This is a genomic window from Kitasatospora sp. NPDC001132, from assembly GCF_053598415.1.
The window spans coordinates 251913-365679 of the sequence record NZ_JBSFKF010000004.1 but is presented as its reverse complement, the minus strand read 5'-3'; the positions used below and the strand labels follow the sequence as shown (position 1 = coordinate 365679).

Below are 113767 nucleotides of genomic sequence, written 5' to 3'. Positions count from 1 at the left end.
GCTGCTCAATGCTGCTCTGCTCCGGGTTCGCGGGCGGGCCGTGCGGCGCGACCGCGGTCGTGGTCGCCGGGCCTTGACTGGGGCGGGCGGCGGTCGGGTACGGCGTTCTGCGGGACCACCATACTGGGAAGAACAGAGCGGCGAACGGCTTCGGACAGATCCTGATACGTCCGGTTCCTCCGGTATGAGAGTAAGGCCGTTCGCTCCTGACTGCGCGTCGTACGCGGTACGGTACGCCGTGCACGACCGGCGTCAGCGCGGGGGGCCGGGCACTCCGGGGAACCAGCTGGAGCGGGTGGGCAGGGTGGCGCAGATCACGCCCAGCACCGAGCCGGCGAACAGCCAGGCCAGCGAGGTGGCGTTGGACCACAGCACGTTGTCGCCCTCGGGCCGGGGCACGATCAGCAGCAGCATCGCCAGGAACCAGCCTGCCGCGGGCGCGCCCGCGCCGAGCCGGGTGCCGGTGACCCGCAGGCCGGCGTAGAAGGTCGCGGCGGTCGCGGCGAGCGCCAGCAGGACCCCCACCGGTGGCCACAGGGCCTGCACAAAGGATCCGCAGACCGACACCGCGACGCCCAGCAGGAAGAACAGGACATAGGCCGCGATCCGGGCGATGCGCGGGGGCTGGGGCTCGGCCAGCCGCTCCTCGCGGGTGCCGAGGACGACGGCGGCGAGCGGGCGGCGGGCCGGCCCGGCGGCGGGCTTGTTCATCGGGTGCCCTCCTCGGCGTGCGCGGCGTCGGGCCCGAGGCCGGCGAACAGGTCGTCCTCCGGCTCGCCCGGCCCTGCCTGGCCGTGCATCAACTGGTAGTACTCGGTGGCGAACAGCGGCTGGGCGAGGTCGTTGGAGAGCGCGAAGAACGCGCCGTCCACGGTGATCTGGGTGGCGTGGGCGGCCAGCGCGGCGGCCTTGTGCCGCGCGTACGCGGAACCGTCCAGCACGGTGGTGACCAACTCGTCGTCGACCACGCCGGGGATGTCGGCGGGCTGCGCGACGCCCGGGAAGGAGGCCTTGGCGGCGGCCTCGGCGAGCCCGGCCTCGATCACCGAGCGGGGCATCCGGTTCCAGTACACCTTGGCGATCCGCCAGGCCGGGCCCAGCTCCGGCCGGTGCGCCGGGTCGGCGGCCAGCTCGTACGCGCGCGTCGCGACCCGGTGCGCCTGGATGTGGTCCGGGTGCCCGTAGCCGCCGTCCGGGTCGTACGTGACCAGCACCTGCGGGCGCTCCTCGCGGATCACCGCGACCAGGTGGCCGGCCGCCTCCTCGACGTCCGCCCGCCAGAAGCAGCCGGGCGCGTCGTTCTCGGGCACGCCCATCATCCCGGAGTCGCGGTAGCGCCCCGGGCCGCCGAGGAAGCGGAAGTCGGTCACGCCGAGGGCGCGCATCGCCTCGGTCAGCTCGCCGATCCGGTAGGCGCCGAGGGTGTTCTCCCGATCGGCCGTCAGGTGGGCCAGCTCCGGGGGGATCACCTCGCCGCCCTCGCCGAGGGTGCAGGTCACCAGCGTGACCCGGGCGCCCTCGGCGGCGTACCGGGCCATGGTGGCGCCGTTGCCGATCGACTCGTCGTCGGGGTGCGCGTGCACCAGGAGGAGGCGGCGGCCGGTAGTCGCGGTCATGGGAGGAAGCCTACGACCGCCGCGACGGGGTCAGAGCTTCAGGCCATTGATCATCCCGGCGAGGTTGCTGGTGACCTGGCTGATCGACGGGGCGATCGAGCTGGAGGCAAGGTAGAAGCCGAGCAGCGCGCAGACGATCGCGTGCGCCAGCTTCAGGCCGGACCGGCGGATCAGGATCACCACGATGACCAGCATCAGCACGGCGGCGGAGATGTTCATGGCCATGTCGGCTCACACCCCTTCTCGGGCACGCCGCCCCCGGGGAGGGCGGCGAGGGACGGTGCGGGACTGGGGGCTGCGGGCGACCGCGGGCCGGGACGGGCCCGACGATCACTCGCCGGACAAGTCATACCCGATGAGTGAGGGGGACATTACCCTCGGTGAGTCCACGCGCGCCGGGGCATCGTGGCATCCGAGGGGCGCATAGGCCGGTCGGAGGCGGTTTGGACCCCTTTGGGGTGTACTTGGTGACGATGCTCCGAACGAGTGATCAGCACACGTCCGGACGCGGTGGCTCGGCGTCATAAGGTCTGGTGCCATGACCTCCCACACCTCTGCCGACACCTTCCCCCGGCAGTACGCGCGGACCCTGCGCTACACCGTCGGCGCGCCCCGCTCCTTCTCCGTCGCGCCGGACGGCTCGCGGGTCGTCTTCCTCCGTTCGCCCTCCGGCCGCGACCGGGCCAACCTGCTCTGGACCCTCGACACCGCCACCGGCGAGGAGCGGATCGCCGCCGACCCGGCCGCGCTGCTCGGCGGCGGCGAGGAGGACCTCTCGCCGGCCGAGAAGGCCCGCCGCGAGCGCAGCCGCGAGGGCTCGGCCGGCATCGTCGGCTACGCCCTGGACGCGGCCGGCACCCTGGCCGCCTTCGCCCTCTCCGGCCGCCTGTTCACCGCCGACCTGGCCACCGGCGCCACCACCGAACTGCCCGCGGAGGGGCCGCTGTTGGACCCGCGGCCGTCCCCGGACGGCACCCACGTCGCGTACGCCAACACCGCCGGCGAGCTGCGGCTGACCCGCGCCGACGGCAGCGGCGACCGGGTGCTCGCCGAACCGGACGGCCCGAACGTCACCTGGGGCCAGGCCGAGTTCATCGCGCAGGAGGAGATGGACCGCAACCGCGGCTTCTGGTGGTCTCCGGAGAGCGACCGGCTGCTCGTCGAGCGCGCCGACGAGAGCCCGGTGCGTCGCTGGTGGATCGCCGACCCGGCGAACCCGGACCGCGAGCCCGCCGAGGTCGCCTACCCGGCGGCCGGCAGCGCCAATGCCGAGGTCGGACTCTGGCTGCTCGACCTGCACGGCGGGCGCACCGAGGTGGTCTGGGACCGCGCCGCGTTCCCCTACCTGGGCCGGGTGCACTGGTCGAAGGGCGGCGTTCCGCTGCTCCAGGTCCAGTCCCGCGACCAGCGCCACCAGCGGATCCTCGGCCTGGACGTCGCCACCGGCACCACCGAGGTGCTGCACGAGGAGAAGGACGGCGCCTGGCTGGAGCTGTTCGCGGGCGCGCCGGCCTGGACCCCGGACGGCAAGCTGGTCCGGATCTCCGACGAGGGAGGAGTGCGGGCGCTGGTGATCGGCGACCGCACCGTGACCGGCGCCGACCTGCACGTCCGCTCGGTCGTCGCGGTCACCGAGGAGGAGGTGTTCTTCAGCGCCTCCGGCGGCGTCGGCGAGACCGACCCCGAGCCGGGCTGGATCGCCGTCGGCCGGATCAGCCACGACGGCAAGCGGCTGGGCTGGGAGTCCGCCAACGGGCGGCCGTTCACCTCCGTCACCAGCGCGGTGCACGGCGGCGGCATCACCGTCCGGGCCACCGCCGAGCCCGACCTGCCCGGCACGCTCGTCAAGGTCGCCCGGGACCTGCCCGAGGGCGTGGCGGTCGACGACGTCGCCACCATCGCCTCCCACGCCGAGACCCCGGTCATCACCGCCCGTCCGGTCTTCCGCTTCGCCGGCGAGCGCCGCATCCCCGCCGCCGTCTTCCTGCCCACCGGCTACGACCGCGAGCGGGACGGCCTGCTGCCCGTCCTGATGGACCCGTACGGCGGCCCCGGCGGCCAGCGCGTCTACCAGGCGCACAACCCGCACCTCCAATCGCAGTGGTTCGCCGACCAGGGGTTCGCGGTGGTCGTCGCCGACGGCCGCGGCACCCCCGGGCGCGGGCCGGCCTGGGAGAAGTCGATCGCCTTCGACTTCGCCGGGGCCACCCTGGACGACCAGGCGGACGCGCTGCGGGCGCTCGCCGGGGAGTTCCCGCTCGACCTCGACCGGGTCGCCATCCGCGGCTGGTCGTACGGCGGCTACCTCGCCGCGCTCGCCGTGCTGCGCCGCCCGGACGTCTTCCACGCGGCGGTGGCCGGGGCGCCGGTGACCGACTGGGAGCTGTACGACACCCACTACACCGAGCGCTACCTGGGCGACCCGGCCGAGCGGCCCGAGGTGTACGCCGCCAACTCGCTGAGCGGGTACGCGGCCGGCCTGGAGCGCCCGCTGATGATCATCCACGGGCTGGCGGACGACAACGTGGTGGCCGCGCACACCCTGCGGCTGTCCTCGGCGCTGCTCGCCGCCGGGCGCCCGCACACCGTGCTGCCGCTGTCCGGCGTCACCCACATGACCCCGCAGGAGGAGGTCGCGGAGAACCTGCTGCTGCTCCAGGTCGACTTCGTGAAGCGCTCGCTGGGCCTGTGACACCCCACTGACCAGCGCCTTCCGCGGCCGGTGCCCCTGACGGGGGTACCGGCCGCCGGCATGACATCCGTCATGCCGAAGGCACGACGGCGGACACTGCCGCCGCCACCCGCCCGCGCGGGACTCTGAGGTGGTGCGAACAGCACCGGACGCGAAAACCACCAGGGGAGAGGAGCGGGGCGATGGGTACCGAGGTGGCCGCCTTCCGCGGCGTCGGCAAGAGCTACGGGCGGGTGCGCGCCGTGGACGGACTGGACCTCGTGCTGAGGCCGGGCGAGACCGTCGCCCTGCTCGGGCCGAACGGCGCAGGGAAGTCCACCAGTCTGGACCTGCTGCTCGGCCTGCGCGAGCCCGACCGGGGCAGCGTGACCCTGTTCGGCGGCACCCCGAGAGCGGCGATCGAGGCCGGCCGGGTCGGCGCGATGCTGCAGAGCGGCGGGCTGATGTCCGACGTCAAGGTGCGTGAGCTGGTCCGGCTCGCCTGCGACGTGCACCCGCGCGGTCGGTCGGTCACGGGGGTGCTGACCGACGCCGGGATCACGGAGCTGGCGGAACGGCGGGTCGACAAGCTGTCCGGCGGCCAGGAGCAGCGGGTCCGCTTCGCCCTGGCCATCGCCGGCGACAGCGACCTGATCGTGCTGGACGAGCCCACCACCGGGATGGACGTCACCGTGCGGCAGTCGTTCTGGGCGAGCATGCGCGCCCAGGCCGACGCCGGGCGCACGGTGCTGTTCGCCACCCACTACCTGGAGGAGGCCGACTCGATCGCCGACCGCGTCCTGGTGCTCCACCGGGGCCGGCTGATCGCCGACGGCAGCTCGGCGGAGATCAAGGCCAGGGCCGGCGCCCGCCGGATCGCCTTCGAACTCCACGACACTGACGGCGGGTTCGAGGAGTCCGTGCTGCGCACCCTGCCGGGCGTGCAGTCGCTGGACGTCACCGCGAGGGTGCCCGGGGTGCGGACGGTGCGGATCCGCACCGCGGACGCCGACGCCACCATGGCCGGGGCCTACCGGGCGGGCCTGTACCCGCGCGGGCTGGAGGTCACCGGCGTGGGCCTGGAACAGGCCTTCCTGACCATCACCGGAGAACTGGACCGCGAGGACGGCGCCCTGGCCGCCGACACCGGGAGCACCGAGAAGGAGAGCGTGCGATGACCACCCTGATCAGGCTGGAGATCCTGCGGACCCTCCGCAACCGGCGCTACCTGCTCTTCACCATCGCCTACCCGGCGCTGATGTACTTCTTCTTCATCAACGCCTACGGCTCCACCCGGCTGGCCGGCGGCCTGCCGGTGAAGACGTACTTCATGGTCTCGATGGCCACCTTCGGCGCGGTCGGCGCGGTGCTGAGCGGCAACGCGCAGCGGATCTCGCTGGAGCGCAAGAGCGGCTGGGTGCGCCAGCTGCGGCTGACCGCGCTGCCCGGCCGGGCGTACACCGTCGGCAAGATCGCGGCGACCGCGGTCACCACACTGCCGGCGATCCTGGTGGTCTTCGCGGTCGGCGCGAGCCAGGGCGTCTCCCTGGGCGCGGCGCAGTGGATCGCGCTGGCGGCCGCGCTCTGGCTGGGCAGCTTCGTCTTCGCCGCGCTCGGGGTGGCACTCGGGTACGCGGCGGCGCCGGACGCGGTGCAGCCGATCGTGATGATCACCTACATGGCGATGGCGCTGCTCGGCGGCACCTGGTTCCCGGTGAGCGGCTCGCTGGAGAAGTTCGCCCGGTTCAACCCGGTGTTCCTGTACAACAAGCTGGCCGCCTTCATCCAGCCCGGGCACTCCCTGGACACCGTCGCCGTCGCGGGGCTGGCCGGCTTCCTCGTGGTGTTCACGGCCGCCGCCGCTGCGCTGTACCGCCGCGACACCCGCCAGGCATGATGATCGACATGAGTGACGCGCGCCAGGCCCACCGCACCGACGAACCGCCGGAGGTGGGCGTGGCGCGCGCGTCCTTCATGAACGTCCCCGGCTCCCCGGTGGAGACCAGGCGGCAGCTGCTGGTCAAGGTCGCCTGGATGATGCTGTGGATGCTCTACCTGGCCTACCCGGCCGGGGACCTGCTGAGCGGCGGCCACAGCACGATCGGGACGGTGCTCGGCTGGTGCTGCCTGGCCGTGTTCATGGTCGCGTACGTGCTGCTGGTGGTCTTCCGCTCGCAGGCCGGGATGCGGCCGCGGGCCTGCCTGGCGATCGTCACGACGATGGTCGGGCTCGCGGTCGCCGCCTCCGTCGTGCTCGGCGACGCGTTCCTGACGCTGTTCATCTACGCCTCGGTGTGCGTCGCGATCATCACCCCGGCCCGCTACGGGCTGCGCGCGCTGGTCGCCATGGCCGCGCTCACCGCCGTCGTCGGCGTGGGCATCGGCGCCGATGTCGACAACGTCTCCACCTTCGCGCTCAGCGCCTTCCTCTCCGGCGTCGCGATGACCGGCCTGCAGCGGCTGGTCGCCACCATGAAGGAGCTGCGCGAGGCCCGGGCCGCGGTCGCGCACCTGGCCGCCTCCGAGGAGCGGCTGCGGCTGGCCCGCGACCTGCACGACCTGCTCGGGCACTCGCTGTCGCTGATCACCCTGAAGAGCGAGCTGGCCGGACGGTTCATGGACGCCGGCAAGGACGAGGCCGCCCGGGCGCAGGTCGCCGACATCGAACAGGTCGCCCGGCAGTCACTGATCGACGTTCGGGAGGCGGTCACCGGCTTCCGGCGCCCGACCCTGCCGGTCGAACTGGCCGCCGCCCGGACCGCGCTGGCCGCCGCCCAGGTCCGGCTGGAGGCCGCGCCGGAGCTGGTGGACGCCTGGCCGGCGCTGCCCGACGAGGAGCGGGGCGCGCTGGCCTGGGCACTGCGCGAGGCCGTGACCAACGTCGTCCGGCACGGCGAGGACGCCACCGTCTGCACGGTCGCGGCGGACGAGAGCTGGGAGGCGGGCGGCGAGCACTACGCGGTCCTGGAGGTCACCGACAACGGGCGCGGGCCGGGCAAGTCCCAGCCGGGCAACGGCCTGTCCGGTCTGGAGGAGCGGCTGGCGCTGGTCGGCGGGCGGCTGGAGACCGGGCCGGGGGAGCGCGGGCGGGGCTTCCGGCTGCGCGCCTCGGTGCCGCTGCGCACGGTGTCGGCCCCGGCCTCCGGACCCGCGCCCGCGACGAAGCCGCGCTAGTCCCCGCGCGGGCCCGCGCGGGGAACCCGGACGGCCGGTGCGGACGTCGTACCGGACATGCCCACCGTTCTCGTCATCGGCTTCGACCCGCACGCCGTCCCCGGTATGGACGGCGACGCCGTGCAGGCCGTCCTGGACGCCGAACTCCTCCGCTTCGCCGAGCACGGCATCGACGCCGCGACCGCGCTGGTCGCCCCCGACGGCACCGCCGAGCCCGCCGTCGTGGCGGCCCTGGCCGCCCGGGCCTGGGACGTCGTCGTCATCGGCGGCGGCATCCGCAAGCCCGAGGCCGCGCTCCTGTTCTTCGAGCTCGTCGTCAATCTGGTGCGTCGTCACGCCCCCGGGGCCGCCCTCGCCTTCAACACCGGCATCGCCGACAGCCTCGAATCCGCCCGCCGCTGGCTTCCGGAGTAGGCCGTCGGCCGGCCTCAGCCGAGGTCGGCGAGGGAGCGGCGGTGGGCGAGGGCGGGGCGGCCGTCGAGGAGGAACTCGTACCGGGGCTCGAAGCCGTTGTGGGCGAGGACGGCCCGCGAGGCGAGGTTGTCGAGGGTGGTGACGGCGGTGAGGGAGCGCAGGCCGTAGGCGGTGGCGGCGAGGCGGCAGGCCTCGGCCACGGCGGCGGTGGCGATGCCTCGGCCGGCGGCGGATTCGGCGACGCGGTAGCCGAGTTCGGCGCTGCCGTCGACGAGGTCGAGGAGGTTGACGCGGCCGACCAGGCCGCCGGCCGCGTCGCGGACGACGTGGAACCTGCAGACGCCCTCGGCCTGTTCGGCGAGGAGGGCGGCGTGGCGGTCCGCGAACCGGGCGAAGTACGCGTCGCCGCGGTCCGGGACGGTGCGGGCGAAGTACGCGCGGTTGGCGCGCTCGAAGGCCAGTACGGCATCGGCGTGGTCGGGGCGCAGGAGTTCCAGGGTCAGCACCGGGACAGTCTCGTCCGCGGGGCCCCGGTGAACCACCGGAATACGTCGGCCGGGTCCTCGGAGGCAGGCCCTAAGGTCGTGGCCATGAACGACACTGACAACGGGGCCTCGATCCGCGTGCTGCTCGCCGAGGATCAGGGGATGGTCCGGGAGGCGCTGGCCGCGCTGCTCGGGCTGGAGGGGGACATCGACGTCGTCGCGCAGGTCGGCCGCGGGGACGAGGTGGTGGCGGCGGTGCTCGCGAACGACGTGCAGGTCGCGGTGCTGGACATCGAGATGCCGGGGATGACGGGCATCGAGGCGGCCGCCGAGCTGCACCGCCGGGCGCCGCGGACGAAGGTGGTCATCGCGACGACCTTCGGCCGGCCCGGCTACCTGCGCCGGGCGATGGAGTCGGGTGCGGACGCCTTCCTGGTGAAGGACGCGCCGGCCGCCGAGCTGGCGGAGGCGATCCGCCGGGTGCTGCGCGGCGAGCGGGTGATCGACCCGACGCTGGCCGCCGCCGCGCTGGCCGAGGGCGCCAACCCGTTGACCGCGCGCGAGCGGGACGTGCTGGACGCGGCGGCCGACGGCGCGGTGAACGCGGACATCGCCAGGCGGCTGCACCTGTCCGAGGGGACGGTGCGCAACTACCTGTCGATGGCGATCCAGAAGACCGAGTCCCGCAACCGCACCGAGGCGGTCCGGATCGCCCGTGAGAAGGGCTGGCTCTGACGGAGGTCAGTTGAGCCGGTGCCGGGCCGCCCTGGCCTCCTGCCGGACCTTGGCGGCGGTGTCCGGGTCGAAGGCGTCCAGGATCTGCGCGTAGGCGTCCATCTCCGCCGAGCCGCCGAGGAAGTCCCCGGTGCGGACGAGGAGTTCGGCCCGTTCCAGGCGCAGCTGGGCCGGGTGCCGGGGCAGCAGCAGGGCGAGTTCGGTGGCCCAGAGCTGGGTGCGGGCGTGCTCGGGGCGGTCGGCGGCCCAGAGCCGGATGTTGCCGAGCACCCGCAGCACGATCTCCAGCGGCTGGGCCGGGGTGAGCAGGGCGGGGGTGAACTCCTGCCCGGCGGCGGCGACCAACTGCTCGACGTCCTCCGGGTCGAGCAGCCGCCCGCCGTGGAACGGGTCGGCCAGGACGTAGTCCTCGCCGCCCGCCGGGCCGCCGACCGCGACGATGAAGTGGCCGGGCAGCGCGATGCCGTGGACGGTCAGCCCGGCCCGCCGTCCGACCGCCATCCACACCAGGGAGAGCATGATCGGCAGCCCGCGCCGCCGCCGCAGCACCTCGGGCAGCAGCGAGGACTCCAGCCGCCGGTAGTCCGACTGCCGCCCGTGGAAGCGCTCCCGCCCGCCGAGCACCGCGGCGAGCAGGGCGGCGGTCTCCTCCGGTCCGGTGGGCGCCCGCTCGGCGACCGCCGTCCGGACCTCCGCCGCGTGCCGCTCCAGCGCGGCCTCGCAGGCGGCGAGCAGCGCGTCCACGCCGGGCGGTTCGCCGGGGTCGCCGGGGTCGGGCACCATGCCGTGCTCGGCGGCGGCGAGCACGCACAGCAGCACCGGGTCGGGCTGCTCGGCGCGGGCGGCGGTCCGGAAGCGGTCTCTGCTCTGCTCGGTCACGGTGACGGCGACGGCTTTCGTACGGCGGACGGACAAGGCGACAGTCGGACAAGCGGGTGATCGGACGGACGGTACGGCCTGGCGGCTACCCCTGGGGGAGGAGCGCGTAGTGGTAAGTGTGACTGGTCGTGAAGCCGAGTCCGTCATAGAGCGCGATCGCCCCCGCGTTCTCCGCCTCGACCTGGAGGTAGGCGCCGCTCGCCCCCTCCTCGGCCGCGCGCGAGGCGAGCACCGCCATGACCGCCGTCGCCAGCCCGGCCCGCCGGGCGTACGGCTGGACCTCGATCGCGCCGAAGCAGGCCCAGGCCCCGTCGATGACGCAACGCCCGATCGCCAGCGGCGGCTGCCCGGGGGCGCCCGGCACGGTCGCGAACCAGACCGACGGCCCGCCGTTCAGCACCTTTCGGGCCGCCTCCTCCACCGCCGGGTCGTCGCCGACCCGCCGGTACACCGACAGCCACCCGTCGTCCGCCGTGCGGGCCAGCCGCACCCTCTCGTGCCCGGCGCCGCCCCGGGCCAGCCCGGCCAGCGGCGCGGTGCGGACCAGGGTGGGCGCGTACCCGGCCCCGAGCCGGTCGAGCTCGGCGACCAGCGTCGGAGGCGAGCCGGGGGAGAGCACCTCGACGTACGGGGGCAGCCCGCGCGCCGCGTACCAGTCGCGGACGGCAGCCAGCGCCTGAGGCAGCGGCAGACCCGGCTCCCCGAGGGCCTGGACGGAGTTGGCCCGCCGGGTGAACCCGGCCGAGGCGCGCAGCGTCCACTCCCCGAGCGACTCCTGTTCGACGGCCGGCCAGCCGCGCCCCGCGATCCGCTGCAGTTCGACCGGCCCGGTGACCGGCAAGGGGGCGCGCCGGGCCGGAAACGGCGGCACGACCTTGCCTGCGACCAGCAGCTTCTCCGGCAAGAACACCGGATCGCCGGTGCGCGGGACGACCGTCAGCCCATGATCGTCCCACGATGTGAGCACGCCGATCGAATCACGGAACACCGGACGGTCGTCCACGAACTCCGCAAGCCTGCGGACGGACACGCGTCGTCCCACGTCAGAGCGGTCTATCCGGACCTCCGGACGGTCGCCGACCGGGTTGACCGTCGCCATCTGGCCACCTCCTGTGCATTTGCGGTCTCCGACCCGCGATACTAGGGGCGGGCATCGACGACGCCGCGCTCACCGCGCACGGCAGCAGAACAGAACGGGCCACCAGGCCCTTCCGAGGAGGAACGACAGCGTGACCTACGTCATCGCGCAGCCTTGTGTCGACGTGAAGGACAAGGCGTGCATCGAAGAATGCCCGGTTGACTGCATCTACGAGGGCGAGCGATCGCTCTACATCCACCCGGATGAGTGTGTCGACTGTGGCGCTTGCGAGCCGGTCTGCCCGGTCGAGGCGATCTTCTACGAGGACGACACCCCGGAGGAGTGGAAGGACTACTACAAGGCGAACGTCGAGTTCTTCGACGACCTGGGCTCGCCCGGCGGCGCCTCCAAGCTCGGCCTGATCGAGCGTGACCACCCGTTCATCGCCGCTCTGCCGCCGCAGAACGCCGACCACTGACGATCGGTGGCACAACAGCTGTGAGCACCAACAGCACGCACGCGCCGTTCCCGGGCCACCCGGGGGCGGCGCGCCGCGTTTCGGACAAGCTGCCGGTCTTCCCCTGGGACAAGCTGGAGCCGTACAAGGCGACCGCGCTGGCCCACCCCGGCGGCCTCTGTGACTTCTCCGTCGGCACCCCGGTGGACCCGGTCCCCGAGGTGGTCCAGAAGGCGCTGGCCGCGCACACCGACACCCCCGGCTACCCGACCGTCTGGGGCCCGCTGGAGCTGCGCGAGGCGGTCGCCGGCTGGCTGCACCGCCGCGTGGGCGCGCGGATCGGCCCGCAGGCCGTGCTGCCGACCGTCGGCTCCAAGGAGCTGGTGGCCTGGCTGCCGACCCAGCTCGGCCTCGGCCCCGGCGACCAGGTCGCCTACCCGCGCCTGGCCTACCCGACCTACGAGGTGGGTGCCCGGCTGTGCGGCGCCGAGCCGGTCGAGTACGACTCGGTGGACGAGCTGGACGGTTCCCGGGTGCGCCTGCTCTGGGTGAACTCGCCGTCCAACCCGACCGGCCGGGTGCTGGGCGCGGACGAGCTGCGCCGCGCCGTCGAGTGGGCCCGGGAGCACCGGGCGCTGCTGGTCAGCGACGAGTGCTACCTGGAGCTGGGCTGGGAGGCCGACCCGGTGTCGGTCCTGCACCCGGACGTCTGCGGCGACGACCACGAGGGCCTGCTGGCCGTCCACTCGCTCTCCAAGCGCTCCAACCTGGCCGGCTACCGCGCCTCCTTCGTGGCGGGTGACCCGGTGGTGGTCGGGGAGCTGCTGGAGGTGCGCAAGCACGGCGGCATGATCGTGCCGGCGCCCGTCCAGGCGGCGACCGTCGCCGCGCTCGCGGACGACGCGCACGTGGCCGAGCAGCGCGAGCGGTACGCGGCCCGGCGCTCGGCGCTGCGGGCGGCGCTGGAGGCGTACGGCTTCCGGATCGAGCACTCCGAGGCCAGCCTCTACCTGTGGGCGACCCAGGACCGCCCGTGCTGGGAGACGGTGGCCGAACTGGCCGGGCTGGGCATCCTGGTGGCGCCCGGCGACTTCTACGGGCCGGCCGGCGACCGCTTCGTGCGGGTCGCGTTCACGGCGACCGACGAGCGGGTCGCGGCGGCCGTGGAGCGGCTGGGCGCGGCGCGCTGACCGCAGCCGGGGAGCGCACCCCGGGACCGTACGGCGAAGGGGGCCGGTGCCACGGACACCGGCCCCCTTCGGGGTCCTCCCCGGAGGAACGGGGTGCGGACCGGACTACAGCGGCAGGCTGCCGAGGCCGCCGCCGTTGAGGCTGCCCAGCAGGCCGCCGAGCGGGCCGAGCGCACCGGTCAGACCGGACAGCGGGCTGTTCTTGCCGAGGTCGGCACCGCCGAGGCGGTTGGCCGAGCCGTGCTCGGCCAGGCCCAGCACGTCGGTGGCGGGCAGCTCGGCCGGCAGGGCCCGCTCGACCGAACCGAGCGGCAGCGCGCGCTGCACCGCGCCCACCGGCAGCGCGTCGGCGACGGCGGTGCCGCCGGGGACGGCGCCGGTGAGCGTCTCGGCGCCGGGCACGGCCTGGGTGACCGAGCCGGCCTGGGGCAGGCCGCCGAGCGGGCCGGTGCCGGCGGTGGCGCCGCGGGTCTCCGCGCTCTTGCCGGTGACGGCCTCGCCGAGCTTGCCGGCCAGGGCCGAGGCGACCTTCGGGGTGACGGTGGAGAGCTGGCCGGCGGTCGCGGCGGTCTGGTCGACCGGCGCGGTCAGCGAGCCGGCCTTCTCGTTGGCCTCGGGCAGCTGCTGGGCGACGATGTTGCCGGCGGCGTCGGCGGAGGCCGGTACGCCCGCGGCGACGGTGGCCGCCCCGGTGGTGCCGGCGGCCTGGCCGAGCTGGTGGGTGGTGTGCTGGAGCGTCGAGCCGGCGTCGGAATTGGTCAGCTGGCCCAGCGGTGCCGCGAGGTCGCTCTTGGGCAGCAGGGCGTCCCCGCCCAGAGCGGACGCGGAGCCGGCCGCGAGCAGCGGGGTCGCTCCGGCGGCCACGACGAGCGCGGCCTGGGCGATCCGGCGCGTGAGGGGGTGAGACATGGGGCTCCTCGAAGGGGTCTGGGTCCGTCCCGTCCGCCCTGGGAGCCGGGCGTTGCCGACCGGGCGGACGACGTTGTTACCGCTTGAGAAGCCAGAAGGTTTCGGCCGGTGCAAGGAAGAGCCCTGGCCGACCATCGGATCGTACGACTGTGGCAGGGCCGCTTGCCGGGCCCGGTCGACGCCGCCGAACCGGCCCCGGACAAGGGGAGTGACGGTTCTTCACCCCGGTTCGCCGGAACGGGCGGTCGGTCCACCGGGGTTGACCGGAATCACTCGTCCGGCGGCAACCCGAACACCAGTGCGTCAGCTCTTCGTGGGCGGGGCCAGGGTGACCTGGACGAGCTTGGTCGAGGTGCCCGAGGTCTGGGTCTGCCAGCCGTCCTCGGACTTGGACTTGCGCCAGATCTTCCCGTCGTAGGCGACCGTCGCGATGCCCAGCTGCTGGGCCTGGGCGACCGCCCAGTGGGCGACCTCCCAGCCGCTCGCCCGCTCGGCGCTCACCCCGCCGTCCGCCCCCGCGTCCGGTCCCGAGGTCAGCGCGGTGGTGGCCGGGTCCGGGGTCAGCGCGAGGGCGTTCTCGGCGCCCTTGATGGTCGAGGTGTAGCCGGTCGCCGGGGTCACCGTGCGGCCGAACTCCCGGCGCACCCGGTCGGACAGCACCTGGGCCCGGTCCGGCGCCGTGGCCGGGGTCGCGGTGGCGCCCGGGGTGGTCCCCGCGGTGGGGGAGTCGGAGTCCGCCGGATCCGGCTTGGCGTAGTCGTGCACCACGCAGGAGAACGAGGCGGGCTCGCGGCCGGCCAGCGCCGAGGTGAGCAGGGTCGCCTTCGTCTCGTGCTTGGCGTAGGCCTGCGGGTAGCCGCTCTTCTGCACCGTCTGGGCGGCGTCGGTCAGCGGCATCCGGGTGTAGCCGGGGACCTTGACCAGCCCGTCCAGGAACTTGTTGGTCGCGTACACCGGGTCGCCGATCTGCGCCGGGGTGCCCCAGCCCATCGACGGCCGCTGCTGGAAGAGGCCGATCGAGTCCCGGTCGCCGCCCGCGAGGTTGCGCAGCTTGGACTCCTGCATCGCCGTCGCCAGCGAGATCGTGGTGGCCCGGTCCGGCAGCCCGCGCGAGCGCGCCACCGCGGCGATCGTCGCGGCGTTGGCGGCCTGCGGCAGCTCCAGCGTGCCGTTGCCGGCCGCGGTCTTCACCGTGCACTCCTCCGACACACCCGGCTTGAAGCCGAACCACCAGATCCCGACCACGGCCAGTCCGGCGACCAGGGCCAGGCCGAGCAGCCCGACGATCACCATCAGCAGGGCGCGCAGCGGCCCGCGGCGGCGAGTGGGCTCCTCTTCGTCGCCCAGCTGCTCGCTGCTCCTTCTCCTGGCCACCGTCGCCCCTCTCGCGCCTGCTCCTTGATCCGACACCGTACCCACTCGGACGGATGTACGGCGCCCCCCGGTTGCCGTCGCCCGCCCACTCGCCACCGAGTCCGAACCGCGTCACGCGGCGGCCGCACCGGGCGGACCGGGCCGGGCGGACCGGGCCGCGGACTAGGCTGACGCCCATGAGCAGCCCGAATCCGACGCCCCTGGACCTCACTCTCGACGGCGGGACGCTGACCGCCCGGCTCGTCGACTTCCCCTCGGTGAGCGGCGACGAGCAGGCGCTCGCCGACGCCGTGGAGGCCGCGCTGCGCGGCTACCCGCACCTCACCGTGGACCGCCACGGCAACAACGTGGTCGCCCGCACCGACCTGGGCCGCGCCGAGCGCGTCGTCCTGGCCGGCCACCTGGACACCGTGCCGATCGCCGACAACCTCCCCTCGTACGTCGAGGGCGACCTGCTCTACGGCTGCGGCACCTCGGACATGAAGTCCGGCGTGGCCGTCCAGCTGCGCCTCGCCGCCACGCTGCCCGAACCCAACCGGGACCTCACCTTCGTCTTCTACGACTGCGAGGAGGTGGAGGCCCACCGCAACGGCCTGGGCCACCTCGCCAAGGACCACCCGGAGTGGCTGGCGGGCGACTTCGCGGTGCTGATGGAGCCCAGCGGCGCCATGGTCGAGGGCGGCTGCCAGGGCACCCTGCGGGCGCAGGTGCGGCTCACCGGCGTGCGCGCCCACGCGGCCCGCAGCTGGCTCGGCGACAACGCCGTCCACCACGCCGCCGAGGTGCTCACCCGGCTCGAGCGGTACCAGCCGCGCCGGGTGGAGATCGACGGCCTGGAGTACCGCGAGGGCCTGAACGCGGTCCGGATCGACGGCGGCGTGGCTGGCAACGTGATCCCGGACGAGTGCGTCGTGACCGTCAACTTCCGCTACGCGCCGGACCGCAGCGAGGCCGACGCGGAGAAGCACGTGCGCGAGGTCTTCGACGGCTTCGAGCTGACCGTCACCGACTTCGCCCCGGGTGCCCTGCCCGGACTCTCCCAGCCGGCCGCCCAGGCCTTCCTGGCGGCCACCGGCGGCCAGGCCCGGGCCAAGTTCGGCTGGACCGACGTCGCCCGGTTCAGCGCGCTCGGCGTCCCCGCGGTCAACTACGGCCCCGGCGACCCGAACCTGGCGCACAAGCGCGAGGAGCACTGCTCGCTGAGCGCCATCGCCGAGGTCGAGGAGCGGCTGCGCGCCTGGCTGACCAGCTGAGCCGCGCGCCGCGCCGACCGTCGGGACGGCGGCCGAACGCCACCTTCCGGATGCCCAACCGACCTTCCCCCGTTGCCTGAAAACGGGGGAAGGCGGGCGTAGGGTTCCGTCATGACAGGCACAGGAGACGAGAAGCACTACGGTCACGGCCCCGAGCAGGTCGGGGTGCCGCGGAAGAAGAAGGCCTGGCCCGAGAAGCAGAAGGGCCCGGTGCTGGTGCGCCGGGACCAGGTCGGAACGAGCACCACGGACCAGCGCCTGCTGGACACCACCGGTCCCACCGACTGGCTGCACACCGACCCTTGGCGGGTGCTGCGGATCACCTCCGAGTTCGTCGAGGGCTTCGGCGCCCTCGCCGAACTCCCGCCCGCGATCAGCGTCTTCGGCTCCGCCCGGACCCCGGCCGACTCGCCCGAGTACCAGGCGGGCGTGGCCATCGGCCGGGCCCTCGCCGAGGCCGGCTACGCGGTGATCACCGGCGGCGGCCCGGGCGCGATGGAGGCCGCCAACCGCGGCGCCTCCGAGGCCGGCGGCCTCAGCGTCGGGCTCGGCATCGAGCTGCCCTTCGAGCAGGGCCTCAACGAGTTCGTCGACCTCGGACTGAACTTCCGCTACTTCTTCGTCCGCAAGACGATGTTCGTGAAGTACGCCCAGGGGTTCGTGGTCCTGCCCGGCGGCCTCGGCACGCTGGACGAGCTGTTCGAGGCGCTCACCCTGGTGCAGACGAAGAAGGTCACCCGCTTCCCGGTGATCCTCTACGGCAGCGCCTACTGGGGCGGCCTCTACGAGTGGCTGAAGAACACCCTGGTCGAGCAGGGCAAGGCGGCCCCGCACGACCTGGAGCTGTTCCACATCACCGACGAGATCGACGAGGTCATGAAGATCCTCGCGGACGCCCGCCGGCCCGCCGGCGAGATCTAGGAGCCCCGGACGGGTCCTCGGCGGGCCCGGGCCGAGGCGCTCACGCCAGCCCCCGGCGGGCGACCGCCGGGGGGCGGGTGCCCCGGATCGAGGCGACCATGTCCAGCACCTGGCGGGTCTCCGCGACCTGGTGCGCCCGGTAGACCCGCGCGCCCAGCCAGGCCGAGACCGCGGTGGTGGCCAGGGTGCCGAGCAGCCGCTCGTTCACCGGCCGATCCAGGGTCTCGCCGACGAAGTCCTTGTTGGAGAGCGAGACCAGCACCGGGAAGCCGGTCGCGGTCATCTCCGGCAGCCGCCGGGTGGCCTCCAGCGAGTGCCGGGTGTTCTTGCCGAAGTCGTGCCCCGGGTCGATGATCAGCGCGTCCCGCCGCACGCCCAGTTCCACCGCGCGTTCGGCCAGTCCCACCGTCACCCGCAGGATGTCCGCCATCACGTCCTCGTACCCGATCCGGTGCGGCCGGGTGCGGGGCTCGGCGCCGCCCGCGTGGGTGCAGACCAGCCCGACGTCGTACCGGGCGGCCACCTCGGCGAGCTCCGGATCCACCCCGCCCCAGGCGTCGTTCAGCAGGTCCGCGCCCACCTCGCAGACCGCCTCGCCGACCTCGTGCCGCCAGGTGTCCACGCTGATCACCGCCTCGGGGTGGCGCTTGCGCAGCTCGGCCACGAAGGGCACGGTGCGCCGCAGCTCCTCCTCGACCGTGACCTCGTCGCCCGGCCCGGCCTTCACCCCGCCGATGTCCAGGATCGCCGCGCCCTCGGCCATCGCCCGGTCCGCGGCGGCGAAGGCGGCCTCGTCGGCGAAGGTCGCACCCTTGTCGAAGAACGAGTCCGGCGTCCGGTTGACGATCGCCATGATCACCAGCTCGTCGTCACCGAATTCCCGCGGTCCCAGGCGCAGTGCCACCGATGTCTCCTCCACAGCTCCTGCGGGTGCGATGATGGCCCCCGGCCTCACTAAGGGACCATGCTGTCATGATCAGTGTGGTTACCTGCGCCACATAGCGGACCGGCCGGGAGTTCGGGAGGACAGCTCGTGTTCTGGGTGATCGTGGTCGCCATGGCCGTGGTGGTCGGCGGTGCCGCCCTGGTGGCGCTCGGCGGGGGAGGCTCGATGCCGGAGGCGGCACCGGACCGCATCTCCGCGCGGCTGCCGCAGGACCGCCCGCTGGGCAAGGCGGACGTGGACGAGCTGCGCCTGCCGATGGCCCTGCGCGGCTACCGGATGGACGAGGTGGACGACGTCCTGGACCGCCTCGGCGCCGAACTCGCCTACCGCGACGCGCGGATCGCCGAGCTGGAGGCCGCCGCCCACCTGCGCGGCGCGGTCGAGGCGGGCGGCGCCCCCGACCCGGCGGCCGAACCGCTGCCCGGCCTGGAGGAGTTCGCCAAGGTGGTCGAGCCGGCCGTGGCGCTCGCCAAGCGGCCGGCCGGGGAGCGGACCCCCGAGGACGCCGAGCCTGGGGCGGACAAGTGACGGACGACGGAGCGGTGCTCGGCGCGGACGGCCTGCGCCGCTGCGGCTGGGGCGACTCCACCGACGACTACCGGGTCTATCACGACACCGAGTGGGGCCGACCGGTGCACGGCGACGACGCGCTGTTCGAGCGGGTCTGCCTGGAGGCCTTCCAGTCCGGGCTGTCCTGGCTGACCATCCTGCGCCGCCGCGAGGGCTTCCGGGCCGCGTTCGCGGGTTTCGAGATCGCCAAGGTCGCCGAGTTCGGCGAGGCGGACAAGGAGCGCCTGCTCGCCGACACCGGCATCATCCGCAACCGGGCCAAGATCGAGGCGGCGGTCGCCAACGCGCGGGTCGCCCGCGACCTGGAGGGCGGACTGGACGCGCTGATCTGGCAGTTCGCCGGGGACCCGGACCGGCCGGCCCCCCGCACGACGGGCGAGGTGCCGGCCGTCACGCCGGAGTCGACGGCGCTGGCGAAGGCGCTGAAGAAGGCGGGCTTCCGCTTCGTCGGCCCGACCACCGCCTACGCCCTGATGCAGGCCTGTGGCCTGGTCGACGACCACCTGGCGGACTGCCACGTCCGCACCGCGGCCGTCCGCTGACGGGCCCGAGGGCCGGCCCCTCCGATCGGACGGGCCGGCCCGTGGCGGCCGATGTCCCTAGCGGCCCAGGTACTTCGGCTTCTCCTTGGCGATGAAGGCGCGCACCGCGATCCGGTGGTCCTCGCTCTCGCCCGCCATCGTCTGCAACTCGTCCTCCTTGTCGAGGAGTTCGTCCAGCGAGTGGGAGGCGCCGTACGCCAGCGACTCCTTGATGGCGCCGTAGGCGACGGTCGGCCCCTCGGCCAGCTCGTGGGCGAAGGCCCGTGCGGTGGCGGCGAGTTCGTCGGCCGGTACCACCCTGGTGGCCAGGCCCAGCTCCATCGCCTCGGCGGCCTTGACCGTCCGGGGGAGCATCAGCAGCTCGGTGGCCTTGGCGTGCCCGACCAGTCGCGGCAGCGTCCAGGAGGCGCCCGAGTCGGCGGTCAGCGCGATTCCGGCGAAGGCGGTGTTGAAGCCGGCCCGGTCGGACAGGACGCGGAAGTCGCAGGCGAAGGCGAGCGAGGCGCCGGCCCCCGCCGCCACCCCGCCGACCGCGGCGACGGTCGGCTTGCGCATCCCGGCCAGCGCCCGCACCAGCGGGTTGTAGTGCTCGGCGACGGTCCGCAGCGCGCCCTCGCCGGTCTCCTCGGCCCGCTTCAGCAGCGTCAGGTGCTCGTTGAGGTCCTGCCCGACGCAGAACGCCCGCTCGCCCGCCCCGGTCAGCAGCACGGCCCGCACCGCCGGGTCGGCGCCCGCGGCGGCCACGGCGTCGCGCAGCGCGATCTTGGTGGCGACGTCGAGCGCGTTCATCGCCTCCGGGCGGTTGATGGTGATGACGGCCAGGCCGCCGTCCAGCTCGTACAGCACGGAATCGGACATGGGTGAGGGCTCCCGGGGTCGTGGCGGTGTCAGTCGTGTGTGTCAGGATGCCGGAGCACGCGGGGGGCTGGGGAGTGTGAGGTATCGCACCTTCCCGCGGTGTCCGCACCGCCGCCACGCCGGGGCTTATGACGTGAATTGCGGTGGTTGGGGGCGGTCCGGCCGTGGTTGCACCGAGAGTGATGTTGGTCATCAGCCCGTGGCATGCGGGATAATGGCTTCCGATCAATGCGTTCGATACCGGCGGTGGACGGACTGCCGGTGCGTAGCTGAGCGGTTGCAGGAAGGGGAACGAGCATGGCGGCCATGAAGCCGCGGACGGGTGACGGCCCGCTCGAAGTCACCAAAGAGGGGCGGGGCATCATCATGCGCGTTCCGCTCGAAGGCGGCGGACGCCTTGTGGTGGAGCTCACGCCTGACGAGGCCGAGGCCCTCGGCGAGGCCCTGAAGAAGGCCTGCGGCTGACCGCAGCAGGTGCTCGCCATCTCCTGGAGATGTGCTGCCGGGCCCGGGTACGACGTCATGTCGGCCCGGGTCCGCGCGTTTTCCGGGCCCGGGCCGCGGGGCCTGCGGGCCCGCGGCGCCCCGAGGGGCGCCGGGCTCAGCGCTTGATCGCGCAGAGCAGCCCGTCCGACACCGGCAGCAGCGCCGGGAGCAGGTCCTCGCTCTCCCGCACGTCCCGGACCAGGTCCCGGACGGCGCCGGTCTGCGGGTCCTGGAGCTCCGGCTCGGCCAGCCGGCCCTCCTGGAAGACCCCCTCGAAGCAGACCATCCCGCCCGGCCGCAGCAGCCGCAGCGCCTCGCGCAGGTACTCGCAGGACTCCGCCGGGTCGCCGTCGCAGAACACCAGGTCGTACTGCCCGTCGGCGAGCCGGGGCAGCACCTCCAGCGCCCGGCCCGGTATGAACCGGGAGCGGTTGGCCGCGAACCCGGCCGCCTGGTACGCCTCACGGGCCAGCTGCTGGCGCACCGGCTCCGAGTCGACCGTGGTGAGCACGCCGTCCGGCCGCATCCCGCGCAGCAGGTAGACCCCGGACACCCCGGTGCCGGTGCCGATCTCGGCCACCGCCTTGGCGTCCAGCGCGGCCGCCAGCAGCCGCAGGCAGGCCCCGCCGCTCGGTCCGATCGCCCGTATCCCGGTCCGCGCGGACTGCGCCCGGGCGTAGGTCAGCACGGCGTCCTCGCCCACGTAGGTGTCGGCGAGGGCCGCGCGCGCGGGCCCGAACTCGCTGATGGCTGCCTCTTTCGGAGCCCCGGGCGGCGGCCCGGTGCCGAGGGATGTCGATATTTCCTGGCACAGATTACTGGCCGACCGGGAACCGCGTACGGCGGCGGGCCGTTGTCATGTCGGACCGGGTGCGCAAGACCTCCCGGGCACTTTTATCCGGGCTTGACGGGTGAGGTGGATATGGTGGTGGCCCTGCTGGGCAGAAGAGCCGACCGAGGAGGTGTGGCCGAGGGCGACGTCCCTGTGCGGCGGCACTTCCGCGGCACCGCGTCGGCCCGTACGCCGAAGCCCGTGATGAACCAGCCTGCGCACTCCGACCTGGACCAGCCCGTGGCCGCGACGCCGGCCGCCGGTGCCACCGAGGCCCCCGCTCTCGCGACCTTCTCCGAGGGTCCCGACGCGCAGACCTGGACTCCGCCCACGTGGGAGGAGATCGTCGAGGCGCACAGCGCCCGGGTCTACCGGCTGGCCTACCGTCTGACGGGCAACCAGCACGACGCCGAGGACCTCACCCAGGAGGTCTTCGTCCGGGTGTTCCGTTCGCTGTCCACCTACACCCCCGGCACGTTCGAGGGCTGGCTGCACCGGATCACCACCAACCTCTTCCTGGACATGGTCCGCCGCCGCCAGCGCATCCGCTTCGACGCGCTCGGCGAGGACGCGGCCGAGCGGCTCGCCTCCCGCGAGCCCAGCCCGGCCCAGCACTTCAGCGACACCCACTTCGACGCCGACGTGCAGCACGCCCTGGACACGCTCGCGCCGGAGTTCCGCGCCGCCGTGGTGCTCTGCGACATCGAGGGCCTGTCCTACGAGGAGATCGCCGCCACGCTGGGCGTCAAGCTCGGCACCGTCCGCAGCCGCATCCACCGCGGCCGCTCGCACCTGCGCGCCGCGCTCAAGCACCGCGCCCCCGGCTCGGCCCCCGGCCGTGAGCGCCGCGGCGGCTCGGAGGAGCCGGTGCCGGTGGCCGTCGGGGTGGGGGCGGTCGAGGCCGCGGTCGCGCCCGGTGGGCGCGGACGGAGGCGATCGTGAGCGGAACCAGCCGGTCCGGTTCGGACCGGTCGGACGCATCCGACCGGCCTCCGAACCGACGGGGCTGGGCGCTGCCGGGCCGTCGCGGAGGCGACGAACCCGGTGAGCCCGTGCTGCCCGGGGTGGCACTGCCCGCGGACACGGCGCTGCACGCGCTCCCCGTCCGTCCCGCCGCACCCGCCGCCGAGGAGCACCACCTCGGCGAGCGCCTCTCCGCCTTCCTGGACGGCGAACTCGGCCACGACTCGCGCGACCGCGTCCAGGCCCATCTGGCGACCTGCCCCCAGTGCCTCGCGGAGGCCGACGAGGGCCGCGCCGTCAAGCACATGCTGGCCCGCTCCGGCCCGCCCGGCCCGTCCTCCGCGCTGATGGCCCGCCTGATGGCCGTCGGCAACCTCCCCGAGGACGCCCCGGCGGACGGCGACTGGCGCTCCGGCCGGCGCGGGCGCCGCGAGGACGACGACGACCTGCCCGGTGGCGGGGTCGCGGCCACCGGCACGCTCGGCGGCAGCCGGCTCGACGGCGGCTCCTTCGGCCGCGGCGCCGGGGCCTCCTTCGGCGCGGGCGCGCTCGGCGCCGACTCCCCGCTGCCCGGGGTCGACCCGCGGGCCTTCGGCCGCGGCACGGTGCTGCGGCCGCTGATGGGCCGGCGCTCTGCCCGCCCCGAGGCCGCCGCCGCCCCGGCCCGTCCGCAGCCCGCCGCGCCCGCCGCCGTCCGGTCCCCCGCGCGGGGCCGACGGCTGGTGTTCGCCGCCGCGGGAGCCTTCTCCGTCGCCGCGGTGACGCTCGGCGGCGTCGGCGGGCTCAGCACGCAGGGCGAGGAGCGCCACGGAACCACCGTCAGCCCGCCCGGCAGCGGCCGCGGCGGCCTCGTCCCGACGACCGCGCAGGTCCCGGTGGACTTCGCCGGCCGCCCGGTCGCCGCGACCCGCGACGCGACCCCGCCGGGCTCCCCGGAGCGCTACCCCGGGGGCTTCGCCGCACTGCGCCAGCAGATCCGCTAGAACGGCCCCGAAGGACACCGGCGCTCCGGCCCGGACGCCTCGGCCACCGGCAGGTCTTTACCACGGCTTCATCACAGCGTGGGCCAAGGACTCGCCGGTGGCCATTACCCTGTAGGAACCGTCGTCCGACGAGTTAGGGAGCAAAGGTGTTCAGCGACGTCAGTGGGCTGGAGGTCCTGACCCTGGTCGTGATGGCGATCATCATCTTCGGCCCGGACAAGCTCCCCAAGCTGATCCAGGACACCATGGGCTTCATCCGGAAGATCCGGTCCTTCGCCGACAACGCGAAGGAGGACATCCGCAGTGAGCTGGGCCCCGAGTTCAAGGACTTCGAGTTCGAGGACCTGAACCCCAAGACCTTCGTGCGCAAGCAGCTCATGGGCGACCAGGACGATCCGCTGGGCCTGAAGGACATGAAGGACACCCTGGACATCCGGTCCGTCCTGGACGACAAGCCCGCGGCGCCGGTCAACGGCCGCAGCGGCAGCGTCAGCTTCGAGAAGTCCGCCTCGGCGCCCGCCTCCACCGGAGCCCCGCTGGCGCCCGGCGAGCGGCCCCCGTTCGACCCCGACGCCACCTGACCGGTACGCGTCCGGCGCCCCGGCGCCGCGCCACCGCCCCGCCCGGCCACCCGGCTGAGCGGGGCGGTGGCGTGTGCGCCGCTATTGTGCTGATTGTTCCGCTGAGCCGTCCGTCACACCGCGCCCCGTCGCGGTCCGGGAACGGCCCCGCGGAACGCCGCGGTACGCCACCATGGGAGCGCGCCACGGCAGGCAAACGTGTGTTTGAGGAGGCCCGGGGATGGACGCGACGAGTCAGGCGGGAGGGGCGACGGCCACGGCCGGCGGCCCGGTGGTCGGCGGACAGGCCGGCCCGGCGGACCCGCTGGTGCCCTACCTGTCCGCCGACTTCCCCTGGTACGGGCTGGACGAGGGCTGGACCGGCCGCCGTTTCCTGGTGCAGGCCGGCGCCGGCCCCCGCGCCGCGGGCAGCGTCGACTACGGCTCGCTCGGCCACGGCGAGGAGCCGGCCAGGCAGTACGAGCCGCGCGACGTACGGAAGTTCGCCGTCGTGGTCACGGTGGCCCGCCGGGACAGCCGCCGCAGCGCCGACAACACGGGCACCCTGGAAGCGACCTCCGCCGCCTCCGCCGCCTGGCTGGCCGGCTCCGGCCTGCTCGCCGCGACCTGGCCCGGGCAGCTGGACCGGGCGCTGCGCCAGGACTGGCTGGACCAGCAGAGCAGCCTCGCCTGGGACCTCGCCGACGACCTGGCCGGCCCCGGCTGGTCCACCCTCAGCCTGCCGGTCAACGGCCTGCCGCAGCCCTTCCGCTACCGCGAGTCCGAGTACGGCTGGGTGCTGGCCGGCGAGGCCCCCGGCGTCATGCTGGGCGCCTACGGCCGGGGCGTCAGCGCCTACGGCATCGGCTTCTCCACCGTCCCGGACCTGACGGCCTACACCCGCCCGTAGGGCCCTCGGCGGTACAACGGCCGTACGACGGAGGGCCGGGTGGTGCCGCCCACCCGGCCCTCCGTCAGTCACGGCCTCAGAACTTGTTCTTGGGCGTCAGGCCCAGCGACATCCCGGACAGTCCGCGCTGGCGGCCGCCGAGCTTGCCGGCCACCGCGCGCAGGGCGGCGCCGGCCGGGGAGTCGGGCGCGGCGAGCACGACCGGGCGGCCGTCGTCGCCGCCCTCGCGCAGCCGCACGTCGATCGGGATCGAGCCGAGCACCGGGACGGTCGCGCCGACGGTGCGGGTGAGCGCGTCCGCGACGGTCTGGCCGCCGCCGGTGCCGAAGACGTCGATCATCTCGTCGCAGTGCGGGCACGGCATGCCGGACATGTTCTCGATCACGCCGACGATCTTCTGGTGGGTCTGCACCGCGATGGTGCCGGCCCGCTCGGCCACCTCGGCGGCGGCCATCTGCGGGGTGGTGACGATCAGGATCTCCGCGTTGGGGACCAGCTGGGCCACCGAGATCGCGATGTCGCCGGTGCCGGGCGGCAGGTCCAGCAGCAGCACGTCCAGGTCGCCCCAGTACACGTCGGCGAGGAACTGCTGGAGTGCGCGGTGCAGCATCGGGCCGCGCCAGACCACCGGGGCGTTGCCCGGGGTGAACATGCCGATCGAGATGACCTTCACGCCGTTCGCCTGCGGCGGCATGATCATGTCCTGGACCTGGGTCGGCCGGCCGTCGACGCCCAGCATGCGCGGCACGCTGTGGCCGTAGATGTCGGCGTCCACCACGGCGACCTTCAGGCCGTCGGCGGCCATCGCGGCCGCCAGGTTGACGGTCACCGAGGACTTGCCGACGCCGCCCTTGCCGGAGGCGACGGCGTAGACCCGGGTCAGGGTGCCAGGCTTGGCGAACGGGATCTCCCGCTCGGGGGCGCCGCCGCGCAGCAGCTGGGACAGCTCCTTGCGCTGCTCGTCGCTCATCACGTCGAGCTCGACCTCGACGCCGGTCACGCCGGGCACCTTCCCGACCGCCTCGCGCACCCGGGTGACGATGGTGTCGCGCATCGGGCAGCCGGAGACCGTCAGGTAGACCGCGACGCGCACCGCGCCGTCCTCGGCGATCCCGACCGATTTCACCATGCCGATCTCGGTGATCGGGCGGTTGATCTCCGGGTCGTTGACGGTCGCCAGCGCCTGGCGTACGGACTCCTCCGTGACGCCGGCCGCGACCTCTGTCTCGTTGGCCATGCCTTGATGGTACGGCGCCCGGCGAAGTCGTTGACCCGTCGGTAGCGTGCCGAGGGTCACAGCGGTTCGGGGGCCTCCCGGCGCTCGTCGATCTCCTTGAGCAGGGACTGGAGTTCGGACCGGATGAAGTCCCGGGTGGCGACCTCGCCGAGCCCGTGCCGCAGGGCCGCGACCTCGCGGGTCAGGTACTCGGTGTCGGCGATGTTGCGGTCGCTGCGTGCCCGGTCCTGCTCCATGTTGACCCGGTCCCGGTTGTCCTGGCGGTTCTGCGCCAGCAGGATCAGCGGGGCCGCGTACGAAGCCTGCAGGGACAGCGCCAGGGTCAGGAAGATGAACGGGTACTCGTCGAAGCGCACGCTCGTCGGCAGGAGGGTGTTCCACGCTATCCAGACGACGACCACCACCGTCATCCAGACGATGAACCGCCCGGTGCCGAGGAAGCGGGCGATCCGCTCGGACAGGACGCCGAACGCCTCCGGATCGTAGGAGGGCAGCGTGATCAGGCCGGGGCGCGCGGTGCGCGGCTGGTCGAGCCGGGCGCGGCCGGTGCCGGTGATCGGCGCGGTGTCGGCGCGCCGGTCCCGGCCGCCCTCGCGGGTGCGCAGCTCGCGCAGCTGCCGCAGCCGGCGCAGTTCGCCCTGGAGGCGCCGGCGCGCGGAGTCGTCCGTCCGGCCGTTGCGGTCACCGTCCACCGGTCATCCCTTCCCTGTCGTCCTGGTGGGTGTCGTCGCCGGGGTGCGCCGCGGCGTCGCGCCAGTCCTCCGGCAGCAGGTGGTCGAGCACGTCGTCGACGGTCACCGCCCCGAGCAGGTGGTCGGCCTCGTCCACGACCGGCGCGGCGACCAGGTTGTAGGTCGCCAGGTAGCTGGTGATCAGCGACAGCGGGGTGTCCGGCGGCAGCGGGTCCAGGTCGTCGTCCAGCAGCGAGCCGACCAGGACGTACGGGGGCTCGCGCAGCAGCCGCTGGAAGTGCACGGTGCCCAGGTAGCGGCCGGTCGGGGTCTCGTTCGGCGGACGGCAGACGAAGACCTGCGCGGCCAGGGCGGGCTTGTGGTCGCTGACCCGGACCCTCGCCAGCGCCTCGGCGACCGTGTCGTCCGGCTCCAGCACGATCGGCTCGGTGGTCATCAGACCACCGGCGGTGTCCTCCTCGTACGTCAGCAGGCGGCGCACCGGCGCGGCCTCGTCCGGCTCCATCAGCTGGAGCAGCCGCTCGGCCTCCTCACCGGGCAGCTCGGAGAGCAGGTCGGCGGCGTCGTCCGGGTCCATCGCCTCCAGGACGTCGGCGGCGCGCTCCTCCTGGAGCTTGCCGATGATCTCGACCTGGTCGTCCTCGGGCAGCTCCTCCAGGACGTCGGCCAGCCGCTCGTCGTCGAGGGCGGCGGCCACCTCGGCGCGGCGCTTGGCGGACAGGTGGTGCAGCACGCTGGCGAGGTCGGCGGGGCGCAGCTGCTCGAAGGTGGCGAGCAGGTTGGCCGCGCCCTGGTCCTGCTCGGGCAGCGAGAAGCCGGTGACGTCCTGCCAGTCCAGGGTGAGCCGCTCGCCCTTGCCCTTGCGCAGCCGGCCGGCCCGGCCGACCTGCACGAAGACCTTGCTGATCTCCCACTCGCGCAGCCGGGTCTGCACCATGCCGACGTCCAGCACGGTGACGTCCTCGCCGGTCTTGGACCAGGTGACGGTGCGGTCCAGCAGCTCGGCGAGTACCAGGGTCTCGGACGGGCGCTGCTCGAAGCGGCGCAGGTTGATCACACCGGTGGTGAGCACCTGGCCGGACTCCAGGCTGGTCACCCGGGTCATCGGCAGGAAGATCCGGCGCCGGCCGACCACCTCGACCACCAGGCCGAGCACGCGCGGCGGGCGGCCGCCGAGCCGCAGCGACACGACCACGTCCCGGACCCGGCCGACCTGGTCGCCGTTCGGGTCGAAGACCGCGATGGCGGACAGATGGGAGATGAAGACCCGGGTGCCTGGCCCTGCCATGGACTCCCTCGACTCGCTCGACGCCGTACCGGGGGCGCCGGGGGCGCACCCGCGGCCAAGGCTACCCGCGTGTTCCGGGCCCGGCCGGGAGGCACGGTAGCCGTCGGACGAGTCCTGGGCGTGAAGCTTTAACGGCGCTTGAACAGCAGTTTGGGCAGGCCGGCCGGGATCGGGCGGCGGGTGGTGGCCGGAGTGGGCAGCGGCTGCGCGACGTGTGAGCCGTCCGGCATCGTCCCGGGACGCTCGGTGAGTGGGCCGACCGGCTCCAGCCGCAGCACCCGGCACTCGCGGGCCCAGCGGGCGGCGATGGCGTCGGTGTCGGGCGCGTTCAGCCGCTTGCCCTTGAGCTCCTCGACGGCGCCCAGCCAGGCCTCGCTGTCCGGGGCCGGCTCGACGACCCGGGCGCTCCAGCCGGTCAGCCGGCCGCCCTTGTCCTTGCTGCGGACGGTCACCACGGCACCGGCGCCGGGCTCCAGGCCGTGCAGCGGCTGCTCGCCGCCCCCGCCGACCACCACGACCGCGCCGTCGTGCCAGGCGTGCCACAGCGGCCGGGCGTGCTCCTGCCCCTCCGCGCGCACCCAGAGCAGGCCCGACTTCTTCGCGGCCTCCTCCAGCAGGGCCTGGTCGAGGAAGTCGTCGGCGGTCGCGGCGGCGGGCGTACGGTCCATGGCGGACAGCGTACGGCCAGTGAGCCCGTCCCGTGGCGCGGCCGGGAGGCCCCGGACGTCTCAGCCCCCGGGCGACAGTTCCATTGCGCCGCCACGGGCCTTACCGTATGACGGCCCCACCCCCGCGACCAGCAAGGAGCGCCGTGCCCGCCGCCCGGCCCGCGACCGCCGCCGCCACCACTCCGACCGCCGCCCCCGCGACCGCCGACCCGGGCCCGGCACACCCGCTCCCCACCCTCGACCTGCTGCTGCTCGCCGTCTCGATCGGCGGCATCTCGCTGTCCGGCCCGCTGATCAGCGCCACCGCCGCGCCCGCGCTGGCGATCGCCCTGTGGCGCAACGTCATGTCAGTCGGCGTCCTCGGCCCGTACGCGCTGCTGCGCCACCGCGCCGAGCTGCGCGGGATCGGCCGGCGGGCGCTGCTGCTCGCGGTGGCCGCCGGGGCGCTGCTCGCCGTGCACTTCGCGCTCTGGATGCCCAGCCTGCGGATGACCTCGGTGGCCTCGGCCACCGCCCTGGTCACCACCACCCCGCTGTGGACCATCCTGCTGATGCGGCTGATGGGCGTCCGGGCGCCGCGGCTGGTCTGGCTCGGCACCGTCGTCGCCTTCGCCGGGGTGCTGGTGCTGACCGGTGTGGACCTCTCGCTCTCCCCGCGCGCGCTGCTGGGCGACGCGCTCGCGCTCGCCGCCGGCCTGGCCTCGGCCGGGTACATGCTGCTGGGCGCCGAGGTCCGCAGGACCGTCAGCACCACCGCGTACACCCTGGTCTGCTACGCCACCACGGCGGCGGTGCTGCTGGGGATCTGCCTGGTCGCCGGGACGCCGCTGGCCGGGTGGCCGGCCGGGGCCTGGTGGCAGATCGTGCTGCTGATGGTCACCGCCCAGCTGCTCGGCCACTCGCTGAGCAACCGCGTGGTGCGCAACCTCGGACCGTCGATCACCTCCACCGCGATCCTGCTGGAGACCCCGGGCGCGGCGCTGATCGCCGCCCTCTGGCTGGGCCAGTGGCCCCCGGCGGCTGCCTACCCGGCGGTGGTGCTGATCCTGCTCGGCCTCGTCCTGGTCGCTCGCGGCGGGCGCAGGTAGCCGTCAGAGCCAGCCGTTGCGGCGGAAGCCCCGGTACATCCCGAAGCAGATCAGCACGATCGCGCCGAGCACCGTCGGATAGCCGTACTTGTGGTGCAGCTCGGGCATGTACTCGAAGTTCATGCCGTAGACGCCGGTGATCATGGTGGGCACCGCGAAGATCGCCGCCCAGGCGGTGATCTTGCGCATGTCCTCGTTCTGCGCCACCGAGACCTGCGCCAGGTTCGCCTGCAGCAGCGAGTTCAGCAGCTCGTCGAAGCCGTGCACCTGCTCGGCGACCCGCGCCAGGTGGTCGGCGACGTCCCGGAAGTACTTCTGGATGTCCGGGTCCACCAGCCGCTGGAGCGGCTCCGACAACTGCTGCATCGGGCGCAGCAGCGGCACCACCGCGCGCTTGAACTCCAGTACCTCGCGCTTGAGTTGGTAGACCCGGCCGACGTCGGCGCTGCGCCCGCCCTTGGCCGAGAAGACGCCGTACTCGATCTCGTCCACGTCGTTCTGGAGCCGCTCGGCGACCAGCAGGTAGTTGTCCACGACGTGGTCGGCGATCGCGTGCAGCACCGCCGACGGGCCCTTTGCGAGCAGCCCCGCCTCGTCCGCGTCCGCCTCCAGCCGGTGGCGCAGCTCCTGCAGCGAGCCGTGGCCGCCGTGCCGGACGGTGATCACGAAGTCCCGGCCGGCGAAGACCATCAGCTCGCCCGTCTCCACCACCTCGCTGGTGGGCGTGAGCTGGTCGTGCTCCACGTAGCGGATGGTCTTGAAGACGGCGAACAACACGTCGTCGTAGCGCTCGACCTTCGGCCGCTGGTGCGCGTGCACCGCGTCCTCGACCGCGAGCGGGTGCAGGCCGAAGCGCTGGGCGATCCCCGCGAACTCGGCCTCGGTCGGCTCGTGCAGGCCGATCCAGCTGAACGAGCCCTCGCCCTCGGGGAGCAGGTGGGCGGCCCTGACCCGGTGGGCGGCCTCGCGCGGGCTGCACGTCTCGCCCCTGCGCTTGCCGTGCTGGTAGACCGCGCAGTCCACGACCGCCGAGGCGGCGTCCTCGGGCAGGACGCCGTAGACGCCGGCCGCGCCGCGGCGGCGGTTGGTGCGGACGGCGGCGCGCAGGCTGTTGATCATCGACATGACAGGCTCCCAGAGGCAGGAACCGTCGCGCGGCGGCGCGGAAGGAGAAACGTTCGGCCGCGGTACGACGGCGGAGAACACCGGTGAAACGGGGGATGAGAGTGCTCTCCCGGCCGGTCCGTCCGTCGTGGGGCCCGAGCCCGGGGCTACCGCGGCTGATTCAGCCGATTGGGCCTGCGGGGCGAGGGGTACGGGGAAGTCGGGGCCGGGCAGAGCTGCCGGTACTGCATGGTCGGCCGGTATCCACCGCAACCACCTCCTTCGCGCCGCCGCCCCGAGACGAAACGATCCCGGTGGCCAGTCGCTCACCCTAACATCTGACCGGGCGTCGCAGCCGAGGGGTTCCCGGAGGTTTCCCAAGGCTTTACGGGACCCTGGCGCGGCCCCGACCGGGCGGGCCTCCATGCCGCCCACGGGCCCCTGCGGCCCGCCCCCGCGCGGTCCGTGAACCCCCGGGGGTTACGCTCACCGGCATGGCGCACGACTTCCCGCTCTTCGGCGACCCCCACGGCGGCAACTCCCCGGAGCTCTCCCGGGAGGCGGTGCTGGCCGCCGTCGAGGCCCGGCTGATCTCCACCTTCGGCGAGCCGGGCGGCCGCGCCGCCGTCACCTTCCTCGGCGCCGACCGGATCGAGGTGCTGCGCTTCGGGCCGGACGCCGCGGGCCTGGTGCGGTACGCGACGCTCGGCATGTCCGCCGCGCCGATGGCCGACCCGACCGCGCCGGTCGCCGACCAACTGCGCGGCCCGCGCGCCGAACTGGTGCTGACCGTCCGCGGCGGGCAGGACAGCGTGCTGCGCACCCTGGCCACCTTCGCCGCCACCCCGCAGGTCGAGGGCCTGGTGGTGGCCCCGGGCGGCTCGCTGGACCTCGGGTCCCCGCTCTGGGACGGCGCGCCCTTCACCTCGGTGCTCGCGGCCGAACCGGGCGGCCTGGTCGAGGACCTGGAACTCGCCGAGCCGGCCGACCCGGTGCGCTTCCTGCCGCTGCTGCCGATGACGCCCAACGAGGCGGGCTGGAAGCGGGTGCACGGCGCGGCCGCGCTCCAGGAGCGCTGGCTCGACCAGGGCACCGACCTGCGCGACCCGCAGCGGCGCGGCGTCCGGCTGGACTGACCGTCCGGCTGACGCCCGGTCAGACGGGGCGTGCGCGCCGGTCCGTGCGCCCGCTACGCGCTTCGAAACGCCGGAACGCGGGACCAGGGGACTCATGCTCCCCTGGTCCCGCGTTCGTCGCGCGAGGCCCGCGTCGGCTCAGCGTCCGATCGGCTCCGCGCCGGTGGCCTGCGCCAGCAGCGCCTCGTACACCTGCGGGTCGGTGGTGTGCTCGCCGAGCCGGACGGTCTTGCGGGAGCCGTGGTAGTCGCTGGAGCCGGTGACCAGCAGGCCCAGCTCGCCGGCCAGGCCGCGCAGCCTCACCCTGGTCTCCTCGTCGTGGTCGGTGTGGTCGACCTCCAGCCCGGCCAGCCCGGCCGCCGCGAGGTCGGCGATCACCTGGTCGGAGACCGTCCGGCCGCGCTTGACCGCGCCCGGGTGGGCGAACACCGGCACCCCGCCGGCGCCCCGGACCAGCCGGACCGCCGCGACCGGGTCGGTCTCGTGCTTGCGGACGTCCGCCCGCCCGCCGTTGGCCAGCCAGTCGGCGGTGAAGGCGTCCGAGACGGTTGCCACCACGCCCGCCTCGACCAGCGCGCTCGCGATGTGCGGCCGTCCGACCGAGCCGGACCCGGCGATCCGCTCCACCTGCTCCCAGCTGATGTCCGCGCCGAGTTCCCGGCAGCGCTCCACGATCGCCCGGCCGCGCCGGAACCGGTCGGTGCGCACCAGGTCCCGCTCGCGCGCGAACTCCGGCTCCGCGGGGTCGAACAGGTACGCCAGCAGGTGCATGCTGATGCCGTCCACGACGCAGGACAGCTCGGCGCCCGGGACGACGGTCAGCCGGGTGCCCTCGGGCAGCGCGCGCACCGCCCCGGCGGCCTCGGCGTGGCCGGCCACGGTGTCGTGGTCGGTCAGCGCCACCACGTCGAGGTCCGCGGCGACGGCCGCCGCGACCAGCTCGGCCGGGCTGTCGGTGCCGTCGGAGGCGTTGCTGTGGGCGTGCAGGTCGATGCGCACGGATCGGACTCCCGGGGGCTCGTGGGTGCCGCCCAGGATAGGCCAGCGGACGGTGCCGTCCCACGGGTCCGGACGGACCCGGCCCGCGGGACGGCCGTCAGCCGAGCAGTCGGGGCGTGAGCGCCCCGCAGGGCAGCAGGTCCAGTTCGGCGCCGGCCTCGCGCAGGTCGGTGAGCACCAGTTCGTCGTACATGACCAGCGCGGACTGCTCGGGCCAGGCGACCGCCCACAGCCAGAGCCCGCGGGCCTCGCCGACGAACACCGCGCGGTCGGCCGGGGCGTCCGGGACGTGGAACATCGGGGTGGGCCGCCCGGCGGCCATCAGTTTGGCGTCGGCGGGCTTGTAGAGGCCGACGGAGTCGCCCGGGTCCGGCCCCGGTAGGCCCGCGTAGCGGGCGCCGAGGCCGACCCCCAGCTCCTCGGCGACCAGGACCAGCTCGCCGAAGCCGCCGAGCGGGGCGGGCCCGGAGCAGGCGACGGCGGTGGCCCGGGCGCCCGAGACATCGTCGCCGACGTGGGCGATGCCGGTGTAGAGCCAGCCGACCGGGAGCGGCCAGGGCAGCCAGACCGGGACCTGGGAGCGGGCGACGGCGACGCCGAGGGCCTCCACACTCGGGGGCAGCACCGGCTGCATCGGGTGCACCGCTCCGTGCCGGTCGCACTGCCAGGTGTCTGAGAACAGACCGGGGGCGCGGACCCGACCGGCGCACCTCGGGCAGCTTGGCTCGCCCCTCATAGCCGTCAACGCTCCTCCCTCCGGACCGCCGCGTCAAGGACGATCACCCGTACGGAGGGCTCGGCGGCACCTGTCGGTGGCGGACGCCCGGACCGGCGCCGGGTGGGCGGTCGCGTGCGGTTCCCGTTGGGGGATGTCCCGTACCGGGCGGCGGCAAACGTCCGGGGCTCCGGCCCCGGACACACTGACGCCCCGTCATCGGCGAATGCGGTGACGGGGCGTCAGTCGGGTATCGGGACGTCCGGATCGGACGCTCCCGGCTCGTCGGCGGCTGCTGGGGGCTCCGCGGAGCGGGCGCCGCGCTCGGTCAGACGGTCGGGCACGGGCGGATGAGCAGGCGCTCGCCGGTGCGGGCGGCGGCGTCGACGACCTCGCGCACGGTGGCGGCGTCGGCGATCAGGCGGTCGGCGGCGGAGCCGTTGACGTCGTCGAGTCGGACGATCTCGAAGCGCATGGTCTTCGTCATGGGCGTCTCCATTCCTGGCCCCGCGGGGCGGGGCGGTCGCGGCTGAGTGGGTGTCAGCTCTTTCGGGGTCGTTCGGGTCCGGCGGTGCGGCCGGACCGGGCGGTTCGTCGCCGCGCGTGCGGCGGTCTGCTGCGGCAAGGGCCCCCCTTGCTTGCCTGGTGCGTCCAGTGCCTCGTGAACCACGGTGAGGTGGCGGTGCTACCGGGGCGTTGCCCGCCCGTGAAGTCCGGGTTTCGGGTGCTCCGCGCCGAAGTGGAGGCCGGCGATGATTCCCGGACAGAATCAAAGATTACCGTAACTAACGAATTTTGTCCTCTGTTGAAGCCGATCGAAGTTGCGGAAGTGGTACAGACCACTATTGGCGGGGTGGCGGAACCGGCCCCGGCCGGCACGCGTCCGCGCGGGCGGCGTCAGGCCCGGAACCGTCAGGCCCGGAACCGTCAGGCCCGGAACCGTCAGGCCCGGAAACGTCAGGCCCAGAACGCGGCCAGCGCCTCGGCGGTAGCGGCCGGCTGCTCGGCGTTGGGGGAGTGGCCGGCGTCCGCGACTACCACCCGGCGGGCGCCCAGGCGCTCGGCCATCGCGGTCTGCTCCGGCACCGGCCAGGCGTAGTCCCGCACCCCGGACAGCACCAGCACCGGCAGCCCGGCGGTGGCGGCGGCCAGCTCCGCCACCCGGTCCGGCGCGGACACCAGGTGGCCGCCGGTGACGGACAGCGCCCGCGGCACGTTGGCCAGCCAACGCCGGTGCAGGAACTCCGCGACGGCCGGCTCCAGGCTCGGCCGCGGCTGCCCGCTTCCCGCCTCCAGCTGCCGCATCATCTGCCAGATCTGCTCCAGGTCCATCACCCGCAGGGCGTCCAGCAGCAGCTCGGTGCGGGCCGCCTCGGCCGGGTCGATCGCGCCCGGGCCGGTGGACACCAGCGTCAGCGACCGCCAGGGCAGCGGGCCCTCGGCCGCCGCGGCGAGCACCGCCTCGCGCACCACCTGGCCGCCGAAGGAGTGCCCCAGCAGGTGCGGCGGGGTGCCGTCGGCCGCCAGCGCCTCGGTGAGCGCCCGCACGTCCGCCCCGAGCGCCCCGACGCCGTACGCCGCCGGGTCGTCCGGGCCGCCGGTCTGGTACTGCCCGCGCTGGTCCACGGCCGTCACCCGGTACCCGGCGGCCGCCAGCGGCGCCAGCAGCGCGATGAAGTCCTCCTTGCTGCCGGTGAACCCCGGCACCAGCAGCGCCGAGCCGCGCACCGGCCCGGCCGGCTCCGCCCGCAGCGCCGCGAACTCCCCGCGCCCGGTCGCCACCCGCTCGGCCCGCGCGCACCCGGGCAGCGTCAGAAACGGCGGCGTGCTCATGGGCTGTACTCCCTGCTGTCCTGCCGGTGACCTGCTGTCCTTCGGGCGACTCCCCGACGCCCCGAGCTTAGGGCGTGGAACGCCCGAGGGGGCGCGCCGGCCGGGTGGCCTGGCGCGCCCCCTCGGGGGAGGCGCGGAGGTGTCAGCTCTCCGGGGTGGCCTCCACGGGCGCGGCGGCCTTGCGGGTCCGGGTGCGCTTGCGCGGGGCCGGGGCCTCGGCGGCGGTCTCGGCGGCCGGGGCCTCCGGGGCGGTCTCGGCGACGGCCTTCGGCTTGCGGGCCCGGGTGGCCTTCTTGGCCGGGGCAGGAGCCTCGGCGGCCGGAGCCGCCTCGACGGCCTCCGCCGCGGCCTCGGCCTTCGGCTTGCGGGTGCGGGTGGCCTTCTTGGCCGGGGCCGGGGCCTCGGCGGCGGCCTCGACGACCGCCTCGGCCTCGGCCATGACGGCCTCCGCCTTGGGCTTGCGGGTCCGGGTGCGGGTCGCCTTCTTGGCGGGGGCCGGGGCCTCGGCGGCCTCGGCGGTGGCCTGGGTGGCCTCGACGACGGCGGCGGCCTCGACGACCGCCTCGGCCTCGGCCACGACGGCCTCCGCCTTCGGCTTGCGGGTCCGGGTGCGGGTCGCCTTCTTCGCCGGGGCCGGAGCCTCGGCGACCGCCTCGGCGGCGGCCTCGACGACCGCCACGGCCTCGGCCACGACGGCCTCGGCGACCGGAGTCGCCTCGACCGCCACCGCGGCCTCGACCGCGGCCGAGGAGGCACCACCGCGCGAGCGGCGGCGGCGACGGCGCGGCGCGGCCTCGCCCTCGGCGCCCTCGACGGCCGGAGCCGCCCCGGGGGTCTCGGTCACGGCCGCAGCTGCCTCGCCCTCGGCGCCGACCACCGAGCCCCGACGGGTGCGACGGCGCTCACGGGTGCGGCGCGGCTTCTGCTCCTCGGCCTCGGCCGGAGCGGCACCGGCGCCCGGACGGCCGGAGCCGCCCTGGCCGCCGCGCCCACCGCGACCGTTGCCGCGGCCCGAGCGGCCGCCGCGTCCACCGGTCTCCCCGAGGTCCTCGACCTCCTCCGCGCCCAGTCCGGCGCGGGTCCGCTCCGAGCGCGGCAGGATGCCCTTGGTGCCCGGCGCGATCTTCAGCAGCTCGTACAGGTGCGGCGAGGTGGAGTAGGTCTCCTCCGGGTCGTTGAACGACAGGTCCAGCGCCTTGTTGATCAGCTGCCAGCGCGGGATGTCGTCCCAGTCGACCAGGGTGACGGCGGTGCCGGAGGCGCCGGCCCGGCCGGTGCGGCCGATCCGGTGGAGGTAGGTCTTCTCGTCTTCGGGGCACTGGTAGTTGATGACGTGGGTGACGCCCTCGACGTCGATGCCGCGGGCCGCGACGTCGGTGCAGACCAGCACGTCGACCTTGCCGTTGCGGAAGGCCCGCAGGGCCTGCTCGCGGGCGCCCTGGCCGAGGTCGCCGTGGACCGCGCCGGCCGCGAAGCCGCGCTGGGTCAGCTGGTCGGAGACGTCGGCGGCGGTGCGCTTGGTGCGGCAGAAGATCATCGCCAGCCCGCGGCCCTCGGCCTGCAGGATGCGCGAGACCATCTCGACCTTGTCGAGCGAGTGCGCGCGGAAGATGTGCTGCTCGATGTTGGCGACGGTGGTGCCGGTGTCGTCCGGGGCGGTGGCCCGGATGTGGGTCGGCTGGCTCATGTACCGGCGGGCGAGGCTGATGACCTGGCCCGGCATGGTGGCCGAGAACAGCAGGGTCTGCCGCTTGGCCGGCAGCATGGTGATGATCTTCTCGACGTCGGGCAGGAAGCCCAGGTCGAGCATCTCGTCGGCCTCGTCCAGGACCAGCGCGCGGACCTTGGACAGGTTCAGCTTCTTCTGCCCGGCGAGGTCCAGCAGCCGGCCCGGGGTGCCGACCACGATGTCGACGCCCTTGGTGAGCGCCTCGACCTGCGGCTCGTACGCCCGGCCGCCGTAGACGGCCAGGACCCGCACGTTGCGGACCTTGCCGGCGGTCTGCAGGTCGTTGGTGACCTGGGTGCACAGCTCGCGGGTCGGGACGACGATCAGCGCCTGCGGGAAGTCGGTGAGCTGCTCCTCGGCGGCCCGGCCGGCGTCCACGTCGGCGCGCACGACGACCCGCTCGATCAGCGGGAGGCCGAAGCCGAGGGTCTTGCCGGTGCCGGTCTTGGCCTGGCCGATGACGTCGTGGCCGGTCAGCGCGACCGGGAGGGTCATCTCCTGGATGGGGAAGGGGTGGACGATGCCGACGGCCTCCAGGGCCTCGGCGGTCTCCGGGAGGATCCCCAGTTCCCGGAAGGTCGTCTTGATGGGTTCAGCGGTGGTGGACAGGGTGCTGCCTCTTCCGTGTGGAGGGGCCGAGAGCGAGCGGCGGGCGGGCAGCCGCGCGGCTGCCTACGGGCCTGGGCGGCCCTGGTACAGCTGCGCGGACGCACAACCGCGCCGGTCCCTGCGGCCGGCCGGTGCGCGCTGCCCTGGTGCGGGGCGCGTCGCCGGCGGCGTCGGGGAGGATTCCCGTGAGGGACCTGCGCGGGACCTCCGCCTCGGGGCGTGGTCTCGGCGGCCCTCGCTCGGCCACTGATGCGGTGCCAAGGCTTGAAGTCCAAGCCATGGTCGGAGCCGATCGGCTCTCCGACCGGGCATCCGCGTACGTGAGTACCCGTGCCACCGGTGCGGACACGTCCGGCTGGACGGTGCCGCTACGGAGGGTTCGCGCGGGGTACCGAGACGGCGGTGACACCATGCGAACACGACGGGCTCCGTACCACCATACAGTCAGGCGACGAGTCGAACACGTGACGCGTCTGACATTGCCCCCGGCAACTGCCACCGGAGCGGCCGGTACGGCCGGTCACCAGGCGTGCCCGGGCACGGGCGGCGGGGCGGGACTAAAGTTGCGGGTCATGGACACCAGTGGTGAGACGCAGGACGCGGCGGCCGGCTCGATCGGGGACTGGGCCGCGTGCTCGGCCGACCCCGGCTACCGGGCGGCCGTACTGGACCTGCTCGGCGCGCTCGCGTACGGCGAGCTGAGCGCCTTCGAGCGGCTCGCCGAGGACGCCAAGCTGGCGCCCGACCTCGCCGACAAGGCGGCGCTGGCCAGGATGGCCTCCGCCGAGTTCCAGCACTACCAGCGGCTGCACGACCGGCTCGCCGAGATCGGCGCCGACCCGCAGGAGGCGATGCGGCCCTTCGTCGAGCCGCTGGAGCTGTTCCACCGGATGACGGCGCCCTCGGACTGGCTTGAGGGCCTGGTCAAGGCCTACGTCGGCGACGCCATCGCCACCGACTTCTACCGCGAGGTGGCCGTCCGGCTGGACGACGACACCCGCGACCTGGTGCTGAGCGTCATGTCCGACACCGGCCACGCGCAGTTCGCGGTCGACAAGGTCCGCCAGGCGATCGAGGCCGACCCGCGGTCCGGCGGCCGGCTCGCCCTGTGGGGCCGGCGGCTGATGGGCGAGGCGCTCAGCCAGGCCCAGCGGGTGGTCGCCGAGCGCGACGCGCTGTCCAACCTGCTGGTCGGCGGCGTCCAGGTGCAGGGCTTCGACCTGGTCGAGGTCGGCAAGATGTTCAACCGGATCACCGAGGCGCACACCCGGCGGATGGCCGCCCTCGGCCTGGCGTCCTAGCCGCTACGGGCCCGCCCGCTCAGGCCGCCCGGTGCCGCCGCGACGTGCGGTGGGCGCCGGAGTGGTGCGGGTGGTGCCGGTGCGCCGGGGCGCGCCCGTCGGCGAGGTCCGGCCGGGCCAGCAGCGAGGTGAGCACGACCGCGGCCACCGCCGCGGCCACGACGGACACCGCGGGCTGGCGCCCGTCCACGCCGAAGTGCGCGACGACCCCGCCGACCAGCGCCGCCGCCAGCGCGGTGCCCAGCGTCAGGGCGCGGGAGGCCCGGAAGTACGCCGGCAGGGCCAGCAGGGCGACGCCGCCCGTGACCAGGCCGACGAGGGCGAAGGCGATCGACTCGACCAGCAAGGCTGCCTCCCGGGGGGAACGGGCGCGGTACGGCGAGGGTGCCGCTCCCTCCGCCGTACCCCGCCCGACCTGCCCGTACACGCGACGGTGCCCCGCTCCCTGGTGGGAACGGGGCACCGGACGATCCTGTGCGGCGGCGTCTCAGACGGTGCCGAAGCCGACCTTGCGGGCGGCCTGCTCGCCGATCTCCACGTACGCCAGGCGCTCGGCCGGAACGATGACGCGACGGCCGTGCTCGTCGGACAGCGCGAAGATCTTCTCCGAGCCCTCCAGCGCCTTCGCGACCGCGCTCTGGACCTCATCGGCAGTCTGCGAGCTCTCGATCACGATCTCGCGCGGCGCGTTCTGCACGCCGATCTTGACCTCCACGGCTTCCGTCCCTCCGGGGTTGCAGCCTCCACGCACGGGCACCGGACCGCCTGGGACAAGCGTTCGCGGCGACCGTGCCGTACGGCTTCACCATAGAGCACCGGATCCCCGGCCCGGCGAAGGTCGGCGGATCAGCCCTGGTGGGCGGTGCCCTCGCCGGGCTGCTCGCCCGCGTGCATCGGGAAGCCCTTCAGTCCGCGCCAGGACAGGCTGGCGACCAGCCGGACCGCCTCGTCGCGCGGGATCTCCAGGCCCTGCGAGAGCCAGTACCGGGCGGTGATCTGGGCCAGGCCGCAGACGCCGGCGGCGAGCAGCTTGGACTCCGCCTCGGGCAGGTCGGTGTCCTCCTGGATCACCTTGCTGACCAGCGTCGCGCTCGCCTCGGAGGCCCGCTCGACCCGCTCGCGCACGGCCGGCTCGTTGGTCAGGTCCGACTCGAAGACCAGCCGGAAGGCACCGGACTCGCTGGAGACGTAGTTGAAGTACGCCTCCATGGTGTTGGCCACCCGCTGCTTGTTGTCGCTGGTCGTCGACAGCGCCTCGCGGGTCGACTCGACCAGGGCGTCGCAGTGCTTGTCCAGCAGCGCCAGGTACAGCTCCAGCTTTCCGGGGAAGTGCTGGTAGAGCACCGGCTTGCTCACCCCGGCGCGGTCGGCGATGTCGTCCATGGCGGCCGCGTGGTAGCCCTGCGCGACGAACACCTCCTGGGCGGCACCGAGCAGTTGTTCACGGCGGGCGCTTCGCGGCAGGCGGGCACCGCGCGGGCGCTCCTGCGCCTCCTGGATGGCCGTCACGGCGCTCCTCACTTCGGGGTCTGTTCGCGGCTGGCAAGATGGCCGATTCTACTTTTCGGTAACCGCGCCCGCGTTCGGCGAGGGCGTGAAAAGACGGTCGGCCTTGTTGTCAGGAGCCCACAATACGGCGCTGACCTCGGCCTCGGCAGTGGTGGGACGCGGGCGTCCGGCGGCCGGACCGCCCCGGTGCCTGCGGGGGGAGGCTCACTACCATCGTCCACCATGAGCAGCGCTGAGCAGCAGGTACGTACGGTCGAGGTCCCCGGCGCGGTGCTCGCGGTGCACCGCCCCGCCGCCGACGGCGCCGCCGACGGGCGCGAGCCCGGGCTCTTCGTGCACGGCCTCGGTGGCTCGGCCGCCAACTGGGGGGCCCTGATGGACCGGCTCTCCGGGCACGTCGACGGCGAGGCCGTGGACCTGCCCGGCTTCGGCCGCTCCCACCCGCCCACCGACGGCAACCTCACCGTCTCCGGCCACGTCCGCGCGGTGATCGGCTACCTGGAGGCCTCCGGCCGCGGCCCGGTCCACCTGTTCGGCAACTCGCTGGGCGGGGCGGTCGCCGTCCGGCTCGCGGCCCTGCGACCGGACCTGGTGCGCAGCCTCACCCTGGTCTCCCCGGCGCTGCCCGAGCTGCCCCCGCAGCGCTCCGCCTGGCCGACCGGCCTGCTCGCGGTGCCCGGGGTGCCGGCTCTGCTGCGCCGGCTGTCCGCGGGCGGGCGCGACGCCGAGGCCGCCACCGAGGACCTGCTGCGGCTGGTCTACGGCGACCCGGACGGTCTGAGCCCGGCGACCCGCGCCGAGGCGGTGGCCGAGTACCGGCGCCGGCTGGAGGTGCCGCACGCGATGCAGGCGCTCGTCGGCTCGGCCCGCGGCATCGTCTCGGCGTACACCGAGCGCGGCGACCAGGCGCTGTGGCGGCAGGCCGAGCAGGTCGCGGCGCCGGTGCTGCTGGTGTACGGGCTGCGCGACAAGCTGGTCTCCTACCGCTCGGCCCGCCGCGCCTGCGCGGCGTTCGCGGACGCCCGGCTGCTGGTGCTGCCCGAGTCCGGGCACGTGGCGATGATGGAGCACCCCGAGGAGGTCGCCCGGGCCGTGCGGGAGCTGATCGCCCACGCCGAGGGCTGAGCCCGGGGCCCGCCCGCGGGGCCGGGAACCCGCCCGGGCCGGGAACCCGCCCGGGGTCGGGCGCGCGCCGCGGCGGTCCGACCGCGCGCCCGGGCGGGCGCCACGCGGGCGGCCGCGCATACCGCCCGGTAACGCCCCGGTTCCGGTCGAGGTCACGTCAGTTCACTCGATCAGGTGGCAGGCAGGCAGGTGACCGATGGATCGGCCTGGGCCGGTCCTACCTTTCTGCTGTCGGACCGAACAGGTGTGGGGGCCCGCGGCCGCCGGAGGAACCGGAGGGCGGCCGCGGCCGAGGGGTCCCGGCGGGTCGGGCCCGACCCGCCGGAGCGAGCGGGCACCCGGGGGAACGGAACGCGGCGCGTCCGCGACCGGACCGCCGGCGGGCCGCACGGAGGCACCGCGGCGCCGGCCGGGGCCGACCGGACTCCCCGGCCCGACCCGTCCCCGCCACCCTGCGGGGGCCCGGGCCACCGCCCGGGCCACCCGGAAATCCGTCGATCCGTCCGTGATCCCGCCCAGCGAATCCGCTCTGCCCCGGAGGTCTCCCGTGCGCGTTGCCCTGCTCACCGAGGGTGCCCGTCCGCATTCCCGGCGTGGTACCGGGGACTGGTGCGACCGGCTCGCCGAGGGCCTGCCGGAGCACGGGTTCGAGCGCTACCTGCTCGCCGGTCCGCAGGCCCAGGACGCCGCGGAGCGGCCGTCGCCCGTGTGGCGCGGCACGTACGAGCTGGCGCCGTGGGGGGGCCGGCCGGGCGGACGGGCGGCGGGGCGTCTGCGCCGCCCGCCCCCGGCGCGCCGACCCCCGGACGCCGGGGGGGGGGGCGGCGGGGGGCGGGGGGGGGGCGCGGCCGGGGGGGGGGGGGGGGGGGGGGGGGGGGGGGGGGGGGGGGGGGGCGGGGCCCCCCCCCCCCCCGCGCCGCGCAGACGCCGGTACGCCGGGGCGTACGAACAACTGTTGCGGGCCCTGGTGCTGCCCGCCGAGCGGGCCGGCTTCGGGCCCGGGCTGTACCGGCTGGCGGCACTCGCCCGGGAGGACGGCGCGCTGCCCGCCTTCCTGGCCTCCGCGCACGCCCGCCGGCTACTGGAACGGACCTGGCGGCTGCCCGGCGCGGACACCTCGGCCGGGCGGCCGCCGGTGTGCGACGTGCTGGTCGCCGCAGACCTGTTGGAGCAGTGCCTGCGCCCGCTGTCGGCGCCCTGGTACGGCACCGGCCCCGGCGGCCTCGGCGCGGCCGACCTGTGCCACGTGGTCGGCGGCGGTCCGGCCGCGCTGCCCGCCCTGGTGGCCCGGCACCTGCACGGGGTGCCGTTCGTGGTCACCGAGCACGGCCCGCACCTGCGCGAGCAGTACCTCCGCCACCGCGAGGCGCCGTACCGGTGGCCGGTGCGCGCGCTGCTGCTGTCCTTCTTCCAGGCGCTCACCGAGGAGACGTACCGGCAGGCCGCGATACTCACCCCCGGCAGTGCCCACGACCAGCAGTGGCAGCGCCGCTGCGGCGCCGACCCGGCCCGTACCCGGGTGGTGTACGAGGGCACGCCGGCGGTGGACCGCCCGGCCGCCGGGCCCGAGCCCGCGGCGCCGACCCTGGTGTGGGCCGGCGCGCTGGAGCCCGGCCGGGACCCGGAGCTCGCGCTGCACGCCTTCGCCCGGGTCCGCGCCGAGCTGCCCGGCGCCCGGCTGCTGGTGTACGGCGAGGAGACGGCGCCCGGCCACCGGGCGCACTGCGCGGCGCTGGCCGAGCGGCTGGGGGCGGCTCCGGCGGTGGACTTCGCCGGCCGGCCCGGCTCGGTCGCCGAAGTCTGGGAGTCGGGCACGGTGGCGGTCTTCTCGGGACGGTCCCAGCGCAGCCCCCGGCTGCTGGCGGACGCGATGCTCAGCGGCCGGGCGGTGGTCTCCACGGACGTCGGGGTGGCCCGTGAGGTGGTCGGGCCGACCGGGCTGCTGGTGCCCGCCCGCGATCCGCGCGCCCTGGCCGGCGCCTGCCTGGCGCTGCTGCGCGACGAGGAGCGGCGCGGCCGGCTCGGGCTGGCCGGGCGGCTGCGGGCGCAGGAACGCTTCGCCGTGGAGCCGGTGATCGGCGCCTTCCGGGAGATCTACCTGGAGCTGGTCTCGCAGTACCCGGCCTTCCCCGACGGCGGGGGCGGCGGCGAGGACGGGCCGGTGCCGCGCCCCTTCGCCCGCCCCGCCGAGTACTGGCTGGCCGACGGCCCGCGCGGCGCCGGGCAGGCCCCCGCGCCGGGCGGGAGCGCGGACCCCGGCGGCCCGGGGGAGCCGGCCGGGCGGCGGTCGGCCGAACTCGCCGAGGCCGTCTGATGTCCGGCGCCACCCTGCTCGGCTGCAGCGCGGACCCGGTGCGCGAGGTGATGGCGGAGCACCGCGAGCTGTGCGAGCGTGCCGTCGACCCGCTGGAGATCGCCGCCGGGCTGGAGGAGGCCGGGCTCGGCCGGGACGCCGCCGCCCGCTGCCGGCACGCCGACCTGTTCTCGCTGGCCGAGGAGCTGTACGCCCGGGTGCCCCGCCGCCCGCCGGTGCCCGGGCCGGTGGAGCCGCCGCGGACGGGCGGGGCCGCCGCCAGGGCCGCGCTGACCGCAGCCGCGCTGGCCGCGCCGCCCTGCGCGGGGGCGGCCGCGCTCGGCCCGCGCTGGCCGGTGCTGCTGTGCGTCGCCGTCCCTCTGGTGCTGCTGCCCGCGCTGACCGCGCCGCCCCCGGCCGAGCCGGCCCCGCCGGGCGCCGGGCCCGGTCGCCGCGGCACCCGGCTCCGTCCGGCGGCGCTGGGCCACGGGCTGGGCCTGGCCGCGCTGCTGCTGCTCCCGCCGGCCGCGCCGGGCGGGGACCGCCCGTCGGCCGTCGCGCTGGCGGTGGCGGCGGCGGTGTCGGTCGGGGCGGCCGAGCGGACGGCCCGCTGGTACCGGCAGGTCGGCCGCGGCCACCTGGGCGCGGCGGGCACCCTGGCCGGGTTCCGGGCCCGGATGCGGCCGGTGCTCCCGGTCGCGCTGGCCCTGCACCTGGCGGTGCTCGGGGTGCTGAGCTTCACCGCGCTGGCCGTGCTGGCCGTCGTCGCGCCGCGCCCCGGACCGGGCCACGGCGGCGGGCTGCTGCACCTGGCGGTCGAGCGGGCCGGCCCCGCCCAGTGGGCGGCGCAGGGAGTGCTGGGCCTGCTGCTGGTGCTGCCAGTGCTGCTGGCGCGGTGCGGCCGGGCGACGGCCGCCGCGGCGGGGGCGTCGGCCGGGGCCGCCGCGGTGCTCGGGCCGCTCGCCCTGGGGCGCCCGGCCCCGGAGGCGTGGCTGCTCGGCGGCGGCACCGTCGCGGTGGCGCTGCTGGCGTACGCCGGGGCGGTGCTCGGCCGGGCCGGCTCGCACCGCTGAGCGGCGTCCGCGAGCGCCTGCGCCGGGCACGGCCGCCGAGGGCCGTCCGCCCGTTCCTTCGATCCACTCCGGGATCCACCGCGTGATCCCCGGTTTCGTCCCGTTCGTTGAACTCAGTCCGCCAGGTCGTCCCGAGCTGGCTTCGTGGAAGGACACCCCCGATGAGGGTGCTGCTGCTGGGCGCCGACGGCTTCATCGGCCGCCGGGTCACCGATCGTCTGCTGATGGACCAGGAGTTGCAGGTGACGGTGCTCGGCCGGCGCGACTCGGCCGACATCCGCTTCGACCTGACCACCGGGAGCCCGGGCGCGCTGGCCCGGTTCCTGGACGCGGTCGCGCCGCAGGTGGTGATCAACTGTGCGGGCGCCACCTACGGCAGCTCGCGCACCCTGATCCGGTCGAACACGCTGGCCGTCGCGACCGTCTGCGAGGCCATCCGGCGCAGCCGGGAGCCGGCCCGGCTGGTGCACGTCGGCTCGGCCGCCGAGTACGGGCCGGTGCCCGGCGGGGTGCCGGTGTCCGAGCAGGCCGAGCCGCGGCCGGTCGGCCCGTACGGGGTGTCCAAGCTGGCCGGGACGGAGCTGGTGCTGGCGTCCGGGCTGGACGCGGCGGTGCTGCGGGTGTTCGACGTGGTGGGCCCGGGGGCGCCGACCGCCTCGCTGTTCGGGCGGCTGGCCGAGGGCCTGCGGCGGGCGCTGGAGCGGGACGAGCACCAGGTGCGGATGCCGGACCTGTCCGGATACCGGGATTTCGTGGACGTGCGGGACGTCGCGCGGGCCATCCAGGCGGCCGCGGTGTCGGCCGCCACGGGGGTGGTCAACATCGGCAGCGGGCACGCCGTCCGGGCCCGGGACGCGGCCCAGCTGCTGGTGCGGGCCTCGGGCTTCGAGGGGCAGATCGTCGAGGAGAACCGGCAGGTCCTGCTGCCGGCGCAGGCCGTCGGGGCGGGCGGCGACCACCCGCCGGGCCACCACCTGCCCGGGCACCGGCCGGAGGGGCACCGGCCGGAGGGGCGGCCGGTGCCGGGCGAGCCGGTGCCGTGGCGGCAGGCGGACGTGCGCACCGCCAGGGACCGTCTCGGATGGCGGACGCAGGTGCCGCTGGAGGAGTCGCTGGGCGACGTCTGGCTGGAGACGGCCTGTCGGGTGTGAGCGCGCCGGGCAGTGCCCCGAGCCCGTCAACCACGGGCCCGGGGCGCCTTCCGGGGCCCCGTCGCGGGTTCCACGATCCGACGTGGCCCGTCTCGCCCATCGGACGGGCTGTCTCGGAATAGTGTCGGGGCGTGACACTGTTGGCCTAGACAGCCACCCGCGTGGCGGAGCGACAACCCCGCACCGAGGTTGGCCCTGGCCACCCGAACACGACCCATCGGAGTCCCCGTGTCGTTGCCACCCCTGGTCGAGCCGGCCGACGAGCTCACCGTCGACGAGGTCCGCCGGTACTCCCGCCACCTGATCATCCCGGACGTGGGCATGGCGGGGCAGAAGCGGCTGAAGAACGCCAAGGTGCTGTGCGTCGGCGCCGGCGGTCTCGGCTCGCCGGCCCTGCTGTACCTGGCCGCCGCCGGTGTCGGCACGCTGGGCATCGTCGAGTTCGACGTGGTCGACGAGTCGAACCTGCAGCGCCAGGTGATCCACGGCCAGTCGGACGTCGGCCGTTCCAAGGCCGAGTCGGCCCGCGACTCGGTCAAGGAGATCAACCCGTACGTGAACGTGGTGCTCCACGAGGAGCGCCTCGACAACTCCAACGTCATGGAGATCTTCTCCGGCTACGACCTGATCGTGGACGGCACCGACAACTTCGCCACCCGCTACCTGGTGAACGACGCCGCGGTGCTGCTCGGCAAGCCGTACGTGTGGGGCTCGATCTACCGCTTCGACGGCCAGGCCAGCGTCTTCTGGGCCGAGCACGGCCCGTGCTACCGCTGCCTCTACCCGGAGGCCCCGCCGCCGGGCATGGTCCCCTCCTGCGCCGAGGGCGGCGTGCTGGGCGTGCTGTGCGCGTCCATCGGCTCGATCCAGGTCAACGAGGCGATCAAGCTGCTGGCCGGCATCGGTGAGCCGCTGGTCGGCCGGCTGATGATCTACGACGCCCTGGAGATGAACTACCGCCAGGTGAAGGTCCGCAAGGACCCGAACTGCGCCGTCTGCGGGGAGAACCCGACGGTCACCGAGCTGATCGACTACGAGGCCTTCTGCGGCGTCGTGTCGGAGGAGGCGCAGGCCGCCGCCGCCGGCTCGACCATCACCTCGCAGCAGCTCAAGCAGTGGCAGGACGACAAGGAGGACATCTTCCTCATCGACGTCCGCGAGCCCGGCGAGTACGAGATCGTCAACATCCCCGGCGCGGTGCTGATCCCGAAGAACGAGTTCCTGATGGGCGACGCGCTGGAGAAGCTGCCGCAGGACCGGAAGATCGTGCTGCACTGCAAGTCGGGCGTGCGCTCGGCCGAGGTGCTGGCCGTGGTGAAGGCCGCCGGCTTCGGCAACGCCGTGCACCTGGGCGGCGGCGTGCTCGGCTGGGTGAACCAGATCGAGCCGCACAAGCCGGTCTACTAGGAGCGGAACGGAGAAGGGCCCGCCGGACGGCGGGCCCTTTCCCGTGTTCCGGGGCGGCTCAGAGCGCGTTCTTGCGCTGGAGCACGTTGTAGGCGATCCAGCCGGGGATCACCGGCAGCCAGAAGGTGAGCGCCCGGTAGAGGAAGACCGCCGGGGTGGCGACCGCGGGGGAGACGTCGGCGACGGTCAGGGCGCCGATCAGGGCGACCTCGACCGGGCCGATGCCGCCGGGGGTGGGGATCGCCGAGCCGGCCGCGTTGGCGGTCAGGAAGACCACCGCGACGGCCGAGAAGCTGACGTCCCCGCCGAAGGCCTGCACCGAGAAGTCCAGGCAGGCGGTGAAGGAGAGGGTCAGCAGCAGGATGCCGCCGAAGCCGGTGACCAGCTTGCTGGGCGTCTGCATCAGGTCGAGCATCCGCGGCACCACGCCGAAGAACAGCGAGCGCAGCCGGCCCAGCACGAACCGGCGCAGCGGCGCGACGGCGGCCACCACCAGGGCGAGCACGGCGGCGGACAGCACGCCGATGATCACCGCGCGGGAGGCGGAGAGGTCCCCGTTGGTCTGGCTGCCGGTGATCAGGCCGAAGCTGAACAGCAGCAGCAGGTGCCCGGCCAGGCCCGCCAGCTGGGAGGCGCCGACCGAGGCGACCGCCTGGCCGGAGCGGATGCCGGCCTTCTGCAGGTAGCGGGTGTTGAGCGCGATGCCGCCGATCGCGGCGGGGGCGACCAGCTTGACGAAGGAGCCGGCCAGCTGGGCGGCGACGGTGCGCCGGAACGGCAGCCGCTCGGGGACGAAGCCGGTCAGGCTCATCGAGGCGGCCACGTAGCTGAAGGCGGCGGCGAGCAGCGCGGCCGCGGCCCAGGCCCAGTTCATCTGGGAGAGCTTCAGCTGGGCCGGCTTGATGGTGGTCAGCGCCAGGTAGGCGGCGAAGGTGAGCGCGATGACCATGATCAGGGTCTTCGGCTTCAGCCGTTCCAGCTTGGCCGGGGCCATCGGGGCCTCGGGGGCGATCTGGAGGATCTGGCCGCGGATGCGGCTCAGCAGGTCCTCGCCGGCCGCCGCGATGTCCTCCTCCGCCTGCTGCTGGGTGCGCTCGCCGGCCGCGACCTGCTCCAGCGCCCTGGCCCGGGCGGCGGTCTTGCGCTCCTTGGTGAGCTTGGCGAGGTCGACCCGGGTGGAGCGGCTCATCCCGACCGGCTGGAGCAGCGGCAGCGCCTGCGCCACCCGGTCGGCGCCGAGCACCGCGTTGGCGGTGGCGACGGCCCGCTCCGGGCCGATCCGCAGCGCGAAGGTGGTGAGCAGCTGGGCGACGTCGATCCGCAGCGTCAGGTCGGTGGCGGCGATGTCGCCGCCGGAGAGGTTGACCAGGCAGCCGGACCGCTCGTCCACCACCAGCAGCGACTCGCCGGTGAGCCGGCGGTGGGCGATCCGGCGCTCGTGCAGGGCGGCCACCGACTGCCAGATCGAGGCCATCACCCGGTCGGTGACCTCCTCGTCGGCCAGCTCGTCCAGGGTGCGGCCCTCGACGTTCTCGTACACCAGGATCGCGGCGTCCGGGCCGAGCTCGGAGGTGGCGACCAGCTGCGGCGCGCGGGCGCCCGAGGCGGCCGCGGCGTACGCGATCAGGGCCTCCTGCTCCAGCGCCTGGCGCAGCGACTGGGGGCTGCGGCGCACCGCGACCGAGCGCAGCCGCAGCCGCCGCCAGGCCCGGTAGAAGAAGCCGGAGGCCTGCTGCTCGCGGTCGATGATGTGGACGTCCAGCTGGGGCCCGGCCTGCTGGGTGACGTGGTAGCGGCGGGTGCCGCCGGGGGCGTCGGGGGCGCGCACGGCGCCGGCCGGGGTGAAGCCGACCTTGCGCAGGCCGATCATCAGGTGCTGGCCGGTGGGCCGGATGTTGGGGGAGCCGATCGCGTACAGCGTGCCGTAGGCGACGGACCAGCCGATCAGCACGGTGAGCAGCAGCGACATCGGGGTGGTGTAGCCGCCGAGCAGCTCGGTGACGCCGCTGAAGACGACCACCACCCACAGGGCGACCCGCCAGCGCGGTCTGCTCGACATGCCGACGGCGGTCATGTAGGCGATCACCGGGGCGAGGTAGCCGTGCACCGGGTCGGTGAGGGTGCCGTTGCTGTCCATCGGCAGCCGGGTCAGCGCGTCCCTGATGTGCTCGGAGGCGCCCTCGGCCACCCACCAGTCGACGCCGAGCGAGACGCCGTACGCCAGCACCGAGGCGAGCACGCCGTCGGCGACCCGCAGGCCGTCGCGTTTGATCAGCCGCTCGACGGCGAAGGCCAGCGGCACGGCGAGCACCGCGACGCTGGAGAGCAGGCCGGTGATGGTGGAGAACACCGCGGAGAAGTGCGGCGCGTTGGAGGCGATGTCCTGCTCGATGCCGGTGGTGGTCGAGGTGGCGATGCCGGCCAGCACGAAGACGGCGACGATCCCGAGGACGCCGGCCAGGAATCGGATCAGGTCGGACGGGCGGTGCGCGCGGGCGGCGAGCAGCGGCTCGTCGACGTCCAGGTGCGGGGCGTCGTCCAGGGCCTCGTGGTCCTCGGGCGGGGCGGCGGGGGCCTGCGGGCCCCGCGCGGCCGCCGGCTCCGGGGCCGCGGTGGTCTCGACCGGGGGCGGGCCGGGCTGTCCGGGGGCCTTCGCTGGTGCGGGGGTCTTGATCGTCCGGTCCTTGATCAGGGAGACTTCCGGCGTCGGCCCCGGTTCGGGCCGGCCCTCGTTCTCGTTCCCGGGCGGCGGCACGGCGGTGGTGGACTCGTCGGAGTCCTTGTCCACGCCCACGTCAGCCGTCCCGGTCATCTGGTCTTGTCCTCGTATCACCACTCACCGCCCCGGAAGATGGTGGCATGCCCCGGCGTCCCGTGCGGGACAGGGGGCGGATCGGGCGCGGCGCATCCTTCCTTGCGGGGCCGCGGATGCGCCCCCGTAAGGAAGGATGCCGCAGGTGACGGACGCAACACACGAAGGCCTTCCGGATGCCCTGCCACCCTTCGTCGAACTGGTGCTCGACCTGACCGAGCGGATTCCACCCGGCAGGGTGATGACCTACGGCGATGTCGCCGAATACCTCGGCCAGGGCGGCCCCCGACAGGTCGGCCGGGTGATGGCCCTGTACGGCGGCTCCGTGCCCTGGTGGCGGGTCATCCGCGCGGACGGCCGCCTGCTGCCCGGCCACGAGCAACGCGCCCTCGCCCACTACGGCGACGAGGGCACCCCACTGCGCGAACTCGCCGACCCGCCCCGGGTCGACCTCGAACGGGCCCGCTGGGACGGCCGGGAAAGTCGCTGAAACCGCCGCACGGATCGGATTGACGGGGCAGGATCGTAGGCTCGATGCGGGCGGACCCACCGCGGGCCCGCCCCCGCCGTGCCCCACCGCCCGACCCCAGGACCAAGTACGTGAGCTCCCCCTACCGGCTCGTGCGCAGCCCGCTCGTCCAGCCCGACCCACCCGTGCTGGACGCCTACCAGCGCGCCGTGGTCGAGCACGCCGGCGGGCCGCTGCTCGTCCTGGCCGGGCCGGGCACCGGCAAGACCACCACACTCGTCGAAGCCGTCGCGCGGCGGATCGAGAACGGCACCGACCCCGAGCGGATCCTCGTCCTCACCTTCAGCCGCAAGGCCGCCACGGAACTGCGCGACCGGATGTCCGGCCGCCTCGGCGGCTCGGCCGCCGCCCCGCAGGCCACCACCTTCCACTCCTTCTGCTACGCCCTGCTGCGCGCCCACCAGGACCCGCGGGACTACGCCGAGCCGCTGCGGCTGCTCTCCGGCCCCGAGCAGGACGTCATGGTCCGCGAACTGCTGGCCGGCGGCGCCGAGGACGCCAGGCTCGGCAACTCCCGCATCCGGTGGCCGCTGGACCTGCGGGCCTGCCTCACCACCCGCGGCTTCGCCGACGAGGTCCGCGCCGTCCTCGCCCGCAGCCGCGAACTCGGCCTCGGCGAAGCCGAACTGGAACGCTTCGCCCAGGGCGTCCAGCGCCCCGACTGGGCCGCCGCCGCGCACTTCCTGGCCGACTACCTCGACGTCCTCGACCTGCGCGGCGTCCTCGACTACGCCGAACTCGTCCACCGCGCCGTCCTCCTCGCCGAACGCCCCGACGTCGGCGAGGAACTGCGGCAGCGCTACGACGTCGTCTTCGTCGACGAGTACCAGGACACCGACCCCTCCCAGGTCCGGCTGCTGCGCAGGCTGGCCGGCGGCGGACGCGACCTCGTCGCCGTCGGCGACCCGGACCAGTCGATCTACGCCTTCCGCGGCGCCGACATCAACGGCATCCTCGACTTCCCGCAGACCTTCCGGCAGGCCGACGGCAGCCCCGCCGAGGTCAAGGTGCTCAGGGTCTCCCGCCGCTCCGGCGCCGTCCTGCTCGCCGCCTCCCGGGAAATCGCCCGCCGGATGCCGATGGGCCGGCTGCCCGCCGACAAGCTCGCCCAGCACCGCGCCCTGCTGCCCTCCCGCGAGGGCGGCCGGGTCGAGGTCTACACCTACCCGACCCCCGGCGCCGAACTCGACTCGATCGCCGACCTGCTGCGCCGCGCCCACCTGGAGGACGGCGTCCCCTGGGGCGAGATGGCCGTGCTCGTCCGGGCCGGCGCCCGCTCCATCCCCGGCGTACGGCGGGCACTCGGCGCGGCCGGCGTCCCGCTGGAGATCGACGGCGACGACCTGCCGCTGCGCGAGGAACCCGCCGTCGCCCAGCTGCTGCTCGCCCTGCGGGTCTGCGCCGAGCAGGCCGCCCGGGACAAGCAGGGCGACCCCGACGCCCCCGACCCGCTCACCACCGAACTGGCACACGCACTGCTCACCGGCCCGCTCGGCGGCCTCGACGGCTCCGACCTGCGCCGCCTCGGCCGCGCCCTGCGCGAGGAGGAACGCGCCGCGCTGCGCGCCGACGCCAAGGCCCGCCCCGGCCCCGCCGCCGCCCCGCGCCCGGCCGCCGAGCTGATCCGCGAGGCCCTCGCCGAACCCGAGCGCCTCGTCGCCCTCGACCCCGCGCACGCCCGCCGCGCCCGCGACCTCGGCACCCTGCTGCGCAAGGTCCGCGAACAGCTGGCCGGCGGCTGCACCGCCGAGGAGGCCCTGTGGGAACTGTGGGACGGCAGCCGCCGCTGGCGCGAGCGCCTGGAACGCGCCGCCCTGCGCGGCGGCGCGGCCGGCCGCAACGCCGACCGCGACCTGGACGCGCTGTGCGCCCTGTTCGAGACCGCCGCCCGCGCCGAGGAACAGGTCACTGGCCACCGCAGCGCCCTGGACCTGCTCGCCGAACTCGAAGCCCAGGACATCGCCGCCGACACCCTCACCGTCCGGGCCGTGCGCCCCGAGGCCGTACGGCTGATGACCGCCCACCGCTCCAAGGGCCTGGAGTGGCGCCTGGTCGTCGTCGCCGGCGTCCAGGACGGCCTCTGGCCCGACCTGCGCCGCCGCGGCTCCCTGCTGGAGGCCGACCGGATCGGCCGCGACGGCCTCGCCGAACCGCTCTCCCCCGGCGCCCTGCTCGGCGAGGAGCGCCGCCTCTTCTACGTCGCCGCGACCCGCGCCAGGGAACGGCTGATCGTCACCGCCGTCAAGGCCCCCGCCGACGACGGCGACGAGCCCTCCCGCTTCCTGCGCGAGCTCTACCGCGAGGACATCGACCCCAGGACCGGCAGGGTGGTGCGCCGCACCCCGCCGGTCACCGTCGAGGACGTCACCCACCGCCCCCGCCGCCCGCTGTCCGTCGCCGCCCTCGTCGCCGAACTGCGCGCCGTCACCGTCGACCCCGCCCGCTCGCCCGAACTGCGCCGCGCCGCCGCCGAACGGCTCGCCACCCTCGCCGCCGCCACCGACGAGGACGGGCTGCCGCTGGTGCCCGCCGCCCACCCCGAACGCTGGTGGGGCCTGGACGACCCGACCTCCGCGCCCGAACCGCTGCGCAGCGCCGACGCGCCCGTCCGGCTGTCCGGCAGCGGACTGGAACAGCTGGAGAGCTGCTCCCTGCAGTGGTTCCTGGACAAGGAGGTCAAGGCACGCGGCGCGGGCTCGGCCGCCCAGGGCTTCGGCAACGTGGTGCACGCCCTCGCCGACGAGGTCGGCTCCGGCCGCACCCCCGCCGACCTCGCCGTGCTCATGGAACGGCTGGACACCGTCTGGGACGCCCTGGCCTTCGACGCGCCCTGGAAGTCCCAACAGGAGAAGACCGAGGCCCGCGCCGCCCTGGAGCGCTTCCTCAACTGGCACGTCCTGGAACGCGGCCGCGACCTCGTCGCCACCGAGCACGGCTTCGACGTCACCCTCGACGTCGGCGGGGTCGCGGTGCGCATCCGCGGCTCGATGGACCGGGTCGAGAAGGACGCGGCCGGACGCGCCTACGTCGTCGACTTCAAGACCGGCAAGCAGATACCCGCCGACAAGTCGCTGCCCGAGCACAAGCAGCTCGCCGTCTACCAGCTCGCCGTCCGGGCCGGCGCCCTGAACGAGCTGCCCGGCTTCACCGCGCACCCGCCCGACACCGGCGGCGCCGAACTCGTCCACCTGCGCGAGCCCGCCGCCAAGGCCGCCCGGGACACCCCCAAGGTGCAGCGCCAGGAGCCGCCCCAGGGCGAGCCCTGGATCGAGAACCTGCTCGCCGAGGCCGCCGGGAAGGTCCTCGCCGAGCGCTTCGTCCCGCAGACCGGCGGCGGCTGCGACCGCTGCGCCTTCCGCCGCAGCTGCTCCGCCCAGCGCGACGGCACCCAGCTGGTCGAGTAGCCGGCCGGGCACCGTCGACACCGCCGGTCGGACAGCGCACCCGGGCACCGGCGAGGCGAAGCTTGTCCGTCGCTCCGGTTACGGTTGCGGGGTGACCGCCGTGCTCAGCCATCCCGACCAGCTCAAGGAGCTGCTGGGGATCCCGTTCAACCGGGAGCAGATGGCGGCCATCGCGGCCCCCCTCGAACCGGCCGTGATCGTGGCCGGCGCCGGCTCCGGCAAGACCACGGTGATGGCCGCCCGGGTGGTCTGGCTGGTCGGCTCCGGCGCCGTACGGCCCGAGGAGGTGCTCGGCCTCACCTTCACCAACAAGGCCGCCGCCGAACTCTCCGAACGGGTCCGCGCCTCGCTGCTGCGCGCCGGCGTCGCCGACCGGGACGCCGCCGAGCCGCTCGGAGACCCGGAGATCTCCACCTACCACGCCTTCGCCGGCCGCCTGCTCAAGGAGCACGGCCTGCGGATCGGCGTCGAACCGGACGTCCGGCTGCTCGCCGACGCCACCCGCTTCCAGCTCGCCGCCAAGGTGCTGCGCACCGCCCGCGGCCCCTTCCCCGCGCTCACCGGCACCTTCGCCAACCTGGTCGCCGACCTCACCGCACTGGACGGCGAACTCGCCGAGCACCTGGTCGAACCGCAGACCCTGCGCGAGTACGACGAGGGTCTGCTGGACACCCTCGCCACCGTCAAACTGACCAACGACGACCTGCGGGCCGTCCCGGCCACCGCCCGGGCCCGGCTGGAGCTGCTGAGCCTGGTCGAGGACTACCGGCGCCGCAAGCTCTCCGCCGGGCTGATGGACTTCGGCGACCAGATCGCCGCCGCCGCCCGCCTCGCCCAGCAGCGCCCCGAGGTCGGCGAGCTGCTGCGCGGCCAGTTCAAGGTGGTGCTGCTGGACGAGTACCAGGACACCTCCGTCGCCCAGCGGCTGATGCTCGCCGGCCTGTTCGGCGCCGGCCCCGCCACCTCCTCCACGGGCGGCGGCAGCGGCCACCCGGTGACCGCCGTCGGCGACCCCTGCCAGGCGATCTACGGCTGGCGCGGCGCCTCGGTGGCCAACCTCGACGAGTTCCCCCGGCACTTCCCGAAGGCCGACGGCCGCCCCGCCGACCGCTACGCGCTCAGCGAGAACCGCCGCAGCGGCGGCCGGCTGCTCGCCTTCGCCAACGAACTCGCCGCCCCGCTGCGGGAGATGCACGAGGGCGTCGAGGCGCTGCGCCCCGCCCCCGGCGCCGAGCAGGACGGCTTCGTGCGCGCGGCGCTGCTGCCCACCCACGCCGAGGAGATCGACTGGCTGGCCGACTCGGTCGCCCACCTGGTGCGCACCGGCACCGCGCCCGGCCGGATCGCCGTGCTGTGCCGCGGCGGCGCGGCCTTCCCCGACATCCACGCCGCGCTGGTCGCCCGGGAGGTGCCGGTCGAGGTGGTCGGCCTCGGCGGGCTGCTGCAGCTGCCCGAGGTGGCCGACCTGGTCGCGGTCTGCGAGGTGCTGCAGGACCCGACCGCCAATGCCGCGCTGGTGCGCCTGCTGATCGGCCCGCGCTGGCGGATCGGCCCGCGCGACCTCGCCCTGCTCGGCCGCCGGGCCGCCGACCTGGTGCGCACCGACCGGCCCGAGGGCGTCGAGGCGCTGGCCGCCGCCGTCGCCGAGGCCGACCCGACCGAGGTGGTCTCGCTGGCCGACGCGGTGGAGACCTTCCTCGAAGCCCCGTCCGGTGAGCAGGGGAAGACCGACGAGCTGCCGTTCTCCGCCGAGGCGCGGGTGCGCTTCGCCCGGCTCGCCGCCGAGCTGCGCGACCTGCGCCGCTCGCTCGCCGACCCGCTGATGGACGTGCTGCACCGGGTGCTGTCCGTCACCGGCCTGGAGGTCGAACTCGCCGCCTCCCCGCAGGCCCTGGCCGCCCGGCGGCGGGAGACCCTGCACGCCTTCCTGGACGTCGCCGCCTCCTTCGCCGACCTCGACGGCGACCCGGGCCTCGCCGCCTTCCTCGGCTTCCTGCGCGCCGCCCAGGAGTACGAGCGCGGCCTGGACAGCAGCCTGCCCGGCGGCGAGGACACCGTGAAGGTGCTCACCGCCCACAAGTCCAAGGGCCTGGAGTGGGACGTGGTCGCCGTCCCCGGCCTGGTACGGGGCGCATTCCCGTCATCGAGCCCGCGCGAACGCTGGACGAGCACCAAGCGGGTGCTTCCGCACGCCCTGCGCGGCGACGCCGAAACCCTGCCCGACGTGCGCGGCGGCTGGAACGGGAAGTCGATGACGGCGTTCCGCAAGGAGCTCGCCGAGCACTCCGCCGTCGAGGAACTGCGCCTGGGCTACGTGGCGTTCACCCGGCCCCGGTCGCTGCTGCTGGCCTCCGGGCACTGGTGGGGGCCGAGCCAGAAGACCGTCCGCGGCCCGTCCGCCTTCCTGGAGCAGCTGCGCGAGCACTGCGAGCGGCCCGGCGCCGGCGAGGTCGAGCACTGGGCCGAGCAGCCGGAGAAGGGCGCCGAGAACCCGGCACTCGCCGCCCCCGTCGAACACCCCTGGCCGCTGCCGCTGGACCCGGCCGCCCAGCACGCCCGCCGCCGCGTCGCCGAGGTGGTGCGCTCGCGCGTGGCCGGGGCGGTGACCCGCCCGTCCGCCTCCGGGCCCTCGGGCCAGGCGCAGGGCGGGCCGGAGGAGATGGCCCCCGAGGACCAGCGCCAGGTCGCCTCCTGGGACCGCGACCTGACCGCGCTGCTGGGCGAGTTGGAGCGCTCCCGGCGCACCGCCCGGGACGTGCCGCTGCCCGCCGCGCTGTCCGCCACCCAGCTGCTGCGCCTGGCCGCCGACCCGGACGGCTTCGCCCACGAGCTGGCCCGCCCGATGCCGCGCCCGCCGCAGCCGGCGGCCCGGCGCGGCACCCGCTTCCACGCCTGGGTGCAGTCCCGCATCGAGCCGCTGCTGCTGGTCGAGCCCGGCGCGCTGCCCGGCGCCGACGATGACGGCATCGAGGACGAGCAGGACCTGGAGCGGCTCAAGGAGGCGTTCCTGCGCACCCCGTACGCGCAGCGCAAGCCCCACCGGGTGGAGGCGCCGTTCCAGCTGGTGCTGGCGGGCCGGGTGGTGCGGGGCCGGATCGACGCCGTCTACCGGGAAGATGACGGGTTGTCGGAATCCGGTGGTGCGTCACGCTACGAAGTGGTGGACTGGAAGACCCACCGGGAGGAGACCGCCGACCCGTTGCAGCTCGCGGTCTACCGGCTGGCCTGGGCCGAGCACGCGGGCGTCGATCCCGAGCAGGTCACGGCTTCGTTCCTGTACGTCCGCAGCGGCCGGATCGTCCGTCCGACAGGACTTCCCGGCCGAAAAGAGTTGGAACGGCTCCTGATCGGGAACAGTGACTATTGAGTCACGCAGAGCATCCAAGTCATCACGCCAGTGCCCGAAACCTGTGCGTCGTGCACGTTTCGCGCCTATTGTGGGGTCGGTAACCGGTCAACCCCCGTGCTCCGGCCGCCAGCGAGGCCCGCATTCCCTGACCCTCAGTCATCACCGCAGGTGCCCCCGGGCATCGGCGTCTTCTGCTGGAGAGACCGAAGTTGAGCGCGACCGGATGGATCAGAGAGCGGTTCACCGGGCCGACACCGGGGCCCGCTCCGGGCGCGACCGGCACCTGGCCGAGGACGGCGCTGTCGCTGCCGTTCATCGGCATGGTGCTGATCGTCGCCCTCGACTACCTCAGCGGCACCGAGGTGACGGTCGAACCGGCCCTCACCGCCGTGCCCGCGCTGGCCGCCGTGGTCAGCCGCCGAACCTGGTACCCGCTCGCCATCGGTCTGGGCACCGAGGCGGCGGCCTTCCTGATGGCCTTCCGCAGCGACACGCTCGGCGAGTCCGTGCACGCCGCCAGCGTCTTCGCGATCCTGCTCGTCGCCGCGATCGGCTGGGTCAGCGCCACCCTGAGGCTGCGCCAGGAGCAGGCGCTCGCCGACGCCCAGCTGGTCGCCTCGATCGCCCGCAGGGTGCTGCTGCGGCCCGTCCCCGAGCGGGTCGGCACCGTCCGGGCCGCCGTCCACTACGAGGCCGCCGCCGCACACGCCCGGATCGGCGGCGACCTCTACGAGGTGGTCAACACCCGGCACGGGGTGCGGGCCGTGGTCGGTGACGTCCGCGGCAAGGGCCTCGGCGCGGTGGAGACGGCCGCCGCCGTTCTCGGCGCCTTCCGCGAGGCCGCCCACCAGGAGGCCGCCCTGGACCGGGTGGCCGGCTGGCTGGCCGTCAGCCTCGACCGCGCCCTTCACGAGAACGACCACCCGGGCGTGGAGGAGGAGTTCGTCACCCTGGTGCTGATCGGCGTCGGGCCCGACGGTGCCGCGGAGATCGTCAACTGCGGCCACCCCGCCCCGCTGCTGCTGCGCGGCGGCGAGGTCAGCGCGCTCGAACTCGCCGAGACCGTACCGCCCCTGGGCGTCCTCGACCCGGCCGACGTCCGCCCGCCGGTGCACCGGCTGCCGCTCCAGGGCGACGACCGGGTGCTGCTGTTCACCGACGGGGTGATCGAGGCCCGCGACCGCGCGGGCGTCTTCTACCCGCTCGCCGAACGCTTCCCGCGCTGCGCCGACGGCCGCCCGGCCGACGTCCTGCGGCGCCTGCACGAGGACGTGGTGCGCCACGTCGGGCGCCAGCTCGGCGACGACGCGGCCATGCTGCTGCTCCAGTTCGACCCCCCGCCCGCGTTCGGGCCGGAGGTGCCCAGGGCCGCCGCCACGGCCGTCCAACTCCCCCAGCAGGGCGGAATCCTGACGCCCCAGTAGGGCGCCGGTCCCGTCCTACAGCGACACCTCGACCAGCAGCGGGCGGTGGTCCGACACCGCCGCCCGCGGCGCCGCCACCGGGCCGACCGCCGCGCGCGGCACCCCGATCGCCAGCACGTGGTCGAACTGCACCGCCGGCCGGTGCGAGGGGTAGGTCGGCGTACGCGCCAGGTCGTACCAGCCCTGCAGGCGCGGCCGCGGCTCACGCACCCGGCGCCGGCGCGGCTCGGCCGGCGAGGGCCGGGCCCGCCGGGCCGCCCGCAGCTCCCGCACCCGGGCCCGCGGCGCGGTGCGCTCCAGCGCCGTCGCCCCGCCGAGCACCGTGCGCGGCACCGCGCCGACCAGGTTGAAGTCGCCCAGCACCAGGTACGGCTGGGGCAGGTCGGCGATCCAGCGCCGGATGCCGGCCAGTTGCGCCATGTTCCAGCCGGGGACGAACGACAGGTGCGCCGCCACCACGGTGAACGGCCCGCGCTCGCCCTCCAGGACGGCCGCCAGCGCCGCCCGGGGCTCGTCCGGCACCGGGGTCAGGCCGCGCCGCCCGGCCACCCGCAGCGGCAGCCCGAACGGCGCCGGGGCGAACCGTCGGGCCCGCCAGTGCCGCACCGGAAGCCTCGTCAGCAGCGCCGTCCCGTAGGAGGGCGGGGCGCCGTCGCCCGTCTCGTCCGGCCCGTACACCCGCAGGGCGCCCGGCTCGGACGGCTCCCTGACCCAGCCCGCCACCGGCGCCGGGCGGCCGTGCAGCGCGGCGGCGAAGCGCCAGTCCTTGGCGCCCATCGCCGCGGCCGCCACCGCCGCCTGGTCGGTGCCGCCGGAGCGCGCCTGGTGCCGGTCCACCTCCTGGAGGGCCAGCACGTCGGCGTCCAGCGCGGCCACCGCCTCGGCCAACGGCCCGCCGGCGTCGGACGGGTAGGGCCGCGGGCCGCCGTCCGGGGCGAGCGGCTGGCCGTGCAGGAGATTGAAGGTGGCGATGCGCAACTGGCTCACACCGCACGACGGTACCCGCTCCCCGGGGCGGGCGGGCCCGGCTTGAGGCGCCAGGGCATACCGGGTATACATACTCGGTATGTCCATTCGTCACGGTCTGCTCGCCCTGCTCGACCAGGGCCCGCGCTACGGCTACCAGCTGCGCACCGAGTTCGAGGCGCGCACCGGCGCCACCTGGCCGCTCAACGTCGGACAGGTCTACACCACGCTGTCGCGGCTGGAACGCGACGGACTGGTCGAGCCCGCGGGGGAGGACGACGAGGGCCACCAGTTCTACGCCGCCACCGACGCCGGCCGGGAGGAACTGCGCACCTGGTTCGACACCCCGGTGCCCAGGACCAACCCGCCGCGCGACGAACTGGCGATCAAGCTCGCCATGGCAGTGACCGTCCCCGGGGTGGACGTCTCCGCCGTCGTCCAGGGCCAGCGCCGGCACAGCATCAAGGCGCTCCAGGACTACACCCGGCTCAAGGGCCGCGCCCTCGCAGGCGAGACGCGCCCCGGCGCGGTGCCCTCCGCCAGCAACGACCTGGCCTGGCTGCTCGTCCTCGACCAGCTCATCTTCCAGACCGAAGCGGAGATCCGCTGGCTCGACCACTGCGAGACCCGGCTCGCCCAGCAGGCCGAACTCCTGCAGACCCGCACCGCCGAGGCGGCCGCCGACGGTGCCGCGCCCGCCAGGCGCGGCCGCCGCCTGCGCACCTGATCCCCGCGGTACCCGAACCACCAGGCTCGGACCCGACTCCGAGCGCACACCCAGCACAAGGGGGGAATTCGTGTCCCACACCCAAGAGGCCCGGCAGACGCCGGTGCTCCACCTGGAGAACGTCACCCGCGTCCACGGCCAGGGCGCCGCCGAGGTCCAGGCCCTGCGCGGCGTCGACCTCAAGGTCCACCCCGGCGAGTTCGTCGCCGTCATGGGCCCCTCCGGCTCCGGCAAGTCGACCCTGCTCACCCTGGCCGGCGGCCTGGACACCCCCAGCAACGGCCGGGTCCTCGTCGAGGGCGTCGTTCTGGGCGAACTGAACCGCAAGAAGCTCGCCCAGGTCCGCCGCCGCTCCGTCGGCTACGTCTTCCAGGACTACAACCTGATTCCGGCGCTCACCGCCGCCGAGAACATCTCGCTGCCGCGCGAACTCGACGGGCTGTCCGCCCGCGCCGCCCGCCGCGAGGCCCTCGCCGCCCTGGAGGAGCTCGGCATCCCCGAACTCGCCGACCGCTTCCCCGACGACATGTCCGGCGGCCAGCAGCAGCGCGTCGCCATCGCCCGCGCCCTGATCGGCGACCGCCGCCTCGTCCTCGCCGACGAACCCACCGGCGCCCTCGACTCCACCACCGGCGAAGCCGTCCTCGCCGTCCTGCGTGCCCGCTGCGACGCCGGCGCCGCCGCGATGATGGTCACCCACGAGGCCCGGCACGCCGCCTGGGCCGACCGCGTCGTCTTCCTGCGCGACGGCCGGATGGTCGACGAGTCCACCAGCCAGGACGCCGCCAGCCTGCTCGTCAGCGCCGCCGGCAACAGCCTGAAGGTGGACGAGTGAAGCTCAGCGCCTGGCGGGTGGCCCTGCGCATAGCCCGCCGCGACGCCCTGCGCGCCAAGGGCCGCAGCGCCCTCGTCATCGCCATGGTCGCCCTGCCCGTCCTCGGCGTCACCGGCGCCGACGTGGTCTTCCGCAGCGCCGAACCCACACCCGTCGAACACGCCGTGCGGGTCATGGGCCAGGCCGCCGCCGAAGTGCACATGGTCGAACGCGGCTCCTCCATCCAGCAGGCCCCCGACCCCGAAAAGGGCTCCACGATCAAGGACCCCAAAGACGACGCCAAGGGCGGCGCGGCCCCCACGTACACCCCCGCGCAGCAGCGCGCCCTCGACACCGAACCCGCCGAACTGGCCCGCCAGTTGATCCCGGGCGCCACCCTGGTGCCCGAGCTCAGCGGCCCGTTCACCGCGGCGAGCAGCACCGAGGGCCTGCTCAGCACCCGGGTCAGCGAGGCCGACCTGACCGACCCGGTCTGGGAGGGCCGCATCGACCTGCTCGGCGGCCGGGCCCCCACCGCCGACACCGAGGTCGCCGTCACCCAGGACTTCCTCAAGCGCTCCGGACTCAAGATCGGGGACAGGACCGCCGTCCGCGGCGTGGAGTCCAGCCCCTTCACCATCACCGGCGTCTACGAGTACCCCGGCGAACTGCGGGCCACCGAAGTCACCGCCCGCCCCGGCACCGTGCTCCACAAGCTCCCCGAGGACCCCGACAACCCCGGCAACGCAGACCCCACCCGCTGGCTGGTCAAACTCCCGGCCGGCGCCACCGTCGACTGGCAGAAGGTCAAGGAACTCAACGAGTACGGCTTCCAGGTCACCTCACGCGCCGTCCTGATCGACCCGCCGGCCCGCGACGATGTCCCGTACTACGTCCAGCAGAAGCAGTACGGCGGCACCAGCTACTTCAACCGGACCGACGTCGTCATCCTCGCCACCGTCGCCGGCATGGCCCTGCTGGAGATCGTCCTCCTCGCGGGCCCCGCCTTCGCCGTCGGCGCCCGGCGCTCCCGGCGCCAGCTCGGACTGCTCGCCGCCGCCGGCGGTGAACGCGCCAACGTCCGCGCGGTCGTGCTCGGCGGCGGCATCGTCCTCGGCATCACCGGCGCCGTGATCGGCCTCGGCCTCGGCATCGGCCTGGTCGCCCTGCTGCAGACCACCGCCGAGGAGCGCTCCGGCCGGCGCTTCGCCCACTTCGCCCTGCCGCCGCTCGACCTGCTCGGCATCCTCCTCGTCGGACTCGTCACCGGCCTGCTGGCCGCCGTCGTGCCCGCCGTCCAGGCCTCCCGGCAGGACGTCGTCGCCGCGCTCACCGGCCGCGACACCCTCAAGCCGCCGAGCCCCAAGCTCGCCGTCTTCGGCCTGCTGATGCTCGCCGGCGGCGCCGCCCTCGCCCTGTTCGGCGCCACCGGCGGCATCGGCAACCGCAGCTTCGCCGTCCTCGGCGGCTCGGCCATCGCCGAACTCGGCATGGTCGCCCTCGTGCCCTACCTCGTCGGCCTGTTCGGCCGGCTCGGCCGCTGGCTCACGCTCGGCCCCCGGCTCGCCCTGCGCGACTCCGTACGCCACCGCGGCCGCACTGCGCCCGCCGTCGCCGCCGTGATGGCCGCCGTCGCCGGCTCCGTCGCCGTCAGCGTCTACATGGCCAGCTTCGAGGAGCAGTACCGGCGCGAGTACGTCGCCTCCGGCCCGTCCGGAGCGGTCATCCTCGGCAGCGGCTGGCTGTCCGACGAAAAGCTGCTGCCGCAGATGCGCGAGGCCGTCGAACGCAGCATCCCCGACCTCGGCCCGCGCGCCGACGTCCAGCGCGTCGAACCCAAGGCCGACTGCGGCGCCGGCAGCTACTGCGGCTACGTCAGCGTCGAGTTGCCCAAGGAGGACCGCTGCCCGCTCATGGACTCGGAGGAGACCCTCGCCGACGCCGAGCGCGAGCGGATCCTCGGCAACGACAAGCGCTGCCGGTCCGACCAGCACTGGGGCAACCCGTACGGCCCGGTCACGGTCGGCGACGCCACCCTGTTGCGCAACCTCTACGGGATCACCGACCCGGCCGCCGGCCAGGCCCTCGCGGGCGGCAAGGCCGTCGTCTTCGACGCCCGCTTCGTCAAGGACGGCAAGACGATCGTCCGGATCACCGGTCCGAACCCCACCACGAACGACGGGAGCCGCGCGAGCAGGCCCACCCACACCGAGGTCGCCCTGGACGCCGTCCTCGCCCCCTCCTCCCCGGCCGCCCCGGCCCAGATCGTGGTCGGCCAGGACATCGTCACCCGACTCGGCCTCAGCACCCGGCCGGCCGGCTCGGTCTGGCTGCCCGCTGCCATGCCCACGGACGGCGCCCAGCAGAAGGCCGACGGCGCGCTGGCCAAGGTCAACGACCACAACGTGCTCAAGATCGAACGCGGCTACGAGTCCCCGGCCGGACTGATCCAGTTCGGGCTGAACATCTTCGCGGCCGTCGTCGCCCTCGGCGCGGCCGGCATCGCCACCGGACTGGCCGCCGCCGACTCCCAGCGCGACCTGACCACCCTCGCCGCCGTCGGCGCCGAGCCGCGCATCCGGCGCTCGCTCTCCGGCTTCCAGTGCGGGGTGATCGCCGCCATGGGCACCCTGCTCGGCGTGGTCTGCGGCGTGGTGCCCGGCGTGGCGCTGCGCAAGGTCGAGGCCGCGGCGAACAGCTACCCGGGGATGAGCCCCGAGGAGCTCGCCAACAAGGCGGCCCTGGTCTTCCCGTGGCCCACCATCGCCGCCACCGTGCTGCTGCTGCCGGTAATCGCCGCCGCGCTCGCGGCCCTGATGACCCGCTCGCGGATCACCCTGCTGCGCCGTTCCGGCTGAGCCCCCCCCGGGGCGCGAGCCCGCGCCCGCTCCCTGTCACCCCCGTCCACGGCACCGCCGCGGCGGGGGTGACGGCGGTTCGGGGGCGACGGAGGTTCGAGGGCGACGGAGGTCGGGGTCACGGAGGTCGGGGTGACGGAGGTTACAGCCCCGACGGCGCCCGGCAGCCGGACGGCCGGGGCGGGCACCCGCACGGGCGAACTACAGTCGTCGGTATGACGAGAACCCCGGACAGCGTCGTCCGCTCCTACATCGATCAGCACCAGGCCGCCTTCCTCGCTGACCTCGCCGAGTGGCTGGCCATCCCCTCGGTCTCCGCCGACCCGGAGCGGGCCGGCGACGTGCGGCGCTCGGCCGAGTGGCTGGCCGCCAAGCTGGGCGAGACCGGCTTCCCGGTGACCGAGGTGTGGGAGACCGACGGACTGCCGGCGGTGTTCGCCGAGTGGCCCTCCGGGGACCCGTCCGCGCCGACCGTCCTGGTCTACGGGCACCACGACGTCCAGCCCGCGGCCAAGGAGGACGGCTGGGAGACCGAGCCGTTCACCCCGACCGTGGTCGACGGCCGGCTGTACGCGCGCGGCGCCGCCGACGACAAGGGCCAGGTGTTCTTCCACACCCTGGGCGTGCGCGCCCACCTCGCCGCCACCGGCCGCACCGCGCCGGCCGTCAACCTCAAGCTGCTGATCGAGGGCGAGGAGGAGTCCGGCTCGCCGAACTTCGCCGACCTGGTCCGGCGCGAGGCCGCGCGGCTGGCCGCCGACGTGGTCGTCATCTCGGACACCGGCATGTGGTCCGCGACCACGCCGACCGTCTGCACCGGCATGCGCGGCCTGGCCGACGCCCAGATCGACCTGTACGGGCCGGACACCGACATCCACTCCGGCTCCTTCGGCGGCGCCGTCCCCAACCCGGCCCAGGTCGCCGCGGAGCTGGCCGCCGCCCTGCACGACACCGACCGCAAGGTCGCGATCCCGGGCTTCTACGACGACGTCGTCGAGCTGACCGAGACCGAGCGCGAGCTGTTCGCCGAGCTGCCCTTCGACGAGGAGCAGTGGCTGAAGGTCGCCAAGTCGTACGGCACCCGCGGCGAGGCCGGCTACTCCACCCTGGAGCGGATCTGGGCCCGCCCGACCGCCGAGGTCAACGGCATCTGGGGCGGCTACACCGGCCCCGGCGGCAAGACCATCGTCCCCGCCTCGGCGCACCTCAAGCTGTCCTTCCGGCTGGTCGCCGGTCAGGAGGTGGAGAAGGTCCGCGAGGCGGTGCGGGCCTGGGTGGCCGGGCAGGTGCCCGAGGGCATCCGCCACGAGCTGGTCTTCCCCGGCGCGACCCGGCCCTGCCTGACCCCGCTGGACCACCCGGCGCTGCAGTCCACCGTCCGCGCGATGGGACGGGCCTTCGAGCAGAAGATCCTCTTCACCCGTGAGGGCGGCTCCGGCCCCGCCGCCGACCTCCAGGACGTGCTGGGCGCGCCGGTGCTGTTCCTCGGCATCTCGGTGCCCTCGGACGGCTGGCACTCGGTCAACGAGAAGGTCGAGCTGGACCTGCTGGCCAAGGGCGTGGAGACCGCCGCGTACCTCTGGGGCGACCTGGCCGAGAACTTCCGGCCGGGGGCGTGACCCCCGCAGCGCGCGCCGAGGGCGTGAGCACCACCGCGCGCACCGGGGGGACGGCCCCTGGTGCGCGCACCGAGGCCGCCAGATCACTCATCCGGATGATTCACCACGTGGGGATGGAACAGACGTGAGCACCGTGCCTGAGACCGAGCGCCCGCTGCACCTGGCACTGGCCCGGTCCGGGGTGGACCGGGCGGCCGAGCACCGTTTCGACGAGCCCTGGCTGGCGGCCGCCTGGAGCCACCCGAGCACCCGGGTCCTGCCGATCGCCGGCGGCGAGGCGTTCGTGGTCGACACCGCGCAGGGCACCGAACTCGTGCTGCTGCCCTCCTTCGAGGCGCCGCAGACCGGCGACCGGTACTTCCTCGGCACCGACGAGGACGGCGTCTCGTACTTCGCGCTGGCCGGCGAGAGCCTGCCCGGGCGCCTGGACGGCGACGCCCGCCCGGCCGGGTTGCGCGAGGTCGGCGGGCTGCTGTCCGACCGGGACGCCGGGCTGCTCGTGCACGCCGTGGCGCTGGAGCACTGGCACCGGCTGCACAGCTTCTGCTCGCGCTGCGGGCACCCGACCGAGAAGGCCGGCGCCGGGCACGTGCGGCGCTGCACCTCCTGCGCGGCCGAGCACTACCCGCGCACCGACCCGGCGGTGATCATGGTGATCACCGACGAGCAGGACCGCTGCCTGCTCGGCCGCCAGGCGCTGTGGCCGGAGGGCCGCTGGTCGACGCTGGCCGGCTTCGTCGAGCCGGGGGAGTCGATCGAGCAGGCGGTGGCCCGCGAGGTGCGCGAGGAGGCGGGCGTACGGGTCGGCGAGGTGCGCTACGTCGCCAGCCAGCCCTGGCCGTTCCCGTCCAGTTTGATGCTCGGCTTCCAGGGCAAGGCGCTGCCCGGCGGCACCGAGATCACCGTGGACGGCGAGGAACTGGCCGAGGCGCGCTGGTTCTCCCGCGAGGAGCTGCGGGCCGGGATGGAGGCGGGGGAGATCCTGCCGCCGTCGGGCATCTCGATCGCCCGGCACCTGGTCGAGCTCTGGTACGGGGAGCCGCTGCCGTCGGCGGCGCGCTGGTAGCGCCGTGGGGTCCGTAGGACGCGTCGGCGGTCCCGCCGGTTCCACGGAAAGGGCGCCGGCGCGAAAGGGCCGCACGAAAGGGGGGCGCGTGGACAATTCCATGCGCCCCCGTTTTTCTCTCCAATCCCGCCCCGCATTCACCACGACCAGCTGTTCGTGTTCGGACGGGCCAGTTCTGCTACCGGGCGGGGGTCGCGCTGGCCCGTTGTCAACCCGCTCGGACGATATTGCCGGAAACCGCTGAAACCGGCTCGCCCCGCTCGCTACATTCACGAGGGTGACAATCCCCCGGGGCACCGCCCAATCCCCCAAATACCAGCGCCTCGCCGCCGACCTGCGCCGCCGGATCGCCGAAGGCGAGTTCACCGCCGACGCCGCCCTGCCGGTCGAGAGCGAACTGGAGCGCCAGTACGGCGTCGCCCGCAACACCGTCCGGCTCGCCGTCGACGTCCTGGTCAACGAGGGCCGCCTGGTCCGCCTCCAGGGCAAGGGCACCTACCTGCGCGAACACCCCGTCCTGGACCACCGCGCCTACGGGCCCAGCCCGACCTCCGCACCGCGCGACTGCCTCGCCGCGCCCTCCGCCGTCTACCTCGGCGAAGCCGCCGAAGCCGGACGGGAACTCGGCACCGACTTCGAGATGATGATCGTCCGGGCCCGGGTGGACATCGCCGAACGCCTCGGACTGCGCCCCGGCGAGGCCATCGTGGTCCGCCGCCAGCTGCGGCTGCTCGACCGCGAGCCGTACTCCATCGAGGAGAGCCACTACCGGGCCGGCCTCGCCGCCGGCACCCCGCTGATGGAACCCGACCCCGTCGAGGGCGGCGACGAAGCGGTGCTCGCCGTCCTCGGGCGCACCGAGATCGGCGCCGTGGACCACCTGGTCGCGCGGATGCCGGGCCCCGAGGAGGCCCAGTGGTTCCAGGGCGGCCCCGGCGTGCCGCTGCTGGTGCAGACCCGCGTCACCTATGACCGGCGCGGGCCCGTACGAGTCATCGAGACCCGCTACTCGGCCGACCGCAGCCGGCTCGTCTACGGCGTCGGCGACCTCGGCGCCCGCACCACCCTGCCCGCCCCCGCCACGCCCGTCGACCCGGCCAGGGCCGACGCGCAGTGACGCGCGCCGACCCCGCCGACCCCGTCCCCGGCACGGCGGGGTCGGGGGCCGGGGACGGCCGGGCCGACCGGTCCGGGGCCGCGGGGCTCAGGCCGCCAGGGCCTTCTTGACCTGCAGCAGGCTCGGGTTCGTCATCACGACCCGCTCGCCGCCGCCGGCCGGCGTCACCAGCACCGTCGGAACGGTCTGGTTGCCGTTGTTCACCGACTCGACGAAGGACGCCGACGCCGGGTCCTCCTCGATGTTGATCTCGGTGTAGCCGATGCCTTCACGGTCCAGCTGGCTCTTGAGTCGGTTGCAGTACCCACACCAGGTCGTGCTGTACATCGTCACGGTGCCGGACATCGAGGGGGCTCCTTCGAAAGAGAGGTGCGAACGGTCTCCGGAGGGAACGCCCACCGGACGGCGGGCATTCCGGCACGCCGTCGACCGCCGCGCGGAGCGATCATCCTGCGATCGCACCGGCCCTGTGGACAACTCCGTCCGCAATGTCCCCCCGGGCTGAGAGGATGGAACGCATGCAGGAAGACCTCTTGAGCGGCAGCCCCTACGACGGCCCCCACGGCTCCCCCTGGGCCGACCCCGGCGCCGCCACGGGCCCGGACGCCGTGCTCGCCGGGCTCGACCCCGAGCAGCGCGCCGTCGCCACCGCCCTGCACGGCCCCGTCTGCGTCCTGGCCGGCGCCGGCACCGGCAAGACCCGCGCCATCACCCACCGGATCGCCTACGGCGTGCGCAGCGGCGTCTACCACCCCCAGCAGGTCCTCGCCGTCACCTTCACCGCCCGCGCCGCCGGCGAGATGCGCGGCCGCCTGCGCCAGCTCGGCGCCGACGGCGTCCAGGCCCGCACCTTCCACGCCGCCGCCCTGCGCCAGCTCCAGTACTTCTGGCCGCGCGCCGTCGGCGGCCCCGTCCCCCAACTCCTGGAACGCAAGGTCCAACTCGTCGCCGAAGCCGCCGGCCGCTGCGGCCTACGCGTCCAGCGCACCGAACTGCGCGACCTCACCGCCGAGATCGAATGGGCCAAGGTCACCCAGATCGCCCCCGAGGACTACCCCTCCGCCGTCGCCAAGTCAGGCCGCGACGCCCCCCGCGACCCGGCCGAGACCGCCCAGGTCTACCGCGTCTACGAGGAGACCAAGAGCCGCCGCGGCAACATCGACTTCGAGGACGTCCTGCTGCTCACCGCCGCCATCCTGGAGGACCGCCCGGACATCGCCGACCAGGTCCGCTCCCAGTACCGGCACTTCACCGTCGACGAGTACCAGGACGTCTCCCCGCTCCAGCAGCGCCTGCTCGACCAGTGGACCGGCCCCGACGGCGGCGCCAGCCTCTGCGTCGTCGGCGACGCCAGCCAGACCATCTACTCCTTCACCGGCGCCACCCCCGACTACCTCCTCAACTTCCGCAGCCGCCACCCCGGGGCGACGGTGGTCAAGCTCGTCCGCGACTACCGCTCCACCCCCCAGGTCGTCCACCTCGCCAACGGACTGCTCGCCCAGGCCCGCGGCGAGGCCGCCCGGCACCGCCTGGAACTCGTCTCCCAGCGCGAGGCCGGCCCCGAACCCGTCTACACCGAGTACGAGGACGAACCCACCGAGGCCGAGACCACCGCCCGCCGGATCAAGGACCTGCTCGCCACCGGGGTGCGCGCCAGCGAGATCGCCGTGCTGTTCCGCACCAACGGCCAGTCCGAGGTCTACGAACAGGCCCTCGCCGACCTCGGCGTCCCCTACCAGCTCAAGGGCGCGGAACGCTTCTTCGAACGCCCCGAGGTCCGGGACGCCGGCGTCCTGCTGCGCGGCGCCGCCCGCGCCGCCTCCGACCCGCTCACCGACGGCGCCCCCGACCTGGCCGGCCAGGTCCGCGCGGTCCTCGCCACCCGGGGCTTCACCGCCGAGCCGCCGGCCGGCTCCGGTGCCGTCCGGGACCGCTGGGAGTCACTGGCCGCCCTCGTCCGACTGGCCGAGGAGTTCGAACGCACCCGCACCGCGGCCGGCCAGGACACCGACCTCGCCGCCTACGTCGCAGAACTGGACGCCCGCGCCGCGGCCCAGCACGCCCCCGCCGTCGAGGGCGTCACGCTCGCCTCGCTGCACGCCGCCAAGGGCCTCGAATGGGACGCCGTCTTCCTGGTCGGCCTCACCGAGGGCACCCTGCCGATCATCTACGCCAAGACCGACGAACAGGTCGAGGAGGAACGCCGCCTCCTCTACGTCGGCGTCACCCGCGCCCGCAAGCACCTCACCCTCTCCTGGGCGCTCTCCCGCTCCCCGGGCGGGCGGGCCGGCCGCAAGCCCAGCCGCTTCCTGGACGGGCTGCGCCCCGGCTCCGCCGCCCCCGGCGCGCGCACCAGCGCACGCGGCGGGCGAGGGGGCGTCGAGGCCGGCGAGCGCTCCGCCGCTCGGCGGGTCCGCGGACCGGTCAAGTGCCGGGTCTGCGACAAGGTGCTCACCGAGGCCGTCGAGCGCAAGCTGCGCCGCTGCGAGAGCTGCCCGTCCACGATGGACGAGGGGCTCTACGAACGGCTGCGCGAGTGGCGGGCCCGGCAGGCGAAGAAGCAGGGCGCGCCGGCCTACGTGGTGTTCACCGACGCCACGCTGATGGCGATCGCCGAGGACGTGCCCGCCGGCCGCGGGGAACTGGCCGCCATCTCCGGGGTCGGCGCCATGAAGCTGGACAAGTACGGGGCGGCCGTGCTCTCGTTGTGTGCGGGGGAGGAGCCCGAAGAGGATCCGGACGACGTCGAGGACGGCGGTCCGGCCGATCCGGCCTGAGCCGGTACGGGCGCGGTCCACGGGGCCGCTTCGAGGGCTTCGCAACCCGTCGTGTGTCGTGCCGAAGAACTCGCGTGAAAAATAGTTTGCGCCGCGTACCGGGAGCGCAATAGCCTGCCGGAGCGGTCAAGGGGACGCGGTCGCACGGGGTGAAACCTGTGCTGGTGCCCCTCGCCCGAGAGCTTCACAACGCTTTACCGAGCTTCACCGAGACAGACATCCGAACATTCGGAGCCAGGGAGACCAGGCTCCGCGAGACGCCGAGAGGAGGCGAAGACAGTGGGAAACATCATGATCACCAAAATGACTGGCCAGACCGTTGTCGCTGCCTCCCTGCGTGCCGCCCGCCTGCGGGCGTTCGCCGAGCTCGGTGGAACCGGTCTGGGTCTCGACACCACCGGTGTCCTCGCCGTCCCCGCTGTCAGTGGTCCCGGACACACTGATCTGTGCCTCACGGGCAGCAGGAGCGTCGACGGGACCTTTGTCGAGACCGGTCTGTCCCGTGACTGGGCGTCGTTCGGCACGTCGTGCTCCCTGCGCGACGAGCGACCGACCCAGGCACCGAAGGCGGCAGTAGCCGCCGCCATGCATGGCGGCTATGCGCAGGTCATCGGTGCCGGAAACACCCAGAAGCAGAACGAGCAGCAGATTAACCAGGCCGCGGTCGCCCCCATGGGCGCCAAGGCCGTCCGGATGTGGGCCTTCCGCGGCCCTGAACCCTGGAGAGAACGAACCTGAGCCAGCCTCAGGTCGGCACCTCCAGGGCCGCGGAACCCGTCACCACCGGGATCCGCGGCCCTTCTGTTTTGTCCGGTACGCAAGACCACCCAGGCCCTTCGGGGCCTCCGGCCCAGCACCACCAGTCCCCTGGGTCGGAACCACTGAGAAAAGACGAGGAAGACGCCCACAGTGTCCACGGTCATCACGCCGCCCACCCCGTCCGTACCGCAGACAAGCCAGATCACCAAGGCCGACCAGGCCGACCCCCCGGAGGTTCCTTCCATGCAGCTCAGCTCGATCGAGCAGGCCGAGTCCCTCGGTCTCCCCATCCCCTGCCGCGCCTTCGACCCCGAGGTCTTCTTCGCCGAGACGCCGGCCGACGTCGAGTACGCCAAGTCCCTCTGCGGCACCTGCCCGGTGAAGGACGCCTGCCTGGCCGGCGCCCTGGAGCGGCGTGAGCCGTGGGGCGTCTGGGGTGGCGAGCTGTTCGTCCAGGGCGTCGTGGTGGCGCGCAAGCGTCCCCGTGGCCGTCCGCGCAAGACCGAGGTCATGGCGTGAACCCCGCCCACGAGGCCAGGGTCGTCCGCCGGGGACAGCAGCTCCCGCTGGACAGCGCCCTCCGTCGATCCGTGCGGATCGCCGCCGCCAAGGCCGACGCCGCAGCCCGCATCCCGTTCCCGAGCAAGCACCACGAGCAGGACCACGACATGAACCCCGCCGCCGTCGACCCCACCGCCCGCGCCGAGCAGGCCACCGAACGCCAGACCCAGAACAGGATCCTCGAGATGCAACTCCTCCACGAATCCCTGGCCCGTGCCCATATGCAAGACAGGCGGCACGAGGCCGAGAACCAACGGCTCGTCAGCCGGGTCGTCCGGGCCCGCAGGCTCAAGCAGCGGGCCGAGCGCGCTTCGATGCGCGCCCGCAAGGCGCTCGCCGTCGCCCTGATGTAGGGCCTGGCCCGAGGGCCCGTCCGCCGCAGGCCCTCCCGGACTCTCCGGTCCACCCCCGTCGTGCCGCAGGCCGCTCCCCGTCGTAGGGGAGCGGCCTGCGGCCGTTGTCGCGGTGCCGGGTCAGTCCTTGCGGACCCGGCCCCGCTCGGCGTCCTCGTGGGCCGGACGGGCCTGCCGCGCGGGGCCGGTGAGCTTGCCGGGCTTGGTGTGGCTCCCGGGCTTTTCGCGGCTCCCGGGCGTCGCGGAGTTCCCGGGCCCCGCGGGGCCCGCCGACCGCTGGTGGGCGAACTCGGGCAGCCACTCCAGCATCTCCGCGCGGAACGGAGCCTTGGCGCCCAGCTGGCAGAGCACCCCGATGGTGCTCAGCGTCACCCGGTGGATCAGCAGGTACGCCGGGGGCAGGTTCAGCTGCTTGCCCAGGTTGTAGGCGGGCGAGCGCGGATCAGCGATCCGGGCCGCCTGGGCGCGCATCCAGGTCCGGGTGAAGTGGAAGTTCTCCACCGCGGCCGGCTCGATGATCGGCAGCAGGTAGTCGAGCACCGCGTCCGGGTCCAGCCGGATCGAGGGCTTCACGAAGCCCTCCTCGCGCAGCATCCGGAGCACGCCCGCCGCGTCCCCGGCCAGCGCCATCCGCAGCGAGGCCCCGATCGGCGCGGGCAGCCCGCCGGGCAGCCGGTCCACGGTGCCGAAGTCCAGCACGCCCAGCCGCCAGCCCGACGCCGGGCCGTCGTCCTTCAGCAGCCGGAAGTTGCCCGGGTGCGGGTCCGCGTGCAGCAGCCCGGTCCGGGACGGGCCCGCGAACAGGAACCGGGCCAGCAGCTGCCCGGCGCGGTCGCGCTCCTCCTGGGTGCCGCCCGCGATCACCTCGGCCAGTGGGGTGCCGCCCATCCACTCGGTGACCAGCACCTGGTCGGCCTGGGCCACCACGCCCGGCACCACGATGTCCGGGTCGTCCGCGAACTCCTCGGCGTGCCGGTGCTGGGCCTGCGCCTCCAGCTCGTAGTCCAGCTCCTCCGAGACGCGCTCGCGCAGCTCGGTGATCAGCGGCTTGACGTCCAGCCCGGGGATCAGCGGGCCCAGCAGCCAGGCCACCCGGCTCAGCTGCGAGAGGTCCGCGAGCAGCGCGTCGCCCGCGCCCGGGTACTGCACCTTGACGGCGACCGTACGGCCGTCGTGCCAGACCGCCTTGTGCACCTGGCCGATCGAGGCGGCTGCCGCGGGGCGGTCGTCGAACTCCCGGAACAGCTCGCGCCAGTCCTCGCCGAGCCGCTGGGCGAGCGCGGTGTGCACCTTGGCGGCGGGCATCGGGGGAGCGGCGTCTTGGAGCTTGGTGAGCGCCGCCCGGTACGGCCCGGCGACCTCCTCGGGCAGCGCGGCCTCGAAGACGGACAGCACCTGCCCGAACTTCATCGCCCCGCCCTTGAGTTCGCCGAGGACCTTGAACAGCTGGTCGGCGGTGGCCTGTTGGAGCTCGGCGGTGACCACCTCGGCGGAGCGGCCGCCGATCCGCTTGCCCAGGCCGAGCGTGGCGCGACCGGCTATCCCCAGCGGCAGGGCGGCGAGCCGTGCCGTGCGGGTCACTGCCTTGCGCGGAAGATCGCTCACCCCGGGCCTCCAATCCCTGGCCGCCCGGTTCCGGGCGGCCGACCATCTCTACGCCATTGTGCCCGCTCCCTGTCGCCCGCCCCGCGGAATTCCGCGGGGCGGGGCGGGGAGTGGCTTCCCTTTGTGGGGAGTTGGGCGGCTTGGGGTGGTGGGGCGGGGGAGGGGGTGGTAGTTCTGTGCAGGAAGTCGGCTCGGCCGACTTCCTGCACAGGGGTGTGATGTCGCCTTTCCCCGGGCCCCCTCCCCCCTCCCCCCTCCCACCCACCCTCGCCGCCCGCCCGCCAACCACCCACCGCCCATCACCCACCACCCACTGCCCTGCGCCCACCACCCGCCCGCCTTGTGTCACGTGCGGTGGCTCCCCGCCCGCGCCCTGCCCCGGGCAGGGCGCGGGCCGCGGAAGGCCTCGTGCCCGCCCCTGGGGGGCGTCGACCCCGGCGAGGGGGTTCGTCGGTACCGCGGGCTCACCTGGCCGTCGGCTCGTACGGCCGGTGGGTGCCCATGGTGCCGTGGGGAGGCCGGGGGCTGCCGAGCCGTGCAGCCGCCGGGCCTGCTCCCGTCAGACTCGATTTCCTCCTTCTGCTCCTCCTCCGTGCCTCACCCTCCTCCGTTCCTCACCCCGGCGGCAGCGGCTGCCACAGGCAACCGCAGTCCGGGTGTCCGCGAAGCCGCAGGCGCCGTGGCATGCCGTCCCGGGCCGACACCTCGCACCAGCCGTCCACGCTCGGCGGTCGGCCGCCGTCCAGGAACACCTGGATGTGCAGTGCAGCCAGTCCGGCGACCGCCGTCGCCAGTGCCGTGTCGCAGGCCGGTGTCCGGGCTCGGCCGGGGCCTTCGTCGGCCAGCTGGGCCAGCACCCGCGGCCAGGCCGCGTCCTCGTCCTCCCGCCGCAGCACCAGGCAGTGCCCGCAGGCCGACATCCCGGGGATCACCAGCGGCCCGATGACGCCGAACTCCTCGACCACGCCCACGTAGAGGTGCGGCACCCCGGCCCGCAGCAGCAGTCGGGCCTCGTACGTCCCGCCCGCGAAGGCGGCGCTGCCGTCCCGGGGCGCGAGGACCACGAAGTCCGGGGGCGGGTCCCCGGGCCGCCGCCGGGGCACCGGCACCGGGGCCCGGCCCGCGGCGCGCTGCACCGCCTCCCGGGCCGCCGTCGCGCGCAGCCGTCCGACGTCCCCGGGCGGCAGCCCGGCGGGGGAGCAGTCGCCGGGCTTGACCCGGCCGCCGTCCGCGACGGTGACCGTGCCCGTGCCGCCCGCGGCGAGCACCGCCGCCACAGCGGCGCCGACCCGGCCCGCGCCGCGCACCTCGATCCGTGCGTCGGCCCGGCGGCCCAGGACCGCCGGTGCGGCGCCCGGGCCGGAGTGGACCAGGGAGAGCGAGGCGAGGTCAGGCCCGAGCAGATCCCGCTGCTGCTGGGGGAAACGGGCCAGTGCGCGGTCGCCCGCCTCCGCGTCGTCGAGCAGACCGGTCTCCTCCAGGTCGACGAGCAGGGCGTCGGCCGGTTCGCGGCCGAGCCCGATGCGTTCGCCCTCGTTCAGGAGCTCCGGTCGGTCGCGCGTCCCGTCGAGCAGCGCGAGGAAGTCGCAGAGGGTCTTGTCGGCGTTGCCGAGCACCCCGGCGAACCGGGTGACGGTGCCGAACTGCAGGGTCTCCGAGTCCCGCCAGCTGCGGGACAGCGCGGGTTTGAGGGCGAGGCGCACGGCGGTCTCCCAATCGATCGTTTCCGGACGGCTGACCGCAGCTTGCCCCATCGCGTGGATGTCGTGCGGAAGGTTATCCACAGGTCCGCGCGTATGATCGGGCCATCCGTTCGCATGCCCTGTGGATAACGTGGCATCCGCCCCGGGGTCGGTTTCCGGACACCCGCCGTCGACTTTTCGTTCGCGATCGCTCCATGAAAGATTCCGGCCAGGGCAGCGGACTTCTGTCAGGGGTACCGGGTAACGTCGTGTGCCATGGCAGCCGAGCGGGACTCCCATCCACCGGCGTCGCGTCGGCGTGCCCGTGCAGCGTCCGGGTCGCAGGTCGCGGGGCCGAACACGCGCGGACGCCCGGACCAGCGGCAGCAGCCGAGGCCGGGCCCGTCGCAGCCGCCGCCCGCCGGCGCCGCGGCCCCCGAGGCGCAGGACCGCAGCCGGGTCGAGGTGCGCCGCAGCGCCCGCCGCAGCCGTACCGTCTCCGCCTACCGCGAGGGCGACCGCACCGTCGTGCTGATCCCGGCCCGGATGTCGCACGCCGAGGAGCAGCGCTGGGTCGCGCAGATGCTGGAGAAGCTCGCCGCCCAGGAGTCCCGGCGGATTCCCGGGGACGAGGGCCTGATGGCCAGGGCCCGTGAGCTGTCGGCCTCCTACCTGGGTGATCGGGCCCGCCCCAGCCAGGTCCGCTGGGTCACCAACCAGAATTCCCGCTGGGGTTCCTGCACCCCGAGTGAGGGGACGATCCGCCTTTCGCACCGTCTCCAGGGCATGCCGGAGTACGTGCTGGACTACGTGCTGCTGCACGAGCTGGCGCACCTGCTGGTGCCGGACCACGGCCCGGCGTTCTGGGCCCTGTTGGAGTCCTATCCGCGGACCGAGCGGGCCCGCGGCTATCTGGAGGGTGTGGTCTCCGCCGCCCGGCTGCCGCACATCCCGGGTGCTCGGCACGCGGCCCCGAACCCGACCGGGCCGGATCCGGCGGCGTCCTCCTGCGGCTGAGGGCGAGCGGGGGCGGGGCGGGCCAGGTCGGGACGGCGTGGGTCGGGCCGGGCCAGGCTGGGACGGGGCGGTGCGGCAGGAGCCGTGGGCCCCGTCGGGTCCGACCGGAGGAGCGATGGAAGGGGGCGCGGGCCAATAGGCTCCGCGCCCCCTTCGGGTGTCACGCCTCAGCCGGTCAGCTGCCGTGCCCGGGCGACCAGGTCGCGCACCGAGTGGTCGGTGAGCTCCGGCAGCCGGTCGTAGTCGAACCAGCGCAGGTCCAGCGATTCCTCGCTGATCAGCGCCTGAGCGCCGGCCGGGGCCAGCGCGATGTACTGGACGTCCAGGTGGGTGTTCTCCGGTCGGTCCTTGCCGGTGCAGCGCACCAGGTGCCGGTCCAGCTTCGCCGGCACCGGGGCGCCGTCGCTCTCCAGCAGCACCAGGTCGGGGATGCCGGACTCCTCGACGGCCTCGCGCAGCGCGGCCGAGGCGAGGTCGCGGTCGCCGGGCTCGCAGTGCCCGCCCATCTGGAGCCACATGCCGACCTTGGGGTGCAGCGTGAGCAGCACCCGCCCGGCGGCCGGGTCGACGACCGCCGCGCTCGCGGTGATGTGCGCGGGCAGGCAGGAGCGGTACAGGCCGTCGGGCCGCGCCGCGAGGTGCTCCAGGTAGTCGAGCCGCAGCCGCTCCTGGTCCTGGTCGGCGGGCCGCCACCCGGTCAGCGTGCGGACGGCGTCCGCGTGCAGGGTGGCGGCGGGCGTCTCGGTGTCCGTCATGCGGTGGGCTCGCCCTTTCCGTCGGTGCCGTCCTCGTCGGTCTTCGGCTGCTCGTCCTTCTTGGTGAGGTCGGGCTTGCCGGCCGCGGCCTCACCGAGCAGCCTGTGGAGCGCGTCGAAGTCGATGCCGCCCTCCAGGTCGTCGGCGGAGTCCCGGTGCACGAAGGCGTCCGGGTCGTCCAGGTCGGCGGCGGTGGGCAGCATGTCCGGGTGCTCCCAGAGCGCGTCGCGGCCCTCGACGCCGCGGGCGTCGGCGAGCAGCGCCCAGAGCCGGGAGGCGTCGCGCAGCCGGCGCGGGCGCAGCTCCAGGCCGACCAGGGTGGCGAAGGTCTGCTCGGCGGGCCCGCCGGCGGCGCGGCGGCGGCGGACGGTCTCGCGCAGCGCGCCGGACTGCGGCAGGTGCGGTTCGGCGGCGGCGTGCACGACGGCGTCGACCCAGCCCTCGACGAGCGCGAGCGCGGTCTCCAGGCGGGCGAGCGCGGCCTTCTGCTCGGGGGTGTCCTCGGGCTGGAGCAGGCCGCCGGCCAGGGCCTCCTGGAGCGCTTCCGGGTTGCTCGGGTCGAGCTGGCCGACCAGTTCCTCCATCCGGGAGGTGTCCACCTTGATGCCGCGGGCGTAGGCCTCGACGGCGCCCAGCAGGTGGGCGCGCAGCCACGGCACGTGGGCGAAGAGCCGCTGGTGGGCGGCCTCGCGCAGGGCGAGGTAGAGCCGGACCTCGTCGGCGGGCACGTTCAGGCCCTCGCCGAACTCGGCGACGTTCTGGGGCAGCAGCGCGGCCTTGCCGGCCGGGGCGAGCGGCAGGCCGACGTCGGCGGAGCCGACCACCTCGCCGGCGAGCGCGCCGAGCGCCTGGCCGATCTGGGTGCCGAACATGGCGCCGCCCATCGAGCGCATCACGCCCATCAGGGGGCCGGCCATGGCCTGCATCTCCTCGGGCAGGACGCCGCCCATGGCGTTGCCGACGCGCTCGGCGACCGGATCCACCAGGTCCTTCCAGACCGGGAGGGTGGCCTCGATCCACTCGGCGCGGCTCCAGGCGACGGCGGTGCCGGCGCCGGAGGGGAACTCGGTGGAGCCGTCGAGCCACAGGTCGGCCAGGCGGATGGCCTCGGCGACGGCGGAGCGTTCGGCGTCGCTGACCGAGCGGTCCTTGCTCTTGCCCTCGGCGGGCTCGGCGACCACGGTCTGGCGGGCGATGTTCTTGGCGAGGTCCCAGTTCACCGGGCCGCCCTCGAACGAGAGCATCTGGCCGAGCTGCTGGAAGGCGGCGCCGAGGTCGCCCGGGTTCATGCCGCCGAACATCGCGGCGAAGGGGTTGTCGGCTCCGGCGCCGCCGGGGCCGCCCGGGGTGCCGGGCAGGCCGAACATCGCGCCGAAGGGGTTGCCGCCACCGAAGCCGAACGGCTGCGGGCCGCTGCCGGACTGCTCCTGGTCCTTCTTCTTCTGCGCGTCGTCGGGCTTGGCCTTGCCGTCCTCGGGCTCCTCGGGCGGAACGCCGAATCCGAAGGGAAGGTCGCTCACGGGGTCCTCGATCCGGTCGGCCGTCATGCGGGTGTGGCGGAAAAGTCTGCGCCCGGGGCGGCGGCGGAGTGGGGGACTCGGGGGCGGCTCCCGCGCGGCAGGCCCGCGCCGGGTGCACCGCCGGGCCTTCGCCTCGGGCAGGATGGACGTACGTGACACACGTCCGTACGCACATAAAGCTAACCGTGGAGGATGGCCGGTGAGTTCCCCGCCCTCGGACGTTCGCTCTGGGCTGACCGGAGGAGAGGACGCGTCGGACACCACGGCGTCGCCGCCCCCAGCCTACGGCGGTCGGCTGTTGACCGTGGCGGTCACGGGTGCCGCGGGGGTGCTGGGCGAGCGGGTCGCCGCCCGGCTGGTGGCCTCTCCGCACGTGCGGAAGGTCCTCGCGGTGGACGACCGTCGGGGCGACGTGCCGGGCGTGCAGTGGCGGGTGCTCGACGTGCGGGACCCGGCGGTGGCCGAACGGCTGGCCGGGGTCGACGTGGTGGTGCACCTGGCGATGGACTTCGGCATGGAGTCCGACGCCCGGGCCCGCAGCGCCTACAACGTGCGCGGAGCGCAGACGGTGCTGACCGCGGCCGCGGCCGCCGGCGTGCACCGGGTGGTGCTGTGCACCTCGGCGATGGTCTACGGTGCGCTGGCCGACAACGAGGTGCCGCTGGCGGAGGATTCCGAGCTGCGGGCGACCGAGGAGGCCTCGCTGGTCGGGGACCTGCTGGAGATCGAGCGGCTGGCCCGCCGGGCGCCGCGCGCCCACCCGGGCCTCCAGGTGACGGTGCTGCGCCCGGCCGTGGTGGTGGGCCCCGGCGTGGACACCGTGCTGACCCGGCACTTCGAGGCGCCCCGGCTGCTGGTGGTGGCCGGGTCCCGGCCGTGCTGGCAGTTCTGTCACGTGGACGACCTGGCGGCGGCGCTGGAGTACGCGGTGCTGGGCCTGGTCGAGGGCGAGGTGACGGTCGGCTGTGACGGCTGGCTGGAGCAGGAGGACGTGGAGCGGCTGTCCGGGATCCGGCGGATGGAGCTGCCGGCCTCGCTGGCGCTCGGTACGGCGGCGCGGCTGCACCGGCTGGGCCTGACCCCGGCCCCGGCCGGGGACCTGGCGTACACGATGTACCCGTGGGTGGTGTCCGGCAGTCGGCTGCACGAGGCGGGCTGGCGCCCGGCGCACACCAACGAGCAGGTGCTGGCCGAACTGCTGGAGCAGGTGTCCGGCAAGCACGCGGTGGCGGGGCGCCGGCTGGGCGGCAAGGAGGCGGCGACCAGCCTGGGGGCGGCCGGGGCGACGGTGGCGCTGGTCGGTACGGCGGCGCTGGTGCGCCGGGCCCGCAGGCGGCGGCGGTTCTGACCGGCCGGTGACGGGTCCGCGGGCGGCGGTTCCGACCGGGCGGTGCCGACGGGGCGGGTCGGGTCTGCGGGCGGCGCCGGACGGGGGCTTCTCGCGATGCGAAATCCCCGCCTCGTGATGCGGAAGGGTGGCTTGCCCCGTCCCGTGCCGGATGGGGAATCATGGGGCCATGTCCGAGAACCACGACCCCATCCGCCTGCTCGCCATCCGCGACACCCCGCTCTCGCTGGACGAGGTGTACGAGGCGGTCGGTGACGACGCGGCGGGCGGCACCACCGTCTTCGTCGGGACGGTCCGGGACCACGACGGCGGCAAGTCGGTCTCCGCACTGGAGTACAGCTGCCACCCCACCGCCGAGCGGGAGATGCGCCGGATCGCCGAGAAGGTGGCCGCGGACTTCCCGGTCCGGGCGCTCGCCGCGGTCCACCGGGTGGGCCGGCTGGAGATCACCGACAAGGCCGTGATCGTCGCCGTCTCCTGCGCCCACCGCGGCGAGGCCTTCGCCGCCGCCCGCCGACTGATCGACGACCTCAAGCACGAGGTGCCGATCTGGAAGCACCAGGTCTTCTCCGACGGCGAGGAGGAGTGGGTCGGCGCGGGCGGCTGCTGAGGACGGCTCCGGGGCCGACGGAACCGACCGGCATACCTCGCGGAACCGACCGGCATACCTCGCGGAACCGGTCTGCGCACCCCGCGGAACCGGCCTGCACGCTCCGCGGAACCGACCGGCACACCTCGCGCGTCCGACGGGTGAGGCGCGCCGGGATGTCACTCCAACGGGCTCGTGACGGCGCTCCGAATACTCCCCGGAAGTGAGCCGATCGGCCGTCCCGTAACCCGGACGGCGCCGGCCGCGTTGTCCGCCGGAGTGGTTAATCTGCTCATAGACACGACGAGCTGGGAGTACTGGTATGAGTGCGCTCGCCTGGCTGATCATTCCGGGTGTCGCCGGCGTCGCCGCCGGCCTCTGGGCACTGTGGGCCCAGAGGGAACCGCGGGCCGCCGGGGACCCGGCCTCACTCGCCGAACACCAGCGCTTCATGGCCGCCATGGAGCGCACCACCGCGGGCACCGCGGCCCCGAGGGAGGGCTCCGGCAGGTAGCCCGGCGGGCGCCTGTTCACGCCCGTCCCGTACTGTCGAGGCATGCCACGCCGCTCCGCGACGATGCTCGCTGCCACCCTGCTGCTCATAGCGCTGCTCTGCGTCTCGGTGCTGATGAAGGTTCCGTACACGGAGATGAGCCCGGGGCCGACGTACAACACGCTCGGCAACCAGGGCGGCAAGCCGGTGATCAGCATCAGCGGGCACGACTCGTACCCGACGACGGGCAACCTCAACATGACCACGGTGCAGGTCACCGGGGCCAAGTACGAGCCCAGCCTGGTCAACGCGGTGGTCGGCTGGCTGCGGGACGACGTGCTGATGGTGCCGCACGACAACGTCTACCCCAAGGGGCAGTCGGACGCGGAGGCCAAGAAGCAGAACGCCGAGGAGTTCGCCTCCTCCGAGGACAGCGCCCGGACCGCGGCGCTCAAGCAGCTGGGCATCCCGGTCGGCAGCGAGCTGATCGTGAAGTCGGTCACCGCGGGCGCCCCGGCCGAGGGGCGGCTGCACGCGGGTGACCAGATCGTGGCCGTGGACGGCACCCCGGTCGGCTCGGTCGAGCAGGTGGTCGCGGCCGTCACCAAGCACAAGCCGGGCGAGTCGGCGGTCTTCACCGTCGTGCCGCGGGTCAAGGACGGCAACGGCGCCGCCGCCGCGGGCGGGAAGACCGACGTCACGGTGCCGACCGCACGGGCCAAGGACCTCGACCCGCAGGCCCCGGCCGAGCGGGCGGAGCTCGCGGTGGTGGGCATCGGCACCGGGATCCGGCACACCTACCCGTTCCAGATCGACATCGGCCTGCAGGACGTCGGCGGCCCGAGCGCGGGCCTGATGTTCTCGCTCGGCATCATCGACAAGCTCACCCCGGGCGGCGACCTCACCGGCGGCAAGTTCGTGGCCGGCACCGGCACCATCGACGACGACGGCAAGGTCGGCCCGATCGGCGGCATCTCGATGAAGCTGATCGCCGCCCGGGACGCCGGGGCCCAGTACTTCTTCACCCCGTCCTCGAACTGCGCCGAGGCGAGCAAGAACGTCCCGTCCGGGCTGACCCTGATCAAGGCGGACACGCTGGACGGCGCGCTGAAGTCGCTGGAGCAGGTCCGCTCCGGACAGACCTCCGCGCTGCCGTCCTGCACCGCCAAGTAGCCGCCGGGGCGACCGCCGGGCCACGGAACGGCTGGCCAAGTAGCCTCCGGGCCACGGAACGGCCGGCCAAGTAGCCGCCGGCGGCCCCGGGAGGCCGCCGCCGGGAAGGCGTCAGGCGAAGGTCGCCAGCAGCGCGTCGGTCAGGCCGGGCACCAGGTCGGGGCCGGTCAGCACCTCGCGGGCGACGTCCTTGGAGCGCAGCCGCAGGGCGATCTCCTTCTTGCCGTCGCGGAGCACCGCGGCGGTGATCCGCACCTCCTCGCGGTTGGGGTGGTTGGCCACCCACTCGGCGAGCTGGGCGTCGCTGGCGCCCCGCGGGCGGGACTGCTCGGCGCCCGGGGGCAGCATCAGGCGCTCGACGACCAGGGCGCAGCCGGCCACGGAGTCGGGCCAGGCGATGGTGCCGAGGAACTTGTCGAGCTCCATGCCGGCGGGCAGCTCGTCCTGCTCGATCGGGGTGAGGCCGGCCTCGTCGCCCTCGGCGAGGCCGAGCTGCTTGGCGATCTTCGGGTTGGCCTTGCGCAGGGCGGCGCTGTCCACCAGGGCGAAGAGTCGGGCCGGGAGGTCCCAGCCGAGGGTGGCGGCGTACTCGTCGATCTCCAGCGCGGCCCGGGTCAGCGGGGTGGCGGCGGGGAGCTTGGAGACGTCGTCGGGGGAGTTGTTCAGATCAGACGCGTCGGACATGCCTCAATCCTCACACGCCGGGCGGGGCGCGCCCGCCGGGCGGGTGGCTGTCGTAACCGTCTGCTAACGGTGGGAACTCGGCCAAAGCCTGGTTAAGTTTCTCTGACGACCGACCCCATTCAGACGACACAGCCGAGGTGCCACCGTGGTCTTCCAGATGCCCGAACGCTCAGGGCCGGGTTTCCGGCGAAGGGTAGGCCCGCCCTCCCGGCGGGCGCGGGTGGCCCTGCTGACCCTGGGCGTGCTCGCGGTGCTCTTCCTGTTGTTCGTCATGTTCGCGGGCTTCTGGACGGACTGGCTGTGGTTCAGGTCGGTCCGCTTCTCCTCGGTGTTCACCACCCAGCTGTGGACGAAGGTCGGGCTGTTCGGGGTCTTCGGCCTGTTGATGGCGGTGATCGTCGGCTTCAACATCTGGCTGGCGCACCGGTTGCGGCCGCCGCTGTCGGCGATGTCGGTGGAGCAGCAGAGCCTGGACCGCTACCGGTCCGGCCTGGCGCCGTTCAAGCGCTGGGCGCTGATCGGCGTCTCGCTGGTGATCGGCCTGGTGGCCGGTGCCGCGGCCTCGGGGCAGTGGCGGACCTGGCTGATGTGGACGAACGCGACCTCCTTCGGTGAGAAGGACGCCCAGTTCGGCATGGACGTCTCGTTCTACGCGTTCGACCTGCCGTTCTACGAGTTCGTGCTGGGCTTCGCGTTCAGCGCGGTGATCGTCTCGCTGCTGACGTCGGCGATGGTGCACTACCTGTACGGCGGGCTGCGGCTGCAGGGTCCGGGCCGCCGGGCGAGTGTGGGGGCGCAGGGGCACCTGGCGGTGCTGCTGGGCGTGTTCGTGCTGCTGAAGGCGGTCGCGTACTGGCTGGACCGGTACGCGCTGGCGGTGAAGACCGGCTCGTACAAGGGCGTCTCGGGGTGGACCGGCCTGCGGTACGTCGACGCCAACGCGTTCCTGCCGGCCAAGACCATCCTGTTCTTCGTCGCGATCATCTGCGCGGTGCTGTTCTTCCTGACGCCGATCCGCCGCACCTGGGCCCCGGCCCTGATCGGCCTGGGGCTGATGGTGCTGTCGGCGGTGCTGATCGGCGGGCTGTACCCGGCGATCGTGCAGCAGTTCCAGGTCAAGCCGAACGAGCAGGCCAAGGAGACGCCGTACATCCAGAAGAACATCGACGCGACGCGTCAGGCGTACGGGATCGCGGACGCGCAGACCATTCCGTACACGCCGCAGGGCACGACCACCGCGGACGCGCTCAAGCCGGACGCCCGGACCATCTCGGACATCCGGCTGCTGGACCCGAACGTCGTCTCGCCGGCGTTCCAGTCGCTGGAGCAGCAGCGCAACTACTACGCCTTCCCGAACACGCTGGACGTGGACCGGTACGGCAGCGGGCAGGACAAGCAGGACAGTGTGATCGGCCTGCGTGAGCTGGACCTCAACGGCGTGCAGCGCAACTGGATCAACGACCACTTCAAGTACACCCACGGCTACGGCGCGGTGGTGGCCAAGGGCAACCAGGTCGACGACAAGGGCCAGCCGGTGTTCACCGAGTCGGGTCTGCCGGCCACCGGCACGCTGGGCGACTACCAGCAGCGGATCTACTACGGCGAGAAGACCACCACGTACTCGATCGTCGGCGGCTCCAACAAGGAGATCGACTACACCGACACCAAGACGGGCCAGAACGCGGAGACCACGTACCAGGGCGACAGCGGGGTCTCGCTGGACAACCCGCTGACCCGTGCCGCCTACGCGGTGCGCTTCGCGGAGCCGCAGATCCTCTACGCGGGGGCGATCACCGACGGCGCCAAGGTGATCTACAACCGGACGCCGAAGGAGCGGGTGGAGAAGGTCGCGCCGTGGCTGTCGATCGACGCCGACCCGTACCCGGTGGTGCAGGACGGCCGGATCCTGTGGGTCCTGGACGGCTACACCACCTCGGACGGCTTCCCGTTCTCCTCGAAGACGACGCTGGGCACCGCCACCAAGGACTCGCTGACCAACCAGCGCGGTGAGCTGCTGACAGCCGCCAACCAGGTCAACTACATCCGCAACTCGGTCAAGGCCACGGTGGACGCCTACACCGGCGAGGTGAAGCTCTACCAGTGGGACGACAAGGACCCGGTGCTGAAGACCTGGATGAAGGCCTTCCCCGGCACCGTCGAGCCGAAGGCGGACATCCCGCAGACGCTGGTGCCGCACCTGCGCTACCCGCAGGACATGTTCAAGGTGCAGCGCGACCTGCTCGGCCAGTACCACGTCACCGACGCCAACTCGTTCTTCAACGGCAGTGACATCTGGCAGACCCCGGTGGACCCGACCAGCGACACCAAGCAGGTCCAGCCGCCGTACTACGTGACGGTGCGGATGCCGGACACCAACGCCGCGAGCTTCTCGCTGACCAGTACCTTCGTGCCCAACCAGCGGCCCAACCTGGCGGCGTTCATGGCCGTCAACGCGGACCCGGGGGACGACTACGGGAAGATCCGCATCCTGAAGATGACGGGCGAGAGCGGCGCCCCCGGTCCCGGCCTGGTGCAGTCGAAGTTCAACTCCCGCCAGGAGGTGGCCTCGCAGATCACGCTGCTGAAGAGCGGCGGTGACTCCGAGCTGGAGTACGGCAACCTGCTGACCCTGCCGGTCGGCGGCGGGCTGCTCAACATCGAGCCGGTGTACGTGCGCGGACGCGGTGCCAAGTACCCGACGATGCAGAAGGTCCTGGCGGTGTACGGGGACGACAACGTGGCGTTCGAGGACACCCTGGAGGCCGCGCTGAAGAAGGTGTTCGGCGGGGCGCCCCCGGCGACCACCCCGACCGTGCCGTCCACGCCCGGTACCGGGACCGCGCCGACCACGCCGACCACGCCGGCGCCGGGCGGGACGATCTCGCCGGAGCTCCAGAAGGCGCTCACGGACGCGGAGAAGGCGTACGGCGACAGCCAGACGGCGTTCAAGAACGGCGACTGGGTGGCGTACGGCAACGCCCAGAAGGCGCTCGGCGACGCCCTGAAGGCCGCCGAGGCGGCGCGCGGCGCCGGCGCCGCGCCGGCTCCGGGTGGCGCTCCCGCCCCCGGTGCCACCGGCGCCGGATCGCCCGCTCCGCAGCCGTAGGCCGCTGAGCTGCGGCAACCGTTTTCCGTTCCACCCCGCGTCCGTGCTAGGGTTCAATCACCGACGCGGGGTGGAGCAGCTCGGTAGCTCGCTGGGCTCATAACCCAGAGGTCGCAGGTTCAAATCCTGTCCCCGCTACAAAGGCCAGAGGCCCGGAGGATACTTCCTCCGGGCCTCTGGTGTTTTCCGTGCCGTTCTCGCCCCGGAAGCGGCAGGAACCGCTCCGGTACTATCGACCGTCGCCAAGGACGACGGCAGCGGGGTTTGTGGGGTTGAAGTGTCGGGAAATCGACAAAGCGCCGAAGCAATTCCGTCGGCTTCGGGTCGGCCCCGCCGGAATTCGGCCGGGGCAGGTGTACGCGGGTACTGGGTGATGCGACGATGGGACACATGGGGGACGGTGCACGGCCGCTGACCGGCCGTCGGGTCCGGCGCCTCTCCTGGGAGTCCCCCCGGCCGCGCGCCGGGGCACGATGCCGCGACACTCTGGGGGAGCGGGAGTCGGCATGAGGCTGATCGGCAAGTCAGGCGCCAGGTCCTCGGCGGCCGCCGAGGCGGACACCGACGCCTGGGCGGAGAGCGCCGAGGCCACCGCCAACCACCCCGGAGCCCTGCCCGCCCAGCGCACCAGCGGACTGTCCGAACGCCCCCCGGCCCCGGGCTACGGGCCGGACAGCCTGGTCCACGTGTCGACCCGTCAGTTCGCCGCCGCCGTCGGCGCGTACGGGGAGGACTCCGGCGGGAAGTCGGCCGCCGGCGCCGCGCTCGACCCGGCGGGCCTCGACTCGACCAGCTTCGAGACCGCCCTGGCCGCCCGCGAGTCCGCCGCCCTGGAGGCCCGCCACCGGCAGGCCGCCGACGGCGGCGACCCGGACGCCGCCTGCCGGCTCGGCACCCTGCTGCTGCGCCGCGGGGAGCTGGAGGAGGCCGAGCCGTACCTGCGCGCCGCCGCGGCCGCCGGGGTGCGCGCCGCCGCCAACAACCTCGGCGTGCTGCTGCACCAGCAGGGCCACCGGGCCGAGGCCGGCCAGTGGTGGCGCCACGCCGCCGTGGCCGGCAGCGCGCCGGCCGCGCACGCGCTCGGGCTGCAACTGCGCGACCAGGGCGAGGAGGAGGCCGCCGAGTACTGGCTGCACTTCGCCGCCGACCACGGCCACCCGCTGGGCGCGTACGCGCTGGGCGACCTGATGGAGCACCGGCGGGACGTGCGCGCCGAACGCTGGTTCAAGGTCTCCGCCGACGCCGGGCACCGGGAGGCCTCCTACCGGCTGGCCCGGATGCGCGAGGCCGCCGGGGACAAGGAGACCGCCGAGACCTGGTACCGCACCGCCGCCGCCCGCAGCCACGCCCGCGCCGCGCTGCGCCTGGGCGTGCTGCTGGAGGAACGCGCCCGCACCGACCGGTCGCTGCTGGACGAGGCGGCCCGCTGGTACCGGCAGGCCGCGCAGAACGGGGAGTCGCGCGCGGCGTGCGCGCTGGGCTTCCTGCTGCGCGACTCCGGGGACCTGGCGGCCGCCGCCGAGTGGTGGCAGGAGGCCGCCGAGGCCGGGGACGGCAATGCCGCCAACGCGCTGGGCGCGCTGCACGCGAGCCGCGGCGAGGCCGCCGAGGCCGAGCGCTGGTACCGCGTCGCGCTGGACGCCGGCGACCAGAACGGCGCCTTCAACCTCGGCCTGCTCTGCGCCGGCACCGGCCGCGAGCAGCAGGCCGAGCAGTGGTACCGCCGGGCCGCGTACGCCGGGCACCGGGAGGCCTGCAACGCGCTGGCCGTGGTGCTGCTGCAGCGCGGCGACGAGTCCGGCGCCCAGCCCTGGTTCTCCAAGGCGGCCGAGGCCGGCAGCGTGGACGGCGCGTTCAACCTCGGGGTGCTGCACGCCGGGCGCGGCGAGCAGCAGCAGGCCCACGAGTGGTACGCGCGGGCCGCGGCCGAGGGGCACGGCGAGGCGGCGCTGCAGCTCGCGGTCGTCCAGGAGCAGCGCGGCAACCTGGCCGGGGCGCTGGAGCGCTACCGGCAGGCGGCGGCGGGCGGTTCGGCCGAGGGCGCGTTCCGGCTGGCCTCGCTGCTGGACCGGCGCGGGGACGCGGACGCCGAGGCCGAGCACTGGTACGCGCTGGCGGCCGACGCCGGGCACCGCCGGTCGCAGGTGCGGATGGGTGTGCGGGCGGCGGAGCGCGGGGCGCTGGAGATCGCCGAGAGCTGGTACCGGCGGGCCGCCGAGGCGGGCAGCCGCAGTGCCGCGTTCAACCTGGGGCTGCTGCTGGCCCGCCAGGACAGCGAGGCCGAGGCGATGCTCTGGTACACCCGGGCCGCGGACGCCGGGCACGGTCGGGCGGCGCTGCGTCTGGCGCTGCTGGCGCTGCGGCGCGGGGAGCCGGTGCAGGCGGAGAACTGGTGCCGGCGGGCGATCGACTCCGGGCCGGCCGAGGTGGCCGAGCGGGCCGGGCGGCTGCTGGGCGCGCTCGACGCGGAGTTGAGCGCGTAGCGGCCGGTCGTGCCAAGTCCCGGGCTGGTGGCGGGAGTTCGGCCGGATCCGGCGGTTCGCTCAGGGGCGGGAGTCCGATCAGGGCCGGCAGTCGGGGCACAGGCCGCGGTAGGTGACCTCGGCGGCGGTGACGGCGAAGCCGAAGCGCTCGGTGGTGGGGAGGGCGGCGAGCGGGTCGCCCTGGGGGTGGACGTCGCGGATCGCGCCGCAGCCCGAGCAGACCAGGTGCTGGTGGGCGCGGTGCGCGTTGGGGTCGTAGCGCTTGGCGCGGCCGTCGGTGGCGACCTCCATGACCTCGCCGAGGGCGACGAGTTCGCCGAGCGTGTTGTAGACGGTGGCGCGGCTGATCTCCGGCAGCCGGGCCGTCGCGCGGGCGTGTACCTCGTCCGCGGTGAGGTGGACGTGCTCGCCGTCCAGGACCTCGGCCACGACCCGGCGTTGCGAGGTCAGCCGCCAGCCTCTTCCGCGCAGTCTCTCCAGCAGGTCGCTCATGTCATCCAGAGTAGGTCAAGCTCTGAGATTGGTTCCAGTGTTGACTTGGACAAAGTCCAAGTTAGGATCGTGCCATTACGACCGGACATCGCGGAGGCACACCCATGACGACCCAGGACGAGCTGCGCCCGACCCTGACCACGGAGGCGGGTGCCCCCGTCGCCGACAACCAGAACACCGAGACGGCCGGCACCGGCGGCCCGGCGCTCATCCAGGACCAGCAGCTGTTCGAGAAGCTCGCCCACTTCAACCGCGAGCGGATCCCGGAGCGCGTGGTGCACGCCCGCGGTGCCGGCGCGTACGGCACCTTCACCGTGACCGCCGACGTGACGCCCTGGACCCGGGCGGCCTTCCTGTCCGAGGTCGGCAAGCAGACCGAGGTCTTCCTGCGCTTCTCCACCGTGGCCGGCAACCTCGGCGCGGCCGACGCGGTGCGCGACCCGCGCGGCTTCGCGGTGAAGTTCTACACCGAGGACGGCAACTACGACCTCGTCGGCAACAACACCCCGGTCTTCTTCATCAAGGACGCCCTGAAGTTCCCCGACTTCATCCACACCCAGAAGCGGGACCCGTACACCGGCTCCCAGGAGGCGGACAACGTCTGGGACTTCTGGGGCCTGTCGCCCGAGGCCACCCACCAGGTGACCTGGCTCTTCGGCGACCGCGGCATCCCCGCCTCGTACCGGCACATGAACGGCTACGGCTCGCACACCTACCAGTGGCAGAACGAGGCGGGCGAGCACTTCTGGGTCAAGTACCACTTCAAGACCGACCAGGGCATCCGCAACCTCACCCAGGACGAGGCCAACACCCTCGCCGGCCAGGACCCGGACAGCCACCAGCGCGACCTGCGCGAGTCGATCGAGCGCGGCGAGTTCCCCAGCTGGACGGTGCAGGTCCAGATCATGCCGGCGGCCGACGCGGCGAACTACCGCTTCAACCCCTTCGACCTCACCAAGGTCTGGCCGCACGCCGACTACCCGCCGATCGAGATCGGCAAGCTGGAACTCAACCGCAACCCCGACAACATCTTCGCCGAGGTCGAGCAGTCGATCTTCTCCCCGGCGCACTTCGTGCCCGGCATCGGCCCGTCCCCGGACAAGATGCTCCAGGGCCGCCTGTTCGCGTACGCCGACGCCCACCGCTACCGGGTCGGCATCAACGCCGACCACCTGCCGGTGAACCGCCCGCACGCCACCGAGGCCCGCACCAACAGCCGGGACGGCTACCTGTACGACGGCCGCCACGGCCGGCAGAAGAACTACGAGCCGAACAGCTTCGGCGGCCCGGTGGAGACCGGCCGCCCGCTGTGGGCCGCGACCGCCGTCGACGGCTCCACCGGCACCCACGCCGCGCCCTCGCACGCCGAGGACAACGACTTCGTGCAGGCCGGCGACCTGTACCGGCTGCTCTCCGAGGAGGAGAAGCAGCGCCTGATCGGCAACCTGTCGGGCTTCATCGCCAAGGTCTCCGCCGACCGCGAGGACATCGTGGAGCGCGCGGTCGACAACTTCCGCAAGGCCGACGCCGACTTCGGGCAGCGGCTGGACGCGGCGGTCCGGGAGCTGCGCAAGCAGTAGGCGCCGGGCCTGGCACGACGGCGGCCCCCTGACCGGCTCCCACCGGTCAGGGGGCCGCGACCGTCTCTCGGGCGCTCGGGCCTCCGAAGCCCCGTCCGCTCAGACGCTCAGCCGGCGCAGGGCCTCCTCGTGCAGCAGCCCGTTGGAGGCGACGGCGTCGGCGCCGCCGGGGCCGGGGACGCCGTCCAGGCCGGTGAAACGGCCGCCGGCCTCCTCGACGATGATGCAGTTGGCCGCCATGTCCCACAGCGACAGCTCGGGCTCGGCGGCAATGTCCACGGCGCCCTCGGCGACCATCATGTACGACCAGAAGTCGCCGTACGCGCGGGTGCGCCAGCAGGCACGGGTGAGGTCCAGGAACGGGTCCAGGCGGCCGCGCTCCTCCCAGCCGGTGAGCGAGGAGTACGAGAAGGACGCGTCCTCGATCCGGGAGACGCCGGAGACGTGCAGCCGGGAGGCCTTGGCCAGGCCGCGGCCGCCGAACGCGCCCAGGCCCTTGGCCGCCCACCAGCGGCGCTGCAGCGCCGGGGCCGAGACGATGCCGACCACCGGGCGCTCGACGCCGTCCGGGCCGTCCTCCAGCAGGGCGATCAGGGTCGCCCAGACCGGGACGCCGCGGATGTAGTTCTTGGTGCCGTCGATCGGGTCGATCACCCAGCGGCGCGGGCCCGAGCCCTGCAGGCCGAACTCCTCGCCGAGGACGGCGTCGCGCGGCCGGGCGCGCTGGAGCACGCTGCGCACCAGCTCCTCGGCGGCCTTGTCGGCGTCGCTCACCGGGGTGAGGTCGGGCTTGGTCTCGATCTTCAGATCGAGGGCGCGGAAGCGCTCCAGGGTGACCGAGTCGGCCGAGTCGGCGAGGACATGGGCGAGTCGGAGATCGTCGTGGTAGTCGGCCATGCCGGAAACCCTAGCCGGTCGGTGCGCCGCGGTGCCCGTGCCCGGTCTCAGTGAGCCGTGCCGCTGAGCTGGAGGCCGATGACGCCGGCGATCACCAGGGAGATCGAGACCAGCTTGAGCACCGAGGTGCTCTCGCCGAGGAAGAGCATGCCGTAGATCGCGGTGCCGGCCGCGCCGATGCCCGTCCACACCGCGTAGGCGGGGCCCACCGGCAGGGTCTTCAGCGAGAGGGTGAGCAGGCCGAAGCTGCCGAGGGCGAACACGCAGAAGCTGATGGTGGGCCAGAGCTTGGTGAAACCCTCGCTGAGCTTGAGGTTGACCGCGAAGCCGGTCTCCAGCAGGCCGGCCAGGACCACCAGGGCCCATGCCATCGGGTGCCCTCCCTGTCGATCGACGGTCGGACCGTGGATAGCCCGACTTTCCTATGATCGCCAGGAGGGACCGCTCCGACACCTCGAACGGGCCACCAACCCCGGGGAGAATGGGCCACCAACCCCGGGGAAGAGCGGAGCAGGGCCCGACTCAGTCGGCCTCGCCCTCCTTGCTGGCCAGCAGCCGGCGCAGCGAGTAGAGCCGGGCGGCCTCCGCGTGGCCGTCCGCGACCCAGGCGTCCAGCGCGCAGTCCGGCTCGTCGTGGCTGCACGCGCGCGGGCAGTCGACGGTGCCGGGCTCCAGGTCGGGGAAGGCGTGGATGACCCGGGACGGGTCGATGTGCGAGAGTCCGAAGGAGCGGAAGCCGGGGGTGTCGATCACCCAGCCGGGGTTCAGGGCCTTCTTCGAACCCGGCTTGGCGCCGGCCGGCGGGGGCAGCCGCAGCGCCAGGGCGGAGACGGTGGTGTGCCGGCCGCGGCCGGTGACCGCGTTGACGTGCCCGGTCTGCCGCCGGCGGTCCGGGACGAGCGCGTTGACCAGGGTGGTCTTGCCGACGCCGGAGTGGCCGATGAACACCGTGGACAGCCCGCGCAGGTGCTCGCGGACGGCCTCGGCGCCGGTGGTCTCCAGCTCGTCGCGGCGGGTGACCACGTACTTGATGCCGAGCGGGGCGTAGGAGTCCAGCAGCGTCGCGGCCGGGGCGAGGTCGGACTTGGTGAGCACCAGCAGCGGCTCCATGCCCGCGTCGTAGGCCGCCACCAGGCAGCGGTCGATCAGTCGCGGGCGCGGCTCCGGGTCGGCCAGCGCGGTGACGATGGCCAGCTGCTCGGCGTTGGCGACCACGATCCGCTCGTACGGGTCGTCGTCGTCCGCGGTGCGGCGCAGCACCGAGCTGCGCTCCTCGACCCGGACGATCCGGGCGAGGGTGTCGGCGTCCCCGGAGAGGTCGCCGACCAGGTTGACCACGTCGCCGACGACGACGCCCTTGCGGCCCAGCTCGCGGGCCTTCATGGCGACGACCTGGCGCTCCTGCTTCGTGCCCGGGTCGACCAGGCAGGTGATCCGACCGCGGTCGACGGTCAGCACCATCGCCCCGGCGGCGTCCTCGTGTTTGGGCCGGATCCTGGTCCGCGGCCGGGATCCCCGGCGGGCGGGGCGGTTGCGGATGTCGTCCTCGTCGGCGTCCTTGCCGTAGCGGCGCATGTGCTCAGTCTCCGCTCAGGCGCCCGCCGCCGCTTCGCCGAGCAGCTCGGCCCACATCGCCGGGAAGTCGGGGAGGGTCTTGGCGGTGGTGGCGACGTTCTCGACCTCCACGCCGGGCACGGCGAGGCCGAGCACGGCGGCGGCGGTGGCGAGGCGGTGGTCCTCGTAGGTGTGGAAGATGCCGCCCCGCAGCGGGCGGGGGCGGATCCGCAGGCCGTCCTCGGTCTCGGTGACGTCGCCGCCCAGGTCGTTGATCTCCTTGGCGAGCGCGGCGAGCCGGTCGGTCTCGTGCAGGCGCAGGTGGGCGATGCCGTACAGGTGCGACTCGGAGTCGGCGAGCGCGGCGACGGCGGCGATCACCGGGGTGAGCTCGCCGACGTCGTGCAGGTCGGCCTCGATGCCGTGGATCCGGCCGGTGCCGGTGAACTGGAGGCCCTCGTCGGTGAACTCGCAGGCGCCGCCCATCCGGGTGTAGATCTCGCGCAGCTGGTCGCCGGGCTGGGTGGTGTGCCTGGGCCAGTCCCGCACGGTGACCCGGCCGCCGGTGACCAGGGCGGCGGCGAAGAACGGCGCGGCGTTGGAGAGGTCCGGCTCGACCACCAGGTCGCGGCCGATCAGGGCGCCGGGGGTGACCCGCCAGACGTCCTTCTCGCCGCCGTCCTCGGGGGCGTCGACCTGGGCGCCGGCCAGCCGCAGCATCTCCACGGTCATCCGGATGTGCGGCAGCGACGGGACCGGGCCGCCGACGTGGCGGACCTCGATGCCGTGGTTGTAGCGGGCGCCGGAGAGCAGCAGGGCGGAGACGAACTGGGACGAGGAGGAGGCGTCCAGTTCGACCGGGCCGCCGTCCAGCGAGCCGGTGCCGTGCACGGTGAGCGGGAAGGCGCCGCGGCCGCCGTCGTCGATCCGGGCGCCGAGCGCGCGCAGGGCGTCGATCACGCCGTGCTGGGGGCGCTCGTAGCAGCGCGGGTCGCCGTCGAAGTGCACCGGGCCGTCGGCGAGGACGGCGAGCGGGGGCAGGAAGCGCATGACGGTGCCGGCGTTGCCGACGTCGACCGAGGCGGGGCCGAGCAGGGCGGGGGCGGGGATGACCCGCCAGGCCTCGCCGCCGCCGGTGCCGCCGGAGTCGTTGTTGACCTTCTCCTCGATGGTGACCCCGAGGGCGCGCAGGCCGTCGGCCATCAGCTGGGAGTCGCGGCTGCGCAGCGGGCGGCGCACCCAGCCCGGTCCGTCGGCGAGTGCCGCCAGCACCAGGGCCCGGTTGGTGACCGACTTGGAGCCGGGGATGGTGACGGTGGCGTCGACGGGGCTGGTCGCGACGGGGGCGGGCCACAGGGTCTCGGTCATGGGGCAAGTCTAGGGCTCGTCTTGTGGACCCTTGCCGGAACAGTCCTGGCGGCGGTCGGACGGCGGGGCGCCTGCCGGAGACGGCGGGGCGCCTACTGGAGACGGCGGGGCGCCTACTGGAGGGGCTGAAGCAGCCAGGCGGTGCCGAGGGCGAGGCAGGCGAGGGCGACGAGCAGGAAGACGGTGACCCAGGCGAGGGCGGGGACGTGGGTGAGCCGGGCGAGCTGGTCGGCGTCGGAGTCGCGGGCCCAGCCGATCCGGCGCTGGTGCTGGAGCTCCAGGACGGGGCGGACGGCGCCGAACAGCAGGAACCAGCAGCCGAGGTAGGCGAAGCCGGCCTGGACCTCGGCGCTGCCGAACCAGGAGACCAGGAAGAAGGCGCCGCCGGCGACGAGCACGCTGAGGAAGCCGAAGGCGTTGCGGATGCGCAGGAGCAGGGCGAGCAGCAGCAGGATCGCCAGCCAGAGCAGCAGGGTGATCCGGTCGGCGGCGAGCAGGGCGGCGCAGCCGAGGCCGAGCAGGGCGGGGGCGGTGTAGCCGGCGGCGGCGGTGAGGACCATGCCGGGGCCGGTGGGGCGGCCGTAGGAGAGGGTGAGTCCGGAGGTGTCCGAGTGTAGTCGGATGCCGGCCAGTTTGCGGCGGGTGGCGACGGCGGCCAGGCCGTGGCCGCCCTCGTGGGCGATGGTCACGGCGTTGCGGGCGACGTGCCACAGGGGGCGGGCCAGGACGGTGAGCAGGGCGGCGGCGCCGGTGGCCAGGACGAGCCAGCCGGGCGGGGCGGTCTGGGTGCCGGTCACCTGGGTCCACAGGTCGCCGAGGGTCCGGTCGTTCGCGTTCATCGGTGTCTCTCCGCCTCCGTCCGTCGCACTGGGCCGTCGCGTTGGGCCGTTCGGGGCAGCCTCCCATGTGGGGACGGTTGGGAGGGAGCGGGTGGTTCTGGCCGGAGGATGAGGAAGCCCTGAGGACGGGCGGCATGGCAAGCTGGCCCGCATGTGCGGTCGGTTCGCAGCGAGCGGCAAGCCCGAGGACATCGTCGAGCTGTTCGGCGTCGAGCAGTGGGACCCCGAGGAGACCCTGGACCCCAACTGGAACGTCGCGCCGACGAACAGCGCCTTCGTGGTGTTGGAGCGGCTGGGCCGGGAGCAGCCGCGGCCGGTGCGGCAGTTGCGGGTGCTGCGTTGGGGGCTGGTGCCGCAGTGGTCGGACTCCGCCGAGACGGCGGTGAAGATGATCAACGCGCGGTCGGACACGGTGCACGAGAAGCCCTCGTACCGGCAGGCCTTCGCCGCGCGCCGGTGCGTCCTGCCGGTGGACGGCTACTACGAGTGGCAGACGGTGCCGGGGGAGCGGGGGAAGGCCCGCAAGAAGCCGTACTTCGTCTCCCGCGTGGACGGGAGCCCGCTGGCGCTGGCCGGGCTGTACGAGTTCTGGCGCAACCGGGCGGTGCCGCCGGGGCATCCGGAGGCGTGGCTGGTGACGTTCACGATCGTCACCACGGACGCCGAGGAGGCGCTGGCGCCGATCCACGAGCGGATGCCGCTGTTCCTGGACCGGGCGGACTGGGACGAGTGGCTGGACCCGCGGCTGACCGACCCGGACGGGGTGCGCCGGCTGCTGACGCCCCCGCCGCCGGGGGCGCTGCTGGCCACCCCGGTGTCGCCGGCGGTCGGCAGCATCCGCAACAACGGTCCCGGGCTCAAGGAGCCGTGGGCCGAGGCCGAGTACGAGACCACGCTGTTCTGACCACTTCTGGAGTCGCCGAGATGAGCACCACCGAACCGGTCCCCACCGACGCCGGGGAGGCCCGGATCACCTGGCACCGGGCCGCGGAGCCCGTGGCGGTGCTGGCGCTCGGCCACGGCGCGGGCGGCGGGATCGAGGCCGGGGACCTGGTGGCGCTGGCCGGGGCGCTGCCGGCCCGGGGGGTCACCGTGGCGCTGGTCGAGCAGCCCTGGCGGGTGGCGGGCAAGCGGCTCGCCCCGGCGCCGAGGACGCTGGACCTGGGCTGGCGGCCGGTGGCCGAGCGGCTGGCGGGGGCGGGGCTGCCGCTGGTGGTGGGCGGGCGCAGCGCCGGGGCGAGGGTGGCCTGCCGGACGGGGGCGGCGAGCGGGGCGGTGGGGGTGGTGGCGCTGGCGTTCCCGCTGCACCCGCCGGGCAGGCCGGAGAGGAGCCGGGCCGAGGAGTTGCTGGGGTCGGGGCTGCCGACGCTGGTGGTGCAGGGTGCGGCGGATCCGTTCGGCGGGCCGGGGGAGTTCCCGGAGCTGCCGGCGGGGCACGAGCTGGTGGCGGTGCCGTACGGCAGCCACGGGTTCGAGGTGCCCAAGCGGGCGCCGGTGGGGCGGGACGAGGTGCTGGACCTGATCTGCTCGTCGGTGGGGGACTGGGTGCTGCGGCTGGTGTGAGGCCGGGCGGTGGCGGGGCCGCCGGCCGTGCGCGGACCGGTTCCGTTCGATCACTCGTGCGAGTGAATGGTGTCGGGGGGCGGGAATGCGGGCGGGGCCGGGGTGGTTGTCGTGTCCGTCAGCATGAGTCACCGGTGAGAGAGGCAGGGCAGATGGGTTCGATCGCGTGCCCGGAACGGCCTGAGGAGCGCGAGGCCACCGCGGCGTTCGCCCCCTCCTGGTCGGAGTGGCTCGACGCGGGCGAGAAGCCCGTCAGCCCTATATCCTCCATTTCTGGGCGGCCCGCCGTGGGCCGTTCCCGTCATGCCGAGGAGGTGGGTCCGGTCGTCGGGACCGAGCACGAGGCCGATCCGGGCCGTGGCCCGGGCGACGCCATGCCCGCGGGCGAGGCGCTCACCGGTGAGGAGCTGGCCGAGGCGATCGGTGAGGACACCTACCGGGTGTCGGCGCAGGAGAGCGAGGAGGCCCGGCGGGGGCGCTTCGAGCGCGACGCCCTGGGCTACCTGGATCCGATGTACTCGGCGGCGCTGCGCATGACGCGCAACCCGGCCGACGCGGAGGACCTGCTCCAGGAGGCGTTCGCCAAGGCGTACGCGTCGTTCCACCAGTTCCGTGAGGGCACGAACCTCAAGGCCTGGCTGTACCGCATCCTCACCAACACGTTCATCAACTCGTACCGCAAGAAGCAGCGGGAGCCCCAGCGCACCGCGGCGGAGGAGATCGAGGACTGGCAGCTGGCCCGGGCCGAGTCGCACATGTCGACCGGTCTGCGTTCGGCCGAGACCCAGGCGCTCGACCACCTCCCCGACAGCGATGTGAAGGACGCGCTCCAGGCCATCCCGGAGGAATTCCGGATCGCCGTCTATCTCGCGGACGTAGAAGGCTTTGCGTACAAGGAGATCGCCGACATCATGGGTACTCCCATCGGTACGGTGATGTCCCGGCTGCACCGCGGCCGCCGTCAGCTGCGCGGCATGCTGGAGGATTACGCCCGTGAGCGCGGGCTCGTCCCGGCCGGCAGCGGGGCAGGGCAGGAAGCGAAGGGCTCGGGCTCATGAGCTGCGGCGATCCGCACGAAACCGAGTGTGGCGAGGTCCTCGACCACCTCTATGAATTCCTCGACAACGAGATGCCCGAGGGCGACTGCGTAAAGTTGCGGGTGCACTTCGAGGAGTGCTCGCCCTGCTTGAAGCAGTACGGGCTGGAGCAGGCGATCAAGGCGCTGATCAAGCGTTCCTGCGGGTGCGACGACACGCCGACGGACCTGCGCAGCAAGGTGCTGGCCAGGATCGACTCGATCCGGGCCGGGCAGCGCTCGGGTGAGCAGGTGGTCGCGGTGGAGACCCCCGTCGAGGTGCACGCCGAGTCGGCGCGGCCGGCGCCCAGACCGGGCGGAGCGGCCGGACAGGAGCCGGCGCACCCCGGCGCACCGGTCGAGGCCGGCGCCCAGGCGGAGTGACGGCCCGTCGGTCGAACGTCCGCACGGTGGTCGACCGGTCGGTCGACGACCGGGAGCGGTAGTCCACCGGCCCGCCGCCGAGGGCGGGGGTCGGTGGTTCGGGCAAGGAGTGCAGCGGCCCCGGGAGCGTGAGCTTCCGGGGCCGCTGCCGTTTCCGCCCGCGAGCCGCCCTCACTCGTTCGGGTGAGTCGGCGGTGCGCCGCCTGTGCCGTTGCGGCATCATGCGTCCCCATGCCCGGGTGGCCGCCTATTCTCCTGACGGTCACTCACCGTCGGTCCGTCCGGCGGGTCGAGGCAGCACGGGGTCCGTACGGCGGGGAGGTCGAGATCGCTACCGACTGTGGAGGATCGGCCCTGCCGCGGGGGGCGGCGCGCTACCTGGCGGCCGTCCCGGCGGCGGCGCTGTGCTGCCTGGTGCCGCTGCTGCCCGCCGCGGCCGCCCCCGGGGTGCCGCACTGGCTCGGCGCGCCGGTGGACTGGCCCAAGGTCGCGCTGCTGGCCTTCCTGCACGGCTGCTGGGAGTCCCTGGCCCAGGGCCTGCCCACGCCCTGCCTGGTGCTGGTGCGTCGGCTGCTGCGCCGGCCGGCGCTGCCCGAGCGGGTGCCCGCCCGGCCCGGGGTGAACGCCTTCTTCCCGGTGCTGTTCGCCGGGGTGCTGATGCTCCCGCCCGCCGCCGCCGCCCTGGTCGCCGCCCCGGCCGCGGTGCTCGGCGGACCGAACGGGCGCGGCTGTCGCCCGCGCCAGCTGTTCAACGGCTCCCAGCTCGCGCTGTGCGCCTTCGCCTCCTCGGCCGCCTTCCACCTGCTGCGCGGCCCGCAACTGCTGCTCGGCTCCCGCTTCCCGGCCGCGCTGCTGCCCGGATTCGCCGCCGTCGCGGTGTTCTGCCTGGTCAACGGGGTGGTGGTGGGTGTCATGCTGATGCTCAGCGAGGGCCGCGGGCCGTGGGTGCTGCTGCGCGGGGCGCACTCGGTGTGCGGGCTGCCGGTGCTGGTGCACGCGGCCGGCGGGCTGATGGTCGCGGTGCTCTGGCAGGGCCCGTACGGCGCGTTCGCGGCGCTGCTCGCCCTGCTGCCGCTGTCCATCTCGGCCTGGGTGTTCGCCCAGGGGCAGCGCGAGCGCGACGCCCACCAGGCGACCGTGCAGTCGCTGGTGCAGGCCGTGGAGATCAAGGACTCCTACACCCGCGGCCACAGCGAACGGGTCGGCCTGGCCTCGGTGCTGATCGCCACTCAGCTCGGCATGGAGGCCGAGCGGCTGCGCACCCTGCGCTTCGCCGGCATCCTGCACGACGTCGGCAAGCTCGGGGTGGCCACCGAGCTGCTGCGCAGAAACGGTCCCCTCACCGAGGCGGAGCGCCGGGCGGTGGAGATCCACCCGGTGTACGGGTACGAGCTGGTGCGCGGGATCGACTTCCTCGGCGAGGCGCACGCCGGGATCCTGCACCACCACGAGCGGATGGACGGCCGGGGCTACCCGAGCGGGCTGGCCGGCGAACAGATCCCCGAGTTCGCCCGGATCATCTCCGTCGCCGACGCCTTCGACTCGATGACCTCCACCCGCTCCTACCGGCGCGGACGCCCGGTCCGCGAGGCGGTCGTGGAGCTGGAGCGCTGCTCGGGCAGCCAGTTCGACCCGGTGATGGTGCGGGCGCTGATCGACGCGCTGGCCGGGCACGACTGGCAGCCGGTGGTGCACTCCGAGGACTCCATCCAGGCGGTGCCGGACATCCCGCTCGGGGTGCCCGAGCCGGTCCGGGCGGCGCCGGGCCGGGTACCGCCCCAGGGCGGGAGCTTCCCCCCGGTGGGGCAGCCGTGAGGGCCGCCGGGCGCGGCGACGTGGGCCGTACCGCGGCCGGGCGGACGGCCGCCGGGCGGGCGGCGCCGGGGGCCGGGGTGTTCGGGCTCCGGAGGCTGGGGCGCGTGGTCCTGGGGTGCACGCCCCGAGGGCGCACCACGCGCGGGGTGCATGCCGCGGCCGCCGCGCTGCTGGCGCTCGCGCTGGGCGCGGTCGCGGTGCGCGGGGTCGCGGAGCCGGGGGTCGCGCTGGCGTTCACCGCGCTGATCACGCTCGGCGAGTGCGTCCGCATCACCCTTCCGGGCGATCGGGAGCAGGCGCCGATCGGCGCGGCCGCCGCGCTGGCGTACGCCGTGCTCGGGCCGCTGCGCGGAGTGCCGACCGCGCCCGGGACGCTCCAGGTGGTCGCGGTGACCGGGGCCGGCCTGCTGCTGGGCTGGCTGGTCGGCGGCGCCGGTCACCCGCACCGCCGCCCGCCCTGGGCCGACCCGGCCCGCCGCGACGGCGCCGCCCGCAGGCTGCTCGCCGTCGGCTTCGCGGCCGCCCTCTTCCAGCCGCTCTACAACAGCGGCATGGTCGACCGCTTCTCGCCCGAGGGCCCGGCGTACGGGGTGTTCCTGACCGCCGTGGCCGGGCTGGCCGCGCTCTGCGACGCCACCCTGGCGGCGCTGCTGCGCCGCTCCGGCGGCGGACCGCGGTTCCCGGCCGCGCTGGAGGACGAACTGCGCTCGCTCTTCGGCATCGGCTCGGCGATCGTCGCGACCGGGATGCTGGTCAGCCTGGCGGCCGGCGAGGTCGGGCTGTGGGCGCTGCCGCTGTTCTGCACCCCGCTGCTGCTCGCCCAGGTGTCCTTCCGGCGCGCCGCCGCCGTACGGGCCACCACCGGGCAGACCATCGCCAGCCTCGCCCGGGCCACCGAAGTGGCCGGCTACACCCCGCACGGGCACGCGCGCAGGGTCGCGGACACGGCGTGCGCGCTCGGCCGCGAGCTGGGCATGAGCACCCACGAGCTCGCTCTGCTGGAGTACGCCGCGCTGATGCACGACGTCGGCCAGCTGTCCCTGGTCGAGCCGGTGCCGGACGGCGCCACCGCGCTGCTGCCCGGCGCCGAGCAGCAGCGGATCGCGCGCCTCGGCAGCGAGGTGATCAGCCGCACCAGGGTGCCCCGACAGGTCGCCGAGCAGGTCGCCCGGCTGGCCGACCCCTGGACCGGACCCGCTTCAGGCGAGGGCCAGGTGCCGCTCGCGTCCCGGATCATCCGGGTCGCCAACGCCTACGACGACCTGCTCACGGCGGCCCGCGGCCGGGGCATCGGCGAGGCGGTCGGGCGGTTGGAGGTGCTGGAGGTGCTGCGACTGGGCCGCGGCCGGGTCTACGACGCCCGCGTGGTGGACGCCCTGGCCAGGCTGAACGGCCGAGGCCGCCGCTGAACGGCCGGGGCCGCCGTCGGGCCCGCCGGGCCCGCCGTCGCGGCCCCCGGGACCCGGGCCGCGGCCGTCAGGGGTTGAGCGGTCGGGATCGGACAGGCAGGCTGGGGAGGGGCGGGCCCCAACCTCGGCGGTGGGGAGCGCGGGCGGGGGCGGGCGTGGTTGGATGCGGTCGTAGCGTGGAACACCGACCCGGGGCACCGGGCCCCGCACACGTCGGAGGCGGTACGGGCACGGTGGCACGGGACTTGAGCGGACGACGACGGCAGGGACGAACGTGAGGATCTTCCACCGGGCACGGCACCGGCCGTCCGCCACCTGGCGGCAGACGACCGACCGGGCCTTCACGCTGATCGGCGACGGCCGCTACGAGGACGCCGGCGCGCTGCTGGTGATGGCCGCCGACCTGGAGCCGTGGCTCTCCGACTCCTGGTTCAACCTCGCCCTGCTGCACAAGTTCCGCCGGGACTGGGAACAGGCCCGCTCGGCCGGCCTGCGCGCCGTCGCCCTGCTGGATCGCGAACACGGCGCCCCGGACTGGTGGAACCTCGGCATCACCGCCACCGCCCTCCAGGACTGGCCGCTGGCCCGCCGCGCCTGGCAGGCGTACGGCCTGAAACTGCCCGGAGGCCCCGGTGCCCAGCAGGACGGCCCGGTCAGCCTGGACCTCGGCACCACCCCGGTGCGGCTCTCCCCGGACGGCGAGTCCGAGGTGGTCTGGGGCCGCCGGCTGGACCCGGCCCGGATCGAGGTGCTGTCCATCCCGCTGCCCTCCTCCGGCCGCCGCTGGGGCGAGGTGGTGCTGCACGACGGTGCCCCGCACGGCGAGCGGGTCACCGACGGCGTCGCCTACCCGGTGTTCGACGAGATCGAGCTGTGGGCGCCCTCCCCGGTGCCGACGTACGTGGTGCTGCTCCAGGCCGCCACCGCCGGTGACCGGGACGCGCTGGAGCGGCTGGTGGCCGACGCCGGCTACGCGGCCGAGGACTGGACGTCCTCGGTGCGGCTGCTCTGCCGGGCCTGCTCGGAAAGCCGGATGGCCTCCGACGACGGCGTCGCCGCCCACCACGACCCCCACGACGACGGCGACGCCGCCCATCCCGGCCACCTCAGCCACCTCAGCCAGGGCGGCGCGGCCGGGATGTCCTGGCTGGTCGAGCGCGAGTGCGGGATCGCCGCCCCGGCGCACCTGGTGCGCACCCTGCTGGACCGCTGGGTCGCGGCGGCCCCGGGAAGCCGGGCGTACCGGGACCTCGAAGAGGTGTGCTGAGTACCCTGGTGAGGTAACGCGTACACCTACGGAAGCGGAAGACATGGCGGAGCAGGCCGAGCAGCACGAGCACGAGCACGACGTGGAGGGGACGGCGCCCGAGACGCCCGTGAAGGTGATCGGTGAGGAGCCCGACCTCAGCAAGGGCACCGCGCGTCCGATCACCGTCGTCGGCAACCCGGTCCTGCACCGCGAGGTCAAGGACGTCACCGTCTTCGACGGCAAACTGTCCGCGCTGATCGACGACATGTTCCAGTCGATGTACGCCGCCGAGGGCGTCGGCCTCGCCGCCAACCAGATCGGCGTCGACCTCAAGGTCTTCGTCTACGACTGCCCGGACGACGACGGCGTGCGCCACATCGGCCACGTGATCAACCCGGTGCTGGAGGAGTACCCGGCCGACCGCCGCCGCGTCCTGGACGACGGCAACGAGGGCTGCCTCTCCGTCCCCACCGCCTACGCCGAGCTGGCCCGCCCGGACTACGCCGCCGTCACCGGCGTCGACAAGAACGGCAAGGAGATCCGCGTCGAGGGCACCGGCTTCTTCTCCCGCTGCCTGCAGCACGAGACCGACCACCTCTACGGCACCCTCTACATCGACAAGCTGTCGAAGCGGGACCGCAAGGACGCCCTGCGGCAGATGGCCGAGGGCACCCCGAAGTACGCGACGGTGCCGAACGCGTAACGCCCGGAGGCGAGTCGGGGGCCGGCACGGGGAAATCCCGGGCCGGCCCCCGCGTTTCGTATCGGCCCGGGTGTCAGGGCCCGCTCGGCCCGTGCAGCGGACCGTTCCGCCCCGTGAACCGGAGCCCTCCGCCCGCGTGCGGTCAGCCGGTGACGAAGAGCCACTCCGGGCCGTAGGTGAAACGGGGGTCCGCGGGGAGCTTGACGGCGTTGATCCGTTGGGCGGTGTCGGCCAGGTCGCTCATGTTCCCGATCGCGGTGAAGAGCTCGTTCGGGTTGCCGCCCCAGGCGTGTTCGAGGGAGGTCAGCATGGCGCTGTACGTCGAGTTGAAGTCGTGCAGCAGGGCGGCGGTGGACTGGTCGGGCGCGTTGCCGGGGTCGTTGGCCCAGCCGCCGGCGGGGACCCGGGCGACCGGCGAGGTGTCCGGGAGCGGCACGTCGGGGCCGGTGAACTCGAACTTCCCCGTCGCCGGGTTCTGCACGAGCTTCTTGCCGACGGCGATCTCCTTGAACGCGTAGTAGTGGGCGAGTTCGCCCGGGGCACCGGGGAAGGGGTTGTCCGGGGAGGCCGTGGTGCCCTCGCCCTGGGTCTGGATGATGTCGATCGCCTTCAGGACGTCGTCGATGGTGTTCATCGCGACGATGTCGTTGCCGGCGCCGTGGCTCGACCCGAGCGGGAAGGTCACCTGGTTCCGCCCGGTCAGCAGGTGGGCGAAGTTCGGGAAGACATTGGCGATCCGCTGGTAGAACGCACCGATCGTGTTCCCGTCGGCGGCGAAGGCGAGCGGGTTCTCGGGCTTCTCGATGTCGGAGAAGAGGCCCGCCGACTCCCGGGTCAGCCCGGCGAGGGAGACGATCAGCCCCGGGTTGACCCCGCCGGGCAGCTCGCCCGGGTACTTGGGGACGGTGGCCGGGTCGGTGAGGACGACGGTGCCGCCGATGCTGGTGAGCATGTTGCAGACCAGGCCGAAGTGCGACATCTCGTCGAAGACGATCTCGCGGATCGTGTGGCGGACGGGCTGGGAGTCGTCCTGGCTGGTGATCGACCAGAGCGCGGTGGCGTAGGGCGGGATGGTGGAGAGCTCCAGCATGATCGCCCGCTGCAGCGCGTCCTTGAGCTCCTGCTCGCTCCAGTCCTCCTCGGCCATGCTCATGAGCTGGACGATCGCGTCGCTCTCGTAGTCCAGGATTCCGGCCGTCGCCATGGTGTTCCCCTTTCGTTCGACTGTGCGCCGGACCGTAGCCGGAGGCGGGCCGTGCCCGGACGCACGCCGCCGGTGCGGTCGAGGAGTTCATCCGGACGGTGCTCACGCGGCGGCCCGCTCGGGGGAGATGCGGCACCAGACGACCTTCCCGATGCCGCCCTCGCGCGGGCAACAGCCCCACTGGGTGGCCAACTTCTGGACGAGGAGCAGGCCCTGGCCGGTCTCGGCGGCGGTGGAGGCGGGGCGGAGCGAGGGCGAACCCCAAGGAGTCGCTGGATATGATCGCGGCCCTCGCCGCGCCGACATGACGATCAGAAGATGTGTGAGCGCGTGACTGTGCCGGACAGTGCCACTCAGGGGTGGCGCAAGAAGGACTCGAGTGGGCCAGCTCTGGCGTTCGCTGCCGATGCCCGGGCCTCGTTCATCACCGGGGTCAAGTCCGGGGAGTTTTCGACCGACTGACATGTGCAGGTGCCCCGCACGGGCTGTGGCCGTGCGGGGCACCCCTGTTCTGTACTGCTTAGAAGTCGTCGTCGAAGGAAACCGAGCCCTCGACGGCCACCTGGTACGCCGAGACGCGACGCTCGAAGAAGTTGGTCAGCTCCTGGACGTTCTGGAGCTCCATGAAGCCGAACGGGTTCGTCGAGCCGTAGCGGATCGGCAGGCCCAGACGGGCCAGGCGCTGGTCGGCGACGGCCTCCAGGTACTGGCGCATCGAGGCGGTGTTCATGCCGGGCAGGCCGTCACCGCACAGGTCCTGGGCGAACTGGAGCTCGGCCTCGACGGCCTCCTCCAGCATCTCCGTCACCTGCTTGGCCATCTCGTCGTCGAAGAGGTCGGGCTCCTCCTCGCGGACGGTGTCGACCACGGAGAACGCGAAGTCCATGTGCATGGACTCGTCGCGGAACACCCAGTTGGTGCCGGTCGCGAGGCCGTGCAGCAGGCCGCGGCTGCGGAACCAGTACACGTAGGCGAACGCGCCGTAGAAGAACAGGCCCTCGACGCACGCCGCGAAGCAGATCAGGTTCAGGAGGAACGCGCGGCGGTCCTCCTTGGTCTGCAGCGAGTCGATGTGGTCGACCGCGTTCATGTACTTGAAGCAGAACTTGGCCTTCTGCGCGATGGAGGGGATGTTCTCCACGGCGGCGAACGCGGCCGCGCGGTCCTCCGGGTCGGGCAGGTAGGTGTCCAGCAGCGTCAGGTAGAACTGCACATGGACGGCCTCTTCGAACAGCTGCCGCGAGAGGTACAGCCGCGCCTCGGGCGAGTTGATGTGCTTGTAGAGGCTCAGCACCACGTTGTTCGCGACGATCGAGTCACCGGTCGCGAAGAAGGCGACCAGGCGGCCGATCATGTGCCGCTCGCCCTCGCTGAGCTTGGCGAGGTCGGCGACGTCGGAGTGCAGGTCCACCTCCTCCACCGTCCAGGTGTTCTTGATGGCGTCCCGGTACCGGTCGTAGAACGACGGGTAGCGCATCGGGCGCAGGGTCAGCTCGAAGCCGGGGTCGAGCAGCATCTTGCGGTCTTCGGGGGTGCTCACTGGCAGGCCTCGCAGGACTCGGGGTTCTCCAGGGAGCAGGCGATGGCGGCTTCCTGCTCCGGGGTGAGGGAGGGGGTGTTCACGGGCACCGGCGCGGCGGCCCTGGCGGTGCCGGACGCGGCCTGGGCGATGCGGGTGGCCGGGCGCGAACGCAGGTAGTAGGTGGTCTTCAGACCGACCTTCCACGCGTAGGCGTACATCGAGCTGAGCTTGCCGATGGTCGGCGCCGCCATGAACAGGTTCAGGGACTGGCTCTGGTCCAGGTACGGCATGCGGGCCGCGGCCAGGTCGATCAGGGCGCGCTGCGGCAGCTCCCAGGCCGTGCGGTACAGCGACCGCACCTCGGCCGGCAGCCAGTTCAGCTCCTGGACGGACCCGTTGGCGTCGCGCAGGGCGTCGCGGGTCTGCTGGTCCCAGACGCCGAGCTCCTTGAGCTCGCGCACCAGGTACGGGTTGACCTGGAGGAACTCGCCGGACAGCGTCTCGCGCTTGAACAGGTTGGACACCTGCGGCTCGATGCACTCGTACACGCCGGCGATGGAGGCGATGGTCGCGGTGGGCGCGATGGCCAGCAGCAGCGAGTTGCGCAGGCCGGTCTCGGCGATCCGGGCGCGCAGCGCCGTCCAGCGGTCGGCCCACTGCGGGGCGGCCGTCGGGAAGTGGTCGATGTGCAGCTCGCCGCGGGCGGCGCGGGTCTCGCCGTACGCCTCGTGGCGGCCGAGCTGCTCGGCCAGGTCGGCGGAGCGCTCGTAGGCGGTGAGCATGATGCGCTCGGCGATGAGGGTGGAGAGGGTCTTGGCCTCGGCCGAGTCGAAGTCGATCCGCAGCTTGAAGAAGACGTCCTGGAGGCCCATCACGCCGAGGCCGACCGGGCGCCAGCGGGAGTTGGACGTCCCGGCCTCGGTGGTCGGGTAGAAGTTGATGTCCACCACGCGGTCGAGGAAGGTGACGGCGGTGCGCACGGTGGCGTCCAGCCGCTCCCAGTCCATCGCGCCGATCAGGTCGTCGGCCGAGGCGCCGGCGGCGACGTGGGCGCCCAGGTTGACCGAGCCCAGGTTGCAGACGGCGGTCTCGGAGTCGTCCGTGACCTCCAGGATCTCGGTGCACAGGTTGGAGGAGTGCACCGTGCGGCCCGGCAGGGCGGTCTGGTTGGCGGCGCGGTTGGAGGCGTCCTTGAAGGTCATCCAGCCGTTGCCGGTCTGCGCCAGGGTGCGCATCATGCGGGCGTACAGGGTCTGCGCCGGGATGGTGCGGACGGCCTTGCCGGCCTGCTCGGCCTTGCGGTAGGCCTCGTCGAAGTCGGCGCCCCACAGGTCGACCAGCTCCGGCACGTCGGCCGGGGAGAACAGCGACCAGTCCTCGTTGGCGTTGACCCGGCGCATGAACTCGTCCGGGATCCAGTGCGCCAGGTTGAGGTTGTGGGTGCGGCGGGCCTCTTCGCCGGTGTTGTCGCGGAGCTCCAGGAACTCCTCGATGTCGGCGTGCCAGGTCTCCAGGTAGACGCAGGCCGCGCCCTTGCGGCGGCCGCCCTGGTTGACGGCGGCGACGGAGGAGTCGAGGGTGCGCAGGAACGGCACGATGCCGTTGGACTTGCCGTTGGTGCCGCGGATCAGGCTGCCGCGCGAGCGGATGCGCGAGTAGGACAGGCCGATGCCGCCGGCGTGCTTGGAGAGGCGGGCGATCTGCGCGTAGCGGTTGTAGATCGAGTCCAGGTTGTCCAGCGGGGAGTCGAGCAGGTAGCAGCTCGACATCTGCGGGTGCCGGGTGCCGGAGTTGAAGAGCGTCGGCGAGGAGGTCAGGTACTCCAGGCGGCTCATCAGGCCGTACAGCTCGGCCACCTCGCGGACCGACTGCTCGCTGTCGCCGACCGCCAGGCCACAGGCGACGCGGAGCAGGAAGTGCTGCGGGGTCTCGATCACCTTGCGGGTGATCGGGTGGCGCAGCAGGTAGCGGGACTGCACGGTGCGCAGGCCGAAGTACTCGAAGCGGTCGTCGCCGGTGGTGTCGATCAGCGCGTCCAGGGCGGCGGCGTGCTTGGCGACGAAGTCCGCGGTGGTGTCGCCGATCAGGCCCTCGGTGTGGCCGACGGCGATCGAGGCGGAGAAGGACACCGAGCCCTGGCTGTTCGCCTCGTCGACGATCTCCAGGGCGAGCAGGCGGGCGGCCAGCTTCGAGTACTGGGGGTCCTCGGCGATCATCGATGCGGCGGCGTCCACGGCCAGCCCGCGCAGCTCGGCGAAGTCCGAGCCGGCGTGGCGGCCGCGCAGAGCGGCGGCGGCGACATGGCCGGGGTCGACCTCGGTGAGGTCGGTGCTGCGGTCGGTGAGCAGCCGCAGCAGGGCGCCGCCGGGGTCGGAGACCGTCGGGTCGGTGAAGGCGGTACCGGTGCCCTGGGCGGGCAGGGTGGCTGAGGCGGCGGTGGTCAAGGCGCTCTCTCCTGGCGGCGATCGGCGGCGGTGATCGGGGGCCACCGGGCCGATCGGGGCAGGGGAGCACGGCACGAACGCAGACGGCGTCGCGCGACGGTGACTCCCCGGCCCGCCCGCGAGGCCCGGAGGGGTACTGCTCGTGTCGGCGCGGCCTCTGCGGGAGGGCCGTGGCGCACGCTGTCGGCAGGTCATCGGACTCGCGGGTACGGCTGCTGGAGCCGCCCGCACACCGCTGCGGGGCAGTCCCGGATTCGCACCGGGTTCCCCTGCATCGACAGCAGAAGCGAGCATACATGTAGTGGTGTCTCCCTGAAGCGACCCCAGATGTAGTGCGGCGCCGCGTGTCGGGGCGATGACCGGTGGTACCGGAAACGTGGCCCCGGATGGCCCTGCGAGGCCCCGGAACCGGGCCGGGGGCGTCCTGGTTTCGATACGGAATGGTCACCGGGAGGATCGGCGGACACGAGGATGCCCTACGATCTGGGCGCATGAGCGACGGAACTGGCGTACCTGGGCAGGGGCCGCAGGGAACGCCTCCCGCCGGGCCGGGGGGCGCACAGAGTCAGCAGCCGGTGGTACCTGGTCCGGTACCGCCGCCGAGCGGGGGTTTCGGGCCGCCGCCGGCCTCGTACGGGCCGGTCGTGCCGGCGGCGCAGCCGGTCGCGCAGCCCATCCCGCCGGTGCCGCAGCCGGTCGCGCCCGCGCCGCAGCCGGCTCCGCCGGTCGGGCAGCCGCCGCACGCCCAGCCGCAGCCCGTCGCGCCGCCGCCCTTCGCGCAGCCGCAGCCCCAGCCGGCCCCCCAGCCGCAGCCCCAGTGGCACCTCCAGCAGCAGCCCCAGCAGCCGGTCCCGCCGCAGCGGGCCGAGCCGGACTGGGACGCGCTGGCGGACCGCAACGAGGCCGAGGGCAAGCGCCGTCGCCGGATGAGGGTCATCGGCGTGGTGGCCGCGGTCGCCGTGGTGGGCGGCCTGGTCGCCGGCGGTGTGGTGCTGTTCAAGGGCAAGAAGGACGACGGCTCCCCGACGGCCGTCAAGAGCACCCAGCCGGTCGTGCCTCCGAGTACGTCCGGCACGCCGGGCGGCCAGCCGGACGACCCGTCCAAGCCGATCTGGGAGGCCGCCACCGACCCGGCGCCGCAGGACGCGGGAGCACTGTTCTCCGCGCTCCAGGTGACGATCAACGGCGCCACCTGGAACCGGACCGTCGTGGCGCTGGACTCGCCCTGCTGGGACGGGAACTCCACGACCGGCGGGCTGGGCAAGGTGCTCGGCGACCAGGGGTGCCAGCAGGTGCTCCGGGCGACGTACGTCTCCGGTGAGAGCGCGGTCACCGTCGGGGTGGCGGTCTTCGACCGCAAGCTCCAGGCCGAGACCGCGCTGAAGAACTTCACCGGGCAGCTCAAGGGCGCGCCGGCGGCCGGGGCGCCGGCCTTCTGCGCCGGCGCCGGCTGCACCGGCACCCACAACAGCCTGGGCCGGTACGGCTACTTCACGGTCGAGGGCTCGGCGAAGGGCGGCAACGCCCCGGACGCCACGGCGACCGCGGCGGCTTCCGGGTTCGCGGAGCACGTGAAGGGGCAGTTGCTCAAGCGCGCCAAGGCCGCGTCCTCGGCCGCGCCCGGCGTCCAGGGCACCGCTCCGGCCTCGGCGGGCTGATCCGCCGGGGCGTCCCGCGGGCGGGCTGATCCGCCGTGACACCCCGGCCCCCCGGCCTACTGTTCGCGCAGGCCGGGGGGAGTGTGGCAGGCTCTCGGGACAGTCATGTCGTACGCGTTTCCGGTTGCGTCCGTGGGGGGCGGCGCCGGCGAGCAACCGGAGGAGCGGTCAGTGGCCCTGCCCAGAGCCCTGCGCGGCAAGCCCGCCGTCCTGGCCGCGGCCGGGATCGTCGCCGCCGCGGGAGCGGTCCTCCTGCTGGACCACGACGGCCGGGCCGACGGCGAACAGCTCCCGCGCGTCCCGGTGTCGGTCGGCCTGCCCGGGCGCACCCTGCCGCCGGAGGTGGGCCGGGACCTGCTCGCCCGGGACCCGCAGGCCTCGCCGAACGCCCGCGCCGTCCAGCAGTTCCTCGCCGACCTGGAGTCCCAGGCCCGCACCGGGCAGAGCGGCGGCACGGTGATCGGCCAGCACGTCGAGGCGCACAACGAGCGCAACAACCCCGAGTACGGGGACTACCGGGGCACCAAGCAGGTCGGCTACTACTACAAGAAGGCCGCCGACATCACCGGCAAGCTGCCCGGCTTCGTGGAGACCGACCTCGGCCCCGGCTACGGCCAGAACGGCTGGGGCGTCGGCAATCCCCGGTCCTACTCGGCCGGCCGCTGGCCCACCTGCCGGGCCGGCTGGCAGTACACCGACGACGCCGTCGACCTGCTCTCCGCCGTCTGGAACGGCCACCCGCGCGCCGAGGACGGCGGCTACGGCGCGGCGGGCGTGCAGCAGAACTGCGACGGCAGCAGCACCGAACTGCCCGACAACGGCGGCGGCCCGGCCGGGATCGTCGGCATGTCCTTCCACCAGCCCTACCCCGGTTCGGACGTCAAGTCCTTCGACCGGGTGCTCTGTTCGAACTCGCCGGTGGCGAAGGACCCCGACTGGTTCGGCCGGGTCGTGGACGGTGCCCACGACACCCCCGAGTACCGGGCACTGATCACCGACCTGTCCTACCTGGCCGACCACCTGGAGTACCTGGCCGCCCACGACGTGCCGGTGCTGCTGCGCCCGTACCACGAGATGAACGTGCTGGACTGCTCCCGCCGGTTCTGGTGGGCGGGCCAGAAGCCGGCCGACTACCAGGCGCTGTGGAAGATCACGTACAGGTACCTGGTGGAGACCCGGGGGCTGCACAACCTGCTGTTCGTCTGGACGCCGGTGTCCTGGGACGGTGCCCCGGGCGTGGACCCCTGGGACTACTACCCGGGTGCCCAGTACGTCGACGTGGTCGGCGTGGACGACTACAGCGGCAGCCCGGCGCACCCGATCGGCACCGGTGAGGTGTGGACCAAGCGGTACTACGACGGGCTGTCCTCCTACGGCAAGCCGCGGATGCTGGCCGAGTCCTTCGCCGTCCCGGTCAACTCCCGCCAGCCGGAGACCCTGCGGCGCACGCCCTGGACGATCTGGACGGTCTGGGGGCAGTCCCTCACCGCGAACAACCTGACCCCGGACCAGCCGCGCAACTCGGTCGCGGACGTCACCGCCACGTACCGCAACCCGCTGGCGCTCACCGGCGGCTCCGGTCCGTTCGGGGCGAACGTCGACTGGGGCGGCCTGCACGTGCGCTGAGCCGACGCCACCTCCGGCGTGGCCGCCGGCGCCGTGCGGCGGGTGGTGCCGCGGGGCTCGGCCGTACGGGTGGAATTCCGGCGCGGTTGTGCCGTGTGGCATCCTGTGGCGGCGAAGCCGAGGGCGGGCCGACGGCCGGGACGGGTCCGGAGGGGGCGGGGGATACGGGATGACACGGACGGGTCCGATGCGCGCGGCCGGCGGCGTGGCCGTCAGCTGGGGCGTGCTGCTGCTCTGCTGGGCCGGGTACAACTGCTTCGGCCAGGTCGGCGTCGCCACCTACCTCAAGGGCATCTTCTACTACGGCGGCTCCTCGGTGTTCGCCGAGACCGGGAGCCTCAACTACGGCCTGCTGTACCTGGTTTCGGGCATCCTCCTGCTGCGCGGGCGCAACTGGGCGCTCGGCGTGGCGGCCGGTGTCGCGCTGGTCGAGGGGTACAACCGGGTGCGCAGCCTGGTGGGCGCGCTGCTGGACAAGCCGCAGCGGGAGTGGTTCACGGGCACCACCGAGGGCTGGCTCAAGCTCGCGACCTTCGGGCTCGGGGTGGTCGTCACCGCGGCGCTGATCGTGCTGCTGGCCCGGTCGGTCTGGCGGGAGCAGCCGGCGCCGGCGCCGCTGTCGTCCGCGCAGCCGCAGCCCGCGTGGTCCCAGCCCGCCGCCTGGCCGCAGCCCCAGCTCCAGCCGCAGCCGCTGTCCCAGCCCCAGCCCGCGTGGCCCCAGCCACTGCCCGGACAGCCGCAGCCCCAGCCCGGTTGGGGGCAGCCCGTGCCCGGCCGGCCGGCGCCGTACCCGCCGCAGCAGCCCGCCCAGCCGGGCGCGTACCCGCCGGCCGTCGCCCAGCCGTGGCCCGCCGCCCCGCCGCAGCCCGGCGCGCCGGCACCCGGCCCGGTCGCTCCCGGCCAGGTGCCGCCCGGCCCGGCCGTGCCGCCGCCGGCGGACCGGCCACCCCAGGGCTGACCGCCCGGGGCCGACCGCCGCGGGGGCCGACCGCCCCGCGGCTGAACGCTCACGAACGACCCGCGCCCCGCCCG

The 113767-nt window shown here is 74.1% G+C and carries 99 protein-coding genes, 1 tRNA gene, 1 pseudogene and 1 riboswitch (1 of these 102 running past the window's edge); of the genes and pseudogenes, 59 read left to right on the top strand and 42 right to left on the bottom strand.

The features are described from left to right. From ACWDBE_RS08550 to ACWDBE_RS08535, 4 genes are all read right to left on the bottom strand, one after another. On the bottom strand, nt 1–9 hold the beginning of the coding sequence (locus ACWDBE_RS08550; RefSeq protein WP_449807544.1) for a peptidoglycan binding domain-containing protein. It extends 2379 nt beyond the left edge of the window; 9 of the gene's 2388 nt are visible here — the first part of the coding sequence; it begins with the start codon at nt 7–9; its stop codon lies off the left edge, out of view. Between the two features lie 243 nt (nt 10–252). After that, the gene (locus ACWDBE_RS08545) at nt 253–711 is read right to left on the bottom strand and encodes a DUF6113 family protein (RefSeq protein WP_449790085.1); all 459 of its coding nucleotides are present in this window, start codon (nt 709–711) and stop codon (nt 253–255) included. After that, a complete protein-coding gene (gene mshB / locus ACWDBE_RS08540) occupies nt 708–1616 on the bottom strand; it encodes an N-acetyl-1-D-myo-inositol-2-amino-2-deoxy-alpha-D-glucopyranoside deacetylase (RefSeq protein ID WP_449807543.1) in 909 nt (302 codons plus the stop codon). The genes ACWDBE_RS08545 and mshB overlap by 4 nt, the downstream gene beginning before the upstream one ends. Before the next feature lie 30 nt (nt 1617–1646). Further along, entirely contained in the window at nt 1647–1841 is a 195-nt protein-coding gene (locus ACWDBE_RS08535) for a DUF2304 domain-containing protein (protein WP_392873618.1), read from the bottom strand. 313 nt (nt 1842–2154) lie between these two features. Here ACWDBE_RS08535 and ACWDBE_RS08530 point away from each other — a divergent pair, with 313 nt between their 5' ends. From ACWDBE_RS08530 to ACWDBE_RS08510, 5 genes and pseudogenes are all read left to right on the top strand, one after another. Then, nucleotides 2155–4308, top strand: a complete 2154-nt coding sequence (locus ACWDBE_RS08530) for an alpha/beta fold hydrolase (RefSeq protein WP_449807542.1) — start codon at nt 2155–2157, stop codon at nt 4306–4308. Nucleotides 4309–4547: 239 nt separating this feature from the next. Next, nucleotides 4548–5465 (top strand): annotated as a pseudogene (locus ACWDBE_RS08525) (ABC transporter ATP-binding protein); the annotation flags it as partial. Then, nucleotides 5462–6184, top strand: a complete 723-nt coding sequence (locus tag ACWDBE_RS08520; protein WP_449790081.1) for an ABC transporter permease — start codon at nt 5462–5464, stop codon at nt 6182–6184. The pseudogene ACWDBE_RS08525 and the gene ACWDBE_RS08520, both read left to right, overlap by 4 nt. A gap of 8 nt (nt 6185–6192) precedes the next feature. Further along, entirely contained in the window at nt 6193–7461 is a 1269-nt protein-coding gene (locus ACWDBE_RS08515) for a sensor histidine kinase (RefSeq protein WP_449807541.1), read from the top strand. A 57-nt stretch (nt 7462–7518) separates the two neighbouring features. Beyond that, a complete protein-coding gene (locus tag ACWDBE_RS08510; protein ID WP_449790079.1) occupies nt 7519–7875 on the top strand; it encodes a hypothetical protein in 357 nt (118 codons plus the stop codon). Nucleotides 7876–7889: 14 nt separating this feature from the next. Here ACWDBE_RS08510 and ACWDBE_RS08505 read toward each other — a convergent pair whose 3' ends face one another. Further along, nucleotides 7890–8381, bottom strand: a complete 492-nt coding sequence (locus ACWDBE_RS08505; protein WP_449790078.1) for a GNAT family N-acetyltransferase — start codon at nt 8379–8381, stop codon at nt 7890–7892. A gap of 84 nt (nt 8382–8465) precedes the next feature. On the opposite strand from ACWDBE_RS08505, the gene ACWDBE_RS08500 reads away from it, so the two are divergent. Then, entirely contained in the window at nt 8466–9095 is a 630-nt protein-coding gene (locus tag ACWDBE_RS08500; RefSeq protein ID WP_449790077.1) for a response regulator, read from the top strand. Between the two features lie 6 nt (nt 9096–9101). Here the strand turns inward: ACWDBE_RS08500 and ACWDBE_RS08495 are convergent, their stop codons facing one another. Together ACWDBE_RS08495 and ACWDBE_RS08490 are read right to left on the bottom strand one after the other, a co-directional pair. Further along, the gene (locus tag ACWDBE_RS08495) at nt 9102–9974 is read right to left on the bottom strand and encodes a transglutaminase family protein (RefSeq protein ID WP_449790101.1); all 873 of its coding nucleotides are present in this window, start codon (nt 9972–9974) and stop codon (nt 9102–9104) included. 85 nt (nt 9975–10059) lie between these two features. Then, nucleotides 10060–11073, bottom strand: a complete 1014-nt coding sequence (locus ACWDBE_RS08490) for a GNAT family N-acetyltransferase (protein WP_449790076.1) — start codon at nt 11071–11073, stop codon at nt 10060–10062. A gap of 130 nt (nt 11074–11203) precedes the next feature. On the opposite strand from ACWDBE_RS08490, the gene fdxA reads away from it, so the two are divergent. Together fdxA and dapC are read left to right on the top strand one after the other, a co-directional pair. Beyond that, on the top strand, nt 11204–11530 hold the full coding sequence (gene fdxA / locus ACWDBE_RS08485) for a ferredoxin (protein WP_030061559.1): 327 nt from the start codon (nt 11204–11206) through the stop codon (nt 11528–11530). A 20-nt stretch (nt 11531–11550) separates the two neighbouring features. Next, nucleotides 11551–12699: a succinyldiaminopimelate transaminase gene (gene dapC, locus ACWDBE_RS08480; protein ID WP_449790075.1), complete on the top strand. Its 1149-nt coding sequence runs from the start codon at nt 11551–11553 to the stop codon at nt 12697–12699. Nucleotides 12700–12804: 105 nt separating this feature from the next. On the opposite strand, the gene ACWDBE_RS08475 is transcribed toward dapC, so the two are convergent. Both ACWDBE_RS08475 and ACWDBE_RS08470 read right to left on the bottom strand, forming a co-directional pair. Then, entirely contained in the window at nt 12805–13608 is an 804-nt protein-coding gene (locus ACWDBE_RS08475; RefSeq protein ID WP_449790074.1) for a hypothetical protein, read from the bottom strand. Between the two features lie 303 nt (nt 13609–13911). Then, nucleotides 13912–14901, bottom strand: coding sequence for a hypothetical protein (locus ACWDBE_RS08470; protein WP_449790100.1), 990 nt, complete (start codon nt 14899–14901; stop codon nt 13912–13914). 257 nt (nt 14902–15158) lie between these two features. On the opposite strand from ACWDBE_RS08470, the gene dapE reads away from it, so the two are divergent. After that, nucleotides 15159–16235, top strand: coding sequence for a succinyl-diaminopimelate desuccinylase (gene dapE, locus ACWDBE_RS08465; RefSeq protein ID WP_449790073.1), 1077 nt, complete (start codon nt 15159–15161; stop codon nt 16233–16235). Between the two features lie 111 nt (nt 16236–16346). Beyond that, entirely contained in the window at nt 16347–17156 is an 810-nt protein-coding gene (locus ACWDBE_RS08460) for an LOG family protein (protein ID WP_402401571.1), read from the top strand. 40 nt (nt 17157–17196) lie between these two features. On the opposite strand, the gene folP is transcribed toward ACWDBE_RS08460, so the two are convergent. After that, nucleotides 17197–18009: a dihydropteroate synthase gene (gene folP / locus ACWDBE_RS08455; RefSeq protein WP_449790099.1), complete on the bottom strand. Its 813-nt coding sequence runs from the start codon at nt 18007–18009 to the stop codon at nt 17197–17199. A gap of 180 nt (nt 18010–18189) precedes the next feature. On the opposite strand from folP, the gene ACWDBE_RS08450 reads away from it, so the two are divergent. Together ACWDBE_RS08450 and ACWDBE_RS08445 are read left to right on the top strand one after the other, a co-directional pair. Then, complete coding sequence (locus ACWDBE_RS08450; protein ID WP_449790072.1) at nt 18190–18630, top strand: DivIVA domain-containing protein; 441 nt, start codon at nt 18190–18192, stop codon at nt 18628–18630. After that, on the top strand, nt 18627–19214 hold the full coding sequence (locus tag ACWDBE_RS08445) for a DNA-3-methyladenine glycosylase I (protein ID WP_449807540.1): 588 nt from the start codon (nt 18627–18629) through the stop codon (nt 19212–19214). Before ACWDBE_RS08450 ends, ACWDBE_RS08445 begins: the two co-directional genes overlap by 4 nt. A 57-nt stretch (nt 19215–19271) precedes the next feature. On the opposite strand, the gene ACWDBE_RS08440 is transcribed toward ACWDBE_RS08445, so the two are convergent. Beyond that, nucleotides 19272–20072 (bottom strand): enoyl-CoA hydratase-related protein, encoded by an 801-nt coding sequence (locus ACWDBE_RS08440; RefSeq protein ID WP_449790070.1) that lies wholly within the window; start codon nt 20070–20072, stop codon nt 19272–19274. A 297-nt stretch (nt 20073–20369) separates the two neighbouring features. On the opposite strand from ACWDBE_RS08440, the gene ACWDBE_RS08435 reads away from it, so the two are divergent. Further along, a complete protein-coding gene (locus tag ACWDBE_RS08435) occupies nt 20370–20537 on the top strand; it encodes a DUF3117 domain-containing protein (protein ID WP_380552276.1) in 168 nt (55 codons plus the stop codon). A gap of 136 nt (nt 20538–20673) precedes the next feature. Here the strand turns inward: ACWDBE_RS08435 and ACWDBE_RS08430 are convergent, their stop codons facing one another. Beyond that, complete coding sequence (locus ACWDBE_RS08430; RefSeq protein WP_449790098.1) at nt 20674–21306, bottom strand: O-methyltransferase; 633 nt, start codon at nt 21304–21306, stop codon at nt 20674–20676. Between the two features lie 288 nt (nt 21307–21594). Between ACWDBE_RS08430 and sigE the strand changes: the two genes are divergently transcribed. The 4 genes from sigE to ACWDBE_RS08410 all read left to right on the top strand — a co-directional run bounded on the left by sigE (nt 21595) and on the right by ACWDBE_RS08410 (nt 24806). Then, complete coding sequence (sigE, locus tag ACWDBE_RS08425) at nt 21595–22332, top strand: RNA polymerase sigma factor SigE (protein WP_449790097.1); 738 nt, start codon at nt 21595–21597, stop codon at nt 22330–22332. 122 nt (nt 22333–22454) lie between these two features. Next, on the top strand, nt 22455–23336 hold the full coding sequence (locus ACWDBE_RS08420; RefSeq protein WP_449790069.1) for a zf-HC2 domain-containing protein: 882 nt from the start codon (nt 22455–22457) through the stop codon (nt 23334–23336). A 146-nt stretch (nt 23337–23482) separates the two neighbouring features. Next, nucleotides 23483–23917: a sec-independent translocase gene (locus tag ACWDBE_RS08415; protein ID WP_449790068.1), complete on the top strand. Its 435-nt coding sequence runs from the start codon at nt 23483–23485 to the stop codon at nt 23915–23917. A 220-nt stretch (nt 23918–24137) separates the two neighbouring features. Then, nucleotides 24138–24806 (top strand): hypothetical protein, encoded by a 669-nt coding sequence (locus tag ACWDBE_RS08410; protein WP_449790067.1) that lies wholly within the window; start codon nt 24138–24140, stop codon nt 24804–24806. Between the two features lie 76 nt (nt 24807–24882). Here the strand turns inward: ACWDBE_RS08410 and ACWDBE_RS08405 are convergent, their stop codons facing one another. From ACWDBE_RS08405 to ACWDBE_RS08390, 4 genes are all read right to left on the bottom strand, one after another. Next, the gene (locus ACWDBE_RS08405) at nt 24883–26043 is read right to left on the bottom strand and encodes an Mrp/NBP35 family ATP-binding protein (protein ID WP_449790066.1); all 1161 of its coding nucleotides are present in this window, start codon (nt 26041–26043) and stop codon (nt 24883–24885) included. A gap of 56 nt (nt 26044–26099) precedes the next feature. Next, a complete protein-coding gene (locus ACWDBE_RS08400) occupies nt 26100–26648 on the bottom strand; it encodes a DUF1003 domain-containing protein (protein ID WP_449790096.1) in 549 nt (182 codons plus the stop codon). Between the two features lie 76 nt (nt 26649–26724). After that, a complete protein-coding gene (locus ACWDBE_RS08395; RefSeq protein WP_449790065.1) occupies nt 26725–28023 on the bottom strand; it encodes a magnesium transporter MgtE N-terminal domain-containing protein in 1299 nt (432 codons plus the stop codon). A gap of 128 nt (nt 28024–28151) precedes the next feature. Then, complete coding sequence (locus tag ACWDBE_RS08390) at nt 28152–28691, bottom strand: hypothetical protein (protein ID WP_449807539.1); 540 nt, start codon at nt 28689–28691, stop codon at nt 28152–28154. Between the two features lie 107 nt (nt 28692–28798). Here ACWDBE_RS08390 and ACWDBE_RS08385 point away from each other — a divergent pair, with 107 nt between their 5' ends. Beyond that, entirely contained in the window at nt 28799–29779 is a 981-nt protein-coding gene (locus ACWDBE_RS08385) for a DMT family transporter (protein WP_449807538.1), read from the top strand. A gap of 3 nt (nt 29780–29782) precedes the next feature. Here the strand turns inward: ACWDBE_RS08385 and corA are convergent, their stop codons facing one another. After that, complete coding sequence (gene corA, locus ACWDBE_RS08380) at nt 29783–30904, bottom strand: magnesium/cobalt transporter CorA (RefSeq protein ID WP_392873509.1); 1122 nt, start codon at nt 30902–30904, stop codon at nt 29783–29785. A gap of 473 nt (nt 30905–31377) precedes the next feature. Here corA and ACWDBE_RS08375 point away from each other — a divergent pair, with 473 nt between their 5' ends. Then, entirely contained in the window at nt 31378–32019 is a 642-nt protein-coding gene (locus tag ACWDBE_RS08375) for a suppressor of fused domain protein (RefSeq protein WP_449790062.1), read from the top strand. A 138-nt stretch (nt 32020–32157) separates the two neighbouring features. Here the strand turns inward: ACWDBE_RS08375 and ACWDBE_RS08370 are convergent, their stop codons facing one another. The 5 genes from ACWDBE_RS08370 to ACWDBE_RS08350 all read right to left on the bottom strand — a co-directional run bounded on the left by ACWDBE_RS08370 (nt 32158) and on the right by ACWDBE_RS08350 (nt 37790). After that, nucleotides 32158–33018, bottom strand: coding sequence for a PHP domain-containing protein (locus tag ACWDBE_RS08370; RefSeq protein WP_449790061.1), 861 nt, complete (start codon nt 33016–33018; stop codon nt 32158–32160). Between the two features lie 97 nt (nt 33019–33115). Further along, complete coding sequence (locus ACWDBE_RS08365; protein WP_392873500.1) at nt 33116–33754, bottom strand: DUF6758 family protein; 639 nt, start codon at nt 33752–33754, stop codon at nt 33116–33118. Between the two features lie 307 nt (nt 33755–34061). Continuing rightward, a complete protein-coding gene (locus ACWDBE_RS08360; protein WP_402401893.1) occupies nt 34062–34220 on the bottom strand; it encodes a hypothetical protein in 159 nt (52 codons plus the stop codon). Nucleotides 34221–34690: 470 nt separating this feature from the next. Then, on the bottom strand, nt 34691–35566 hold the full coding sequence (locus tag ACWDBE_RS08355; RefSeq protein ID WP_449807537.1) for an alpha/beta fold hydrolase: 876 nt from the start codon (nt 35564–35566) through the stop codon (nt 34691–34693). Between the two features lie 142 nt (nt 35567–35708). Further along, nucleotides 35709–37790 (bottom strand): DEAD/DEAH box helicase, encoded by a 2082-nt coding sequence (locus ACWDBE_RS08350; protein WP_449807536.1) that lies wholly within the window; start codon nt 37788–37790, stop codon nt 35709–35711. 686 nt (nt 37791–38476) lie between these two features. Between ACWDBE_RS08350 and ACWDBE_RS08345 the strand changes: the two genes are divergently transcribed. Next, nucleotides 38477–39205, top strand: coding sequence for a ferritin-like fold-containing protein (locus ACWDBE_RS08345; protein ID WP_392873491.1), 729 nt, complete (start codon nt 38477–38479; stop codon nt 39203–39205). A 19-nt stretch (nt 39206–39224) separates the two neighbouring features. Here the strand turns inward: ACWDBE_RS08345 and ACWDBE_RS08340 are convergent, their stop codons facing one another. From ACWDBE_RS08340 to ACWDBE_RS08330, 3 genes are all read right to left on the bottom strand, one after another. Beyond that, nucleotides 39225–39551 (bottom strand): hypothetical protein, encoded by a 327-nt coding sequence (locus ACWDBE_RS08340; protein ID WP_449807535.1) that lies wholly within the window; start codon nt 39549–39551, stop codon nt 39225–39227. Between the two features lie 141 nt (nt 39552–39692). Next, nucleotides 39693–39920 (bottom strand): DUF3107 domain-containing protein, encoded by a 228-nt coding sequence (locus ACWDBE_RS08335; protein ID WP_449790057.1) that lies wholly within the window; start codon nt 39918–39920, stop codon nt 39693–39695. Nucleotides 39921–40051: 131 nt separating this feature from the next. After that, nucleotides 40052–40714 carry a TetR/AcrR family transcriptional regulator gene (locus ACWDBE_RS08330; RefSeq protein ID WP_449790056.1) on the bottom strand — a complete coding sequence of 221 codons (663 nt, stop codon included), beginning with the start codon at nt 40712–40714 and terminating at the stop codon, nt 40052–40054. Nucleotides 40715–40936: 222 nt separating this feature from the next. Between ACWDBE_RS08330 and ACWDBE_RS08325 the strand changes: the two genes are divergently transcribed. The 5 genes from ACWDBE_RS08325 to moeZ all read left to right on the top strand — a co-directional run bounded on the left by ACWDBE_RS08325 (nt 40937) and on the right by moeZ (nt 47763). Next, nucleotides 40937–41839 (top strand): alpha/beta fold hydrolase, encoded by a 903-nt coding sequence (locus tag ACWDBE_RS08325; protein WP_449790055.1) that lies wholly within the window; start codon nt 40937–40939, stop codon nt 41837–41839. Between the two features lie 955 nt (nt 41840–42794). Beyond that, nucleotides 42795–44153: a glycosyltransferase gene (locus tag ACWDBE_RS08320; protein WP_449807534.1), complete on the top strand. Its 1359-nt coding sequence runs from the start codon at nt 42795–42797 to the stop codon at nt 44151–44153. Continuing rightward, complete coding sequence (locus ACWDBE_RS08315) at nt 44153–45205, top strand: hypothetical protein (RefSeq protein ID WP_449790053.1); 1053 nt, start codon at nt 44153–44155, stop codon at nt 45203–45205. Before ACWDBE_RS08320 ends, ACWDBE_RS08315 begins: the two co-directional genes overlap by 1 nt. A gap of 161 nt (nt 45206–45366) precedes the next feature. After that, nucleotides 45367–46356 (top strand): NAD-dependent epimerase/dehydratase family protein, encoded by a 990-nt coding sequence (locus ACWDBE_RS08310; RefSeq protein WP_449807533.1) that lies wholly within the window; start codon nt 45367–45369, stop codon nt 46354–46356. 228 nt (nt 46357–46584) lie between these two features. Next, nucleotides 46585–47763 (top strand): adenylyltransferase/sulfurtransferase MoeZ, encoded by a 1179-nt coding sequence (gene moeZ / locus ACWDBE_RS08305; protein WP_449790052.1) that lies wholly within the window; start codon nt 46585–46587, stop codon nt 47761–47763. Between the two features lie 58 nt (nt 47764–47821). On the opposite strand, the gene ACWDBE_RS08300 is transcribed toward moeZ, so the two are convergent. After that, on the bottom strand, nt 47822–50575 hold the full coding sequence (locus tag ACWDBE_RS08300) for a flippase-like domain-containing protein (protein WP_449807532.1): 2754 nt from the start codon (nt 50573–50575) through the stop codon (nt 47822–47824). Nucleotides 50576–50711: 136 nt separating this feature from the next. Between ACWDBE_RS08300 and ACWDBE_RS08295 the strand changes: the two genes are divergently transcribed. The 4 genes from ACWDBE_RS08295 to ACWDBE_RS08280 all read left to right on the top strand — a co-directional run bounded on the left by ACWDBE_RS08295 (nt 50712) and on the right by ACWDBE_RS08280 (nt 59281). Further along, nucleotides 50712–51065 carry an MGMT family protein gene (locus ACWDBE_RS08295; protein ID WP_449790050.1) on the top strand — a complete coding sequence of 118 codons (354 nt, stop codon included), beginning with the start codon at nt 50712–50714 and terminating at the stop codon, nt 51063–51065. A 44-nt stretch (nt 51066–51109) separates the two neighbouring features. Continuing rightward, the gene (locus tag ACWDBE_RS08290) at nt 51110–54508 is read left to right on the top strand and encodes an ATP-dependent helicase (RefSeq protein ID WP_449790049.1); all 3399 of its coding nucleotides are present in this window, start codon (nt 51110–51112) and stop codon (nt 54506–54508) included. Nucleotides 54509–54599: 91 nt separating this feature from the next. After that, nucleotides 54600–57875, top strand: a complete 3276-nt coding sequence (locus ACWDBE_RS08285) for a UvrD-helicase domain-containing protein (protein WP_449807531.1) — start codon at nt 54600–54602, stop codon at nt 57873–57875. A 191-nt stretch (nt 57876–58066) separates the two neighbouring features. After that, a complete protein-coding gene (locus tag ACWDBE_RS08280; protein ID WP_449790047.1) occupies nt 58067–59281 on the top strand; it encodes a PP2C family protein-serine/threonine phosphatase in 1215 nt (404 codons plus the stop codon). Between the two features lie 15 nt (nt 59282–59296). Here ACWDBE_RS08280 and ACWDBE_RS08275 read toward each other — a convergent pair whose 3' ends face one another. Further along, the gene (locus ACWDBE_RS08275) at nt 59297–60268 is read right to left on the bottom strand and encodes an endonuclease/exonuclease/phosphatase family protein (RefSeq protein WP_449790046.1); all 972 of its coding nucleotides are present in this window, start codon (nt 60266–60268) and stop codon (nt 59297–59299) included. A 79-nt stretch (nt 60269–60347) separates the two neighbouring features. On the opposite strand from ACWDBE_RS08275, the gene ACWDBE_RS08270 reads away from it, so the two are divergent. The 6 genes from ACWDBE_RS08270 to ACWDBE_RS08245 all read left to right on the top strand — a co-directional run bounded on the left by ACWDBE_RS08270 (nt 60348) and on the right by ACWDBE_RS08245 (nt 68448). Next, a complete protein-coding gene (locus ACWDBE_RS08270) occupies nt 60348–60974 on the top strand; it encodes a PadR family transcriptional regulator (protein WP_449790045.1) in 627 nt (208 codons plus the stop codon). Nucleotides 60975–61044: 70 nt separating this feature from the next. Continuing rightward, nucleotides 61045–61809, top strand: coding sequence for an ABC transporter ATP-binding protein (locus ACWDBE_RS08265; protein ID WP_449790044.1), 765 nt, complete (start codon nt 61045–61047; stop codon nt 61807–61809). Then, a complete protein-coding gene (locus tag ACWDBE_RS08260) occupies nt 61806–64646 on the top strand; it encodes an ABC transporter permease (RefSeq protein ID WP_449807530.1) in 2841 nt (946 codons plus the stop codon). Before ACWDBE_RS08265 ends, ACWDBE_RS08260 begins: the two co-directional genes overlap by 4 nt. 215 nt (nt 64647–64861) lie before the next feature. After that, a complete protein-coding gene (locus tag ACWDBE_RS08255) occupies nt 64862–66265 on the top strand; it encodes a dipeptidase (protein ID WP_449790042.1) in 1404 nt (467 codons plus the stop codon). Between the two features lie 124 nt (nt 66266–66389). Further along, on the top strand, nt 66390–67331 hold the full coding sequence (nudC, locus tag ACWDBE_RS08250; RefSeq protein ID WP_449807529.1) for an NAD(+) diphosphatase: 942 nt from the start codon (nt 66390–66392) through the stop codon (nt 67329–67331). 277 nt (nt 67332–67608) lie between these two features. After that, entirely contained in the window at nt 67609–68448 is an 840-nt protein-coding gene (locus ACWDBE_RS08245) for a GntR family transcriptional regulator (RefSeq protein WP_449807528.1), read from the top strand. Nucleotides 68449–68535: 87 nt separating this feature from the next. Here the strand turns inward: ACWDBE_RS08245 and ACWDBE_RS08240 are convergent, their stop codons facing one another. Then, nucleotides 68536–68793, bottom strand: a complete 258-nt coding sequence (locus tag ACWDBE_RS08240) for a mycoredoxin (protein WP_329928084.1) — start codon at nt 68791–68793, stop codon at nt 68536–68538. A 263-nt stretch (nt 68794–69056) separates the two neighbouring features. Here ACWDBE_RS08240 and ACWDBE_RS08235 point away from each other — a divergent pair, with 263 nt between their 5' ends. From ACWDBE_RS08235 to ACWDBE_RS08220, 4 genes are all read left to right on the top strand, one after another. Continuing rightward, nucleotides 69057–71225 carry an ATP-dependent DNA helicase UvrD2 gene (locus tag ACWDBE_RS08235; protein ID WP_449807557.1) on the top strand — a complete coding sequence of 723 codons (2169 nt, stop codon included), beginning with the start codon at nt 69057–69059 and terminating at the stop codon, nt 71223–71225. A gap of 291 nt (nt 71226–71516) precedes the next feature. Further along, nucleotides 71517–71963: a hypothetical protein gene (locus tag ACWDBE_RS08230; protein ID WP_449790039.1), complete on the top strand. Its 447-nt coding sequence runs from the start codon at nt 71517–71519 to the stop codon at nt 71961–71963. A gap of 171 nt (nt 71964–72134) precedes the next feature. Beyond that, nucleotides 72135–72503, top strand: a complete 369-nt coding sequence (locus ACWDBE_RS08225) for a WhiB family transcriptional regulator (protein ID WP_402401468.1) — start codon at nt 72135–72137, stop codon at nt 72501–72503. Continuing rightward, nucleotides 72500–72898: a hypothetical protein gene (locus ACWDBE_RS08220; protein ID WP_449790038.1), complete on the top strand. Its 399-nt coding sequence runs from the start codon at nt 72500–72502 to the stop codon at nt 72896–72898. The genes ACWDBE_RS08225 and ACWDBE_RS08220 overlap by 4 nt, the downstream gene beginning before the upstream one ends. Before the next feature lie 120 nt (nt 72899–73018). Here ACWDBE_RS08220 and ACWDBE_RS08215 read toward each other — a convergent pair whose 3' ends face one another. Both ACWDBE_RS08215 and ACWDBE_RS08210 read right to left on the bottom strand, forming a co-directional pair. After that, nucleotides 73019–74503, bottom strand: coding sequence for an ABC1 kinase family protein (locus tag ACWDBE_RS08215; protein ID WP_449790037.1), 1485 nt, complete (start codon nt 74501–74503; stop codon nt 73019–73021). Nucleotides 74504–75117: 614 nt separating this feature from the next. Further along, nucleotides 75118–76206, bottom strand: coding sequence for a TOMM precursor leader peptide-binding protein (locus ACWDBE_RS08210; RefSeq protein ID WP_449807527.1), 1089 nt, complete (start codon nt 76204–76206; stop codon nt 75118–75120). Nucleotides 76207–76461: 255 nt separating this feature from the next. On the opposite strand from ACWDBE_RS08210, the gene ACWDBE_RS08205 reads away from it, so the two are divergent. After that, the gene (locus ACWDBE_RS08205; protein ID WP_449790035.1) at nt 76462–77202 is read left to right on the top strand and encodes a M48 metallopeptidase family protein; all 741 of its coding nucleotides are present in this window, start codon (nt 76462–76464) and stop codon (nt 77200–77202) included. A gap of 167 nt (nt 77203–77369) precedes the next feature. On the opposite strand, the gene ACWDBE_RS08200 is transcribed toward ACWDBE_RS08205, so the two are convergent. Both ACWDBE_RS08200 and ACWDBE_RS08195 read right to left on the bottom strand, forming a co-directional pair. Beyond that, nucleotides 77370–77957, bottom strand: coding sequence for an NUDIX hydrolase (locus tag ACWDBE_RS08200; protein ID WP_392873385.1), 588 nt, complete (start codon nt 77955–77957; stop codon nt 77370–77372). Then, complete coding sequence (locus ACWDBE_RS08195; protein ID WP_449790034.1) at nt 77954–79477, bottom strand: zinc-dependent metalloprotease; 1524 nt, start codon at nt 79475–79477, stop codon at nt 77954–77956. Before ACWDBE_RS08195 ends, ACWDBE_RS08200 begins: the two co-directional genes overlap by 4 nt. Nucleotides 79478–79676: 199 nt before the next feature. Between ACWDBE_RS08195 and ACWDBE_RS08190 the strand changes: the two genes are divergently transcribed. The 4 genes from ACWDBE_RS08190 to ACWDBE_RS08175 all read left to right on the top strand — a co-directional run bounded on the left by ACWDBE_RS08190 (nt 79677) and on the right by ACWDBE_RS08175 (nt 83080). Continuing rightward, nucleotides 79677–80825, top strand: a complete 1149-nt coding sequence (locus tag ACWDBE_RS08190) for an NAD-dependent epimerase/dehydratase family protein (RefSeq protein WP_392873379.1) — start codon at nt 79677–79679, stop codon at nt 80823–80825. A gap of 169 nt (nt 80826–80994) precedes the next feature. Then, nucleotides 80995–81435 (top strand): molybdenum cofactor biosynthesis protein MoaE, encoded by a 441-nt coding sequence (locus tag ACWDBE_RS08185; RefSeq protein WP_392873376.1) that lies wholly within the window; start codon nt 80995–80997, stop codon nt 81433–81435. Nucleotides 81436–81736: 301 nt separating this feature from the next. Further along, a complete protein-coding gene (locus ACWDBE_RS08180) occupies nt 81737–81928 on the top strand; it encodes a hypothetical protein (protein ID WP_449790033.1) in 192 nt (63 codons plus the stop codon). A 42-nt stretch (nt 81929–81970) separates the two neighbouring features. Continuing rightward, the gene (locus ACWDBE_RS08175; protein WP_449807526.1) at nt 81971–83080 is read left to right on the top strand and encodes a YlbL family protein; all 1110 of its coding nucleotides are present in this window, start codon (nt 81971–81973) and stop codon (nt 83078–83080) included. A gap of 111 nt (nt 83081–83191) precedes the next feature. Here the strand turns inward: ACWDBE_RS08175 and ACWDBE_RS08170 are convergent, their stop codons facing one another. After that, on the bottom strand, nt 83192–83764 hold the full coding sequence (locus ACWDBE_RS08170; RefSeq protein WP_449790031.1) for a PPA1309 family protein: 573 nt from the start codon (nt 83762–83764) through the stop codon (nt 83192–83194). A 157-nt stretch (nt 83765–83921) separates the two neighbouring features. On the opposite strand from ACWDBE_RS08170, the gene ACWDBE_RS08165 reads away from it, so the two are divergent. The 3 genes from ACWDBE_RS08165 to ACWDBE_RS08155 all read left to right on the top strand — a co-directional run bounded on the left by ACWDBE_RS08165 (nt 83922) and on the right by ACWDBE_RS08155 (nt 89353). After that, the gene (locus ACWDBE_RS08165; protein ID WP_449807556.1) at nt 83922–86870 is read left to right on the top strand and encodes a UPF0182 family membrane protein; all 2949 of its coding nucleotides are present in this window, start codon (nt 83922–83924) and stop codon (nt 86868–86870) included. Between the two features lie 64 nt (nt 86871–86934). Continuing rightward, a tRNA-Met gene (locus tag ACWDBE_RS08160) sits at nt 86935–87008 on the top strand. A gap of 368 nt (nt 87009–87376) precedes the next feature. Continuing rightward, nucleotides 87377–89353: a tetratricopeptide repeat protein gene (locus ACWDBE_RS08155; RefSeq protein ID WP_449790030.1), complete on the top strand. Its 1977-nt coding sequence runs from the start codon at nt 87377–87379 to the stop codon at nt 89351–89353. Nucleotides 89354–89431: 78 nt separating this feature from the next. Here ACWDBE_RS08155 and ACWDBE_RS08150 read toward each other — a convergent pair whose 3' ends face one another. Beyond that, nucleotides 89432–89845 carry a Fur family transcriptional regulator gene (locus ACWDBE_RS08150; RefSeq protein WP_449807525.1) on the bottom strand — a complete coding sequence of 138 codons (414 nt, stop codon included), beginning with the start codon at nt 89843–89845 and terminating at the stop codon, nt 89432–89434. 104 nt (nt 89846–89949) lie between these two features. Here ACWDBE_RS08150 and ACWDBE_RS08145 point away from each other — a divergent pair, with 104 nt between their 5' ends. Further along, nucleotides 89950–91425 (top strand): catalase, encoded by a 1476-nt coding sequence (locus ACWDBE_RS08145; protein ID WP_449807524.1) that lies wholly within the window; start codon nt 89950–89952, stop codon nt 91423–91425. A gap of 99 nt (nt 91426–91524) precedes the next feature. Here ACWDBE_RS08145 and hisN read toward each other — a convergent pair whose 3' ends face one another. The 5 genes from hisN to ACWDBE_RS08120 all read right to left on the bottom strand — a co-directional run bounded on the left by hisN (nt 91525) and on the right by ACWDBE_RS08120 (nt 96083). Beyond that, nucleotides 91525–92322 carry a histidinol-phosphatase gene (gene hisN, locus ACWDBE_RS08140; protein WP_449790027.1) on the bottom strand — a complete coding sequence of 266 codons (798 nt, stop codon included), beginning with the start codon at nt 92320–92322 and terminating at the stop codon, nt 91525–91527. A 47-nt stretch (nt 92323–92369) separates the two neighbouring features. Next, nucleotides 92370–92693: a DMT family transporter gene (locus ACWDBE_RS08135; RefSeq protein ID WP_449790026.1), complete on the bottom strand. Its 324-nt coding sequence runs from the start codon at nt 92691–92693 to the stop codon at nt 92370–92372. Nucleotides 92694–92844: 151 nt separating this feature from the next. After that, nucleotides 92845–93897: a ribosome small subunit-dependent GTPase A gene (rsgA, locus tag ACWDBE_RS08130; RefSeq protein WP_449790025.1), complete on the bottom strand. Its 1053-nt coding sequence runs from the start codon at nt 93895–93897 to the stop codon at nt 92845–92847. Nucleotides 93898–93912: 15 nt separating this feature from the next. Further along, the gene (gene aroA / locus ACWDBE_RS08125) at nt 93913–95244 is read right to left on the bottom strand and encodes a 3-phosphoshikimate 1-carboxyvinyltransferase (RefSeq protein WP_392873350.1); all 1332 of its coding nucleotides are present in this window, start codon (nt 95242–95244) and stop codon (nt 93913–93915) included. 113 nt (nt 95245–95357) lie between these two features. Beyond that, on the bottom strand, nt 95358–96083 hold the full coding sequence (locus ACWDBE_RS08120) for a M50 family metallopeptidase (RefSeq protein ID WP_449790024.1): 726 nt from the start codon (nt 96081–96083) through the stop codon (nt 95358–95360). A 151-nt stretch (nt 96084–96234) separates the two neighbouring features. Between ACWDBE_RS08120 and ACWDBE_RS08115 the strand changes: the two genes are divergently transcribed. The 8 genes from ACWDBE_RS08115 (at nt 96235) to def (ending at nt 104281) form a co-directional block, all read left to right on the top strand. Continuing rightward, a complete protein-coding gene (locus ACWDBE_RS08115; protein ID WP_449790023.1) occupies nt 96235–96987 on the top strand; it encodes an SOS response-associated peptidase in 753 nt (250 codons plus the stop codon). Nucleotides 96988–97007: 20 nt separating this feature from the next. Next, the gene (locus tag ACWDBE_RS08110; protein WP_449790022.1) at nt 97008–97646 is read left to right on the top strand and encodes an alpha/beta hydrolase family protein; all 639 of its coding nucleotides are present in this window, start codon (nt 97008–97010) and stop codon (nt 97644–97646) included. 152 nt (nt 97647–97798) lie between these two features. Continuing rightward, the gene (locus ACWDBE_RS08105) at nt 97799–98704 is read left to right on the top strand and encodes a sigma-70 family RNA polymerase sigma factor (RefSeq protein ID WP_449790021.1); all 906 of its coding nucleotides are present in this window, start codon (nt 97799–97801) and stop codon (nt 98702–98704) included. Continuing rightward, a complete protein-coding gene (rsrA, locus tag ACWDBE_RS08100) occupies nt 98701–99105 on the top strand; it encodes a mycothiol system anti-sigma-R factor (protein WP_449790020.1) in 405 nt (134 codons plus the stop codon). Before ACWDBE_RS08105 ends, rsrA begins: the two co-directional genes overlap by 4 nt. A gap of 378 nt (nt 99106–99483) precedes the next feature. Beyond that, nucleotides 99484–100920: an HD-GYP domain-containing protein gene (locus ACWDBE_RS08095; RefSeq protein ID WP_449807555.1), complete on the top strand. Its 1437-nt coding sequence runs from the start codon at nt 99484–99486 to the stop codon at nt 100918–100920. A 146-nt stretch (nt 100921–101066) separates the two neighbouring features. Continuing rightward, nucleotides 101067–102329 (top strand): HD-GYP domain-containing protein, encoded by a 1263-nt coding sequence (locus tag ACWDBE_RS08090; RefSeq protein ID WP_449790018.1) that lies wholly within the window; start codon nt 101067–101069, stop codon nt 102327–102329. 274 nt (nt 102330–102603) lie between these two features. Then, entirely contained in the window at nt 102604–103596 is a 993-nt protein-coding gene (locus tag ACWDBE_RS08085) for a tetratricopeptide repeat protein (protein ID WP_392873328.1), read from the top strand. A 43-nt stretch (nt 103597–103639) separates the two neighbouring features. Beyond that, the gene (def, locus tag ACWDBE_RS08080; protein ID WP_449807523.1) at nt 103640–104281 is read left to right on the top strand and encodes a peptide deformylase; all 642 of its coding nucleotides are present in this window, start codon (nt 103640–103642) and stop codon (nt 104279–104281) included. Nucleotides 104282–104423: 142 nt separating this feature from the next. Here the strand turns inward: def and ACWDBE_RS08075 are convergent, their stop codons facing one another. The 3 genes from ACWDBE_RS08075 to ACWDBE_RS08065 form a co-directional block, all read right to left on the bottom strand. Beyond that, nucleotides 104424–105485 (bottom strand): ferritin-like domain-containing protein, encoded by a 1062-nt coding sequence (locus ACWDBE_RS08075; RefSeq protein ID WP_449807522.1) that lies wholly within the window; start codon nt 105483–105485, stop codon nt 104424–104426. A 520-nt stretch (nt 105486–106005) separates the two neighbouring features. Beyond that, nucleotides 106006–107001 (bottom strand): ribonucleotide-diphosphate reductase subunit beta, encoded by a 996-nt coding sequence (locus ACWDBE_RS08070; protein WP_392874237.1) that lies wholly within the window; start codon nt 106999–107001, stop codon nt 106006–106008. Nucleotides 107002–107021: 20 nt separating this feature from the next. Further along, nucleotides 107022–109427, bottom strand: a complete 2406-nt coding sequence (locus ACWDBE_RS08065) for a ribonucleoside-diphosphate reductase subunit alpha (protein ID WP_449807554.1) — start codon at nt 109425–109427, stop codon at nt 107022–107024. Nucleotides 109428–109619: 192 nt separating this feature from the next. Beyond that, nucleotides 109620–109745: riboswitch (cobalamin riboswitch) on the bottom strand. Nucleotides 109746–110095: 350 nt separating this feature from the next. On the opposite strand from ACWDBE_RS08065, the gene ACWDBE_RS08060 reads away from it, so the two are divergent. From ACWDBE_RS08060 to ACWDBE_RS08050, 3 genes are all read left to right on the top strand, one after another. Then, nucleotides 110096–111109, top strand: a complete 1014-nt coding sequence (locus tag ACWDBE_RS08060; protein WP_449807521.1) for a hypothetical protein — start codon at nt 110096–110098, stop codon at nt 111107–111109. Nucleotides 111110–111280: 171 nt separating this feature from the next. After that, entirely contained in the window at nt 111281–112735 is a 1455-nt protein-coding gene (locus tag ACWDBE_RS08055; RefSeq protein WP_449807520.1) for a glycoside hydrolase family 26 protein, read from the top strand. A 169-nt stretch (nt 112736–112904) separates the two neighbouring features. Continuing rightward, the gene (locus ACWDBE_RS08050) at nt 112905–113693 is read left to right on the top strand and encodes a hypothetical protein (RefSeq protein WP_449807519.1); all 789 of its coding nucleotides are present in this window, start codon (nt 112905–112907) and stop codon (nt 113691–113693) included. Nucleotides 113694–113767 lie beyond the last annotated feature (74 nt).

Bases quoted from the DNA above. Each gene is read 5' to 3' on its own strand.
- ACWDBE_RS08545 (WP_449790085.1), bottom strand. From the start codon at position 711: ATGAACAAGCCCGCCGCCGGGCCGGCCCGCCGCCCGCTCGCCGCCGTC.
- mshB (WP_449807543.1), bottom strand. From the start codon at position 1,616: ATGACCGCGACTACCGGCCGCCGCCTCCTCCTGGTGCACGCGCACCCC.
- ACWDBE_RS08535 (WP_392873618.1), bottom strand. From the start codon at position 1,841: ATGGCCATGAACATCTCCGCCGCCGTGCTGATGCTGGTCATCGTGGTG.
- ACWDBE_RS08530 (WP_449807542.1), top strand. From the start codon at position 2,155: ATGACCTCCCACACCTCTGCCGACACCTTCCCCCGGCAGTACGCGCGG.
- ACWDBE_RS08520 (WP_449790081.1), top strand. From the start codon at position 5,462: ATGACCACCCTGATCAGGCTGGAGATCCTGCGGACCCTCCGCAACCGG.
- ACWDBE_RS08515 (WP_449807541.1), top strand. From the start codon at position 6,193: ATGAGTGACGCGCGCCAGGCCCACCGCACCGACGAACCGCCGGAGGTG.
- ACWDBE_RS08510 (WP_449790079.1), top strand. From the start codon at position 7,519: ATGCCCACCGTTCTCGTCATCGGCTTCGACCCGCACGCCGTCCCCGGT.
- ACWDBE_RS08500 (WP_449790077.1), top strand. From the start codon at position 8,466: ATGAACGACACTGACAACGGGGCCTCGATCCGCGTGCTGCTCGCCGAG.
- ACWDBE_RS08490 (WP_449790076.1), bottom strand. From the start codon at position 11,073: ATGGCGACGGTCAACCCGGTCGGCGACCGTCCGGAGGTCCGGATAGAC.
- ACWDBE_RS08475 (WP_449790074.1), bottom strand. From the start codon at position 13,608: ATGTCTCACCCCCTCACGCGCCGGATCGCCCAGGCCGCGCTCGTCGTG.
- ACWDBE_RS08470 (WP_449790100.1), bottom strand. From the start codon at position 14,901: ATGGTGATCGTCGGGCTGCTCGGCCTGGCCCTGGTCGCCGGACTGGCC.
- dapE (WP_449790073.1), top strand. From the start codon at position 15,159: ATGAGCAGCCCGAATCCGACGCCCCTGGACCTCACTCTCGACGGCGGG.
- ACWDBE_RS08460 (WP_402401571.1), top strand. From the start codon at position 16,347: ATGACAGGCACAGGAGACGAGAAGCACTACGGTCACGGCCCCGAGCAG.
- folP (WP_449790099.1), bottom strand. From the start codon at position 18,009: ATGGCGATCGTCAACCGGACGCCGGACTCGTTCTTCGACAAGGGTGCG.
- ACWDBE_RS08440 (WP_449790070.1), bottom strand. From the start codon at position 20,072: ATGTCCGATTCCGTGCTGTACGAGCTGGACGGCGGCCTGGCCGTCATC.
- ACWDBE_RS08435 (WP_380552276.1), top strand. From the start codon at position 20,370: ATGGCGGCCATGAAGCCGCGGACGGGTGACGGCCCGCTCGAAGTCACC.
- sigE (WP_449790097.1), top strand. From the start codon at position 21,595: ATGAACCAGCCTGCGCACTCCGACCTGGACCAGCCCGTGGCCGCGACG.
- ACWDBE_RS08410 (WP_449790067.1), top strand. From the start codon at position 24,138: ATGGACGCGACGAGTCAGGCGGGAGGGGCGACGGCCACGGCCGGCGGC.
- ACWDBE_RS08405 (WP_449790066.1), bottom strand. From the start codon at position 26,043: ATGGCCAACGAGACAGAGGTCGCGGCCGGCGTCACGGAGGAGTCCGTA.
- ACWDBE_RS08395 (WP_449790065.1), bottom strand. From the start codon at position 28,023: ATGGCAGGGCCAGGCACCCGGGTCTTCATCTCCCATCTGTCCGCCATC.
- ACWDBE_RS08390 (WP_449807539.1), bottom strand. From the start codon at position 28,691: ATGGACCGTACGCCCGCCGCCGCGACCGCCGACGACTTCCTCGACCAG.
- ACWDBE_RS08385 (WP_449807538.1), top strand. From the start codon at position 28,799: ATGACGGCCCCACCCCCGCGACCAGCAAGGAGCGCCGTGCCCGCCGCC.
- corA (WP_392873509.1), bottom strand. From the start codon at position 30,904: ATGTCGATGATCAACAGCCTGCGCGCCGCCGTCCGCACCAACCGCCGC.
- ACWDBE_RS08375 (WP_449790062.1), top strand. From the start codon at position 31,378: ATGGCGCACGACTTCCCGCTCTTCGGCGACCCCCACGGCGGCAACTCC.
- ACWDBE_RS08365 (WP_392873500.1), bottom strand. From the start codon at position 33,754: ATGAGGGGCGAGCCAAGCTGCCCGAGGTGCGCCGGTCGGGTCCGCGCC.
- ACWDBE_RS08360 (WP_402401893.1), bottom strand. From the start codon at position 34,220: ATGACGAAGACCATGCGCTTCGAGATCGTCCGACTCGACGACGTCAAC.
- ACWDBE_RS08355 (WP_449807537.1), bottom strand. From the start codon at position 35,566: ATGAGCACGCCGCCGTTTCTGACGCTGCCCGGGTGCGCGCGGGCCGAG.
- ACWDBE_RS08350 (WP_449807536.1), bottom strand. From the start codon at position 37,790: ATGACCCTCCCGGTCGCGCTGACCGGCCACGACGTCATCGGCCAGGCC.
- ACWDBE_RS08345 (WP_392873491.1), top strand. From the start codon at position 38,477: ATGGACACCAGTGGTGAGACGCAGGACGCGGCGGCCGGCTCGATCGGG.
- ACWDBE_RS08325 (WP_449790055.1), top strand. From the start codon at position 40,937: ATGAGCAGCGCTGAGCAGCAGGTACGTACGGTCGAGGTCCCCGGCGCG.
- ACWDBE_RS08315 (WP_449790053.1), top strand. From the start codon at position 44,153: ATGTCCGGCGCCACCCTGCTCGGCTGCAGCGCGGACCCGGTGCGCGAG.
- ACWDBE_RS08310 (WP_449807533.1), top strand. From the start codon at position 45,367: ATGAGGGTGCTGCTGCTGGGCGCCGACGGCTTCATCGGCCGCCGGGTC.
- ACWDBE_RS08300 (WP_449807532.1), bottom strand. From the start codon at position 50,575: ATGACCGGGACGGCTGACGTGGGCGTGGACAAGGACTCCGACGAGTCC.
- ACWDBE_RS08295 (WP_449790050.1), top strand. From the start codon at position 50,712: ATGCCGCAGGTGACGGACGCAACACACGAAGGCCTTCCGGATGCCCTG.
- ACWDBE_RS08290 (WP_449790049.1), top strand. From the start codon at position 51,110: ATGCGGGCGGACCCACCGCGGGCCCGCCCCCGCCGTGCCCCACCGCCC.
- ACWDBE_RS08270 (WP_449790045.1), top strand. From the start codon at position 60,348: ATGTCCATTCGTCACGGTCTGCTCGCCCTGCTCGACCAGGGCCCGCGC.
- ACWDBE_RS08255 (WP_449790042.1), top strand. From the start codon at position 64,862: ATGACGAGAACCCCGGACAGCGTCGTCCGCTCCTACATCGATCAGCAC.
- ACWDBE_RS08240 (WP_329928084.1), bottom strand. From the start codon at position 68,793: ATGTCCGGCACCGTGACGATGTACAGCACGACCTGGTGTGGGTACTGC.
- ACWDBE_RS08230 (WP_449790039.1), top strand. From the start codon at position 71,517: ATGATCACCAAAATGACTGGCCAGACCGTTGTCGCTGCCTCCCTGCGT.
- ACWDBE_RS08205 (WP_449790035.1), top strand. From the start codon at position 76,462: ATGGCAGCCGAGCGGGACTCCCATCCACCGGCGTCGCGTCGGCGTGCC.
- ACWDBE_RS08200 (WP_392873385.1), bottom strand. From the start codon at position 77,957: ATGACGGACACCGAGACGCCCGCCGCCACCCTGCACGCGGACGCCGTC.
- ACWDBE_RS08185 (WP_392873376.1), top strand. From the start codon at position 80,995: ATGTCCGAGAACCACGACCCCATCCGCCTGCTCGCCATCCGCGACACC.
- ACWDBE_RS08180 (WP_449790033.1), top strand. From the start codon at position 81,737: ATGAGTGCGCTCGCCTGGCTGATCATTCCGGGTGTCGCCGGCGTCGCC.
- ACWDBE_RS08175 (WP_449807526.1), top strand. From the start codon at position 81,971: ATGCCACGCCGCTCCGCGACGATGCTCGCTGCCACCCTGCTGCTCATA.
- ACWDBE_RS08170 (WP_449790031.1), bottom strand. From the start codon at position 83,764: ATGTCCGACGCGTCTGATCTGAACAACTCCCCCGACGACGTCTCCAAG.
- ACWDBE_RS08165 (WP_449807556.1), top strand. From the start codon at position 83,922: ATGCCCGAACGCTCAGGGCCGGGTTTCCGGCGAAGGGTAGGCCCGCCC.
- ACWDBE_RS08155 (WP_449790030.1), top strand. From the start codon at position 87,377: ATGAGGCTGATCGGCAAGTCAGGCGCCAGGTCCTCGGCGGCCGCCGAG.
- ACWDBE_RS08150 (WP_449807525.1), bottom strand. From the start codon at position 89,845: ATGAGCGACCTGCTGGAGAGACTGCGCGGAAGAGGCTGGCGGCTGACC.
- ACWDBE_RS08145 (WP_449807524.1), top strand. From the start codon at position 89,950: ATGACGACCCAGGACGAGCTGCGCCCGACCCTGACCACGGAGGCGGGT.
- hisN (WP_449790027.1), bottom strand. From the start codon at position 92,322: ATGGCCGACTACCACGACGATCTCCGACTCGCCCATGTCCTCGCCGAC.
- ACWDBE_RS08135 (WP_449790026.1), bottom strand. From the start codon at position 92,693: ATGGCATGGGCCCTGGTGGTCCTGGCCGGCCTGCTGGAGACCGGCTTC.
- rsgA (WP_449790025.1), bottom strand. From the start codon at position 93,897: ATGCGCCGCTACGGCAAGGACGCCGACGAGGACGACATCCGCAACCGC.
- aroA (WP_392873350.1), bottom strand. From the start codon at position 95,244: ATGACCGAGACCCTGTGGCCCGCCCCCGTCGCGACCAGCCCCGTCGAC.
- ACWDBE_RS08120 (WP_449790024.1), bottom strand. From the start codon at position 96,083: ATGAACGCGAACGACCGGACCCTCGGCGACCTGTGGACCCAGGTGACC.
- ACWDBE_RS08115 (WP_449790023.1), top strand. From the start codon at position 96,235: ATGTGCGGTCGGTTCGCAGCGAGCGGCAAGCCCGAGGACATCGTCGAG.
- ACWDBE_RS08110 (WP_449790022.1), top strand. From the start codon at position 97,008: ATGAGCACCACCGAACCGGTCCCCACCGACGCCGGGGAGGCCCGGATC.
- ACWDBE_RS08105 (WP_449790021.1), top strand. From the start codon at position 97,799: ATGGGTTCGATCGCGTGCCCGGAACGGCCTGAGGAGCGCGAGGCCACC.
- rsrA (WP_449790020.1), top strand. From the start codon at position 98,701: ATGAGCTGCGGCGATCCGCACGAAACCGAGTGTGGCGAGGTCCTCGAC.
- def (WP_449807523.1), top strand. From the start codon at position 103,640: ATGGCGGAGCAGGCCGAGCAGCACGAGCACGAGCACGACGTGGAGGGG.
- ACWDBE_RS08075 (WP_449807522.1), bottom strand. From the start codon at position 105,485: ATGGCGACGGCCGGAATCCTGGACTACGAGAGCGACGCGATCGTCCAG.
- ACWDBE_RS08070 (WP_392874237.1), bottom strand. From the start codon at position 107,001: ATGCTGCTCGACCCCGGCTTCGAGCTGACCCTGCGCCCGATGCGCTAC.
- ACWDBE_RS08050 (WP_449807519.1), top strand. From the start codon at position 112,905: ATGACACGGACGGGTCCGATGCGCGCGGCCGGCGGCGTGGCCGTCAGC.